The 113,977-nt window shown below is 55.1% G+C and carries 105 protein-coding genes, 8 tRNA genes and 3 rRNA genes (2 of these 116 running past the window's edge); 61 read left to right on the top strand and 55 right to left on the bottom strand.

Annotated features, from left to right (window positions below):
- The 5 genes from MRBBS_RS02260 to MRBBS_RS02280 all read right to left on the bottom strand — a co-directional run.
- A protein-coding gene (locus MRBBS_RS02260; RefSeq protein WP_041635034.1) for a uroporphyrinogen-III C-methyltransferase crosses the window boundary here: on the bottom strand, positions 1 to 415 show its 5' portion. It extends 749 nt beyond the left edge of the window; 415 of the gene's 1,164 nt are visible here — the first part of the coding sequence; its start codon is at positions 413 to 415; the stop codon falls past the left edge of the window.
- 13 nt (positions 416 to 428) lie between these two features.
- The gene (locus tag MRBBS_RS02265) at positions 429 to 1,235 is read right to left on the bottom strand and encodes a uroporphyrinogen-III synthase (RefSeq protein ID WP_014869817.1); all 807 of its coding nucleotides are present in this window, start codon (positions 1,233 to 1,235) and stop codon (positions 429 to 431) included.
- Entirely contained in the window at positions 1,216 to 2,157 is a 942-nt protein-coding gene (gene hemC / locus MRBBS_RS02270; RefSeq protein WP_014869818.1) for a hydroxymethylbilane synthase, read from the bottom strand. The genes MRBBS_RS02265 and hemC overlap by 20 nt, the downstream gene beginning before the upstream one ends.
- A gap of 130 nt (positions 2,158 to 2,287) precedes the next feature.
- On the bottom strand, positions 2,288 to 3,037 hold the full coding sequence (locus tag MRBBS_RS02275) for a LytR/AlgR family response regulator transcription factor (RefSeq protein ID WP_014869819.1): 750 nt from the start codon (positions 3,035 to 3,037) through the stop codon (positions 2,288 to 2,290).
- A 22-nt stretch (positions 3,038 to 3,059) separates the two neighbouring features.
- Positions 3,060 to 4,130, bottom strand: a complete 1,071-nt coding sequence (locus tag MRBBS_RS02280; protein WP_014869820.1) for a sensor histidine kinase — start codon at positions 4,128 to 4,130, stop codon at positions 3,060 to 3,062.
- Positions 4,131 to 4,245: 115 nt separating this feature from the next.
- Between MRBBS_RS02280 and argH the strand changes: the two genes are divergently transcribed.
- Genes argH through MRBBS_RS02325 form a run of 9 tightly spaced genes read left to right on the top strand, consistent with a single transcriptional unit; the run spans position 4,246 to position 14,819 of the window.
- A complete protein-coding gene (gene argH / locus MRBBS_RS02285) occupies positions 4,246 to 5,664 on the top strand; it encodes an argininosuccinate lyase (protein WP_014869821.1) in 1,419 nt (472 codons plus the stop codon).
- Between the two features lie 4 nt (positions 5,665 to 5,668).
- Positions 5,669 to 5,854 (top strand): LPS translocon maturation chaperone LptM, encoded by a 186-nt coding sequence (lptM, locus tag MRBBS_RS02290; RefSeq protein WP_041635035.1) that lies wholly within the window; start codon positions 5,669 to 5,671, stop codon positions 5,852 to 5,854.
- A 13-nt stretch (positions 5,855 to 5,867) separates the two neighbouring features.
- Entirely contained in the window at positions 5,868 to 7,118 is a 1,251-nt protein-coding gene (lysA, locus tag MRBBS_RS02295) for a diaminopimelate decarboxylase (RefSeq protein WP_014869822.1), read from the top strand.
- Positions 7,115 to 8,101 carry a diaminopimelate epimerase gene (gene dapF / locus MRBBS_RS02300; RefSeq protein ID WP_014869823.1) on the top strand — a complete coding sequence of 329 codons (987 nt, stop codon included), beginning with the start codon at positions 7,115 to 7,117 and terminating at the stop codon, positions 8,099 to 8,101. Before lysA ends, dapF begins: the two co-directional genes overlap by 4 nt.
- A 15-nt stretch (positions 8,102 to 8,116) precedes the next feature.
- Positions 8,117 to 8,860, top strand: coding sequence for a DUF484 family protein (locus MRBBS_RS02305; protein WP_014869824.1), 744 nt, complete (start codon positions 8,117 to 8,119; stop codon positions 8,858 to 8,860).
- 3 nt (positions 8,861 to 8,863) lie between these two features.
- Positions 8,864 to 9,838, top strand: a complete 975-nt coding sequence (gene xerC, locus MRBBS_RS02310; RefSeq protein WP_014869825.1) for a tyrosine recombinase XerC — start codon at positions 8,864 to 8,866, stop codon at positions 9,836 to 9,838.
- 39 nt (positions 9,839 to 9,877) lie between these two features.
- Entirely contained in the window at positions 9,878 to 11,266 is a 1,389-nt protein-coding gene (locus tag MRBBS_RS02315; protein WP_014869826.1) for a GGDEF domain-containing protein, read from the top strand.
- Positions 11,267 to 11,322: 56 nt separating this feature from the next.
- Positions 11,323 to 14,172 carry a transporter substrate-binding domain-containing protein gene (locus tag MRBBS_RS02320; RefSeq protein WP_014869827.1) on the top strand — a complete coding sequence of 950 codons (2,850 nt, stop codon included), beginning with the start codon at positions 11,323 to 11,325 and terminating at the stop codon, positions 14,170 to 14,172.
- Positions 14,173 to 14,219: 47 nt separating this feature from the next.
- Positions 14,220 to 14,819 carry a hypothetical protein gene (locus MRBBS_RS02325; protein ID WP_014869828.1) on the top strand — a complete coding sequence of 200 codons (600 nt, stop codon included), beginning with the start codon at positions 14,220 to 14,222 and terminating at the stop codon, positions 14,817 to 14,819.
- A 20-nt stretch (positions 14,820 to 14,839) separates the two neighbouring features.
- On the opposite strand, the gene cls is transcribed toward MRBBS_RS02325, so the two are convergent.
- Entirely contained in the window at positions 14,840 to 16,270 is a 1,431-nt protein-coding gene (gene cls / locus MRBBS_RS02330) for a cardiolipin synthase (protein ID WP_014869829.1), read from the bottom strand.
- A 179-nt stretch (positions 16,271 to 16,449) separates the two neighbouring features.
- On the opposite strand from cls, the gene MRBBS_RS02335 reads away from it, so the two are divergent.
- Both MRBBS_RS02335 and MRBBS_RS02340 read left to right on the top strand, forming a co-directional pair.
- Complete coding sequence (locus MRBBS_RS02335; RefSeq protein ID WP_014869830.1) at positions 16,450 to 17,259, top strand: alpha/beta fold hydrolase; 810 nt, start codon at positions 16,450 to 16,452, stop codon at positions 17,257 to 17,259.
- Between the two features lie 127 nt (positions 17,260 to 17,386).
- Complete coding sequence (locus MRBBS_RS02340) at positions 17,387 to 18,367, top strand: NADP-dependent oxidoreductase (RefSeq protein WP_014869831.1); 981 nt, start codon at positions 17,387 to 17,389, stop codon at positions 18,365 to 18,367.
- Between the two features lie 4 nt (positions 18,368 to 18,371).
- On the opposite strand, the gene MRBBS_RS02345 is transcribed toward MRBBS_RS02340, so the two are convergent.
- Both MRBBS_RS02345 and tcdA read right to left on the bottom strand, forming a co-directional pair.
- Entirely contained in the window at positions 18,372 to 20,222 is a 1,851-nt protein-coding gene (locus MRBBS_RS02345) for a cation:proton antiporter (protein WP_014869832.1), read from the bottom strand.
- 18 nt (positions 20,223 to 20,240) lie between these two features.
- Positions 20,241 to 21,035, bottom strand: a complete 795-nt coding sequence (gene tcdA, locus MRBBS_RS02350; RefSeq protein WP_413540183.1) for a tRNA cyclic N6-threonylcarbamoyladenosine(37) synthase TcdA — start codon at positions 21,033 to 21,035, stop codon at positions 20,241 to 20,243.
- 197 nt (positions 21,036 to 21,232) lie between these two features.
- On the opposite strand from tcdA, the gene MRBBS_RS02355 reads away from it, so the two are divergent.
- Complete coding sequence (locus tag MRBBS_RS02355) at positions 21,233 to 21,964, top strand: SDR family NAD(P)-dependent oxidoreductase (RefSeq protein WP_041635036.1); 732 nt, start codon at positions 21,233 to 21,235, stop codon at positions 21,962 to 21,964.
- Positions 21,965 to 22,010: 46 nt separating this feature from the next.
- Here MRBBS_RS02355 and MRBBS_RS02360 read toward each other — a convergent pair whose 3' ends face one another.
- Positions 22,011 to 22,652: a ChrR family anti-sigma-E factor gene (locus tag MRBBS_RS02360; RefSeq protein ID WP_014869835.1), complete on the bottom strand. Its 642-nt coding sequence runs from the start codon at positions 22,650 to 22,652 to the stop codon at positions 22,011 to 22,013.
- Complete coding sequence (locus tag MRBBS_RS02365) at positions 22,649 to 23,248, bottom strand: sigma-70 family RNA polymerase sigma factor (protein WP_014869836.1); 600 nt, start codon at positions 23,246 to 23,248, stop codon at positions 22,649 to 22,651. The genes MRBBS_RS02360 and MRBBS_RS02365 overlap by 4 nt, the downstream gene beginning before the upstream one ends.
- A 149-nt stretch (positions 23,249 to 23,397) precedes the next feature.
- On the opposite strand from MRBBS_RS02365, the gene MRBBS_RS19600 reads away from it, so the two are divergent.
- A complete protein-coding gene (locus MRBBS_RS19600; protein ID WP_187290770.1) occupies positions 23,398 to 23,544 on the top strand; it encodes a hypothetical protein in 147 nt (48 codons plus the stop codon).
- Between the two features lie 399 nt (positions 23,545 to 23,943).
- On the opposite strand, the gene MRBBS_RS02370 is transcribed toward MRBBS_RS19600, so the two are convergent.
- Positions 23,944 to 25,212 carry an ammonium transporter gene (locus MRBBS_RS02370; RefSeq protein ID WP_014869838.1) on the bottom strand — a complete coding sequence of 423 codons (1,269 nt, stop codon included), beginning with the start codon at positions 25,210 to 25,212 and terminating at the stop codon, positions 23,944 to 23,946.
- Between the two features lie 73 nt (positions 25,213 to 25,285).
- Positions 25,286 to 25,624, bottom strand: coding sequence for a P-II family nitrogen regulator (glnK, locus tag MRBBS_RS02375; protein WP_007350272.1), 339 nt, complete (start codon positions 25,622 to 25,624; stop codon positions 25,286 to 25,288).
- 409 nt (positions 25,625 to 26,033) lie between these two features.
- Between glnK and MRBBS_RS02380 the strand changes: the two genes are divergently transcribed.
- From MRBBS_RS02380 to trmB, 3 genes are all read left to right on the top strand, one after another.
- Positions 26,034 to 26,285, top strand: a complete 252-nt coding sequence (locus tag MRBBS_RS02380; protein WP_014869839.1) for an accessory factor UbiK family protein — start codon at positions 26,034 to 26,036, stop codon at positions 26,283 to 26,285.
- 28 nt (positions 26,286 to 26,313) lie between these two features.
- Positions 26,314 to 27,849 (top strand): YifB family Mg chelatase-like AAA ATPase, encoded by a 1,536-nt coding sequence (locus MRBBS_RS02385; RefSeq protein ID WP_014869840.1) that lies wholly within the window; start codon positions 26,314 to 26,316, stop codon positions 27,847 to 27,849.
- A gap of 101 nt (positions 27,850 to 27,950) precedes the next feature.
- Positions 27,951 to 28,691, top strand: a complete 741-nt coding sequence (trmB, locus tag MRBBS_RS02390; RefSeq protein ID WP_014869841.1) for a tRNA (guanosine(46)-N7)-methyltransferase TrmB — start codon at positions 27,951 to 27,953, stop codon at positions 28,689 to 28,691.
- Between the two features lie 64 nt (positions 28,692 to 28,755).
- On the opposite strand, the gene MRBBS_RS02395 is transcribed toward trmB, so the two are convergent.
- The 10 genes from MRBBS_RS02395 to MRBBS_RS02440 form a co-directional block, all read right to left on the bottom strand.
- Positions 28,756 to 29,316, bottom strand: coding sequence for a hypothetical protein (locus MRBBS_RS02395; RefSeq protein WP_014869842.1), 561 nt, complete (start codon positions 29,314 to 29,316; stop codon positions 28,756 to 28,758).
- Positions 29,317 to 29,409: 93 nt separating this feature from the next.
- A complete protein-coding gene (gene hemW / locus MRBBS_RS02400) occupies positions 29,410 to 30,561 on the bottom strand; it encodes a radical SAM family heme chaperone HemW (protein WP_014869843.1) in 1,152 nt (383 codons plus the stop codon).
- A complete protein-coding gene (gene rdgB, locus MRBBS_RS02405; protein WP_014869844.1) occupies positions 30,558 to 31,169 on the bottom strand; it encodes an RdgB/HAM1 family non-canonical purine NTP pyrophosphatase in 612 nt (203 codons plus the stop codon). The genes hemW and rdgB overlap by 4 nt, the downstream gene beginning before the upstream one ends.
- Positions 31,170 to 31,191: 22 nt before the next feature.
- Positions 31,192 to 31,647, bottom strand: coding sequence for a DUF4426 domain-containing protein (locus MRBBS_RS02410; protein WP_014869845.1), 456 nt, complete (start codon positions 31,645 to 31,647; stop codon positions 31,192 to 31,194).
- Entirely contained in the window at positions 31,644 to 32,249 is a 606-nt protein-coding gene (metW, locus tag MRBBS_RS02415; protein WP_014869846.1) for a methionine biosynthesis protein MetW, read from the bottom strand. Before metW ends, MRBBS_RS02410 begins: the two co-directional genes overlap by 4 nt.
- On the bottom strand, positions 32,246 to 33,394 hold the full coding sequence (metX, locus tag MRBBS_RS02420) for a homoserine O-succinyltransferase MetX (protein ID WP_014869847.1): 1,149 nt from the start codon (positions 33,392 to 33,394) through the stop codon (positions 32,246 to 32,248). Before metX ends, metW begins: the two co-directional genes overlap by 4 nt.
- Before the next feature lie 114 nt (positions 33,395 to 33,508).
- Complete coding sequence (locus MRBBS_RS02425) at positions 33,509 to 35,473, bottom strand: dynamin family protein (protein ID WP_014869848.1); 1,965 nt, start codon at positions 35,471 to 35,473, stop codon at positions 33,509 to 33,511.
- A 255-nt stretch (positions 35,474 to 35,728) separates the two neighbouring features.
- Positions 35,729 to 36,313, bottom strand: coding sequence for a YggT family protein (locus MRBBS_RS02430; protein WP_014869849.1), 585 nt, complete (start codon positions 36,311 to 36,313; stop codon positions 35,729 to 35,731).
- Between the two features lie 25 nt (positions 36,314 to 36,338).
- The gene (gene proC, locus MRBBS_RS02435) at positions 36,339 to 37,169 is read right to left on the bottom strand and encodes a pyrroline-5-carboxylate reductase (protein ID WP_014869850.1); all 831 of its coding nucleotides are present in this window, start codon (positions 37,167 to 37,169) and stop codon (positions 36,339 to 36,341) included.
- 72 nt (positions 37,170 to 37,241) lie between these two features.
- Entirely contained in the window at positions 37,242 to 37,946 is a 705-nt protein-coding gene (locus tag MRBBS_RS02440) for a YggS family pyridoxal phosphate-dependent enzyme (RefSeq protein WP_014869851.1), read from the bottom strand.
- 137 nt (positions 37,947 to 38,083) lie between these two features.
- Here MRBBS_RS02440 and MRBBS_RS02445 point away from each other — a divergent pair, with 137 nt between their 5' ends.
- From MRBBS_RS02445 to MRBBS_RS02455, 3 genes are all read left to right on the top strand, one after another.
- The gene (locus tag MRBBS_RS02445) at positions 38,084 to 39,118 is read left to right on the top strand and encodes a type IV pilus twitching motility protein PilT (protein WP_041635037.1); all 1,035 of its coding nucleotides are present in this window, start codon (positions 38,084 to 38,086) and stop codon (positions 39,116 to 39,118) included.
- Between the two features lie 73 nt (positions 39,119 to 39,191).
- The gene (locus MRBBS_RS02450) at positions 39,192 to 40,313 is read left to right on the top strand and encodes a PilT/PilU family type 4a pilus ATPase (protein WP_014869853.1); all 1,122 of its coding nucleotides are present in this window, start codon (positions 39,192 to 39,194) and stop codon (positions 40,311 to 40,313) included.
- Between the two features lie 118 nt (positions 40,314 to 40,431).
- Positions 40,432 to 41,862 (top strand): OmpP1/FadL family transporter, encoded by a 1,431-nt coding sequence (locus tag MRBBS_RS02455; protein WP_014869854.1) that lies wholly within the window; start codon positions 40,432 to 40,434, stop codon positions 41,860 to 41,862.
- 33 nt (positions 41,863 to 41,895) lie between these two features.
- Here the strand turns inward: MRBBS_RS02455 and MRBBS_RS02460 are convergent, their stop codons facing one another.
- Together MRBBS_RS02460 and polA are read right to left on the bottom strand one after the other, a co-directional pair.
- Positions 41,896 to 42,261, bottom strand: a complete 366-nt coding sequence (locus tag MRBBS_RS02460; protein ID WP_041635038.1) for a hypothetical protein — start codon at positions 42,259 to 42,261, stop codon at positions 41,896 to 41,898.
- 306 nt (positions 42,262 to 42,567) lie between these two features.
- On the bottom strand, positions 42,568 to 45,378 hold the full coding sequence (gene polA, locus MRBBS_RS02465) for a DNA polymerase I (protein WP_014869856.1): 2,811 nt from the start codon (positions 45,376 to 45,378) through the stop codon (positions 42,568 to 42,570).
- Positions 45,379 to 45,479: 101 nt separating this feature from the next.
- Here polA and MRBBS_RS02470 point away from each other — a divergent pair, with 101 nt between their 5' ends.
- Positions 45,480 to 45,815: a DUF2782 domain-containing protein gene (locus tag MRBBS_RS02470; RefSeq protein ID WP_014869857.1), complete on the top strand. Its 336-nt coding sequence runs from the start codon at positions 45,480 to 45,482 to the stop codon at positions 45,813 to 45,815.
- 144 nt (positions 45,816 to 45,959) lie between these two features.
- Entirely contained in the window at positions 45,960 to 46,466 is a 507-nt protein-coding gene (locus tag MRBBS_RS02475) for a hypothetical protein (RefSeq protein ID WP_014869858.1), read from the top strand.
- Positions 46,467 to 46,546: 80 nt separating this feature from the next.
- On the opposite strand, the gene MRBBS_RS02480 is transcribed toward MRBBS_RS02475, so the two are convergent.
- Complete coding sequence (locus MRBBS_RS02480; protein ID WP_014869859.1) at positions 46,547 to 47,173, bottom strand: DUF4124 domain-containing protein; 627 nt, start codon at positions 47,171 to 47,173, stop codon at positions 46,547 to 46,549.
- A gap of 3 nt (positions 47,174 to 47,176) precedes the next feature.
- Positions 47,177 to 47,815: an orotate phosphoribosyltransferase gene (gene pyrE, locus MRBBS_RS02485; RefSeq protein ID WP_014869860.1), complete on the bottom strand. Its 639-nt coding sequence runs from the start codon at positions 47,813 to 47,815 to the stop codon at positions 47,177 to 47,179.
- Between the two features lie 80 nt (positions 47,816 to 47,895).
- On the opposite strand from pyrE, the gene MRBBS_RS02490 reads away from it, so the two are divergent.
- Positions 47,896 to 48,702: an exodeoxyribonuclease III gene (locus MRBBS_RS02490; protein WP_014869861.1), complete on the top strand. Its 807-nt coding sequence runs from the start codon at positions 47,896 to 47,898 to the stop codon at positions 48,700 to 48,702.
- 84 nt (positions 48,703 to 48,786) lie between these two features.
- Here the strand turns inward: MRBBS_RS02490 and rph are convergent, their stop codons facing one another.
- Positions 48,787 to 49,503 (bottom strand): ribonuclease PH, encoded by a 717-nt coding sequence (rph, locus tag MRBBS_RS02495; RefSeq protein ID WP_014869862.1) that lies wholly within the window; start codon positions 49,501 to 49,503, stop codon positions 48,787 to 48,789.
- A gap of 231 nt (positions 49,504 to 49,734) precedes the next feature.
- Here rph and MRBBS_RS02500 point away from each other — a divergent pair, with 231 nt between their 5' ends.
- Entirely contained in the window at positions 49,735 to 50,601 is an 867-nt protein-coding gene (locus tag MRBBS_RS02500) for a YicC/YloC family endoribonuclease (protein ID WP_014869863.1), read from the top strand.
- A 49-nt stretch (positions 50,602 to 50,650) separates the two neighbouring features.
- On the top strand, positions 50,651 to 51,361 hold the full coding sequence (locus MRBBS_RS02505) for a 2OG-Fe(II) oxygenase (protein ID WP_014869864.1): 711 nt from the start codon (positions 50,651 to 50,653) through the stop codon (positions 51,359 to 51,361).
- A 19-nt stretch (positions 51,362 to 51,380) separates the two neighbouring features.
- On the opposite strand, the gene MRBBS_RS18795 is transcribed toward MRBBS_RS02505, so the two are convergent.
- On the bottom strand, positions 51,381 to 51,530 hold the full coding sequence (locus MRBBS_RS18795; RefSeq protein WP_014869865.1) for a DUF2256 domain-containing protein: 150 nt from the start codon (positions 51,528 to 51,530) through the stop codon (positions 51,381 to 51,383).
- Positions 51,530 to 53,032, bottom strand: a complete 1,503-nt coding sequence (locus tag MRBBS_RS02510; RefSeq protein WP_014869866.1) for a cryptochrome/deoxyribodipyrimidine photo-lyase family protein — start codon at positions 53,030 to 53,032, stop codon at positions 51,530 to 51,532. Before MRBBS_RS02510 ends, MRBBS_RS18795 begins: the two co-directional genes overlap by 1 nt.
- A 234-nt stretch (positions 53,033 to 53,266) precedes the next feature.
- Here MRBBS_RS02510 and MRBBS_RS02515 point away from each other — a divergent pair, with 234 nt between their 5' ends.
- The 5 genes from MRBBS_RS02515 to MRBBS_RS02535 all read left to right on the top strand — a co-directional run bounded on the left by MRBBS_RS02515 (position 53,267) and on the right by MRBBS_RS02535 (position 57,968).
- Complete coding sequence (locus MRBBS_RS02515) at positions 53,267 to 54,106, top strand: hypothetical protein (RefSeq protein WP_014869868.1); 840 nt, start codon at positions 53,267 to 53,269, stop codon at positions 54,104 to 54,106.
- Between the two features lie 152 nt (positions 54,107 to 54,258).
- Entirely contained in the window at positions 54,259 to 54,903 is a 645-nt protein-coding gene (gene gmk, locus MRBBS_RS02520; protein ID WP_014869869.1) for a guanylate kinase, read from the top strand.
- 83 nt (positions 54,904 to 54,986) lie between these two features.
- Positions 54,987 to 55,199 carry a DNA-directed RNA polymerase subunit omega gene (rpoZ, locus tag MRBBS_RS02525; RefSeq protein WP_014869870.1) on the top strand — a complete coding sequence of 71 codons (213 nt, stop codon included), beginning with the start codon at positions 54,987 to 54,989 and terminating at the stop codon, positions 55,197 to 55,199.
- A gap of 158 nt (positions 55,200 to 55,357) precedes the next feature.
- Positions 55,358 to 57,481 carry a RelA/SpoT family protein gene (locus MRBBS_RS02530; RefSeq protein WP_014869871.1) on the top strand — a complete coding sequence of 708 codons (2,124 nt, stop codon included), beginning with the start codon at positions 55,358 to 55,360 and terminating at the stop codon, positions 57,479 to 57,481.
- 100 nt (positions 57,482 to 57,581) lie between these two features.
- Positions 57,582 to 57,968 carry a Rid family detoxifying hydrolase gene (locus MRBBS_RS02535; RefSeq protein WP_041635039.1) on the top strand — a complete coding sequence of 129 codons (387 nt, stop codon included), beginning with the start codon at positions 57,582 to 57,584 and terminating at the stop codon, positions 57,966 to 57,968.
- Here the strand turns inward: MRBBS_RS02535 and MRBBS_RS02540 are convergent.
- Positions 57,965 to 58,843: an NAD-dependent epimerase/dehydratase family protein gene (locus tag MRBBS_RS02540; protein ID WP_014869872.1), complete on the bottom strand. Its 879-nt coding sequence runs from the start codon at positions 58,841 to 58,843 to the stop codon at positions 57,965 to 57,967. The two genes, MRBBS_RS02535 and MRBBS_RS02540, sit on opposite strands and share 4 nt — an antisense overlap.
- A 74-nt stretch (positions 58,844 to 58,917) precedes the next feature.
- Here MRBBS_RS02540 and MRBBS_RS02545 point away from each other — a divergent pair, with 74 nt between their 5' ends.
- From MRBBS_RS02545 to MRBBS_RS02555, 3 genes are all read left to right on the top strand, one after another.
- Positions 58,918 to 59,874 carry a hydrogen peroxide-inducible genes activator gene (locus tag MRBBS_RS02545; RefSeq protein ID WP_014869873.1) on the top strand — a complete coding sequence of 319 codons (957 nt, stop codon included), beginning with the start codon at positions 58,918 to 58,920 and terminating at the stop codon, positions 59,872 to 59,874.
- Positions 59,875 to 59,881: 7 nt separating this feature from the next.
- Positions 59,882 to 61,957: an ATP-dependent DNA helicase RecG gene (gene recG, locus MRBBS_RS02550; RefSeq protein WP_041635040.1), complete on the top strand. Its 2,076-nt coding sequence runs from the start codon at positions 59,882 to 59,884 to the stop codon at positions 61,955 to 61,957.
- A 90-nt stretch (positions 61,958 to 62,047) separates the two neighbouring features.
- Entirely contained in the window at positions 62,048 to 63,424 is a 1,377-nt protein-coding gene (locus tag MRBBS_RS02555; protein ID WP_014869875.1) for an HDOD domain-containing protein, read from the top strand.
- Here MRBBS_RS02555 and MRBBS_RS02560 read toward each other — a convergent pair.
- The 5 genes from MRBBS_RS02560 to rpsU all read right to left on the bottom strand — a co-directional run bounded on the left by MRBBS_RS02560 (position 63,421) and on the right by rpsU (position 68,204).
- Positions 63,421 to 63,891, bottom strand: a complete 471-nt coding sequence (locus MRBBS_RS02560; protein ID WP_014869876.1) for a DUF2489 domain-containing protein — start codon at positions 63,889 to 63,891, stop codon at positions 63,421 to 63,423. The genes MRBBS_RS02555 and MRBBS_RS02560 overlap by 4 nt on opposite strands.
- Before the next feature lie 68 nt (positions 63,892 to 63,959).
- A tRNA-Ile gene (locus MRBBS_RS02565) sits at positions 63,960 to 64,036 on the bottom strand.
- Positions 64,037 to 64,133: 97 nt separating this feature from the next.
- On the bottom strand, positions 64,134 to 65,984 hold the full coding sequence (rpoD, locus tag MRBBS_RS02570; protein ID WP_014869877.1) for an RNA polymerase sigma factor RpoD: 1,851 nt from the start codon (positions 65,982 to 65,984) through the stop codon (positions 64,134 to 64,136).
- Between the two features lie 107 nt (positions 65,985 to 66,091).
- Positions 66,092 to 67,828, bottom strand: a complete 1,737-nt coding sequence (gene dnaG, locus MRBBS_RS02575) for a DNA primase (protein ID WP_014869878.1) — start codon at positions 67,826 to 67,828, stop codon at positions 66,092 to 66,094.
- Positions 67,829 to 67,988: 160 nt separating this feature from the next.
- Positions 67,989 to 68,204 (bottom strand): 30S ribosomal protein S21, encoded by a 216-nt coding sequence (rpsU, locus tag MRBBS_RS02580; protein WP_007350211.1) that lies wholly within the window; start codon positions 68,202 to 68,204, stop codon positions 67,989 to 67,991.
- 243 nt (positions 68,205 to 68,447) lie between these two features.
- Here rpsU and tsaD point away from each other — a divergent pair, with 243 nt between their 5' ends.
- Entirely contained in the window at positions 68,448 to 69,506 is a 1,059-nt protein-coding gene (gene tsaD / locus MRBBS_RS02585; protein ID WP_014869879.1) for a tRNA (adenosine(37)-N6)-threonylcarbamoyltransferase complex transferase subunit TsaD, read from the top strand.
- A 51-nt stretch (positions 69,507 to 69,557) separates the two neighbouring features.
- Here the strand turns inward: tsaD and plsY are convergent, their stop codons facing one another.
- Positions 69,558 to 70,151 (bottom strand): glycerol-3-phosphate 1-O-acyltransferase PlsY, encoded by a 594-nt coding sequence (plsY, locus tag MRBBS_RS02590; RefSeq protein ID WP_014869880.1) that lies wholly within the window; start codon positions 70,149 to 70,151, stop codon positions 69,558 to 69,560.
- A 140-nt stretch (positions 70,152 to 70,291) separates the two neighbouring features.
- Here plsY and folB point away from each other — a divergent pair, with 140 nt between their 5' ends.
- Both folB and folK (MRBBS_RS02600) read left to right on the top strand, forming a co-directional pair.
- Entirely contained in the window at positions 70,292 to 70,651 is a 360-nt protein-coding gene (folB, locus tag MRBBS_RS02595) for a dihydroneopterin aldolase (RefSeq protein ID WP_014869881.1), read from the top strand.
- Positions 70,648 to 71,196, top strand: a complete 549-nt coding sequence (gene folK / locus MRBBS_RS02600) for a 2-amino-4-hydroxy-6-hydroxymethyldihydropteridine diphosphokinase (RefSeq protein WP_041635041.1) — start codon at positions 70,648 to 70,650, stop codon at positions 71,194 to 71,196. Before folB ends, folK (MRBBS_RS02600) begins: the two co-directional genes overlap by 4 nt.
- On the opposite strand, the gene pgi is transcribed toward folK (MRBBS_RS02600), so the two are convergent.
- From pgi to dksA, 10 genes are all read right to left on the bottom strand, one after another.
- Complete coding sequence (gene pgi, locus MRBBS_RS02605; protein ID WP_050996691.1) at positions 71,149 to 72,816, bottom strand: glucose-6-phosphate isomerase; 1,668 nt, start codon at positions 72,814 to 72,816, stop codon at positions 71,149 to 71,151. The two genes, folK (MRBBS_RS02600) and pgi, sit on opposite strands and share 48 nt — an antisense overlap.
- 73 nt (positions 72,817 to 72,889) lie before the next feature.
- Positions 72,890 to 73,738, bottom strand: coding sequence for a pantoate--beta-alanine ligase (gene panC, locus MRBBS_RS02610; protein ID WP_014869884.1), 849 nt, complete (start codon positions 73,736 to 73,738; stop codon positions 72,890 to 72,892).
- Complete coding sequence (panB, locus tag MRBBS_RS02615) at positions 73,735 to 74,529, bottom strand: 3-methyl-2-oxobutanoate hydroxymethyltransferase (protein ID WP_014869885.1); 795 nt, start codon at positions 74,527 to 74,529, stop codon at positions 73,735 to 73,737. Before panB ends, panC begins: the two co-directional genes overlap by 4 nt.
- 115 nt (positions 74,530 to 74,644) lie before the next feature.
- Positions 74,645 to 75,148 (bottom strand): 2-amino-4-hydroxy-6-hydroxymethyldihydropteridine diphosphokinase, encoded by a 504-nt coding sequence (folK, locus tag MRBBS_RS02620; RefSeq protein ID WP_014869886.1) that lies wholly within the window; start codon positions 75,146 to 75,148, stop codon positions 74,645 to 74,647.
- Positions 75,149 to 75,150: 2 nt separating this feature from the next.
- A complete protein-coding gene (gene pcnB, locus MRBBS_RS02625) occupies positions 75,151 to 76,512 on the bottom strand; it encodes a polynucleotide adenylyltransferase PcnB (RefSeq protein ID WP_014869887.1) in 1,362 nt (453 codons plus the stop codon).
- 700 nt (positions 76,513 to 77,212) lie between these two features.
- Positions 77,213 to 78,616, bottom strand: a complete 1,404-nt coding sequence (locus tag MRBBS_RS02630; protein ID WP_014869889.1) for a sigma-54-dependent transcriptional regulator — start codon at positions 78,614 to 78,616, stop codon at positions 77,213 to 77,215.
- A 7-nt stretch (positions 78,617 to 78,623) separates the two neighbouring features.
- Entirely contained in the window at positions 78,624 to 81,605 is a 2,982-nt protein-coding gene (locus MRBBS_RS02635; protein ID WP_014869890.1) for an ATP-binding protein, read from the bottom strand.
- The gene (locus MRBBS_RS19605) at positions 81,595 to 81,771 is read right to left on the bottom strand and encodes a hypothetical protein (protein ID WP_014869891.1); all 177 of its coding nucleotides are present in this window, start codon (positions 81,769 to 81,771) and stop codon (positions 81,595 to 81,597) included. Before MRBBS_RS19605 ends, MRBBS_RS02635 begins: the two co-directional genes overlap by 11 nt.
- 72 nt (positions 81,772 to 81,843) lie before the next feature.
- The gene (gluQRS, locus tag MRBBS_RS02645) at positions 81,844 to 82,752 is read right to left on the bottom strand and encodes a tRNA glutamyl-Q(34) synthetase GluQRS (RefSeq protein ID WP_014869892.1); all 909 of its coding nucleotides are present in this window, start codon (positions 82,750 to 82,752) and stop codon (positions 81,844 to 81,846) included.
- A gap of 57 nt (positions 82,753 to 82,809) precedes the next feature.
- Positions 82,810 to 83,250 (bottom strand): RNA polymerase-binding protein DksA, encoded by a 441-nt coding sequence (gene dksA, locus MRBBS_RS02650; RefSeq protein WP_007350197.1) that lies wholly within the window; start codon positions 83,248 to 83,250, stop codon positions 82,810 to 82,812.
- A gap of 185 nt (positions 83,251 to 83,435) precedes the next feature.
- Here dksA and sfsA point away from each other — a divergent pair, with 185 nt between their 5' ends.
- Positions 83,436 to 84,167 carry a DNA/RNA nuclease SfsA gene (gene sfsA / locus MRBBS_RS02655; RefSeq protein WP_014869893.1) on the top strand — a complete coding sequence of 244 codons (732 nt, stop codon included), beginning with the start codon at positions 83,436 to 83,438 and terminating at the stop codon, positions 84,165 to 84,167.
- A gap of 49 nt (positions 84,168 to 84,216) precedes the next feature.
- Here sfsA and MRBBS_RS02660 read toward each other — a convergent pair whose 3' ends face one another.
- Both MRBBS_RS02660 and MRBBS_RS02665 read right to left on the bottom strand, forming a co-directional pair.
- The gene (locus tag MRBBS_RS02660; RefSeq protein WP_014869894.1) at positions 84,217 to 84,573 is read right to left on the bottom strand and encodes a pentapeptide repeat-containing protein; all 357 of its coding nucleotides are present in this window, start codon (positions 84,571 to 84,573) and stop codon (positions 84,217 to 84,219) included.
- A 75-nt stretch (positions 84,574 to 84,648) separates the two neighbouring features.
- Entirely contained in the window at positions 84,649 to 86,235 is a 1,587-nt protein-coding gene (locus MRBBS_RS02665) for an AAA family ATPase (protein ID WP_014869895.1), read from the bottom strand.
- 193 nt (positions 86,236 to 86,428) lie between these two features.
- Between MRBBS_RS02665 and mrcB the strand changes: the two genes are divergently transcribed.
- Both mrcB and MRBBS_RS02675 read left to right on the top strand, forming a co-directional pair.
- Positions 86,429 to 88,759 carry a penicillin-binding protein 1B gene (mrcB, locus tag MRBBS_RS02670; RefSeq protein WP_014869896.1) on the top strand — a complete coding sequence of 777 codons (2,331 nt, stop codon included), beginning with the start codon at positions 86,429 to 86,431 and terminating at the stop codon, positions 88,757 to 88,759.
- On the top strand, positions 88,756 to 89,340 hold the full coding sequence (locus MRBBS_RS02675) for a tetratricopeptide repeat protein (RefSeq protein WP_014869897.1): 585 nt from the start codon (positions 88,756 to 88,758) through the stop codon (positions 89,338 to 89,340). Before mrcB ends, MRBBS_RS02675 begins: the two co-directional genes overlap by 4 nt.
- Positions 89,341 to 89,436: 96 nt before the next feature.
- On the opposite strand, the gene hemL is transcribed toward MRBBS_RS02675, so the two are convergent.
- The 5 genes from hemL to MRBBS_RS02700 all read right to left on the bottom strand — a co-directional run bounded on the left by hemL (position 89,437) and on the right by MRBBS_RS02700 (position 94,422).
- Positions 89,437 to 90,717, bottom strand: a complete 1,281-nt coding sequence (hemL, locus tag MRBBS_RS02680; protein ID WP_014869898.1) for a glutamate-1-semialdehyde 2,1-aminomutase — start codon at positions 90,715 to 90,717, stop codon at positions 89,437 to 89,439.
- Positions 90,718 to 90,730: 13 nt separating this feature from the next.
- Complete coding sequence (thiE, locus tag MRBBS_RS02685) at positions 90,731 to 91,393, bottom strand: thiamine phosphate synthase (protein WP_014869899.1); 663 nt, start codon at positions 91,391 to 91,393, stop codon at positions 90,731 to 90,733.
- Positions 91,381 to 92,142 carry a bifunctional hydroxymethylpyrimidine kinase/phosphomethylpyrimidine kinase gene (thiD, locus tag MRBBS_RS02690; protein WP_041635043.1) on the bottom strand — a complete coding sequence of 254 codons (762 nt, stop codon included), beginning with the start codon at positions 92,140 to 92,142 and terminating at the stop codon, positions 91,381 to 91,383. The genes thiE and thiD overlap by 13 nt, the downstream gene beginning before the upstream one ends.
- A gap of 79 nt (positions 92,143 to 92,221) precedes the next feature.
- Positions 92,222 to 92,644 carry a protoporphyrinogen oxidase HemJ gene (gene hemJ / locus MRBBS_RS02695; RefSeq protein WP_014869901.1) on the bottom strand — a complete coding sequence of 141 codons (423 nt, stop codon included), beginning with the start codon at positions 92,642 to 92,644 and terminating at the stop codon, positions 92,222 to 92,224.
- A gap of 2 nt (positions 92,645 to 92,646) precedes the next feature.
- Positions 92,647 to 94,422: a chloride channel protein gene (locus MRBBS_RS02700; RefSeq protein WP_050996575.1), complete on the bottom strand. Its 1,776-nt coding sequence runs from the start codon at positions 94,420 to 94,422 to the stop codon at positions 92,647 to 92,649.
- A 177-nt stretch (positions 94,423 to 94,599) separates the two neighbouring features.
- On the opposite strand from MRBBS_RS02700, the gene argC reads away from it, so the two are divergent.
- The 3 genes from argC (at position 94,600) to erpA (ending at position 96,876) form a co-directional block, all read left to right on the top strand.
- On the top strand, positions 94,600 to 95,637 hold the full coding sequence (gene argC / locus MRBBS_RS02710) for an N-acetyl-gamma-glutamyl-phosphate reductase (RefSeq protein WP_014869903.1): 1,038 nt from the start codon (positions 94,600 to 94,602) through the stop codon (positions 95,635 to 95,637).
- 102 nt (positions 95,638 to 95,739) lie between these two features.
- Entirely contained in the window at positions 95,740 to 96,411 is a 672-nt protein-coding gene (locus tag MRBBS_RS02715; protein WP_050996693.1) for a DUF6776 family protein, read from the top strand.
- 111 nt (positions 96,412 to 96,522) lie between these two features.
- Positions 96,523 to 96,876, top strand: coding sequence for an iron-sulfur cluster insertion protein ErpA (erpA, locus tag MRBBS_RS02720; protein WP_014869905.1), 354 nt, complete (start codon positions 96,523 to 96,525; stop codon positions 96,874 to 96,876).
- A gap of 68 nt (positions 96,877 to 96,944) precedes the next feature.
- Here erpA and MRBBS_RS02725 read toward each other — a convergent pair whose 3' ends face one another.
- Positions 96,945 to 98,045 carry an anhydro-N-acetylmuramic acid kinase gene (locus MRBBS_RS02725; protein ID WP_014869906.1) on the bottom strand — a complete coding sequence of 367 codons (1,101 nt, stop codon included), beginning with the start codon at positions 98,043 to 98,045 and terminating at the stop codon, positions 96,945 to 96,947.
- Positions 98,046 to 98,047: 2 nt separating this feature from the next.
- Complete coding sequence (locus MRBBS_RS02730) at positions 98,048 to 99,481, bottom strand: OapA family protein (protein ID WP_014869907.1); 1,434 nt, start codon at positions 99,479 to 99,481, stop codon at positions 98,048 to 98,050.
- 302 nt (positions 99,482 to 99,783) lie between these two features.
- On the opposite strand from MRBBS_RS02730, the gene tyrS reads away from it, so the two are divergent.
- The 20 genes from tyrS to rplL all read left to right on the top strand — a co-directional run.
- Entirely contained in the window at positions 99,784 to 100,986 is a 1,203-nt protein-coding gene (tyrS, locus tag MRBBS_RS02735; RefSeq protein WP_014869908.1) for a tyrosine--tRNA ligase, read from the top strand.
- A gap of 487 nt (positions 100,987 to 101,473) precedes the next feature.
- A 16S ribosomal RNA gene (locus tag MRBBS_RS02740) occupies positions 101,474 to 103,014 on the top strand.
- Positions 103,015 to 103,124: 110 nt separating this feature from the next.
- Positions 103,125 to 103,201 (top strand) — tRNA-Ile (locus tag MRBBS_RS02745).
- Positions 103,202 to 103,217: 16 nt separating this feature from the next.
- Positions 103,218 to 103,293 (top strand) — tRNA-Ala (locus MRBBS_RS02750).
- A gap of 375 nt (positions 103,294 to 103,668) precedes the next feature.
- Positions 103,669 to 106,561: ribosomal RNA gene (locus MRBBS_RS02755) — 23S ribosomal RNA — on the top strand.
- Between the two features lie 99 nt (positions 106,562 to 106,660).
- A 5S ribosomal RNA gene (gene rrf, locus MRBBS_RS02760) occupies positions 106,661 to 106,774 on the top strand.
- The 16S, 23S and 5S rRNA genes sit together here with 2 tRNA genes alongside, the layout of an rRNA operon.
- A gap of 261 nt (positions 106,775 to 107,035) precedes the next feature.
- Entirely contained in the window at positions 107,036 to 108,001 is a 966-nt protein-coding gene (locus tag MRBBS_RS02765) for a biotin--[acetyl-CoA-carboxylase] ligase (protein ID WP_014869909.1), read from the top strand.
- Positions 107,998 to 108,741: a type III pantothenate kinase gene (locus tag MRBBS_RS02770; protein WP_014869910.1), complete on the top strand. Its 744-nt coding sequence runs from the start codon at positions 107,998 to 108,000 to the stop codon at positions 108,739 to 108,741. Before MRBBS_RS02765 ends, MRBBS_RS02770 begins: the two co-directional genes overlap by 4 nt.
- A gap of 253 nt (positions 108,742 to 108,994) precedes the next feature.
- A tRNA-Thr gene (locus MRBBS_RS02775) sits at positions 108,995 to 109,070 on the top strand.
- Between the two features lie 39 nt (positions 109,071 to 109,109).
- Positions 109,110 to 109,193, top strand: a tRNA-Tyr gene (locus MRBBS_RS02780).
- A 9-nt stretch (positions 109,194 to 109,202) separates the two neighbouring features.
- Positions 109,203 to 109,277 (top strand) — tRNA-Gly (locus MRBBS_RS02785).
- A 13-nt stretch (positions 109,278 to 109,290) separates the two neighbouring features.
- Positions 109,291 to 109,366: transfer RNA gene (locus MRBBS_RS02790), tRNA-Thr, on the top strand.
- 49 nt (positions 109,367 to 109,415) lie between these two features.
- Positions 109,416 to 110,612: an elongation factor Tu gene (tuf, locus tag MRBBS_RS02795; RefSeq protein ID WP_014869911.1), complete on the top strand. Its 1,197-nt coding sequence runs from the start codon at positions 109,416 to 109,418 to the stop codon at positions 110,610 to 110,612.
- 52 nt (positions 110,613 to 110,664) lie between these two features.
- A tRNA-Trp gene (locus MRBBS_RS02800) sits at positions 110,665 to 110,740 on the top strand.
- Positions 110,741 to 110,773: 33 nt separating this feature from the next.
- On the top strand, positions 110,774 to 111,142 hold the full coding sequence (gene secE, locus MRBBS_RS02805; protein WP_041635046.1) for a preprotein translocase subunit SecE: 369 nt from the start codon (positions 110,774 to 110,776) through the stop codon (positions 111,140 to 111,142).
- Between the two features lie 12 nt (positions 111,143 to 111,154).
- On the top strand, positions 111,155 to 111,688 hold the full coding sequence (nusG, locus tag MRBBS_RS02810) for a transcription termination/antitermination protein NusG (protein WP_014869913.1): 534 nt from the start codon (positions 111,155 to 111,157) through the stop codon (positions 111,686 to 111,688).
- 102 nt (positions 111,689 to 111,790) lie between these two features.
- Complete coding sequence (gene rplK / locus MRBBS_RS02815) at positions 111,791 to 112,222, top strand: 50S ribosomal protein L11 (protein ID WP_014869914.1); 432 nt, start codon at positions 111,791 to 111,793, stop codon at positions 112,220 to 112,222.
- Position 112,223: 1 nt separating this feature from the next.
- Entirely contained in the window at positions 112,224 to 112,922 is a 699-nt protein-coding gene (rplA, locus tag MRBBS_RS02820) for a 50S ribosomal protein L1 (protein ID WP_014869915.1), read from the top strand.
- 269 nt (positions 112,923 to 113,191) lie between these two features.
- The gene (rplJ, locus tag MRBBS_RS02825) at positions 113,192 to 113,722 is read left to right on the top strand and encodes a 50S ribosomal protein L10 (RefSeq protein ID WP_014869916.1); all 531 of its coding nucleotides are present in this window, start codon (positions 113,192 to 113,194) and stop codon (positions 113,720 to 113,722) included.
- Between the two features lie 39 nt (positions 113,723 to 113,761).
- Positions 113,762 to 113,977: the 5' portion of a 50S ribosomal protein L7/L12 gene (gene rplL / locus MRBBS_RS02830; protein WP_014869917.1), read on the top strand. 156 nt of this gene lie beyond the right edge of the window; the window shows 216 of its 372 coding nt (coding positions 1-216); it begins with the start codon at positions 113,762 to 113,764; its stop codon lies beyond the right edge, outside the window.

Consider the following 113,977-nt stretch of genomic DNA (forward strand, 5'->3'; position numbering starts at 1 on the left):
GTTGGTTGGCTACCCGCAAAAGATACTCGGCTTCGGCCAACAACCAGTCAGTGCGGGTTCGATTGCCGGCTTCCAGCAGGGTGGTAGCGTTGTGGTCTATCTGCCGCTGCTGGGTGGCAATCAGTTCCCGCTGTGCCGCCATCGCGTCGGTCAGCGACTGTAGGCGCTGAGCCTGCTGGCTGCCACGTTCACCGTAGCGTGAATCAAGCTGGGCGGTTTCTTGTTGCAGGTCTTTAAGGGCTTGCTGACTGGCCTGATTGTTATTCCACTGCTGCCAGTTCCAAAGCACCAGTAACAGCACCAGAACCAAAGCAATTATGCTGATCAGCCACAGCGGCCAGGTATGCGGGCGCTCCGGCTGCTGTTGCTGGGCTATGGGGGCAGGGAGTTGTTTCTGTGTGTTGGTCACGGGCATCCTTACTTCGCTTTTACAGGGCCACCGTCTGGCCAGTGAGTCGTTCTGTCACACTGGCCACTATGTTGTTGTCTGTCAGGCCTGCTGGAACATGTGGGTGAATGAAGCCGGCTGTCTGAGCCTGCTCGGCCACCCGCTCCACGGGCACAATCAATAGTTTTCGGTACAGATTATGGTCGTTCTTGTCACACAGCGCGACGAGATTTTTCAGGGTTCCACCGGACAAGGTAATCACAGCGTCCGGGTTAAAGCCATCTAGAGCATGCGCCAGTTGTGCCGCGGAATACTGTGGACAAAAGCGTTGGTACAAGGGTATCACAGTTATTTGAGCGCCCCGCTGGCTCAGCGTGGTCCGCAATAAGTCGCGACCTTCGCCGCCGCGGGCCAGCAGAACTCGCTGGTTTTTCAGGTTTTGTAGTGGCGGCAATGCCAGCAAGGCTTCGCTGGTCCAGCCTTGAGCGGGCCTGCGAGCGGTAATTCCGCAGCGTGACAGTTCCGCTGCCGTGCCGGCGCCCACGCCATACCAGTGAATGCCTACGGGCAGTTGCGGCCACCAGGCATCAACCTGTTCCAGCAGTTGGCGCGCAGCGTAAGGGCTTACCGCCACAATATGCTGAAACAGGTCCAGGTTTTGAATGTGGGCCTGGTGTTCTGCGCTCAGTGCCAGCGGCGCGCGGTCAATCAGCGGCAAGCACTCGGCCTGTGCCCCGGCTGCCTGAAAGGCGATCGCCAGGCGATCAGCCTCTGGCTGCGGGCGGCAGATAAGAATGCGCCGCCCGGCAAGGGGCAGTAGCGCAGACTCAGGTCGGCGTGTAGCCATAGACTTCAGCCAGTACTTTGTCAGCGCCTTGTGCTAGCAAGTCCTCGGCTAATTCGCGGCCCAAGCGTTCCCCCTCGCTGCGGTGTACGCGGCCTTCGGCGCGGAAAATAAGGCTGCCGTCCACCGCGCCAACCAGGCCGCGTAACCACAACATGTCGTTGTCTTCCAGCAGCGCATAGGCCGCAATGGGTACCTGGCAGCCACCGTTAAGGCGAGTATTCAGTGCGCGCTCAGCTTTGACCCTATCTGCACTGTCGGTGTGATTCAACGGCTCCAGCATGGCCCGCAGTTCCTGATCGTCAAGCCGGCATTCTATGCCTAAAGCCCCTTGGCCCACAGCTGGCAGGCTTAGCGTGTCTGGCATGCAGCTGCGAATGCGGGCTTCGAAACCCAGTCGCTTCAGGCCCGAGCTGGCCAATATGATGGCGTCGTAATTGCCGGCGTCGAGCTTTGCCAGGCGGGTGTTTACATTGCCCCGTAGCATGCGAATTTGCAGGTCCGGGCGGTTTGCCCGCAATTGAGATTCGCGGCGTAGACTGGATGTGCCCACTACCGCGTTCTGCGGCAGGTCATCCAGGCTGCTGAAATGGTTGCTGACAAAGGCGTCAGTGGGGTCGTCACGCTCGCATATGGCCACCAGTCCCAATCCTTCGGGGAAGGCCATGGGTACATCTTTCATGGAATGCACGGCCAGGTCGGCGCGGCCGTCGAGCATGGCTTCTTCCAGCTCTTTGACGAACAGGCCTTTGCCGCCCACCTTGGCCAGTGGCACGTCCAGAATCTTGTCACCCAAGGTTTTAATCTTGACCAGTTCCACTGTGACATTGCTGTGCAATCGTTCCAGCTCGGCTTTGATAAATTCGGCCTGCCACAACGCCAGTGCGCTGCTGCGGGTTGCAATGCGAAGATTTCTTGCGGACATGGTGCTCACTGTCGGTTCGGTAAATGTGTATTAAGGGTACCTTGTCGCCCAAAAAAAGTCTCGCCAGGGTCGGTCAGGTTGCTTGCTAGCGTAGGCTAGACTGCATCGCTAATGCAGATCAGGGTTTTCGCTAGTGTTTTCCAGATCGATAGTCCTGCAGCCATTGGCGTAGTTCGCTAGCGTGGCGGCGGCTAACCGGCAGTTCGCCAAGGCCATCACGCAGAATCAGAGTCGCCTGGCCACTGACGTTGCGGTGCAGCGCCTGAATAAATCGTGTGCCTACCAAGGTATTACGGTGGACCCTCAAAAGGTGGTCACCGTAATGTTGCTCAAGCCCTTTAAGGGTGTAGTCGGACAATACGTTACCCTGTAAGTGGTGAAGGGTGACGTATTTTTGGTCAGCCTGGCAGTAAATTAAGGAAGCCAAGTCGATCAGTTCGGTGCCTCGATACGTGCGCACCGCCAGTTCGGCAGCGGCGGGGGCAGTGCCGGCCAGTGGCTGCTGTTGCAGGCGGTTGGTTTTTGCAGCCTGTTGCAGCGCCTTGGCCAGGGCGTCTTTGCGTATCGGCTTCATCAGGTAAGCAGAAGCGTTTACCTCAAACGCCTGCAGCGCATAATGGTCGTAGGCGGTGCAGAAAATGACCGCGGGCGGGCGCTCAAGCTGGCTCAGGTGGGCGGCCACGTCCATACCGTCGGCGCCGGGCATGCGAATGTCCAGCAATACAATGTCCGGCTCCAGTTCTGCAACGGCTTGCAGTGTTCTGTCGCCGTCGGCCGCTTCACCGCAAACGCTGTACCCGGGAAGTCCTTCGACCAGTCTCCGCAGGCGGTCGCGGGCCAGGGGTTCGTCGTCGGCAATCAGAATTCTCTGGCTGGTCATGGGCTTTTTGTGGCGCTTCTTTTCATAATGTCTCTCGCTTCGCTTTTGTTAATGATGTGTGTCGTTGGGCTCCCTGGCGGTCTACTTGCTGCGCGGGCAGGCGTAAGGTCACGGTGTAAATGTCGCCCTGATGGCTGTGTTTGAGCACCGCGCGGTCGCCGAATAACGCCTGGATACGGGCCTGAATATTGTCCAGCGCCATGCGGTTGCCGTGGTGGCCGCTGTGGCCGGGTTCGGGTTTCGGATTCTGCACGAGCAAGTATACAAAATCGCCGCTGGCCTGCGCTTCTACCCGCACAATGCCGCCTTGGGCTCGGGGTTGAATGCCGTGGTAAATGGCGTTCTCAACCAGCGGTTGCAGGGTCAGGGGCGGAATAGCCTGGTTTTGTAAGCCGTCAGCGATATGCCACTGCAGTTGAAGGCGATCCCCCAGGCGCAGGGCCTCGATGTCCAGATAGTGTTGGCACAGTTCCAGTTCTCGCTGCAGGGGGATCAGCTGTTCGCTGGTGCTCAGGCTGGCGCGGAAAAGCTCTGACAGGTCCAGCACCGCGTCTTCCGCCCGCTGGGGGTCGCTGGCGATAAGGCTGGCGATGGTATTCATACTGTTGAATAAAAAGTGGGGCTGAATCCGGCTCTGCAGCGAGCTTAAACGTGCTTGCAGTTCGGCTTCCTGTTGTTGTTGCCATTGGTGCTGAAGATAAAAGTAGCGAAGTACTATTAAAGTGGTCAGCATCGCCAGCAGCATTTTTTTGGCAATGTTATGCCATTGAGGCGCGCCGGGCCCCGGATTTAGCACTCGGTCGGCAAATAGGCTAAAAGCGAAGACATCCGCCAGTACCAGAACAACAATGACAAACGTTGCGCTGGCCACAGACAGTTGCGCCAGGCGCGGGCGCAGCGGGCAGATCATGGCGACACTGGTGAGCAAGGTCCACTGCACAAACAACGACAGCAAACCAAAATACCCCCAGTCAATCCAGTCGTGCTGAGCCTGCACCATCGCCAGTGCCAGCACCACCAGTTCGCTGGTAACGAGTAACATGAACAAGGCCCGCACCCGGCACAGGTCTGGCACAAAAAATCGCGAATCCACGGCGGTCTCGCTGTTACTGAGTGTCTGCTTTAACCGGGTCAGAATGTTATACTCCCGCTACTGATTATTGACCCATTTTGGCCCTGTGACCTCGGGCTACCAGCAGGAACTATAGATGATGATGGATAACAAATCGCCGGAGCAGGCCTCAAACTCGGAAAAACCTTGGGGTGGACGCTTCACCGAGCCTACCGACGCCTTTGTCGAGCGCTTTACTGCCTCTGTCGGTTTTGATCAGCGCCTTTATCATCACGACATCACCGGCTCCATTGCCCATGCCACGATGTTGGCAGCGGTGGGCGTTCTGACCAACAAAGAGCGCGACACCATTCTGGAAGGGCTGAAGGCGGTGAAAGCAGACATCGAAGCCGGGACGTTTCAGTGGTCGGTCAGTCTGGAAGACGTGCACATGAACATCGAAGCGCGTCTGACCGATCGCATCGGCGTTACCGGTAAAAAGTTACACACCGGCCGCAGCCGTAACGACCAAGTGGCCACCGATATCCGGCTTTATTTGCGTGACGAGATTGACGTGATTGCCGAGGAACTCAAACGATTGCAGGCCGGGCTGCTGAACTTGGCTGAACGCGAAGCCGACACCATCATGCCGGGCTTTACCCACCTGCAAACTGCGCAGCCGGTGACTTTTGGCCATCATTTGTTGGCCTGGTACGAAATGTTGGTGCGCGACGGCGAACGCCTGCAGGATTGTCGTAAGCGGGTGAACGTCATGCCCCTGGGCGCTGCGGCGCTGGCCGGCACCACGTATCCTATTGACCGGGCGATGACCGCCAAACTGCTAGGTTTTGACCGTGCCTCGGAAAACTCGCTGGATTCGGTCAGCGACCGTGATTTTGCCATTGAATTCTGCAGCTTTGCCGCGCTGCTGATGACCCACTTGTCGCGTTTTAGTGAAGAGCTGGTGCTGTGGACTTGCGCGCAGTTCGATTTCATTGATTTGCCAGACCGTTTCTGTACTGGCTCGTCTATTATGCCGCAGAAGAAAAATCCGGACGTGCCAGAACTGGTTCGGGGCAAGACAGGTCGGGTGAATGGCCACCTGATCAGTCTGCTTACGTTAATGAAAGGCCAGCCGCTGGCCTATAACAAAGACAACCAGGAAGACAAAGAGCCGCTGTTTGACACCGTAGATACCGTAAAAGGTTGCCTGAGAGCCTACGCCGACATGGTGCCGGCGATTACCGCCAAAGCTGATAATATGCGGGTAGCAGCCAAGCGGGGCTTCTCCACAGCGACGGATCTGGCCGATTATCTGGTCAAAAAAGGCATGCCGTTCCGCGATGCCCACGAAGTGGTGGGCAGGTCCGTGGCCTTTGGCGTAGAGCAGAAGCGCGATTTGTCAGATATGACACTGGCGGAGCTACAGTCTTTTTCGGGTATTATCAGTGAAGACGTATTTGACGTGCTGACTCTTGAGGGCTCGGTGCAGGCTCGTGACCACCTTGGCGGCACCGCGCCGACGCAAGTTAGGGCAGCCGTTAAGCGTGCCCGTAACGCACTTAGACAGGGTTGAGGTAATGGGTCTGAAATTCCCCGCGGTTGTTAAAGTCGCAGTGCTGTTAAGCCTTTTGTTGGTGGTTGGGCTTTCAGGCTGCGGTCAGAAAGGCGATCTCTACCGCGAAGCGCCTAGCAAGGAACCCTTAGCAAAAAGCGCGGAGCCGACGCCCGTACCCATATCAGAAACGTCGGGTCAGGCCCGTTAATTCAGGAATTTTTATGGATTATTTCATTTACAAGAACGATGAGCTCTGGGTCGAAGATGTGCCGCTGGCGCGCATTGCAGAGCAGCACGGCACGCCGGCTTATGTCTATTCCCGAGCGACCCTCGAACGCCATTACCGCGCCTACGACAACGCCCTGCAGAACCACCCGCACTTGGTGTGTTATGCGGTAAAAGCCAATAGCAATCTGGCGGTATTGGACGTGCTGGCCCGCCTGGGTGCGGGTTTTGATATCGTATCTGCCGGTGAGCTGGAACGGGTGATCCGAGCCGGTGGTAACCCGGCCAAAGTGGTTTTTTCCGGCGTTGGCAAACAGCCCTGGGAAATGCGGCGCGCGCTGGAAGTGGGTGTGCGTTGTTTTAACGTAGAGTCTGATATCGAGCTGGACCGCTTGAACGCCATTGCCGGTGAGCTGGGCGTGAAAGCGCCGGTGTCGCTGCGGGTAAACCCCGACGTTGACGCGGGCACTCATCCTTATATTTCTACCGGTCTGAAAGAAAACAAATTCGGTATCGATATTGAAGTCGCGCCGGCGGTATATGCCCGTGCTGCTAGCCTGCCTAACCTCGACGTGCGTGGTGTGGATTGCCACATTGGCTCACAGCTGACCACGTTGGCGCCATTTCTGGACGCTCTGGATCGGGTTCTGGCACTGGTAGACAACCTGGCAGATCAGGGGGTCGAGATAAAGCACCTGGATTTGGGCGGTGGCCTAGGCGTTACCTATAACGATGAAACACCGCCCCAGCCCGGCGAATATGTGGAAGCGATTCTTGCGCGCCTGGGCGACCGCAAATTGGAGCTGATTCTGGAACCTGGGCGTTCGATCGCCGCCAACGCCGGCGTGCTGCTGACCCGTGTCGAATTTCTGAAGTGTACAGAGCACCGTAACTTCGCGATTATTGACGCCGCCATGAACGACCTGATTCGCCCCGCGCTCTATGGCGCATGGCAGGCCATTGTGCCAGTGGCTCCACATAGTAAGGGCGACGAAAAAGCCTGGGATCTGGTGGGCCCTGTGTGCGAAACCGGTGATTTTCTGGGTAAAGATCGCCAGCTTAGCTTGAGCGCCGGTGACCTGCTCGCGGTACGTTCAGCCGGGGCTTATGGCTTTGTTATGAGTTCCAACTACAACACCCGTAATCGCCCGCCTGAATTGATGGTCGATGGCGATCAGGTGCATGTGGTTCGCCGCCGCGAAACCCTGGAAGAACAATTGGCTCCCGAGAGTAGCCTGCCGTTATGAGCGGCGACGGTGAGCTCTTGGCCAACGTTGACGGCCCAGCCTCTCGGAGCGGCGCTGGCGGCGCCTTTGTCGGTAGCCCGAGCGCCGCTCTTGGTGGCGTTCTGCGTTTTACGAAAATGCACGGCCTGGGTAATGATTTTATGGTGGTTGACGCCATCAGCCAGACGTTTCGCCTGCGCCCGGAAATGATTCGCGAGCTGGCCGATCGCCATTTTGGCATCGGTTTTGATCAGCTGCTGGTGGTGGAGCCACCAGGGCTTCCGGATGTGGATTTCCGCTATCGGATTTTCAACGCTGACGGCTCGGAAGTGGAGCAATGTGGTAATGGAGCCCGTTGTTTTGCCCGTTTTGTGCGCGATCAGCGCCTGACCAACAAAAAAGTGATGCGGGTGCAAACAGCTGGCGGCATTATTGAATTGCGGATGGGGAAAGACGGGTTGGTGAAAGTAAATATGGGCGTGCCACGCCTTGAACCCGACACCGTACCGTTCAGCGCTGACGAATTTGCACCGGTTTACAACGTAGACGTAAATGGCCAGACCATAGAGTTGTCGGCGGTGTCTATGGGCAACCCCCACGGCGTCCTGCTGACTGCCGACGTCGACAACGCTCCGGTGGCAACGCTGGGGCCGCTGTTAGAGAAGCATTGGCGCTTTCCTGCCAAAGCGAATATTGGGTTTATGCAGATTGTAGATCGCGGCCATATTCGCTTACGCGTGTTTGAACGCGGTTGTGGTGAAACTCTGGCTTGCGGCACTGGCGCTTGCGCTGCGGTTGTTGCAGGATGTTTGAGGGGTTTGCTCGATCCGCGGGTAGAAGTAGAACTTCTCGGAGGCCGGCTGATTATCGAATGGCAGGGGCAGGGAGCCGCTGTTATGATGGATGGACCCGTTGCAAATGTTTTTGAGGGCCAGCTGCGACTGCCCCCAGAGCCCGGCATTCGCCGCCGTAAACCCGCCAGAACCGGCAGGCAACGATCCTGACACCAGGAGCACACGATGACAGATTCAGCGGCCCGCCAAGAGGCCGGCGTTCCAAATGCAGAGCAAGTCGCGCAATACCTGCGTGATAACCCTGATTTTTTTGTTGGACAGAGCGACCTGCTGCGCGACCTGACTTTACCTCACGATAGCGGGCGGGCCATTTCGTTGGTTGAGCGCCAAGTTCATCTTTTTCGCGAGCAGCGAGACACCCTGCGTCATGAGCTGGCTGAGTTGGTGGGCATCGCGCGCCAGAACGACCAGCTGTTCCAAAAAAGCAAGCGCTTGCTGATGCAGATTATCGAAGCCAAAAATCTGAACGACATGGCGGCTGTGATTGATGACAGTATTTGCGGTGACTTTGGTCTGGACGCGGCCAGTGTGATTCTATTTACCGATGGCCCTCTACCGCAGGCGGCTCAAGGCTCTCTGCATGTGGTGTCGCCGGCGGTAGCGCACAAACGGCTGGGTAATTTGCTGGACGGCGGCCGCGCAGTGTGCGGACAGTTCCGCGAAAGCGAACGCGCTTTTTTGTTCCCTGATCGCGACGAGCCTGTTGCTTCAGTGGCTTTGGTGCCGCTGCGAAACCACGAACTTGTTGGTGTGTTTGCCATTGGCAGCTGTATGCCGGGTTATTTTGACCAGAGCATGGGTTCGCTGTTTTTAAGTTATATTAGTGACACTTTAAGCCGGTTACTACCGCCCATGGTGCAGCGCCACTTGGTAGCATTGCCGCTAACCGACATCGCCGAGTCTCGTTGACCGATGCACTCGGCCGGTAACAAGCCGCGACACACTGGCCTGTTTCAGGGTGTTGACGGCTTCATTCGCCATCTGGCCTCTGAAAAACGCCTGTCACCGCTCACTTGCGAGCATTATCAGCGAGATCTGCTGCGCCTGCAGCGTTGGCTTCAAGAGTGCTGTCAACAGCAACCGATTGATCAATCTCAAGAGCCCTCGGAAGCCCGCTGGCAAAATTTTAGCAGCCACGACATCCGCCGTTACGTTGCTCACTTAAGCCGTGTGGGCCTGAACGGCCGCAGCATTGCCCGCCACCTTTCAGCGATACGCCGTTTTTACCATTACTTGTTGCGTGAAGGTCTGGCAGAAAATAGCCCGGCGGAGGGTATTCGCGCACCAAAAAGCGGGCGGCGGTTGCCTGTCGTTGCCGATGTAGACCAGCTGACGCACCTGTTGGATGCCCAGGCGGACGATCCGCTGGAACTGAGAGATGTATGCATTTTTGAATTACTGTATTCTGCAGGCGTAAGGCTGGCAGAAGTCGCCGCTTTGGATTTGGGCACTGTAGATTTGGCAGCCGCTCAGGTAAAAGTGACTGGCAAGGCCAATAAACAGCGCGTTTTGCCCATTGGGCGACCTGCCCTGGCGGCGCTTCAGGCTTGGTTAGCGGTGCGGCCGGAGCTCGCCGGTTCCGGGCAACAGGCACTATTCGTCAGCCGCCGCGGCGACCGCCTTAGTCATCGAAGTATTCAGGTGCGGCTGGCTCGTTGGGGCTTGGTAAAAGGCGCCGATCAGAAACTGCACCCGCACATGCTGCGGCACTCATTTGCCAGCCACTTATTGGAATCCAGTGGCGATCTGCGGGCGGTCCAGGAGTTGCTGGGCCATGCGGACATTGCGACCACTCAGGTCTATACCCATTTAAACTTTCAACACCTTGCCAGCGTGTATGACCAGAGTCATCCAAGAGCAAAACGGCGACGAATCAATCATGAATAAGTCGATTAGCACACGGCCGTGTGGCGCGCAGGAGGTTCCATGAGCCCAGAGTTGTCTTGGAAAGACCAATATCTACGGGAGTTGGATGCTGCCGAACACCGTGAGCAACAATGGCAACAGCACCGCACGTTGCTTGAGCGGATGTTGGTGCGGACCAGCTTGGGTCTGAAGGGACAGTCTGGCGAGCTTGACCAACTATTGGATAATGTTCGTGACCAAGTGCGTAGCCCCGCTATTGACGTTGAGCACTGGGAGTTGTTGCAAACAAAGATTGATTGCCAGATGGTGCTTCTTGAACAAGCGGAAGTTGCTTCACAAGGTTCTGGTGCAAGCCCTGCTGCAGGTTCTATGGACCTGGGCCGGGACGGCGACCGCGACCGCCTGCGTATTGCCCGCCGTGTTGGCCAGTTAGTGGAACAAATCGTCAGCGATATACCGATAAGTGCAGACGCGGAAAAAAAGGCCCGCGCTCTGCAGCAGATTCTGCTTTATAGCGAAGACTGGAGCGTGTTGCGCAAATGTCTGCGCGATGTGGCTGAATTGGTGATGATGGCCATTAAGCAATGCCGCGCCCAGTTTGACGAATTTATTCAACAGCTTGACGATCGCCTGGCCGTGCTGCGCCAGAGCTTTGTAGCGCATACGTCCGCGCAAAGCGGCCGGCTGAGTGCTTCAGAGGCGTTGGGCCAAGATTTGCAGGGCGGGCTAAAGCGCCTGAGCCAGCACATTCAAAGCAGTAACAACCTCTATCAGTTGAAACATTCTGTGACGGGTCACCTGGACGACATAGCCCAGTCAGTAGTCCAGTTTCGCAAACGCGAAAGTGACCGTGAAAAAGCCCTGGCGACTCAGTTGGAAGCTCTGCAGCAGAAAATCGTCACCATGGAAACCGAGTCTGAGCTGATGCGCGAACAGGTTCTTAAAGAGCGCCGTCGCGCCAATACCGATATGCTCACCCAGCTCCCCAACCGTGACTCCTGGCACGACCGCCTGCAACTTGAGGTCGAGCGGTGGCAGCGTTATAAAGGTGAAATGACAATTGCAATAGTTGATATCGACCTCTTCAAGCGCATTAACGACTCTTATGGCCATAAAGCGGGCGATAGGGTGTTGCAGCTGCTGGCGCGGGAGTTGAAAAAAGGACTGCGCTCGACAGATTTTATCGCCCGTATTGGCGGCGAGGAATTTGTGGTATTGCTACCGGAAACCACCGGTATCCAGGCCAAACAAGTGATAGACGGCTTACGCGCCAGTGTCGCAAAATTGCCGTTTCATTGTGGCAATCAGCCGGTTACCATTACTTTTTCGGCAGGGATTGCGAGCATCAGAAGTGGCGATGACGAAGACACTCTGTTCGAACGCGCCGACCGCACGCTTTATATCGCCAAGAATGCCGGCCGCAACCAGGTTAAGATCAGCACGGACTAAGTGGGCCAAGTCCGCTGTTATCGCGTTCAGCTCAATCAAACCTTTGAGGAACCTCAGTGAAGGCTGCGCATGTTCTGATTTTGTGTTGGCTGTTAAGCGGGCTTCATACTCCGCTGCACGCCGAACCGGCGAACATGCTGGGTGCTCCGGTTGAAGTCGGAGCCCAGCCTGCCAGCGCCAGCCCGTTTGACGACCCTGAGCTTGCCGCTAAGCCGCCCTTGGGCCTGACGCCGGAAAGCGCCGACCGGCTTTGGTTGGCCGAACACGAGCGGGTTACCGTGTCGGTTAAGGCGGAGCAGGTGCCGCTGGTGTTTAATACCGGGAGCGGTTCCCTAGCGGGCATTTATATCGATTACCTGGCCAAACTGTCGATAAAGTTGGGTGTGCCGGTAGAGCCGCGGCCGCCGGGCAGTGACGTGGATGCCGCACTGGTGACCCGTTTCAGCGATGCGCCGCCAGCCACCGATTTCGTCCATACCCAGCCTTTGATGTCGTTAACCTACGGCTTGTTCGCCCGCGCCGGTGACGGCATTATTCGCAGCCTGGCAGACTTGGAAAACAGCCGAGTGGCGGTGATTAGCAACGATGTGAATCAATACCCGCTGCTAGACCCCGTGGAGAACTTTGAGCCAGTTATGGTGGCCGACGTTGCCGAGGCGGTGAATGTGGTGCTGTCAGGGCAGGCGGTTGGGTTTTTGGGGCCAGTGCCGGTGGTATCGGATTATCTGCAATCGGCGCGGGTGAATGGCATTAGCCTGGCTGTTCTGCCAGACCAGAAAACCATTGATGTTGTGCTGCGGTTACCCGCGAGCGAAGCTGAATCACCCCTGTTGCGACTGCTCAACGATGCCATAGCCCGCATTGACCTCAACGAGCATCGCCAAGTGCTGGAAGCCTGGCTGACCACCGAAGTACCGCCCCAGGAAAAGCCCGGCAATGACCTGTCAGCGCGGGATTTGGCCTGGCTCAAGGGCAACTCCAGTTTGGTCGTAGCGTATCGCACAGACTGGCCGCCATTCGAGTTTCAGCAGGATGGAAAGCCCGCTGGCCTGGTGCCGGATTTGATGTCGCGGCTGGAAACCAAGCTGGGCGTGCGCTTTCAGAATACCGCGCCGATTGGCCGGTTGCAGGCTGAAGACCAGCTCAAAACCGGCGAGGTGGATATTTTACCGGGCATCTCACGCACCCCCCGCACAGAACAGGATTTTCTGTTTACCCGGCCCTACCTGACCGTACCTATTGCTCTGGCGATCCGCGACGACGGTCGTTTTATCGGCGATTTGCGTGAACTACGCCAGGAAAAAGTGGGGGTGGTGAATCGCCATGCCGCTCATGATTATCTGTTGATCAATCATCCGAATCTGAATATCTATCCGATGACCAGCGTGGAAGAGGGCTTGCTGGCACTGTCGAACGGCGATCTGGACGTGATGGTAACGCACATTCCGGCGGTCAGTTACACCGTGACCCGCCTGGGGTTAACCAACCTGCGCATTACCAGCGTGACGCCCTATGAGTACGAATTGCGATTGGCGGTGCGCAAAGACAATCCAGATTTGCAGCGCATTCTCAACAAGGCGTTGAGCAGCATGGAAAGCGTGGAAACCGAATCCATTTATAATCGCTGGATTCACCTGGATATCGAACAGGCGACCGATTACACCGTGGTGCGCCGGGTGGTTCTGCTGGCGGTGGTGGTGGTGCTGATATTCTTGTACTGGAATCGCAAACTGTCGCGGGAAGTGGACGAGCGAATCCGCTCGGAAAACGCACTGCGGCGCAGTGAAGATGAGCTGCGGGCGGCTAAGCTCGAAGCTGAGCGGTTGGCGCGGGAAGCGGAAGCCGCTAGTCTGACAAAAAGTGAATTTCTGGCCAACATGTCCCATGAGATTCGCACCCCGATGAACGCGGTGATCGGCTACAGCGATTTGTTGAGCAATACGGTAACAGACCCACAGCAGCGCAATTATTTGGACGCCATTCGCGCCGGTAGCCGTGCATTGCTGATGCTGATCAACGACATTCTGGACTTGTCTCGAATTGAAGCGGGCAAAATGCGGCTGGATTATGCGCCGGTGTCTATGCGCAGAATGCTCGGCGATGTGTTGCACATTTTCGACCTGCGTGCCCGCGACCAAGGCGTTACCCTAGAGGTCAGCGTGGGTAAAAAGATGCCGGCAGCGCTGATGCTGGACGAAACACGCCTGCGCCAGGTGCTTTTCAACCTGGCGGGTAACGCTATAAAATTTACCCACGAGGGTGGGGTAACGGTACGCGCCAAGGCCAGCCCCTTGCCAAAGCAGAGCTATCCGCCGGGCACCAAACCCGGAGAACCAGAGCACCCGCGTTACCGGCTGGAAATTACCGTCACCGACACCGGAATCGGCATCGCTACTGACCAGCAAGAGCGAATTTTTGATGCTTTCGAGCAGCAGGAAGGCCAGAACTCGCGGCGCTACGGCGGCACTGGCCTTGGGCTGGCCATCAGCCGTAAACTGGCGCTAATGATGGGCGGAGAATTGACCCTGAAAAGCACCCTTGATGAAGGTTCAGTGTTCAAGCTGATTCTTCCGGATGTGGCCTCAACCGGCGAAGAAGTCGAGGAAGAAGGCAAACCGGAAGAAGGTGAGCGCCTGCTGGCGCAGACTTTGAGTATGCACGAGCGGGGTTGGTTGCGGCAGCAGTTGGCGGAAGATTTCGGTGACGAGTGGGAAAGCGTGCGCAAAAGCGGTGATCCGGAGAAAATGCGCGATTTTGCCGAACGCCTGGTGGCCTGGGGCCAACGCTACCGTTCGCACTCGGTATCCAGCTATAGCGAAAAGCTGCTGGCAGACGTATCGGCGTTCAACCTTGACGCGGTGAATAGTTCATTAGAGTCGTTCCCGCGCTTGCTGGGCCAGGGCTAAGGACTGGGTAATTCGTCATTCTGAATCGATAGCAGAGGTAGCGGCATATGTTCCAGCTCATATTCAAGGGCGAGTGTGTTGCAGGCACTAACCCTGCTACAGCTCGCAGTAATGCGCGGCAATTATTCAAGGCCAATGATACCCAGCTTGACCGCATGTTCAGCGGCAAGCCAGTGGTTATTCGCAACCAGCTCGACCAGGACGAGGCCGAAAAATACCGCGCCTTACTGCAAAAGCACGGGATGCGGTCTTACGTTCAGGCGATGGCACCCGTGCAAGCCGGTGCGCAGGCGCAAACGGCGCGTTCAAACTCTGCACCTCAGTCAGCCGCTGCTTCTAAGCCACCGCAGCGCAAAGCCAGTAGCCCCTTCGCGGTAAATCAGGCGAGCGGCAGTGGCTTGCCCATCGCTGGCGAGCGCACCGATGCGGTGCTGGCGGGGTCTGCGTTGACTCTGGATCCGCCGGGCGTAACCCTAGCTGAGTCCGTACCGGTACAGGTTCTGAGTTTTGATCATCTCGATGCCTGGAGCCTGGCGCCGGCCGGCAGCGATATTGGCAGTAAACAAGAGTTGCCTCCGCCCATCGTGCCAGACACGTCGCACCTGGCCGTAGAGCCACTGCCGTCTGATGACGAAAGCCCGCGCTGAAATTGCCATCGGTCAGCCGTTTACAGCAGCGGAGCGGCCAGGCGTATGGCGCGGCAGGTAATGCGAAACGCCAAGGAACGGTCGCGATAATCGCGCTCGTCCATCAAGTGGGACTGTTTGAAGTCCTCGGTTAGCATCGCGTCTACTTCCTCGACAAACTTGCCTGATGTGTTGATTGCCGTAATTTCGAAATTTAGGCGCATGGAGCGGTTGTCCAGATTGGCCGTGCCGACCGCGGTGTAGCGGTCGTCCACCAGAATCACCTTCTGGTGCATGAAGCCGGGCTGATAACGATAAATCTGAATGCCAGCCTGGCAGGCTTGTACCAGATAGGAATAGGCCGCCAGGCCAATGATGCGGCTGTCGGATTTTTCCGGAATTAAAATTCTGACGTCTATCCCTCTCAGCGCCGCCAGCTGCAGGGCGTTCATCACTTGAACATCGGGCACGAAATAAGGTGATGCAATCCACACCCGCTCGCGGGCATTGTTGATGCAGTTGAGGAAAAACAGCGTACAGCTTTCCCAGCTGTCGGCGGGCCCGGTGGGCATAATCAGAATTCGCTCGTCACCCGGGGTTTTGTGATGGGGTGCCCAGTTCAGCTCTGGAAAGGTGTCGCTGGCCCAGTTCCAGTCTTCTAGCCAGGCCAGTTGTAACCCGGTTACCGCGGGGCCTTCAATGCGGCAGTGGGTGTCGCGCCAGGGTTCCTGGTCCATGGTGGCGCCCAGATACTCGTCTGCCAGATTAATACCGCCAACAAAGCCTACCTTGCCATCACACACCAGAATTTTGCGGTGATTGCGAAAATTCATCTGAAAGCGCCAGCGGCGCACATTGCCATCGCCAAAGGCGGCGGTGTGGGCGCCGGCTTGTGTCAGTTCCCTGATGTATTTGCGAGGCAAGCCAAAGCTGCCAATGTTGTCGTGCAAAAACCACACCTCCACTCCTTCCGCCAGCTTGCGTTCCAGAATGGACTTTATGCGCTGCCCAACACGGTCAGAGCGGACAATGTAGAACTCCAGCAGGATGTAGTGCTGGGCGTTTTCCATGCAGTCAAACAGGGCGTCGAAAGTCGCTTCGCCGTCGCGCAATAAAGTGCTGTGATTGCCTTCGGTAAATGACTGGCGAGCCAGCTTGCTGAGCACTTGAAGTTCATCGCTGAAATGTTCGTGCGCCGGTGAGCGTAATGAGGTTTCTTGCTGCTCAAATCGGTTCAGCAGATTGGTCAGCGCCTCGTCGCCCATGCGTCGCGCTTTAACGTACCCACCAAAGCGTGAACGCCCAATAAGCAAGAACAGTGGCAGCGTAATCCACGGCAGCGCCAGCAAGGCGAAAACCCAGGCCAAAGCCCCCTGTGCCGTGCGATAAGTCATCAGAATCCGGTAGATGCACACCAGAGATGCCACGTACACCAGAGTAACAATAACGGCAATCAGTGAGAATTCGGGCATCTGGATTCCTGTATTGGAGGGCACTGCAGGCGCGGCGTTGTAATGGGTCAAGATAGCATGGCGCCCATCATCGAGCACTGCGTGTGGAGCTGCGTCCTATGTAAGGTGCGCAGGATCTTTGTCGATGCGGCTGTTCCAATGCTAATCTAGCGACCAAAAGCGCCGTAAGGAAATATCTGATGACAGTTGAACTCAATGCCCGCCAAACCGGGCCGGCCGAATCCGGGCGTTTGCCATTAATTGTCTTGCACGGGTTGTTTGGCTCGCTGGACAACTTGGGCGGGATAATCCGTCGTTTGGAAGACCGTTGGCAGATTCACGCCCTGGATCAGCGTAATCACGGCCAGTCGCCCCACACCGACACCATGGACTACCCGGCCATGGCGGCAGACGTACTGGCCTACATGGATAAGCAGGGCCTTGAACGCGCCTGCCTGCTGGGCCATTCCATGGGGGGCAAAGTGGCGATGCAGCTGGCATTACTGGCGCCGGATCGAGTTGACCGTGTGATTGTTGCCGATATTTCACCAGTCGCTTACAAACCGCGCCACGATGCCATTCTTGAAGGGCTCAAAGCCATGGACTTAAGCGCGGTAAGCTCGCGCACCGAGGCGGACCGACAGATGGCAAACTTTGTGGTCGACGCCGGCGTTCGCCAATTTCTGCTGAAAAACCTGGAGCGGATTCCGAAGGAGCAAGCGATTGAAGGCGGGCCGGTCTTTCGCTGGTTGCTGAACCTGACGATAATCGAGTGTTGCTATTCGCAGCTCGCCGATGCTCCGCAAGGTGAAGGCCCGTTTGAAGGGCCGGTGCTGTTTATTAAAGGCGCCGATTCGGCGTATCTGCAAAGCAAGCATAAAGACACTATTTTGCAGCTGTTTCCCAGTGCCAGCGTAAAGGTGATTGAGGGTACAGGCCATTGGCTGCACGCCGAAAAACCGGACACCTTTGCCACCTTGTGTGTGGACTTTCTTGCCACTGACGATTGAGTCAATATAAGGCTAAGCGTGATGTCTTGAATCATGGGCCACACCGCCTTATCTGATACACTCAAAATGCGCAGAGTTCACTATTATCTCTGCCGAACGATGACCGACCCCTTTGCCGGAGCACCCCATGGAAGACACCGTTAACACCAGCATGCGAAAAGTAGTTTACGAGGAGTTTGGTGACCGTGATGTTTTGCAGCTTGTTGATGCTTTAGTGCCTGAGCCTCAGGCGGGCCAGGTGCTGATCAAGGTCCACGGCGCCGGGCTTAACCCGATTGACTGGAAAACCCGTAAAGGCTTGGGTTTTGTGGCCAAGCAGCTGAGCGAACAAGATCTGCTGCCGTGGACGCCGGGTTATGATCTGGCCGGTGAAGTTGTCAGCGTAGGCGATAATGTAAACACCTTGGCACCCGGGGACCGGGTGATGGGGCTGGCAGGTTTCGCCCTGACGGGCGGCAGCTATGCCAGCTATGCGCTGGCCCAGGCTGATGAACTGGCCATTGTGCCGGAAAACCTGGATTTGGTGACTGCCGGGGCGTTGCCGTTGGCAGCGCTGACGGCCTGGCAGGCGTTATTCGAGGTGGCTGACCTACAGTCCGGTCAAAAAATTCTGATTCACGCCGGCGCCGGCGGTGTCGGGCACTTGGCCGTGCAATTTGCCCTGACCCAGGGCGCCCATGTCATTGCGACCGCCTCGAAGGACCACCACGATTTTCTGGACCGCCTGGGTGTGCACGAAATCATCGATTACACCACCACCGACGTAGCTCAGGAATGTTTTGGCCTGGATGTGGTGTTGGACCTGGTGGGCAGCGATGCTGGTCGGCGTTCTTTAAACTGTTTGGGTGAAAAAGGTGTGCTGGTAACGGTGCCCACTGTGACCGCAGATGTGATTATCTGTGCCGCCGAAGCCATGGGCCTGAGAGCCCACGGCATGACGGTGCGCCCGGATGTGTTTCATCTTGAGGAAATCGCCGAACTGATTGAAGACGGCGATGTCACCGTTCATATCGAAAAGGTGTTTTCACTGGCCGAGGTCGCGGCCGCCCACGAGTTGCTGGAAGGCGGCCACGTTTGCGGCAAGCTGGTACTGGACTGCCGCGACTGATTGGTTATTTTGCGCCATTGCCTTCGGCGTTTTCACGGTCTTTGCGTTCTTTGCGCTCTTTTGGTGCGCGGGCCGGAACTAGGCTGATCAGCGTGGAATCCTCACCGGGCTTGAGTTTGTCCATGGATTTCACTGGGGTAATGCGGCCTTTGCCATCAAATATAAACAGTACTAGGGCCTGGCTCTGGTACTTGTCCAAAAAGTTTTGATAGCTGAACTCATCGCTAAGCTCGGTGGTTTTTACCGAGTAGCCCTGGCTTACCAGGCTGGCCAGTTTGGCGTAGCTGACGCCGTTGAAAAGGCCCCGTGTCTGTTGGATTTTTTCGGCTGTTTGATGACGCGCTTTCTGGTCCTGATCGCCTTCTGCCAAACTGTAAACGCTGTTGTCACCAAACCAGTCCAGGAAGTGATAGGTGGCTAGGGAATTCATGTGTTTGTAGGGTGAAATAACCAGCAGGTTGCCGACTCCGGTCAAATCCAGCTGGTTAGACGCGTGCTCAGACACTGGGTTACCAAAGTACACCTGCAGATTCTCCATTCGCGCCTGGCGCACGTTCTCCCAGTTGGTGTCTGTAAGCACCACTGGGACCTCGTGTTTTTTTAAGGTAAGACCAATCATTCGTGCCACTGGGTTGGCCCCCAGAATCAGAAACCCGAACTCTGACGGCTCCGCTACATTTAATAGGTTTGCCAGCGGCCGAGCGGTCAGACTCTGAATGGTTACGGTGGCAATAATCAGCATGAATACCAGCGGTACAATAGCTCCCGCACCATCATAGCCCACTTTTTGCAGTTGGAAGGCGAACAGTGCAGACACCGCTGCGGCAACAATGCCCCGCGGTGCTATCCAGCTTAAGAACAGTTTTTCGCGCCAGTTCAGATTGGTACCAATAGCCGATAGAAAAATGCTCAGAGGCCGCGCTACGAGCATCAATATGGCTAATACCCAGGCTAAGCCCCAGCCCAATTCGGCTATTGCAGAAAATTCGATGCGCGCCGCCAGAATAATAAATAGTGCAGAAATCAGCAGTACGCTCAGGGATTCCTTGAATTCCAGAATGCTGTCGACTGGCACCTGTTTCATATTCGCCATCCAGATACCCATGATGGTCACCGTCAGCAGGCCGGATTCGTGCGCCAGTTCGTTCGACAGTGCATACACGCCGAGCATGAAGGTCAGCGTGCCGGCATTGTGCAGGTATTGGGGTATCCAGTGTTTACGCAGCACCTGACCGTTCAAATAGCCCGCAGCCGCACCTAAAAAAGTGCCTACCGCGATGGTTTTGGCAAAAATGTACAGGGAGTGGCCAAACACATTGCCCTGCCCCCAGGACACAATGCCCTCGAACACCAGTACTGCCAGCAGGGCGCCAATGGGGTCAATAATAATGCCTTCCCATTGAAGAATATTAGCGAGTTTCGAGCTGGGCCGGACCGAACGCAGCAGCGGCGCAATCACGGTAGGGCCTGTAACAATGGATATGGCGCCAAACAGCAGGGCGATTTCCCAGGAAATGCCCAGAATATAGTGCGTCGACAAGGTGCCGATGGTGCCCGTAACAATCGCGCCAATGGGGAGCAAATTGCGAACCATTTTGCCGTGGCCGCGAATTTCGGCAAAGCGCAGCGTCAGGCTACCTTCAAACAGGATAATGGCCACAGCCAGTGACACCATCGGGAATAGTAGGTCGCCAAACACATCTTCGGGATTCAAATAGCCCAGCATCGGGCCCGACGCAATACCGCCAGCCAGCAAAAACAGTATGGCTGGCATACGTACGCGCCAGGCCAGCCATTGGCAAAATAGTGATAGCACACCGATAGAAGCGAGCAGCCAAACAGTGCTTACGGGCATAGAAATCGGTTCCGTGAATTAGGGTTGGGCGCGTTGTGCGATTTTGTTAAGCAGCCGCGAGGCCGCAAAAAACCCGAAGCTGGCAGTCACCGGGCTGGCGGCGCCAAAGCCGGTGGCGCAATCGAGCCGAACTGGGCCCGCGTTAACCGGTTTTTGCAGGCAGGTTGTACCGTCGGCGGCGGGATACGTCAGCTGTTCAAGCGAATATACGGCTTCTATGCCAAAACGCCGTTGCGGATTACGTGAAAAACCGTACTGTCGGCGCAGCAGGTTGCGCACTTTAGCCAGCAGTGGGTCTTGGGTGGTTTTGCTTAGATCGGCCACGCGAATTTGGGTTGGGTCCATTTGCCCTCCGGCGCCGCCTGCACACACAATTGGCAACTTGTTGCGCTGGCAGTAAGCCAATAAAGCGGTTTTTGGCTTCACACTGTCGATAGCATCGATGACACCGGTGATGTCGGCGGTTATCCGTTGCGGGATGTTATCGATAGTAATAAACGCAAACTGGGTGCGAATATCGGCGGCAGGATTGATGGCCCGCAAACGCTCGGCCATGGCATCGGTTTTGGTTTTACCGTACTGGCCACTGAGCGCGTGCAGTTGGCGGTTGGTGTTGGATACACAGATATCGTCCATATCAATCAACGTTAGCGTGCCAATACCGCTGCGCGCCAAAGCTTCCGCTGCCCAGGAACCCACTCCGCCAAGGCCGACAATGGCAATGTGGGCCTGGCGAAAGGCCTCAAGTGCACTGCGGCCATACAGGCGCTCAATGCCGCCAAAGCGGAAGGCGTAATCGTCGGCGTTCATAATCTCTCCAATGGGCTTTAGCCTGCTATTGTAACCCAGCGCTGGCAGATACAAAAAAGCTGAAATCATGAAGCAATGGTCCGGAATGTTGACTCTTTGAGCTGTGGCAGGCGTAACGTTTATGGCTCAAAGCATGGTTGAGCTCTGCATGGCAACGAACAGCCGTGCACAATTCTTTTAAACGGACCTTGGTGAACGTTATGCGAATTTTGATTGCGGGTGTGTCTGGCGCGATTGGCGCAGCACTGGCCGAAAACCTCGGGGCCCGAGCCGATGTTGAAATTATAGGCCTTTGCCGTCAGCCGGAAAAAGCGTCGGCGTTTCTGCGCGAGCAACATCAGGTATTGGCTTGGGATGCAGAAAAACCCGAGGCCTTGGGTCAGGTTGCTGCGGAATTGGCCGCTATTGCGCCAAAAGCAGAAGGGCTGGATATGATTATCTACGCTGCAGGCATACTGCACGGCACAAATATGAAGCCAGAGAAGCGCCTGGAAGATTTACAGGCGAGTTCCCTCGTGCGTGCTATGGCAGTGAACGCCAGTGGTTTCGGATTGTTGGTGCAAGCGTTATTGCCTTGGCTGCGGCACAAGCGCGCAAAGCGCATTGTGGCGATTTCCGCCAAGGTAGGTGGCATTGGCGACAACCGCTTGGGGGGTTGGTATGCCTATCGTAGTTCCAAAGCAGCACTGAACATGCTGGTAAAGACGCTGTCTGTGGAATTACCCAGGCGTATGTCGCCGGTGGCCTGTATTGCGTTACATCCGGGTACAACTCGTTCGGCACTAAGTGAGCCGTTCTCTCAATCGCTGGCTAACTTGGAGGTTCACGATGCCTGTGAAACCGCCGTTAACCTGTTGGCAGTGATTGACCACATTGACGAATCGGCGAATGGCAGCTTTTTATCGTGGGACGGCAGCACACTGCCTTGGTGAAGACAGCGTGCTGATAGTGATTTTATTGGTTAATCCGTAACCTTGCTCAGCTCATGAAAGGGTTGAGCAGCCGGGTAAAGGTACCCGTTAGTTTCAGCGGCGCACTAAGCACTGACAACGTAATGCAATCTTCGTGGCCAACAGCGATCGGGCGGTGATTGTCATTCTCGTCAAGCACTGCGAAATCCCACTGATTGAAGATACCGTTCTGGTCAGAAAATGCACCCTGCAAAACGATCGTGGTCTCAGTTCCACGGTGGGTGTGGGCAGGCGCTTTGCCTCCAGAGGACAATTTTTGCAATACCACTCTCTCTGCCTGTCCGGGGAAACGATCAGTTACGTCAAGCATGCTGACATCGCCCAGTTGGCGCTTCCAAGGCAAATCGTTGATGTCGCAACCCAACAACTTCTTAATAAGGTCTCGACGCTGCTGCGGGGCTTCTACAGGCACTGTGTCGCTGTCAATACGAGCAAGAATTGCGTCTAAGGTGGACGCAGCCGGCTCGGAACCTGCAGTCAAGGGTTGTTGTTCCAAGATTACTGCACCCAAGCTCTCTAATGTGTCTACTCTACTGCTGCAAAGCGGACACTTTTCAAGATGTAGCCGTATGCACAGGGCGTGAGGGTCAGACAACGTACCCGCACTGAATTCCATCAGGCTTGTACCTTCGGGGTGATGCCGTGTCATTGGTTTTGATCCTGCAAAATCACTTTCAGTTTGTTGAGTGCCAGACGGACCCGGCTTTTTACTGTTCCCAGAGGTATTCTCAGTTCGTCAGCAACCATCTGATGAGACTTGTTTTCCATATACACTTTGGCAATGACAGTCGTTTGTTCTTCTGGTAACAAACTGAGAGATTCACGTACTCGGCGTTCCGACATCAAGCGAACCAGCGACGTAACGGGCTCGTTTTCGTGATCGCCGGGGATCTGCCACAGATCTTCAGTCTCTACTGATATTTCAGCGCTGATACGCTTCATTTTGCGCAACATATCAATACGCTGGTTTCGCGCAATGGTAAAAATCCAGGTAGATGCCGCCGCTTTGCGCCAATCATAGAGGCACGACCGGCGCCAGATCGATACAAATACTTCCTGCACAAGCTCTTCCGCGTGATTCGCCATGCCGTTGGCCATGGCGTAATACTTAATCTGCGGGCCGAAGTGCTCGAACAGCTGATGATAAGCTTGTCTATCTTGGTTTTTCCCTACTTTTACCAACAGGTTACTCCAAGGGTCGTTACGCCCTTCGGATTTAACCGGCTTCTGCTCCAGTGTTGTCACCGGATGCTCCTTGGCTGTTGCATGATTTGAGCTATGTATTGTCATCATTCTATGCACTCATCCCAAGTTTGTCAGGTAAAATTGTACGCCCAGCTGATGCGCCCGGATCACCATCCGCCGTGGATTATCCCTAAAACCCGGAGAAATCGTTGGTGATGGTCGTCGGTGACGGCTGCCGCTTTGAGCTACTCCACCACCCAGATCCGCTTCAGCGTCAGCTCGTCGGGGTTAAACTGGTACACGCTTATGCCACCGGTGGACTGGTGGCCCATGGCCAGAATGCCGGCCTCTGGTGATGGGGCTGATGGTGGTATGGGTCTTGACTGAGTTGCCAGCGAACTTTGCAACAGGGCTCTACGTTTTGTAACGCCAAAGTACAACGCCGGGAAAATTGGATGAAAAACGCAGATCACTGACCGGGGGAACGATAGGCGTTTTATCTGTAGTAGGGCGCTTATCAACGACACCGTCGCCCTTACCCGCGGTTATAAGAAATCGTTGTCCGACAGGTCAAGATTCAGAAGTTTGCCGCTCCCCATAAGGCTAGGGCTGTGGCATTTTGACTTAATATTGCCCAAGGAATCTTTTTTCCTGTTCTTTAACCTGGGAAAAGTGTCGGATTTCTAAAATGGAGGCCTCAAAACGCGAAGGGGCGCCCATTTGGGCGCCCCTTGTCACTGATGTTCACAGCTTTACTATTTGGTGCTAACAAACTCCGGATAGGCTTCCATGCCGCATTCGACAATATCGACGCCCTCGTACTCTTCCTCTTCGCTGACGCGTAAGCCCATGACAGCCTTAATGATGCCCCAGGTAACCAGGCTGGCCAAGAATACCCAGCCAAATATGGTGGCTGCGCCAATCAACTGGCCACTGAAGCTTGCGCCACTGTTGGTGATTGGTACGAGTAGCAGGCCCAGCAGACCACAAACGCCGTGTGCTGAAATAGCGCCGACCGGATCATCAATGCGCAGTTTGTCCAAACCGATAATGCTAAACACGACTGCTATACCGCCGAGCGCACCCCAAAGGGTTGCCTGCAGAGCCGTTGGTGTGGATGGCTCGGCGGTAATAACCACCAGACCAGCGATAGCGCCGTTCAGCAACATGGTTAAGTCTGCTTTACCAAACAATATGCGAGCGGTAATCAGCGCGGCAATGGAGCCACCCGCAGCAGCGGCGTTAGTGTTCAAAAACACCATGGCGACCGAGTTGGCACTGGCGATATCACCCAGTTTAAGTACCGAACCGCCGTTAAAGCCGAACCAGCCCATCCAAAGAATAAAGGTGCCCAGAGCTGCCAGAGGCAGATTGGCGCCGGGAATAGCGCGGATTTCGCCGTTCGGACCGTACTTGCCTTTGCGCGCTCCGAGCAGAATTACGCCTGCCAGAGCAGCTGCAGCACCGGCCATGTGCACAATGCCGGAGCCGGCAAAGTCACTGAAGCCAAGGTCACCCAGGTTATACAGGCCGAACACATCATTACCGCCCCAGGTCCATGAACCTTCCATTGGGTAAATAACGCCGGTCATTACTACTGCAAAGGCCAGAAATGCCCAGAGTTTCATGCGCTCAGCGACAGCGCCGGAGACTATGGACATAGCCGTCGCTACAAATACGACCTGAAAGAAAAAGTCTGATGGAGCAGAGTAGATGGAACCGCCTTCAAAACCGTCTTCACGGCCGGCAAAGTCGGCAAGCACTGAGGCTGTGTCTGTTTCACCGATGCCTGACAGCATGATTGAGCCGTCATACATAATTGCGTAACCACAAACAAGATACATGATGCAGGCAATGGAATACAAAGCCACGTTTTTGGTGAGAATTTCGGTGGTATTTTTAGCGCGTACCAAGCCAGATTCAAGCATGGCAAAGCCTGCAGCCATCCACATGACCAAGGCACCGCACATCAGAAAATAAAAGGTATCCATCGCGTACTGTAACTGAAAGACGTTGCTTTCCATAAAGACCCTCCGCACAAGGCTCTGTTTAATAAAATAAGGTTTTTGCGTTGGCAGTTAAGGCGAGAGAGCGATTTTAAACCGCTTCTTCGCCGGTTTCGCCGGTACGAATCCGGATCGCCTGCTGCAGCTCGGTCACGAAAATCTTGCCGTCACCGATTTTTCCAGTGTTGGCGGCTTTAGTAATGGACTCGATTACTTGGTCCATCAGATCATCGCCAATGGCGACTTCTACTTTCACTTTGGGCAAGAAATCCACCACGTATTCGGCGCCACGATACAGTTCGGTGTGGCCCTTCTGGCGCCCGAAGCCTTTAACTTCTGTAACAGTGACACCCTGAACACCGATCTCGGACAAGGCTTCACGCACGTCGTCCAATTTGAATGGCTTGATGATTGCTGTAATCAGTTTCATTGATTTCTCCTTAGTAAAGCTGTTCCAACCGGCAGCGCCATGGGGCTGCTGACTGGGACCCGGATGCGGCCACCCCGCACGGCAATTGTGCGGATTGTGTATGGGGCTTAAGCATCGGATGTGCCAACGCAAAAAAATAGTTTAAAAACATATGGATAAAAGTAATTCAGTGGTCCTAGGCTGGCCTTGCCTGCACCATAGTAGTGCGTTTTTAGCGCCATGGGATCATAATGGCGCGTTCGACTACAGTCTTCGCTTTTTATTACTCTGCGGGATCACCTCCACCGTCTCAGTATGGCAGGGCAGGCGGTGTGATACACTGCCAAGTGACGATTCTGCGATAGATAGGGCCTTTAAAGCCGCTGCCGCAAAGCTTGTTTAAGCGTGTTTACATAAATAAGGGGTGTTCATGAAAGGTCCACAGGACATTTTTTCCCAATTGCAGGGTCGGTTTGGTCAATTCGTACCGGATATGGCCCGTGCTGCCAAAGACGACTTTGAAGCACAGGCGCGGGCCAGTGTAGCCTCGGTGTTGTCGCGTCTTGAGTTGGTTACTCGTGAAGAGTTTGATGCCCAGCAAGCGGTATTGTTAAAAACCCGCGCCATGGTGGAAGCACTGGAAGCCCGCGTAACCGAACTGGAGCAGTCAACCAAAGGCTGACGGAAAATAATAACCATGGAAGGTTGCTATGCTTGCTATTGTTCAAACCCGTGCCTGTGTTGGCGTATCTGCGCCGGCTGTCAGCGTTGAAGTGCACCTGTCCGGCGGTTTGCCTGCACTGTCGATCGTAGGTCTGCCAGAAACGGGCGTGCGCGAAAGTAAAGAACGAGTGCGCAGCGCTCTGATTAACGCCGGTTTTGATTTCCCCGCACGTCGTATCACCATCAATCTTGCCCCTGCCGACCTGCCCAAAGAGGGTGGCCGTTTTGACTTGCCAATTGCCCTTGGCATTTTGGCGGCTTCTGGCCAAATTCCGGCCGCGGCGCTGAGCACCTACGAGTTTGTCGGTGAGCTGTCGCTAGATGGCGCATTGCGCCCGTTGAAAGGTGTATTACCGGCGGTTCTGGCGGCCCGCGCAGAGGGCCGCCAACTTTTGGTGCCCCAAGCCAATGCCGCCGAGGCAGCATTGGCCAGTGAACACGACGTATTGGCCGCCAGCCATTTGTTGGCTGTGTGCGAACATTTGCATGGTCGCGCTCGGCTTGTGCCGCTAGCGCCTGCGGATTTAAGCGGCGCCGACAGCGGACAAGCGACAATTGGGCCGGATTTAGCCGATGTTCGGGGCCAACAGGTGCCGCGCAGGGCGTTGGAGGTGGCCGCGGCAGGCGGTCACAATCTATTGTTTTTCGGCCCGCCTGGAACCGGTAAAAGCATGCTCGCCAGCCGTCTGCCGGGCATTATGCCGGCGCTTGCCGACACCGCTGCGATGGAAGTGGCGAGTGTGCATTCTGTAGCCGGCCTGGCAGTGGCCGAGGGCGGTTGGCGCCAGCCGCCTTTTCGGGCGCCACACCACACGGCTTCGGCGGTGGCTATGGTCGGTGGCGGCAGCAGTCCGCGGCCCGGGGAGATTTCTTTGGCTCATCGCGGCGTGCTGTTTTTGGACGAACTTCCGGAATTTGAACGGCGGGTGCTGGAAGTGCTGCGTGAACCTATGGAAACCGGCGAAATTCACATCAGCCGAGCTGCACGCCAGGTTACATTCCCCGCCCGCTTTCAGGTTGTCGGTGCGATGAACCCGTGCCCCTGTGGTTACAGCGGCCATCCCACTATCGAATGCCAGTGCAGTCCCGCTCAAATTGTTCGTTATCGTTCGAAGATCTCTGGCCCGTTGTTGGACCGTTTCGATTTGCACGTAGAAGTGCCGGTGCAAGGTGGTGATGTGTTTATGCAGCACGGTGAGCCCGGCGAGAGCAGCGCTCAGGTGCGGGCGCGAGTTGTAGCGGCTCGTTGCTTGCAGAACGCCAGAGGTGCGTTGAACGCCGAGTTGTCGGGCAAGGCGCTGCAAATGGCTTGTCAGCTTGATAGTGACAGTGAGCAACTGCTGTTGCGGGCAATGGAAAAACTCGGGCTGTCTGCTCGTGCCTTGCATCGGATACTACGGGTGGCACGCACACTGGCGGACCTCGATGCCAGTGCTGACGTAGCCCGCGCCCATCTGGTGGAAGCCTTGAGTTATCGGCAGCTAGACCGCCGCAACGGCCAAAGTTCTCTGGTTTCGTCTTGAGCCGCAGTCGTTAGCTCACCCTGTACTCTGGTGCTCAGGCGTCTGGTAAACTGGCTATATCGATTCGCCAGAATCCGCCAGCAGCAGTTTGAGGATGCATAATGACTGAAGAAAATACCCCAAAGGATCACGCCAAAAACGGCCGTTCCGATGAGTCCCCGGTAACCACCCGCCGTGGTGTACGCAGTTTTGTGTTGCGTCAGGGCCGGATGACTGAGGGCCAGCGCAAGGCCTACGAACGCAACTGGCCCAAATTCGGCCTGACTCGAGAACACGGCATGATTGATCCGCGTCAGGTGTTTGGCCGCGATGCCATGCTCAATCTCGAAATAGGTTTTGGTATGGGGCGTTCGCTGGCGGATATGGCTGAGGCCGCGCCAGAGCAGGACTTTATCGGTGTAGAAGTGCACCTGCCGGGCGTAGGTGCCTTGCTGAAAGAAATCGCTGATCGTGGATTAGAAAACATCCGCATTTACAGCATTGATGCCAACGATGTGATCGACCTGTGTCTGGCGGATGCCTGCCTTGACCGGGTAATGGTGTTTTTCCCGGACCCTTGGCACAAAAAGCGCCACCATAAGCGCCGCTTGGTGCAGCAGGAATTTGTTCAACGTCTTCGCCACAAGCTTAGAGTTGGAGGCATTCTGCACTTGGCGACCGATTGGGAAAATTATGCCGAACACATGATGGAAGTGATGGCTGATTCGGAAGGCTTCGCCAACACCCAGAGTGAAGGTGGTTTCTCGCCAAAGCCGGAAGGCCGCCCGGTGACCAAATTTGAACAACGCGGTGAACGCCTGGGCCACGGTGTCTGGGATTTGTTGTTTTATCGCACCAACTAATAAGTAGCCAGCACAACACCCGGTTACGGTTCGTTGGCCGTCGTTTTTGAACATGCTTGCCAGTTCACGCGTGAGTAAGCGGATGTCGCCGGGCGGCGCGAATAATCACCAGGCCCGCGCTGCCCAGCAGCAAACCGGTAAATTTCACCAGCGCAGAAAATGTGGCAGCCAGGCTGAATAGGTCGTTTGGCTCTTTCAAATTGTTCAGTAGCAACAGATTTTCAATGCAATCGCTGACAGCCGCCAACGCAAAGAGAATAAGCACCCAGCGGCCTGCTGTGCGCTCGCGCACACCGGGGCGGTCTATCAGAAGCCGGCGGGTTAGTAGAAGCAAGGTAATGGAATAGAGCGCAACCATTAAGAAATCTAAAAGCAACGAGATTCTGGCCCACGCCTGTTGTTGCGGGCTCCAGCTTTGCAATATATCGCGGGTATATGCGGCGTTGCCGGCCAGTTGTAGATTAACAATACCTTGAGGCGCTTGGGGCGTATGGAGCAACTGGTTGATCAGCAGCAGGGCGATAGCGAGAAGTGCTGACAGCGCAAAGCCGACTTTTAGTCGCTCAGAGAGGCGCCGCCGAGTGCGCTGACTGTCCGGCGGGCGTTGAATTGGGGCAGATTTCATCGGGTGTGCTCCCTTGCCGCTGGCGCCAAGATTATTGCCGCCATTATCATCACTGGCATCACGTTGCCATCACGTTGCAATCACTACAGCAGTCTACAAAAACCGCTGCAGCAGGCTGTTCAAATAGCGTTGGCCGAGTTCGGTGGCCTGAATGCGTTGAGGGTGCATTAAACCCTCCTGCCTTAATGTTTCAAGTTGTACCGCAATCGTGCTTAAGGGTAAACCTGTGCGTTGTTGAAACAGGTTTTCGGGCACGCCCGCGCCAAGGCGCAGCGCGTTCATCAGAAACTCTAGCGGCCGCTCTGCCACTGCTATCGCCTCACTGCCGGCGGTGCGGCTGCCTATTCGATTTAAATAGGATTGCGGTTGGCGGGTTTTCCAATAGCGCAAAATTTGGCCATCCGGCCGACTGATCTTACCGTGTCCTCCGGCGCCTAGGGCCAAATAGTCGCCAAACGTCCAATAATTCAGATTATGGCGCGATGCCATATTCTGTTGGCTCCAGGCGGATACCTCGTAATCGGTAAAACCGTGGCTGCGCAGGTAGTCGCCGCCTTGGCTGAAAATATCCCACAGCCGATCGTCGTCTGGCAGCTCCGGTGGCTGGCTGTAGAACTCGGTGTTGGGCTCCACCGTAAGTTGATACCAGGACAAGTGCGGTGGTTGATACGATAGGGCCTGAGCCAGATCGTCCAGTGCCTGTTCAGGCGTTTGCCCTGGCAAGCCGTGCATAAGATCGATATTGAAGTTGTCAAAGCCGGCCTGGCGCGCTGCTGTTATGGCGTTGTGGGCGGCCTGGCTGTCGTGAATGCGCCCAAGCACCTTTAGGTGCTCTGGGTTAAAGCTTTGCACACCTATCGACAGCCGGTTGATACCGGCCTCGCGGAACGCCTCAAAACGGCCTTGCTCGAGAGTGCCAGGATTTGCCTCCAGAGTGATTTCAGCGTCTGCCGCAAATTCCAGCTTTGTTTTTAGCTGGCGAAACAAATCTCTGTAAAAACCACCGCTCATCAGCGATGGCGTGCCACCGCCAATAAACACCGTTTGTATGACGCGGCCTGCGGCCAGGTGCAAATCCTGATCAAGGTCGTCCAGCAGCGCCTTTAAATACGCACTTTCAGGGATGTCCCCGGTAATAGCATGGGAATTGAAGTCGCAATACGGGCATTTGCGCACGCACCAAGGCACGTGCAAATACAGGCTCAGCGCAGGCTCAACGGCCGCAGGTGTCGGGTCTAAGCTCAAGGTGCGTCCTGCAGTTCGCGTTTCAATTGTTCGGTCATCATCGCTAGTGCTTGGCCGCGGTGGCTAAGCTGGCCTTTTTCTGCGCGGCTTAACTCGGCGGCGCTGCAGTTGCGCTCGGGCACAAAGAATATCGGATCGTAACCAAAACCGCCGGCGCCGGAAGCCTGGCGCAATATACTGCCGTGCCATTGGCCGTGGCACACCAGCGGCGTAGGGTCATCGGCGTGGCGCAAGTAAACCAGAACACTGTGGAATTGGGCGCTGCGTTTGCCGTCTGGCACATTGGCCATGTTGGCTAACAGCGCATTCAGGTTGTCTACATCGCTGGCGTCGTCCCCGGCATAACGCGCTGAACGCACGCCTGGCTGGCCGCCCAGGGCGTCTACAGCTAAGCCGCTGTCGTCTGCCAATGCTGGTAGGCCGGTAATACGGGCCGCGTGGCGGGCTTTAAGGATGGCATTTTCCACAAAGGTGACCGCCGGTTCTTCGGCTTCACCCACGCCCAGTTCGCCTTGGGCAACGGGCGCCAGCCCCAATGGGGCCAGAAGATCATTGAATTCTGCAATTTTGCCAGGGTTGTTGCTGGCAATAACCAATGTCTGGGGCATTGAAGGCTCAGTTGTTAAAGGCTTAGTCGTTAAACAGGGCTTGGGAAAATCGTACCGGCAGCTCTTGGTCGTGACCCGTTGGGCGCGCGGTAACATTGAACGTCAGCAATTCAGCCGTGCCATACTGGTACTCGGCAATAAAGTATACCGCGCTGCCTTCTTGTATGCGGCGAAATGCCAGAAAGCGAACTTGCTGGATGTCGTTGGTGACTCGGCCCTCTACCTGGCCCGCTACCGGCGACAAAGAACCGTTGGCGCTGGTTTGCATAATGGCAACGTTCACAATGCCGATGCCTTTACTGCGTTGCAGATTGTTTTCTTTCGCTATTTCCGGTGTCAGGAACGTGCTGGGTAGCACGCTCCAGGAAACGGTGTATTCACCGAAGTTCTTACTGTCGGCTTGGGCCAAGCCAGCGCAGCACAGAAGTACCAGCGCAAAAGCCGAACGCATGAAAACCGAATGTTTGGCAATCATCATTGTGAATTCTCCCTTGTGATGCGGTAAATCGCAATTTCGCCTAGCAGGTTTGGCCACAAACGGGCCACCCAGCTGTTCTGATGCTGGCCGTCTACAACCTTGCGGCTGGTGATGCGTATGCTTTTCTGGCGGCACAGAGCTTCAAAGTCTTGGAACGTACAAAGCCGTATGTTGGGGGTGTTGTACCACTTATACGGAAGCGCTTCGGATTCGGGCATGCGCCCGCTCAACGCCAATCCCCAACGCAGGCGCCAATGGGCAAAGTTGGGAAAGGTCACTATGCCTTCGTTGCCCAGACGCAGCATTTCGTCCAGTACTTTGTCGGGCCGGCGTACCGCTTGCAGGGCCTGGGTCATTAGCACGACATCGAAACTATTGTCGTCAAAGTTGGCCAGCCCCTGAGTGTCGAGGTTCTGTTCTATCACTGATACGCCGCGGCTCATACAGTGTGTGATATGCGCCGGATTAATTTCCAGGCCGTAACCGCTTGCGCCGCGTTCGCGTTGCAGAAAATCGAGCAGCGTGCCGTCACCGCAGCCCAGGTCCAATACGTGATGGCCTGGTTTTATCCACTGTTGGATAATTTCAAGATCGGCTCTCATGCTCCAACCTCCCGCGCAACACGGTCCATGTAGGCGGTAAATACATCGGTATAACGTGGCGTGGGAATCAAAAACCCGTCGTGGCCCCAGGGAGCATCAATTTCAGCGTAACTGACTTTGCGGCGTGCGGCGATCATGGCTTTAACCAACTCTTCAGAGCGCTCTGGTGCAAAGCGCCAGTCGGTGCTGAAGGACAACACCAGGAATTCGCACCGTGCGCCCTGCAGGGCTTTGGCCAGGTCGCCGCCGAATTCGTAGGCGGGGTCAAAGTAGTCCAAGGCCTTGGTCATTAGCAGATAGGTGTTAGCATCGAACGATTCGGAAAAGCGTTCGCCCTGATAACGCAGGTAGCTTTCAACTTGAAATTCCGCGTCGTAACCGAATTTGTAGGCTGTTTCACGTAACTCACGGCCAAACTTTTCGCCCATGGAAGCGTCAGACAGATAGGTAATGTGGCCTACCATGCGCGCCAGCATCAAACCGCGCCGGGGTAGCGTAAAATTGTCGCTGTAACGCCCTGCGTGAAATTCCGGATCACTCGTAATGGCCTGTCGCGCTACCTCGTTAAAGGCAATGTTCTGAGCGCTCAGGCGCGGCGTTGACGCGATAACCGCCGCGTGGCGTATGCGCTCGGGATAGGTAAGGCTCCATTGCAGTGCTTGCATGCCGCCTAGCGATCCGCCCACCACCGCAGCCCAGCATTCTATGCCGAGCTTGTCGGCCAGCCGCGCCTGGCTGTTGACCCAGTCAGTTACCGTGACAACTGGAAAGTCCGGGCCATACAGTGAATCCGTGTCCGGGTTGGTGCTGCTGGGGCCGGTGCTGCCGTGGCAGCCCCCCAGATTGTTAAGGCTCACCACAAAAAAACGGAGGGTATCAATGGGCTTTCCGGGACCAATACAGCTGTCCCACCAGCCTGCTTTGCGTTCGTCGGCGCTGTGATAACCAGCAGCGTGATGATGGCCGCTAAGGGCGTGACAAATCAAAATCGCATTGCTGGCGCTGGCATTCAGTTCGCCATAGGTTTCCACTACCAGCTCATAGCGGTTCAGCACCTTGCCGCAAGCAAGCTCCAGCGGTGTATCAAAATGGTAGGTCTGCGGGGTAACAAGCCCAACAGAATCTGCGGGCAATGGATCGGGCATTGGCGCGATAACTTCCTGGCTGGAATCGAGAGATACGGATGCGCCACAGAGGAACGGCGCTCGAGCGTTTTAGTGTAAAGGCGGCAGCTGTGAGCTGCAACTGCCGCCGGTGAATCACCTGGCGCTGGAAAGGTTAACTGCTTTTTGATGAGCGAGGGATGGTGCGGGCTTGCGAATTTGACGGTGTATGGCTTCTGCCAGTTCTAGCTGGCGCTGCAGATCGCTGATGGCATCCTCAAGGCGCTTTGTTTCGGCCCGGCCGTGGCGATCATTGTTTGCCAGCTCTTTTAACCGTCCGATTTGGTGTTGCAGCAGTTGTTTTTGTTCAAGCGTGTACTGCATCACCGGCAGTAGCGCTTGTCGTGGCCAGCGTTCCGCGTCTTTTTGCGCTATCAGATACAGATTACGCACTTCGTTAATCATCAGGTTGGAAAACCGCCGCACCAGTACTGACTGTTCGGTGAGCAAATTGCGGGGGTTGCTGCGAAAGCTCTCCGATTTCTGGCGCAGCTTGCGGATGGCGATTACATGACGGCCAGCCCGGAAGGGCGTTGGCTCTAGGTGGCGAGCACCAGGGTCATCGCTGTAGCGTTTGTAAATGGCCGTCACCATGCGCTCCGCAAGCCTGCTTTCGGTCAGCAGGTGGGAAAGATCGCCTTCCAGACCGTCAAAAAACTGATCTATTGCCCGGTTCATACCCATTGTGGTCCAGCTTTTGGACATGTTTTCGCGCACCCGGGTCACTTGGGTTTCAAAATGTGTCGCAGCTACCAGCCCTTGCAGGGTTGCGCCCTGAGCCTCCACCAGGCGGCGACTTGACCGCAGAATGATCAGTTTTTTATGGTAGAACTCGTAATCGATCTGGGTTTTTTCCGCCAACCGTTTCAGCCGCGCTTTGTCGGGGGACGGCCCGCTGCAGGCCTGCTGTTCCTCGTGCATCGCGCTCAGCTGGCTATGAAGAGCGGCTTGGCTGTTTTGAAGCATAGCGAGCAGGTCATTGATCAGGTTGCTGGTAATCAGCTTTTCCTTGTGAGACAGAATGCGCTGAATGATCAGTTCTTCAAGTTGTTCGATCCCTGAGCGCTGGAATAGATCAAAATCGTTTTTTACGCGCCCGATCAAGCCTTGTTTGGCTGACACGGGAATCACATCTTGTGGTTGAATACCTAATTGGTCGGCGCTGTAATCACGTACTCTTTCGATGGCCTGTCGGGTGCCGGCCTCACCTTGAAGCTCGTCCCACAGCATGTCTATTTTATTCATCACCGCAAAGCGACCGGCACGGTGATCGGCTTGGTCTGTGGCAATAAAGTCACGCCAGATGGCCAAATCGCTAGCGGTTACGCCGGTGTCGGCGCTGAGTACAAATATGATGGCATGGGCTTTTGGCAGCAGGCTGATGGTCAGTTCCGGTTCAGAGCCCAAGGCGTTAAGGCCAGGAGTGTCCAGAATGCGCAGGCCGCGTTCAAACAGCGGGTGGCGAATGCTGATCTGCGCGTTACGCCAGGCCGGTATTAGAACCTGGCCGGGATTGGCACGGTCGAGCTCCAGCATTTGCTCGTCGAAGCCCAACATGCGTGCTGAAGCAAGTGTGACGCTTTTTACCCGCGCCACTTCTTCTAATATCTGACGCATTTGGTCCGGGGTTTCCGGGTCTAGCTGATGTTTTGACCAGCGCTCGGGTTGGGCCCGCAGCTGCTGCAATGAGAGTTCACCCATGCGGGTTTCTATGGGCAACAGCAGTAAATAGTTTTGCTGATGGATGCGGTCAAAAAATAGCTCGGTAGGGCACATAGTGGTGCGTCCGGCCTGGGAGGGCAGCATGCGCTGACCGAAGTCGGAAAAGAACAGAGCGTTGATGAGCTCGGTTTTACCGCGGGAATATTCGCCGACAAAAGCGATGGTTAGCTCGTCTTCCACCAGAAGCCGCAGGCCTTCGTGAATACGCTCACTGATGTCGTCAGAAAAAAGCTGGTTATCTTGTAGCCACAAACGATAGCGGCCGATCTGCCGGATCAGCTCTTTTTTCCAACTGTGATAAATTTCTACTTGGTGAGACAGGGCCCCATGAGGTGTCATCGTAGAGTCCTTGAGCATGTTCGAGCCGCACCGGAACGAAAGGCGAAAGCCATGGCGCATGACTTTTAATGTTACTACTGACACGGGCAAAATATGTAGCCCATCAAGCGACATTTTATTTTGAAAAAATGATTAAGTTGGCAGAAATAGGGCGTTAAAAATAAAAAAACCTGCTGAATCAGTAGGTTGATTCAGCGGGCTGGTGCAGCGTTGCGGCTTTTTTGATTGTTAAAAAATGTAATTATGAGACTTGGGTTACATTCCTGCCAGCAGCGCCGGCATGCCGGTGGCTACCTTCATGTGATCAATCATCACAGTAATTACCTGCAGTATCAGAAATACAATAATAGGCGACAGGTCCAAGCCGCCCAGTGATGGCATCACTTTGCGAACCGGGCGCATCACCGGTTCGGTAATCTGGGCCACCAACTGTATCGCTGGGTGGCTGCTGCCGGGTGCGATCCAACTGATAACCACGACGGCAATCACCGCCCAGAAATACAGACTTGCTATCAGTCCCGCCACATTCAACACGGACCAGGACAACAACCACGCCGGATTGAACAGCGCAGCGCCAGCGTCATACAGCAGCAATACCAAGGCAAAGGTGATGGCCTGAATTAGTATGACCAGCACGATAGCTGCACCGTCAATACCGCCCCAGCCGGGAATCACCTTGCGCACAACACGCAGCGGAGGATTGGTGACCTTCACCACGAACTGCGAAATGGGATTGTAAAAATCGGCTCGCGCCAGCTGTAACAAAAACCTCAGCAATACCAAGGTCATATAGAATGACGACGCGATCGACAAAATTGTGAGCAGAATCTTCGGCAGCATCAGCGGGTGTCTCCGTTTGCTATGGTTATTTACCGGCCAGTTCTTTGGCCATTTCCTGGGAGCGGGTATAGGCCGCGGAGTAGGCTTTTTGCACCAGTTCGCGCAAACCGCCTTGCTCGAAAGTATTCACCGCCTGCTCGGTGGTGCCACCGGGTGACATTACATTACGTTTGAGTTGCGCCGGTTCCAGGTCACTGCGAGCTGCCATTTCTGCGGCACCTGCCATGGTTTGGATGGCCAGTTCACGGGCTGTTTCTGCCGCCATGCCAGCGTTAGTGGCGGCTTCTTCCAAAGCTTCCAACATTAAGAAAAAATAGGCGGGACCACTGCCAGACAATGCGGTTACTGCGTGTAATTGTTCTTCCTGCTGCACCCAGTTGGCCGAGCCTATGCTGTCAAAGATGGCGGCAACGTCGTTTTTTTGCTGTTCGCTGACCCGTGAGTTGGCAAACAAGCCCGCGGCTCCTTTGCCCACCAGTGACGGCGTATTGGGCATCACCCGCACCATGGGTACGCCACCGCCAAGCCATCCGTCGATAGTGTCGGCGGTCAGGCCTGCGGCGATTGAAACCATCAGTGGCCGGGTATTGCGCACCACCGCGGCAATATCTTCACACACACTGGCCATTACTTGAGGCTTTACCGCCAATACAACAATGTCAGATTGTTGGGCGCAGTAGCGGTTGTCGGTGGTTACGCTGATGCCGAAACGCTTGCGCAAGCCTTGCAGATGCTCGTCGTCTGGGGCGCTGACCCAAATTGCGCCGGCTTTATAGCCACTATCCAGCATGCCGCCAATAATAGCGCTCGCCATATTACCGGCACCAATAAATGAAATGGTCGGTGATTTGCTCAAGATTCACTCCAGGGTTGGACCCAATCGAAAAATGGTTGTGCCTGCTACAGATCATAACAGGAACCGATGTTTTCAGCTCTTTTGCTGGCGTGGACCAAACACCGCCGTGCCTACCCTCACCCAAGTCGAACCCTCGCCAATGGCCAGCTCCAGATCGTCAGACATGCCCATAGACAAGGTGTCCAGGGGCCCGGAGCCGGGCTGATCCTGGCGCAACTGGATCAAGGCATTGTTCATGGCCCGAAAGCTTTCGCGCAATGCAGCTTCTCCGCGCTCTGGGTCTGGAATCGCCATAAGCCCGCGCAATGTCAGTTGCGGCAGTTCGGCAATCGCGGCTACCAGCGCTGGCAATTCATTCAGCGAGCAGCCGGATTTGCTGGGTTCATTATCAATATTAACCTGTAGGCAAATATTCAAGGGGGGCAAAGCAGTGTCGCGCTGGTCGTTTAGGCGGCGGGCTATTTTCAGGCGTTCAACACCGTGTACCCAGCAAAATGCAGACGCTATTTGTGCGGTTTTATTGGATTGAATCGGCCCTATGAAATGCCAGCGCAACTCCGGTATATCCTGCAGGTTCGCTATTTTATCCAGCGCCTCTTGCAGATAGTTTTCACCGAAATCCTGCTGGCCTGCCGCCACGGCTTCACGCAACTCGTTCGCCTGGCGGGTTTTGCTAACCGCCAACAAGCGCACAGAATGGGGTTTTCGACCCGTTTCTAGTGTTGCTTTTTCGATGCGCTGGGTTACCCTACTGATGTTGTCTGCTATGCTGCTCATGGTGTGAAATCGCTCTGCTTGTACAGCTTTAGGTATCTTTACACGTTACCTGCAGGTTACTGAAATGCCAAGTGATCACCGGTTTTGATAGGCCGGTTACGGCAGCCGGCGAAAAAGAAAAACTCCCGGGGTACTCTATGGATATTACTGAACTGCTTGCCTTCTCGGCGAAACAGGGCGCGTCGGACTTGCACCTTTCTGCTGGCTTGCCGCCGATGATTCGTGTGGACGGCGATGTACGCCGGATCAACCTGCCGCCTTTGCCTCATAAGGAAGTGCATGGCCTGATTTATGACATCATGAATGATAAGCAGCGCAAAGATTACGAAGAGTTCCTGGAAACCGACTTCTCGTTTGAAGTGGCCGGGGTTGCCCGCTTCCGGGTTAACGCCTTTAACCAGAATCGCGGTTCCGGTGCGGTGTTCCGGACCATCCCGTCGAAAGTGCTGACCATGGAAGACCTGGGCATGGGCCAGGTGTTCAAGAACATTTGCGCGGTGCCACGGGGCTTGGTTCTGGTAACTGGGCCCACCGGTTCTGGCAAGTCGACCACGCTGGCGGCCATGGTAGACCACATCAACGACCACCGTTACGAACACATATTGACCATTGAAGATCCCATTGAGTTCGTGCACGAATCAAAAAAGTGCCTGGTTAACCAGCGCGAAGTGCACCGCGACACCCTAGGCTTTAATGAAGCACTGCGCTCGGCGCTGCGGGAAGACCCGGACATTATTCTGGTGGGCGAACTGCGAGACCTTGAAACGATTCGTCTGGCGCTGACTGCAGCTGAAACCGGCCACTTAGTATTTGGTACCCTGCACACCACCTCGGCGGCAAAAACCATTGACCGGGTGGTTGACGTGTTTCCGGCCCAGGAGAAATCCATGGTGCGGTCGATGTTGTCTGAATCCTTACAGGCGGTTATCTCGCAAACCCTGATGAAGAAAGTGGGCGGCGGGCGTATTGCTGCCCACGAAATTATGATTGGCACCTCGGCTATTCGCAATTTGATACGTGAAGACAAAATCGCGCAGATGTATTCGTCGATACAGACTGGCGGCTCGCTGGGTATGCAGACTCTGGACCAGTGTATGGAACGCCTGCTGCAAAAGGGTCTTATCTCACGCGAACAAGCGCGTTTGAAAGCAAAAATGCCCGATGCTTTTTAATCCGGACAGGATCTTCTCCAGCTGAGACAAAACGACTCAGGCGCGTGGGCGCATCCAAAAAAAGGTGATGAAAATGGAATTTGAAAAGCTACTGAGGCTGATGGTTGAGAAAGGCGGCTCGGACTTGTTCATTACCGCCGGCGTTGCGCCCAGTATGAAAGTGAACGGTAAGGTGTGGCCTGTCACAAAGACCGTCCTTACACCCGATATGACTCGCGAGTTTGTTTACGGCGCCATGAGCGACAAGCAACGCGCTGAGTTTGATGAAACCCACGAGTGCAACTTTGCCATCAGCGCCCGTGGCATTGGTCGCTTTCGGGTTAGTGCGTTTTTCCAGCGTAATCAGTGCGGTATGGTGCTGCGCCGCATTGAAGTAAAGATACCGGAAATTGACGATCTTTCACTGCCCAACATCGTTAAAGAGTTGGCTATGACCAAGCGCGGGCTGATCATGTTTGTCGGCGCCACCGGCACGGGAAAATCCACCTCGTTGGCTGCGATGATTGGCTTCCGCAACCACAACAGCCGCGGCCATATCATTTCTATTGAAGACCCGATTGAGTTTATACACCAACATCAGGGTTGCATTGTGACCCAGCGCGAAGTGGGCATAGACACCGACAGCTTTGAAGTGGCGCTGAAAAACACCCTGCGCCAGGCGCCAGATGTGATTTTGATTGGTGAGGTGCGAACCCGCCAGACCATGGAATATTCGGTACAGTTCGCCGAAACCGGGCACTTGTGCCTGGCGACTCTGCACGCCAACAACGCCAACCAGGCTCTGGACCGGATTATCCAGTTTTTTCCGCCCGAACAGCACGGCCAAATCTGGATGGACCTGTCGCTGAATCTGCGCGCCATTGTGGCGCAGCAACTGGTGCCCACGCCAGACGGCAAGGGCCGGAAAGCGGTTATTGAAGTGCTGATCAATACCCCGCTGGCGGCCGACCTGATTCGCAAGGGCCAGGTGCACAAGCTTAAAGATCTGATGGCCAAATCCAACGAAATGGGCATGCGCACTTTTGATCAGGCGCTGTATGAGCTGTATTCCGAAGGTTCAGTGACTTATGAAGATGCTCTGGCACATGCCGATTCCGCCAACGATTTGCGTTTGATGATAAAGCTTGGAACCGACGCCCAAGGGGCGGACAAGTTGTCGTCTTCGGTGGACAAGCTGACCATTCAGCACGATTAAAGCACTCATAAAAATGTGTTGAAGAATGTGTTATAAGCAATTGATGACAATTGCAATTGTGACGGCCGCAACCACCTGAGTATACTCCGGCCGTTCATAATCAGGAGTCATCAATAAAATGAAATCGACCCGTCTTGCCCTTGCTATCCGCCTGACCACTCTGGCTGTCATCGCAGCGCCCGCGACTGTCTTTGCCGGTGGTTTTTCCCTTAACGAGCAGAGCGCCAGCGCGATGGGCGTGGCGAATGCGGGTGCGGCAGCAAATCCGGAGAACGCATCTACGGCGTTTTTTAACCCGGCGGGCATGAGCCAGTTGAAAGGCACCAATATGTCATTTGGTGTGGCCGTTCTGGATATTGATGCTGAAGCTAAAAGAGGCAGCACTAGTGCGACGGACGCATTAGGCGATCCAGTTAAGGGCTCGGGCGGTGGCGATATTGCCGGCTTGGCCGTGCTGCCCAACTTTTTTATGACTCACGAAGTGAACGATTCTATCGATGTGGGTTTTGGTATCCATGCCCCTTACGGGTTGGCGGCGGACTACGATGACGATTTTTCTGGCCGCTACTTTGCCGACAAAACCGAGCTGACAGCGATTTCTTTTACCCCTACTATCGCTCTCAATAATGGCAAAGGTCTTTCAATGGGCCTGGGCATCAACATCATGTATGCCGAAGCTCGGCTGACAAAGTTCCAAGATATTAGAGCAGGGTTTGCAGCGCAAACTAGTGACGCCGAGGCTCCCATGCTGGCAGAAAACTACGAAGCGGCATACGGGGCGCCGTATTCTGATGTTAACGGCGATGATATTGCCTTTAACTTTCGCGTTGGCTTTTTGTATGAACTATCTGACCGTACTCAATTTGGCCTGACGGCACAAACCGGAACCGAGTTCGAGTTGAAAGGCGATGCCGAAATAAGTGGTTTTCCCGAGCTGCAACCGTCAGACGTATTTGTGCCGGTCACGAAGAAAGAAGGGGCCAGTGTGCCGCTGGCTATCCCGGAGAGCATTACCGTAGGTGTTCGCCATCAGCTGAACGATTCAGTGACCCTGCTTGCAGGCGCCACTTACGCGCGCTGGAGCCGGTTCGAAGGCCTTGACGTGTTCAGCACGGAAGGCGACGGTGGCCAGATATCTAAGGCTCTTAGGCGTACAGGTGATCAACCGCTCAGTCACGTGACTGAAAAATGGCAGAATACTTGGCAGTTCAACGTTGGTGGAATCTGGCAAGCTACGCCTGTATGGGCGTTCAAGGCGGGCTATGCGTGGGATGAATCGCCGGTTGACGAATTCGTAACCGCCCGCGTTCCTTCATCAGACCGTCATTGGTTAACATTGGGTACTCAGTGGAAAGACGCGCAAAGCGGCTGGACGGTGGACGCCGCCGTTGGCACGTTGTTATTCACAGACGATCCAAAGATTGACGAATTCGTTTATCAATATGACACCCCCAGTCAGAAAGATCCGGCCGCGCGAAATTCAAACTACAAAGGCGAATACGAACTCGACGCATGGAGTGCTTCGGTCCAAGTGAGCAAAGCCTTTTAACGACTGATTTCAAAAAAATAAAGGCAGACTGGCTTAACCTAGTACCTGTCCGCGGTAGATAATTTTTTTCTTCCGCGATAGGTCCGCTTCCTGGCCCGATCCCGTTATCCTGGCTACGTCTGTGTCATCGATAATGTCCATTCCTCGATAGATTTTTTTGGAGTGTTCCTCCGTTTTCATTCTCAGTTCCGGCACCTGGGCCAGCAGGCACTCCCAGGTATCGACTAACGTCTGGGAACTGCTTTTACCGGCATAGTCTGCTAGATGCTGCTCTAGGTGTTCTTCTGTCAGATGCAGTTGTACTCCAAATTCGGATCTAATTAGTCGGCGGCACTGATAAACAAGTTTTAGCAGGTTGCGGTCAAGTAACCAGCTGCGCTCACGGGTTAGAGATGTCATTTTCAGGTACCGTTATGGGTGTCACAACATGGGCGCCACCGGTGCGATGGTGAGCAGGCGACGATCGACTTGAAAAAGGCAGCGAATTTCGTGCCATTTCGGAGTCTGAGGCCAAGGCGGGGGGTTGAGTGGGGAAGAGCGGGGGTTTGTTCAGTTTTACGATGCAAATGCGCACGATTTCAGTGCGCGAGCGGCTGGTAATGCCCCAGGCTGGGTTGTCTATTGTAGCTCCCCCGGCCGGAGGAGCTTTCAGGGAAAAGCCCCTTTTGGAGGCTCGGTAGGTTTACGAGTTAGCGAGAAAGAGTGCTAGTGTGCCTGGTCCCAGTTATCACCCACGCCAGCCTCTACCAGCAAGGGCACAGCGAGTTCCGCAGCGCCCGACATGCGCTTGATCAGTCCTTCGCGCACCGCTTCTACCGCCTCTTCTTTTACTTCAATGATCAGTTCGTCGTGCACCTGCATGGTCATGCGGGCGCTGTCCGGGTATTCGGCCAGCAGCCAGCGCTCCACTTCAATCATCGCGAGCTTGATAATGTCGGCAGCGGTACCTTGCATGGGCGCGTTAATCGCGGTGCGCTCGGCTGCTTGCTGCAGTTGCTTGTTGCGGGTGTTGATCTCGGGCAGGTACAAGCGCCGGCCAAACAGAGTTTCCACGTAGCCGTCTTCATGGGCCTGTTTGCGAATCTTGTCCATGTATGTCAATACGCCGGGGTAACGCTCAAAGTAGCGGTCGATGTATTGCTGGGCTACTTTACGCTCGACATCCAGTTGCCGCGCCAGGCCAAACGCCGACATGCCGTAAATCAGTCCGAAGTTGATGGCTTTAGCGCTACGCCGCTGGTCGCTGTTCACTTCTTCCAGTGTTACCCCGAACACTTCCGCTGCGGTGGCTTTGTGAATGTCTTCGCCCTTGGCAAACGCGGTTAGCAGGCCTTTGTCTTCCGACAGGTGCGCCATAATGCGCAGTTCAATCTGGGAGTAGTCTGCTGCCAGCAGCTTGTAGCCTTTCTCGGCGACAAACGCCTGGCGAATGCGTCGGCCTTGCTCGCTGCGAATGGGTATGTTCTGCAGATTGGGCTCTGACGATGACAGGCGCCCGGTGGCCGTGACTGCTTGATGGTAAGACGTGTGCACGCGTCCGGTGCGGTGGTGGATCAGCTCTGGCAGGGTGTCTGTGTAGGTGGATTTGAGCTTGCTCAGGCTGCGGTGTTCCAGCAAAAGCCTTGGCAGTTCGTGGCGGTGGGCCAGTTCCTGCAGCACCGGTTCGGCCGTTGAGGGCGCACCTTTGGGCGTTTTTTTGAGAACTGGCAAACCCAACTTTTCATAAAAAATAACCTGCAGCTGTTTTGGCGAGCCAAGGTTGAAGGTCTCCCCGGCAGCTTCATACGCGGCTGTTTCCAGTTCGGCCATGCGTTCAGCCAGTTCCTGGCTGTGCTGGCGTAGGGTGCTGGCACTGATCAGCGTGCCCCTTTGCTCCATGCGCGACAGCACGGGTACCAAGGGCAAATCAATGTCTTCATACACCGACTGCAGCTTACCGGTGGCGGCTAGTTGTGGGCGTAGTGCCTGATGCAATCGAAGGGTAATGTCGGCGTCTTCGGCGGCGTAAGGGCCGGCTTTATCAAGCTCCAGCTGGTTGAACGTCAGCTGTTTGGCACCTTTACCTGCCAGGGATTCAAAAGTTGTGGTTTCCTCTCCCAGATAATGCAGAGCCAGGGCGTCCATATTGTGGCGTGAGGACACCGAGTTCAGCACGTAGGATTGCACCATTGTGTCTTCGGCAATGCCTTCCAGACAGATGTCGTGGTTGGCCAGCACGTTTTTGTCGTACTTCAGATTTTGCCCCACTTTTTTATGATCGGGGCTCTCCAGTAGCGGTTTCAGCTGGGCCAGTACCGTGTCGCGGTCCAGCTGTTCGGGCGCGCCCATGTAGTCGTGGCAAAAGGGCACATAGGCCGCTTCAAACGGTTGCACCGCAAACGACACGCCAACAACCTCTGCAGCCATATATTTCAGGCTGGTGGTTTCGGTGTCAAAGGCAAACAGCTCTGCGGCGTTCAGGCGCGCTACCCATTTATCCAGTTCTGCCTGGTCGGTAATAATGCTGTAGTGCTTGTCGCGGGACTGAGCGGGTTCAGGCGGGCTGCTTTGATGTGCGGCGCTCTGATTAGACGCGCTTTGATCTGACTCGCTTTGATCAGATGTAACTGGGTCAGCACCGGATTGCGCAGCGGCAGGGCCTTTGGTTTGGGCACCTAGGCTTTCAAGCTCGTTTATCCAGCTGCGCAATTCGTATTCGTGGAACAGCTCAAGCAGGGCGCTGTTGTTCTGCTCCCGTTCCTGAAGATCTTCCAGCCCGAACGCCAGTTCTACGTCCAGTTTGATGGTGGCCAGTGTCCGGCTCAGGGGTAGGGTTTCCCTGGCATCCCGAAGGTATTCCCCAACCTTGCCTTTGACCTTATCGGCGTTGGCCATCAGATTGTCAATGTCGTGGTATTCCTGCAGCCACTTTACCGCGGTTTTCGGGCCGCACTTGTTTACGCCGGGTATGTTATCGACTTTGTCGCCCACCAAGGCGAGGTAATCGATGATCTGTGCCGGTGTTACGCCGAACTTTTCTTCAACGCCGGCGGCGTCCATGTGGGTGTTGGTCATGGTATTGATCAGGGTCACGTGTGGGCTTACCAGCTGCGCCATGTCTTTATCTCCCGTGGACACCACGACATCTATGCCTTTGCTGGTGGCCTCGTGGGCCAGGGTGCCAATCACGTCATCGGCTTCCACGCCATCCACAATCAGCAGTGGCAGGCCCATGTGTCTGACAATCTGGTGAATGGGCTCAATTTGCAAAGCCAGGTCTTCAGGCATCGGCGGGCGGTTTGCTTTGTAATCTGCGTAAAGGTCGTTGCGGAAGGTTTTGCCCTTGGCATCGAACACCACCACAATTTTGGAGCCGGGGAAATCCAGATCTATCCGGCGTATCATGGCAATAACGCCCTTGATGGCCCCGGTTGGGTGGTTTTTGCTGGTCATGAGTGGAGGAAGTGCGTGGTAAGCGCGGAAAAGATAAGAGGAACCGTCTACAAGAACCACGGGTGGAGTGTGTTGTTCAGTCATAGCTGCCTGGGCCTGCAATCGTGTTGAAGCATGGGTTGCCTTGTGTAACCCTAATAGTAACAAATGCACCGTAAACAAATGGTCAAAAGGGTGTCACAAATATGAAAAGAATCATTTTACCACTCGTGTTGCTGGCCTGGCCGGTTGCGACTGTTATTGCTCAGGAAGCCGGCAATCTGGACGACACCGTTGTGGAAACACCAAAACAGCCGGTGATCATCTCGGATTATCAGCCGTCTAACGCTGGCACCCAGATTGTTATCCGCAGCGGCGAAAAAGAGGTGTATTACGAGTACCGGGTGAACGGCCAGGTGATGGAAATAAAGGTTGTGCCCGAGATAGGGCCGGAATACTACCTGGTGCCTGCCGACGGTGGCTGGGCCCGTGAAAGTGAATCCGGCATGCTGGTACCAAGCTGGGTGCTGTTCCGCTGGTAGTGATGAATGCGTTGTTAACCGGGCTGGCAGAATAATTCGTGAACGATGTTTGGTTTTAGTGTGAACACTCTAACTTTTCTCCTTAACCTACACCCATCGATCGAAAACACTTTTGATCAAAAAGCGCAGCACAGGAGAATTACCATGGGTGTACTCATCACTTATCAGCAACAGCTTCAGGATATGGTTAACAAGGGTATCGACGCCGCTGAAAAGCAGCAGAAGCGTTTGTCTGCCAAGCCTTTCGATATGGCTGAAAAACTGGAAGAAAGCGCTCGCACTCACAGCGTAAAATCCTTGCGTAAGAGCTACTACGGTTACAGTGAAAACGTCTTTGACCAACTGCGCGAATTGAACGGCATGGTTGGTGAGTTCACCTCTCAGCTGATTTCACGCGTTGAAAAGCAAGTCGCTGAAGGCGCTGATGTCGTAGAAGAAGGCGCAATCGATGTTGCTGCAACCGCAGAAGACGTAAAGACAGCGGTTGAGCCTACCAAACCGGCGCGCAAGAGCAGCCCTAAGAAAGCCAAAGCCGCTCCTGCAGCTGCTGCCAAGGCTGAAAAAGCCGAAGACAGCAAAGAAGTAAAAGCGAAAGAAGCTGAGCCGGCCAAACCCAGCGACGCGAAAACTGAAGACACAGCCGCTGTCTGATTGCGTTCAACGGCCCGTAAACTCACTAAGAGTGTGGGTTGGTTAAAATCGGCGAATGCCAATAAAAAAGGGAGACTGGTTTAGTCTTCCTTTTTTTCGTCGGTTAATTGTTGCAGCCGGCGAATATCTATTTCGTAAATTTCCTGTTGGGTCTGAATGTCTTGGGTCTGGGTTTTAATTTCCTGTTCAATATCCAGTATCTGCGTCTCCAACCGCCGCATTTTCTCCAGAGTCGCCTCGGGAATCTTTCGCCCGGAGCGTTCCAGATCGGCGGCGCGGCTCTGTTCAGCGTTCAACTGCCCGGATATGACGGTAATATTGCCTTTTTTCAGGCTGATCAGCCCTTCCAGCTCGCGAACTTTCCGGTTCATGGCGCTACGCGCCTGATCTGGGTGACTGAAGCGCTTCAGCAGCTTTCGGTCTTGTTCGCGTTGGAGCTCCAGGGCGTCTTGGCGTTGTTGCTCGGCACTGCGCTCGGCCAGTTCCTGTTCCGTAGGGGCGGGCGCAATAATGGTAACGACACGCCCATTGTTGTTAAGAATGTCATAGCCGCGTTGCGTTGCTTCCTGTGGAACGCTGCTGCCAATGACTACTTGGCCGTTTTCATCCGTATAACGGTACATGCCGGCGTGGACCGAAGTGGCACCGACGGCACTAGTGCCAATCAGGCTGAACATGAGGAGTGAAGCGGTCAGATGTTTTGCCATTCGTTAAACTCCGTAAGATTCCCGGTAGCGCGTCACCGCATCAGCGTGTTGGCCGAAAGCGGGGTTGCGGCTGATGTAGTCCAGTACCTGGTCGAGCCCGATAATGCTGACCACGGGTATGCCGAATTGCTGTTCTACTTCCTGGATGGCAGACAATTTGCCTTTGCCTTTTTCCTGGCGGTCCAGTGCGATCAATACCCCGGCCGGCTTGGCACCCGCCTGATGGATGATTTCAATTGCTTCGCGAATAGCGGTGCCGGCGGTAATGACATCATCTATAATCAGTACTCTACCGTTCAGTGGCGCACCGACGATGCTTCCGCCTTCACCGTGATCTTTCTTTTCCTTACGGTTAAAGGCAAAAGGTTTATTGTTACCCGCTTTTGCTAACGCCATAGCCGTTACGGTAGCCAACGGAATGCCCTTATAGGCGGGCCCGAAAATAATGTCATAATTCAGGGCACTGCGTTCAATGGCTGCTGCGTAGGCTTGACTTAACTGTAGAAGATCATTACCGGTATTGAACAGGCCCGCGTTAAAAAAGTAGGGGCTGATGCGACCGGATTTGAGTGTAAATTTGCCAAAACGCAGTACATTGCGCTGTATGGCGAACTCGATAAAATTTTTCTGGTAGTCATGCATAGCGCGGCTTCTAGGGCTGTTGGTCTTTAAAATCTGCTCAAAATCGGTATCATACACACAAACCGAATCAGGGAATACGTATGCGGGTAGTATCAATCAGCGTCAATGGTCTTGAACAGGCTGTTGGAAAAGGTTTTTTTGACTGGATAGCAGGGCAAGATGCCGACGTTATCTGCGTTCAGGACCATCGCATGCGCGCCTACGAGGTTGAAGACCGCCAGCTGGTGCCAGAAGGCTATGAAGCCTATTTTATTGACGGCGAAAACAATGAAGATGGCGGTGTTGGAATTTACACTCGTCACTTCCCTAAAGCCATCATGTATGGCTTTGCGAATGAGCAAGCTGACCGCGAAGGCCGGTTTATCCAAGCCGATTTCGACAAGGTCTCCGTTGCCAGCGTGCTGGCGCCCTGCGCCCTTGGTCTGGAAGACGACCCGATTGGTGGGGACGACCTGACCGTTCTGGATCGTAAAGACGATTTTATGGACGCGTTTGGCGTACACATGCAAAAAACCCTGCGTAAACGCCGGCAGTTTATTGTGTGTGCCAACCTGCAAAGCGCTCATCACGTCACCGATGCCAGTCCGCGCTATCACAAATTGGACGTATCCGGTTTTTTGCCTCACGAGCGGGCCTGGCTAGACCGTCTGTTCGAAGAAATGGGCAGCATTGATGCGTTCCGAGATATTAACAAACAAAGCAATCAGTTTACCTGGTGGCCGGAGTGGGCTGCAGGTTGGCGCAAGCAGTCGGGTATTAGGGTGGATTATCAGATTGCTACGCCGGGTATTCGCAAGACCATTCAAGATGGCTGGATTGACGACGACACGCGGTTTTCCGATCATGCGCCGGTAGTGATGGATTACGACATTGAAATTGGATTTTAGGTTGGCCTTGAACATGGGGGACGGATTTAAAACCCGCCCCCGGTTTGGGCCAAATCTCTGGCCCTCGACACCCTGAGTTTTGAGTTAGCCCTTGAGCGCTTCGTTTTGCAGCGCAAATAACGTTTCAATACCCTTTTTTGCCAGCACCAACATGCTGTCCAGTTCTTCCTGAACAAAAGGCGCGCCTTCTGCCGTGCCCTGGATTTCGATAAAGCCGCCTTTATCCGTCATCACCACGTTCATGTCAGTTTCCGCAACCGAATCCTCCGGGTAGTCCAGATCCACAACCGGTTTGCCTTTGAACACGCCGACGGATACCGCGGCAACCATCTGCTTCAGTGGCGATTTCTTCAGGCGCTTTTGTGCTACCAAGAAATTCAGCGCGTCTACCAGCGCTACGCAGCCACCGGTAATGGCGGCCGTGCGGGTGCCGCCGTCGGCTTGAATAACATCGCAGTCGATGGTGATGGTGTGCTCGCCCAGTGCTTTTAAGTCCACCGCAGCGCGCAGCGAACGGCCAATCAGGCGCTGAATTTCAACCGTGCGGCCACCTTGTTTGCCGCGGGCTGCTTCGCGCCCCATACGGCTATTGGTAGAGCGGGGCAGCATGCCGTACTCCGCGGTAATCCAGCCCTGACCTTCGCCGCGCAAAAACGGCGGCACCTTGTTTTCCACCGATGCCGTACAAATCACCTTGGTGTCGCCGAACTCGATCAGCACAGAGCCTTCGGCGTGACGGGTGTAGTTACGGGTAATGCGAATGTCTCTGGGTTGTTCGGGGGTTCTGCCACTGGGTCGCATATAAAAGATTCCTGATTGGTTAATGATCAGCGTGTCTGGGCCGCAGGCCCGCTGGTGTAAATGAATGGGCGAGAAGTATAGCACGGCCGTGCCGGCTTCCGATCCGCCAGACCCAAGCAGCGTGGCGCCGCCGCGGAATCCGCTTACTGCGGTTCGCTGCTCGGCGCTCTAGCCTGATAGACTCTGTAAAAGCCTGGCTGATCAGGCCGATAAAACGATGCCGGAGTTATCATGATTCGAAGTATGACTGCCTTTGCTCGCCAGGAAACTCGTGGCGACTGGGGTGTACTCACCTGCGAAATTCGCACCGTTAACCATCGCTACCTGGAGCCGTCATTCCGCTTGCCGGAGTGCCTGCGAGGGCTGGAAAACGATTTTCGCGAACAGCTGCGCAAACAATTGAAGCGCGGCAAGGTAGACGTCAGCCTTCGGCTGCACGCCAGCGACCAGGCCCAACACAGCTTCGCTATCGACGAGCCGCTAACCCAAGCGCTGAACGACGCGGCCAAACGTATTAGCCGGATTCTGGACAACCCTGCCCATATCAGTGCGCTGGACATATTGCGCTGGCCGGGTGTTATGGCAACGCCCGAGCAGGATTACACCGAGGCCAAAGCCTCCGCGGCCAGCCTGTTTGAGCAAACCGTAAACGAACTGGTGGTGGCACGAACACGTGAAGGCGAGCGCTTGCTGGCTATTTTGGAACAGCGTCTGGTCGCCATACACGCCCAAGTGGCTGACGTGCGTGAGCGCATGCCTCAGCTGCTTGAGGCTCAAGAGCAACAGCTGCGCGAGCGTTTTGAAAAAGCCAAAATAGAGCTCGATCCGGAACGCATAGCCCAGGAAATGGTGATGCTGGCGCAAAAAAGCGATGTTGCCGAAGAACTGGATCGGCTGGACGCCCACGTGGCCGAAGTACGCGATACCCTGGCCAGTGAAGACGCCGTCGGCCGACGCCTGGATTTCCTGATGCAGGAACTGAATCGCGAAGCCAATACCTTGAGCAGCAAAAGCATTGACGCCGGCCTGACCCGCGCCGCGGTGGACCTGAAAGTGTGGATTGAGCAGCTGCGCGAGCAGGTTCAGAATATAGAGTGATGTTCCTTTGGCTTGCGGTTAGCAATAAAGCATGAAGAAAGCTCGGTCTATGGCAGCGGAGAATGAGCGCATGGGTGCACTGGTTCAAGTTGGTGATAATTGTGGCACAGGTGATAGCCGGCACGTTTTTGAGGCCATTGCGGCAGACTTGCTGGAAAAAGGCTACAGCATCAAACCCAACGCTGTACCCACAAACCTGCTAGACGGGCTTTGGCAACAGCTGCGCAGTACGCCCAGCCATCAGTTTGATCCCGCGGGCGTAGGGCGGCAGCGAGCTCATATGGTCAACAATTTTATTCGAAGTGACACCATAAGCTGGATCGAGCGCGAAACGGTTGCGGGCGAGAATTGGCTGAACTGGGCGGTCGAGTTGCAGCAATATCTTAATCGCCGTTTGTTTCTCGGTTTATTCTCTTTTGAGAGTCATTTTTCGCACTATGCGCCGGGTGACTTTTATAAGAAGCACCTGGATGCTTTCAAAGGGCAGTCAAACCGGGTGTTGTCGGTGGTGTTGTACCTGAACCCGGACTGGATGCCGGACGATGGCGGCGAGTTGGCCCTTTATCATAACGATCATAGCCATCACGGCGAACGGAGTCAGAACGTGCTGAAAGTAACTCCCAGCATGGGCACCTTCGTGGCCTTCCTTAGTGAAGAGTTTCCCCACGAAGTCCTTCCTGCCAAGCGCGACCGCTACGCCATAGCCGGCTGGTTTCGCGTGAACACCACCAGCGCCGAGCGGGCAGATCCGCCGAATTAGAACGCTTTTGGTTCGCTTTTTAGCCGGTTTTACCCCGATTACGATTACGCCGGCAGCGTTCTGAACAATGCACTACTTGTTCCCAGCAGCTTTGCCACTTTTTACGCCAGTGGAACGGGCGTTCGCAGGTGGGGCAGGTTTTTTGCGGCAGAGGTTTTTTGGCGGTCATTAGCGTTTTCTTTGATGGAAGTTTTTACTGCCGGGGGCATTTACGTGGCGTTGTAATACCCGCTCGGCTTCCTGTTTTACGTCCGGCCTGCTGCGCCAATCCCACAAACGATCTCTGGCAGCAGCAGATGCCGGTGCGAGTTCGAACAGCGGTGCTGGGTAGTGGTCACCGATGTGCAGGCCGAACATCTGTTCTTCCATCGGCGTCAGTAGCCAAGGCTTATGCAATAAAGTGTCTGGCAGCTCTGCCAACTCCGGTACCCATTGACGAATAAATGTGCCCTTTGGGTCTTGCTCTTGCGATTGCAGTACCGGGTTATAAATCCGGATGGTGTTAATGCCCGTGACCCCAGCCTGCATCTGAAATTGCGAATAATGAATACCCGGTTCGTAATCCAGAAACAGCCGCGCCAAGTGATGTACGCCCCGCCGCCAGTCGATATTCAGTAAATGGCACAAAAAACTCACCAGCATGGCGCGCATGCGAAAGTTGATGTAGCCGGTAGCGTGCAGGCAGCGCATACAGGCATCGACCAGCGGGTAGCCGGTGCGGCCGTCTTGCCAGGCTGCCAGGTCGGCGTTTACGACATCATCTGTGCGGTAGGGGTAAGCCAGATAGCCACGATTTACGGGCCGCTGCTCCATGGCGCATTCGCTTTCAAATTTTTGAATGAAATGGCAGTGCCAGTGCAGGCGCGAGGCAAAAGCTCGCAGTGACCGGTCCCAGCCCGGGTTTTGTCGGTTGGCGCGATACGTCTGATAGGCCTGGCGCAGGCTGAGATTGCCAAAGGCCAAATAGGGTGAAAGCCGCGAACAATGGGTGCGACTTGCAATGGGGCTAGATACCGAACCACTGTAAAATCGGCCCCGAGCGTTGAAAAAGCTATCCATCCACTGGTTTGCGGCGAGCTCTCCGCCCGCTTGAAACTGCGAATCGGGGCGCTGCCATTCGTGGGGAGGCTGCCAGTCGGGCAGGGCTGTAGGGCGTATAACGCGAAGCTGCCGCAGGTTAGCATTTTGCTGCGGCGCGCCTATTACCTGCTGCCAGTGGCGGTCCCAGTCATCGCGGTTAAACGCTCCCCGAATCACCGCGTTGGTGGCGAATTCCTGCCAGTGCGCGCCCTGCTGCTGGCACCAGTGTGTTATCTTTTGGTCGCGTTCAAAGGTGCTGGCATCGCCGGTTTCTTCATGGCTGAACAGGGTGTGAATACGGTGATGTTGTTGCAGTTGTTCCAGCGCCTCAACGCATTCGCCGTGTACCAGCGTAACGCCGGCCTCACAACCAGCGCGTTTGAGCTGGTTGTTCATATCGCTGATCGACTCAATGATAAAGCGCCAATGGCGCAGGCTAAGGTGCGGGTTCTGCCGCTGTGACGGCTCCACTACGTACAGCAGTAATATTGGCAGCCCCGATTGGCAGGCCACGTGCAGAGGTGAGTGGTCTGTCAGCCTAAGGTCGCGTTTGAACCAGACCACGTTGATCGGTGCTTGCTGAGGTGTCATATCGTGCGTGTTCCGCATACTTTGGATGTAATGCTCACATTAAAATGATGTGGAGTAATGCCATGCAATCCCGAAGTTATTTTACGTCGCGTTGCGTCAGTCGGGTTGCTGATACGTTCTTGGTATTTTTTACCGAAGGCGGCATTATTTCGCAGCAACCGAAAAGATAAGCCGATAGTAGGGTGTTTATAACCTGTTTTTTTGCCGTGGTTCACATAAGGAAAGGCTCAGAGGATGTTACACACCGTAAGCGACACTTTGCCCACCTATGCCGATGTTGTCGATCTGGCCCGCTATCCAATACACCGGCTGGACAGTGACGAAGGCCGGGCATTAATAAATAGCGGTCGTCGTGCGCTGGCGCAAGACGGCTGTTGCACCTTACCGGGCTTTTTACAACCGACTGCGGTTGCCGAAATGGTGCAGCTTGCAAATCGCCTTGAGCGCAGCGCTTGGGTCAGCAACAATCGTCACAACGTGTACTTTGAGCCGTTTGATAACAGCGTCGAGCCGGGTCACCCGTTGGCCCATCAGGAGTGCTCTGCCAAACACGGCATTGCTTACGATCAGATTCCAGACCAGGCGCCATTGCGCCGGTTGTACGAGTCAGACGATCTGACGCGCTTTATCGCTGCGGTGCTGGAAAAGTCGGTGTTGTTCCGCAGCGCCGACCCCTTGGACGCGCTACAGATTACCCGCTTCCACCCCGGTGAAGAGTTGGGTTGGCACTTTGATCGCAGCGAATTCTCCGTCACGGTTATGTATCAGCGCGCCGAAGAAGGCGGAGATTTTGAGTACGTGCCGGCGTTGCGCACCAAACAAGACGAGCGACACGACGATGTGAAAAAAGTGTTGCAGGGCGATCGCAGCCGAATAACAGTGCAGTCCGCTGCGCCGGGTACTTTGGCGTTTTTTCAAGGCAACTGCGCCATGCATCGGGTTACCTTGGTGAAGGGTAGCTTGCCACGTATTAACTCGGTGCTGACCTACGGCGAGCACGAAAACATGCGCCTGAACGACCTGACGTCACAGCTGTTCTGCGGCCGAACGTCGCCGGCGTCTGCCGAGTTGTAAAAGCCAGCGATGCGCGGTGAAACTGAGGTGACTCGATTGTGCCAGTAGCAGCAGTTGGGGTGCGCTGGGGTGCGGTGCCGGGTCAAAGGCCGTATAATTTTGGTTTAACGGTTCTGCTGACGGGCCGCCATTTCAGACTGGGAGTTATTTGCATGAGTCATGCCGGAGAGCAGGGCACCCTGTTTATTATTTCTGCCCCCTCCGGGGCCGGTAAAACCAGCCTTGTGGCGCAAATGCTGAAGCACGATGAAAAACTTGGGGTGTCGGTATCACACGCGACCCGCGCGATGCGCAGCGGTGAGCAGGATGGCGTGAACTATCATTTTGTCAGCCGCAGCGAGTTCGAGCTTATGATTGGTCGCGGCGATTTCCTGGAACACGCAGACGTGTTCGGAAACTACTACGGTACGTCGCAGGTGTGGGTGCGCCAGACTCTGGCGGCGGGCAGTGATGTTGTGTTGGAAATTGACTGGCAGGGAGCCCAACAGGTTCGACGTTTGCAGCCAGATTGTGTGAGTGTTTTTATTGTGCCGCCGTCTGCCGAAACACTGCGGCAGCGCCTGATTGGCCGTGGCACCGACAGCGTGGACGTGGTTGAGCGGCGTTTGGCAGAGGCTGAAGATGAGTGTAGCCACGCCGTCGAGTTTGATTATCTTGTTGTTAATGACGATTTCGACCATGCCCTGGCGGATTTGCTAGCCATTGTTCGCGGTCAGCGTTTGCGTATGAACGTGCAACAGCAGCGCCATGCTGCGCTTTTGGCCGGGCTTTGCAATCATCGCGGGCTGCACGGGTAAGGGCTTTTACGGTATACAAATTGATCGCCTAGCAGTACACTGGCTGGTCTGCAAAATTAGTCATTCTACTTGTCGGGGAAATCATGGCACGAGTTACCGTTGAAGATTGTCTTGAACACGTTGATAACCGCTTTCAGCTGGTGATGCTGGCTACTAAGCGCGCTCGCCAGATTGCCACCAAAGGTGCAGAACCCATGGTGCCGCCAGAAAACGACAAGCCGACTGTTATCGCGCTGCGTGAAATCGCTGCGGGTTTGGTCAGCCGTTCGTTGCTGACCGAAGACTTAGAAGAGTAGTAATAGGGCATTGAAATCTGTCCACACGGTTTTATAGTGTCACTATAGCAGCGCGCTTTAAGGACTATGGAAGGACCCGAATGCATGCATTCGGGTTTTTTTGTTTCCGGGGATCATAAATAAGTGAGGGCACGGTGTCATCAGAAGCAGCGGTAGACATGTTAACCAGAGAGCTGAGCAGCTATCTGGACACCAATCGCATCAATCAGGTGCGCCGAGCGTATTATTTTGCGGAACAGGCCCATGAAGGGCAAATGCGCAAGAGTGGTGACCGTTACATAAGCCATCCCTTGGCCGTCGCCCGCATTCTTGCTGAAATGCGGCTGGATCATCAAAGCCTGATGGCCGCCATGCTGCACGATGTGATTGAAGACACCGGCATACCCAAAGATGCGCTCGCTGACCAGTTCGGTGAGGATGTTGCTGAGCTGGTGGATGGTGTCAGTAAGCTGACGCAGATTGAATTTCGCACCCGCGCCGAAGCCCAGGCCGAAAATTTCCAGAAAATGACGCTGGCCATGGCCCGCGACATTCGCGTGATTTTGGTAAAGCTGGCGGACCGCCTGCACAACATGCGCACCTTGGGCCCTATGCCCTATGAAAAGCGCAAACGCATCGCGACTGAAACATTGGACATTTACGCACCCATCGCCAATCGCTTGGGCATGCATAGCATTTCGACGGAGCTGGAAGACCTCGGGTTCTCGACGATGTATCCCATGCGTTCGAAGTTCATTTCCAAAGCGGTGACCAAGCTGCGCGGCAGCCATCGGGAAATCATTGATGAAATTCGTGGCCGCCTGCACGAAAAGCTGGAAGAGCGGGGCATGCCCGGCCGGATTTTAGGGCGCGAAAAACACTTGAACAGCATTTACAACAAGATGAAGTTCAAGCAGAAATCATTCCGTGAAATCATGGACGTATATGCGTTTCGCATCATTACCGACAACGAAGACGATTGTTATCGAATCCTGGGTGCCGTGCACAGCTTGTATAAGCCCATGCCCGGGCGTTTCAAAGACTATATTGCCATGCCCAAGGTGAACGGCTATCAGTCGCTGCACACCACCTTGTTTGGTATGCACGTGAATATCGAAGTTCAGATTCGCACGGAAGAAATGGAGAACATTGCCAACAACGGTATTGCCGCTCATTGGCTGTACAAGAATGAGCCGTCTAACGGCACTAGCGTAAACCAGGCCCGGGTGGACCGCTGGGTGAAAGGCCTGATGGAAATGCGCGAGCGCGCTGATGATTCGCTAGAGTTTATTGAAAGCGTTAAAGAAGACCTGTTTCCTGACGAAATTTACGTGTTTACGCCGCGCGGAAAAATCATGGAACTGCCCGGCGGTGCCACGCCGGTGGATTTTGCCTATGCCATCCATACCGATATTGGCAACGCCACTGTGGCTTGCCGTATCAACCGTAACCTGGGCTCGCTAAGCCAGCCTCTGCAAAGCGGGCAAACGGTGGAAATCATTACCGCGCCCGGCGCCAGGCCAAATTCGGCCTGGCTCAATTTTGTGGTAACCGGCAAGGCTCGTGGCAGTATTCGTCATGTGGTTAAAAGCGATAAGCATGCCGAGTCTCTGGAACTGGGGCATACGCTGCTTAAGCGGTCTCTGAAGGGCTTTAAAACGCGTATGGGTGACATTACGGATGCTCAGAAACAGCGGGTTGTGGCTCACAATCAGGTTAACAGCTTCGAGGATCTAATTAGCGAAATTGGCCTGGGCAACCGCATGGCGTTTCTGGTGGCGCGCCAGTTGGTGGTGGGTGCACCCGAGGCAGAGAGTGATGCCCCGGCGGCTAGCGCGATTGAAGAGAGTGGGCGCCAGGGCCCGGTAACCATTTGCGGCTCAGACGGCTTGCTGCTGAAATTTGCCAGTTGCTGCAAGCCCATTCCCGGTGACCCGATTGTGGGCATCATGGATTCGGGTAATGGCATGGTGATTCACTCGGATACCTGCTCACATCTGCCAGACGACGAGCAGGGCAGGGCCATGCTGACCGATCTGAAATGGGCCAAGGATATTACCGATCAGTTTTCAGTAGAGTTGCGGGTGGAAATGGAGCGGCAGCGTGGCATTATTGCGGAGATGGCCAGCGCAGTAGCGATGGCCGACGGCAATATTGAACGCATTAACGTGGAAGATCAAAATGCCCGTTTTGGCGTTGTCAGCCTAGTGGTACACGTGACCGGCCGGCACCATCTGGCGCGGGTAATGCGACGGGTACGCAATATCCGGGCGGTTACCCACATCAGCCGGGTTCGCTACTAAAGGCACCTAGGTCTCTGCTATCGTAGGTTTGTCAGATTTGACACCCGGCGTTGTGGCGGGTGAGGATTTTTATTTATTAACAACAGGGATATAAATAACCATGACCAACAAATCGATTATTGAAACTGAAAATGCACCGCAAGCAATCGGGCCTTATTCTCAGGCCGTAAAGGCTGGTGACACCGTGTACATTTCTGGTCAGATTCCGCTGGTGCCAGAAACCATGGAACTGGTACAAGGCGATTTTGCGGCAAACACCCGTCAGGTATTCGACAACCTGAAGGCGGTTTGTGTGGCATCCGGTGGCTCATTGCAGGACATCGTCAAGTTGAACATTTATATGATCGATCTGGCCAATTTTGCGGTTGTGAACGAAATCATGGCCACCTACTTTCAAAAGCCTTACCCGGCTCGCGCAGCGATGGCCGTTGCTGCGCTGCCAAAAGACGTACCCATCGAAATGGAAGCGGTGATGGTGCTGACCTAAGCGCCCTTGCGCTGATCGATCAGTTCACGGTATCCGGCGCGGAAGTCCGGATACCGGAATTCAAATCCGGTTTTCAACAGACGCCGGTTACTGCACAGTTTGCTGCCCACCCGGCTACCATCGCGAGCGTCCTCTGCCGGCTCTTCGCAATCGGTATGTTCGCGAACCCATTGCACCACTTGATCCAGCCGTATCGGCTCGCAGTCGCTGGCCAGATAGCAGGTCTGCAGGGAATCACCAGACGCCGCCATGGCGCTTAAATGCATCATAGCCCGAACAGCATCTTGCTCGTGAATGCGGTTGCTGTAATTAGAGTGGGCCGGTGGGTTCAGTCGCCCATCAATCACTGCTTGTAGAAAACTCTGGCGCGACGGGCCATAAAGGCCGCTGAACCGGACCACTGTGGCGGCTATACAACTGGCCAACGCGGTCTGCTCTCCCAGTAACACCTGCTGGCCGCTGAAGCTGCTCGGCTGCGTAGGGCTTCTTTCATCCACCCAACCGTCATCGTTTTGCCCGTAAACCCCGGTGCTGCTTATAAAGAACAGTCGGTTTGGTGTCTGGCCCTGTAATTCCCATAGCAGATTCTCCAGGCCTTTTACATAGGCTGCGTGGTAGCCCTGCTCGGTATAATCCGACGGTGTCAGGCAATAAATAACCTGATCTAGCCGTGGCGGGAGCTTGTCACTCAGGGTTTCCGGCAGGGTCAAATCTGCGGTTATCGGCGTAACACCTTGGGGTAGTTGATCCGTTCTGCGGCGCAGACCAAACACCTCGGCCCCGGATTGCAGCAGCAGGGTGGCAATGGCGCCCCCCAGATTGCCGCACCCTGCCAGCAAAATTCGTTGGTTTTTCAGGCTTTCAGCGATTGCCATAGACAATATCAATCCTTATGCTTTAAACCATAGATAAATCAGACACCGAACGCTGTTCAGCACCGGAGCCCGCCATGACTCTTACCGAGTTACGATACGTTGTTACGCTTGCCCGTGAAAGGCATTTTGGCCGCGCCGCGGAGCGCTGTCACGTTAGTCAGCCCACCCTTAGTGTGGCGGTACGAAAGCTTGAAGAAGAGTTGGGTATCCCATTGTTTGAGCGCAGTAAAAGCAACATTCGGGTCACCGAAAGCGGGCTGCGCATTGTTGAGCAGGCGCAGCGGGTGCTGGACCAGGTGGGTGTGATTAAAGACCTGGCGCAGGATGGCAAAAACCAGCTTAGCTCTCCGCTAAAGGTCGGAGCCATTTACACCATAGGTCCCTACCTGTTTCCGCATTTACTGCCGGAGCTGCGGCGAGCGGCGCCAGATATGTCGTTGTATATAGAAGAAAACTACACCGCGAGTCTGCGCCAGAAACTGCGCCATTCAGAATTGGACGCCATTATTGTGGCGCTGCCGTTCGAGGAAGCCGAAGTGGTTACCCTGCCGCTTTATGACGAACCCTTTGTGGTGCTACTGCCGGCAGATCATCCGCTGACCGCCTGCGATGAAATTACCGCGGAGCAGTTGGCGCAAGAGCAGCTTCTGCTGTTGGGGCCTGGGCACTGCTTTCGCGACCAAGTGCTGGAGTCCTTCCCGCTTTTGGTTGCAACCGTTACCCGGCGCAGGGAAGGAAATGGCCCCACGCTGGTGACCGAAGGCAGCTCGCTGGAAACCATTCGCCATATGGTAGCCTCGGGCCTGGGTGTGACCGTTTTGCCGCTGTCAGCGGCCACCGGCATGCACTATCACGAAGGCGTGCTGGCGGTTCGGCCGTTTGCGGCGCCCGTGCCATTTCGGACCGTAGCTCTGGCTTGGAGGGTGACTTTCCCGCGGCCCAAAGCGATTGACGTGCTGTCGCTGGCGGCGAGCCAGTGCCGGGTTGTGGCAAAGGCCAGTGCCGCCAAACCAGCAGCGGCTAAGGGCTAGGCCGGCGATGATGGCACTGGACGATATACCGGTCACTCAGCTTAAGGGCGTCGGCAACGCGCTTGCAGAAAAGCTGGGCAAGCTGGGTATCGCCTCGCTTCAGGATTTGCTGTTTCACTTGCCTCACCGCTATGAAGATCGCACCCGCATTACAGCCATGGGCACCTTGCGCATCGGCGACGTGGCGGTGGTGGAAGGTGAGGTCATGAAAACCGACATTGTGATGGGCAGGCGCCGCAGCTTGCAGGTTACCGTCAAAGACCACAGCGGCTTTGTCAGTCTGCGTTTTTTTCATTTTAACGCGGCCCAGAAGAACCAGTTTGCCGAAGGCACCTTGGTGCGCTGTTTTGGCGAAGTGCGGGCGGGCCGTTCCGGCTACGAGCTGTATCACCCCGAATACCAGACCAATCCGACGCCTATGGCGGATGAAGGCAGCGCCACATTAACTCCGGTATACCCACTTACCGAGGGTATCCAGCAGCCCCGGGTGCGGGCTTTGTGCCAGCAGGCGGTTGCGTATTTGAAGCGTTACCCCATTTACGATTGGCTGCCGCCCTGGGTATTGGTGGACTATCAGTTACCGGCTATCACCGCCGCGGTAGAACTGGTGCATTCACCACCTGCTAGCGCTTCGGTGGCGCAACTGCTGGAAGGGCGCCATCCGGCCCAGCAGCGGTTGGTGATGGAAGAACTGCTGGCGCACCAGCTAAGTCTGTTGCAAGTGCGCGAACAGATTCAGACGCGCCAGGCGCTGCCTTTGCTGCCGCAGGGCGATTTAAGCGAGCGCTTTCTGGAGTCTTTGCCATTTCACCTAACCGGCGCTCAACGCCAGGTGCTTCAGGAAATCCGCCAAGACCTTACCCAGCCCCTACCCATGCTGCGTTTGGTACAAGGCGATGTAGGTTCTGGCAAAACCGTGGTCGCGGCGCTGGCGGCCTTGCAGGCCATTGCGGCGGGCACTCAAGTGGCGTTGATGGCACCCACTGAAATTCTGGCGGAACAGCACTACCAGAATTTTTGCGCTTGGCTTGCGCCGCTGGGTATCCAGCTCACCTGGCTGTCGGGCAAAGTGAAAGGCAAGGCGCGCCAGCAAGCCCTGGAGACGCTTTCAAGTGGTGCCGCCGGCATTGCTATTGGCACCCACGCGCTGTTCCAGAACGACGTGGCATTTGACCGTTTGGCTCTGGTGATTATTGACGAGCAGCACCGCTTTGGCGTGCATCAACGTCTGGCATTGCGGGAAAAAGGCGCCGCCGGCGCGTTGGCGCCCCACCAGCTGATTATGACGGCTACGCCCATTCCGCGGACATTGGCCATGAGCGCCTACGCCGACCTGGACACATCGGTCATTGACGAGCTGCCTCCAGGGCGCAAACCCATCGAAACGATTGTTGTGCCCGACGGTCGCCGGGACGATGTGGTAGAGCGGGTACGCAATGCCTGTCAGGCCGGGCGGCAGGCGTATTGGGTGTGCACGCTGATTGAAGAATCCGAGGTGTTACAGTGTCAGGCGGCAGAAGTAAGTGCGACCGAGCTCGCCGAACGCCTGCCAAGCCTTCGCATCGGATTGGTTCACGGGCGATTGAAAAGTCTGAAAAAAGCCGAGGTTATGGCGCAATTCAAGAGCGGTGAGTTAGACCTCCTGGTGGCGACCACCGTAATAGAGGTGGGAGTGGATGTGCCCAACGCGTCAATGATCATTATTGAAAATCCTGAACGCCTGGGTCTGGCCCAGTTGCACCAGTTGCGGGGCCGTGTAGGGCGTGGCGAACAGGCCAGTTACTGCGTGCTGATGTACCACCCACCGCTATCGCTCAACGGTAAAGCGCGGCTGCAGGCCCTGCGCGACAGCCAAGACGGTTTTGTGATTGCGGAAAAAGACCTTGAACTTCGTGGTCCCGGTGAGGTTCTGGGTACTCGCCAGACCGGCATGATGCAGTTCAGGCTGGCTGATTTCGAGCGCGATCAGCACTGGATTGAAGTGGTTCGTGAAATAGCTCCGCGACTTATGGGCAATAAAACCGCGGTGCAGGGCCTGGTGCGGCGCTGGTTGGGTGAAAAAACTCGCTACGGTGAGGTCTAAAACTCATTCGCATTTGATGAAGGGCTACGTTGTTATCCTCAGGTGGGCTACTGTGATAACTGAACAATGATCAACACGAGGTTATGTCCAATGGAAGTTCCGGCCGCGGTTCGCCAGGCTCTTGGTAAATGCGCAACCAGCATTGCATTGCGGGATGTCGATAAAGCCGACCCGGATCAACTGCTGCGAATGGTGTTGCTTAGCGACGGCTGCCACAAGCTTCAGGTAATCTACCGCAGCTGTGACTTGCTGGACCTTGAAACGCTGAACACACATCTGCGCCATAGTTACACACTGCTACCTGCTGCCGAACAGCAAAGGCTGTGTGGCCGGCTGGGGCTATCTGAGCTGTCAGAGCTGCCTGCGCTGCCGGCTCTGACTGGCTGGCGCACGGTTATCGATTCGGCGGTAGATGCGGGCTCTGCAGTGGCCCTGATGTTGCAAAATCCTCACTTGGCCATGGTTATGCCCGCACATGATTTTATGGATCTGTGCGGCGAGGCCTGTCGCCTGAACTGCGCAGTTGCTGTAGCACCCCTGGCCGAGGCTATAGCAGACCACGGGAATGATCGCGAGCAGGTTCATTTTGCCATCAAGCGCTTTACCAGTTTGCGGATACGCCAACGCCTGGAAGACACACTGGAGCTACCGCCGCTTCCGGAAACGGCCCGCCGTATTATTCGCCTGCGCACAGATCCCAATTCTGTAATGGCTGATCTGGTAGACATCGTGGAGAGCGATCCCAGCCTTGCAGCGCAAATCATCAGCTGGGCATCGTCGTCGTTTTACGCGGCTCCCGGCCGGGTAAACTCGGTGCACGATGCCATATCCCGTGTGTTGGGATTTGATATGGTGATGAACTTGGCAATGGGGCTATCGCTGGGCCGGGTGCTGCGTCCGCCGACACGGGGCATTCGCGGCTACGAGGATTACTGGCAGCAGGCCGCTTGGCTGGCTAACGGTGCCGGGCTGCTTGCCAGCCTGATAACCGGCGCCGGGCGCCCTGTTTTCGGTTTGGCTTATCTGGCTGGCTTGCTGCACAATTTCGGCACTCTGGTGCTGGCTCATGTGTTCCCGCCCCATTTCAGTCTGCTGTGCCGCGCGCAGGAGGTAAATCCGGGCCTCGACTCGTCCGTCGTCGAACGCCACTTGCTGGGTATTACTGGCGGGCAGATTGCAGCACAACTGATGGAAAATTGGAGCATGCCGGAGGAGGTAACCAGTGCCGTTCGTCAGCATAAAAACCCTGCTGCTGCGGGCGAGCATCAAGTTTATAGCCAGGTACTCTGGCTGGCACGGCAGCTGTTGACTGAACGTGGAATAGGGTTGGGAGTGGGTGAGCCCGTCACCCCCGGAATATACCGACAGCTAGGGCTGGATCCGAAGCGGGTGCAACAGCGTTTCGACCAGCTGGTTACTAATCGCGATAGTGTGCTGGAGATGGCCAGTATGTTAACGCCCCGCTAGATCACACCCTCGCTGAAAACATGTACCCGAATGGCAGTGGCAGCGCGGCGAATTTCGTCGGCGTGACCCTGTTCAATGGCATAGCGTTCCTTGTCCATCTTACTGACAAACTTCGGCTCAGTTTCTAGCCGGGCCTGATGGGTGGGCATGTGTTGTAGTTTGTCGTGCACCTGCTGAAAGACGGTAAACGGCGATTTTTGTAGCAGCGTTGGCTCCACGTGATCCAGCAAGCCTTTGATCCGCAAGCAGGCCTCAGAATACTCAACCTGACCCGCCTCTACCGCCTGTGCCAAGATACGGATACTTTGAATCATCGATTCCCGCCGTTTGCGCGCGAACTCGCTCGCCTTTTCGCTACGTCGCTGATCAGCGCTTAATGCATCGCGTTGGCGGTATATAAACAGTGCCAGAAGGACAATGGCGCCCAAACCAAACGCAATTAACAGCCATTCTTGCCAGCTTTCCATGGAATGCTCCGTGTTGACGATATGTATGCGGGCTCTGGATATGCTCTAAGCTTTTGCAGATATACGGGTGGTGGGCCTTGCTGGACTTGAACCAGCGACCAATCGATTATGAGTCGACTGCTCTAACCAACTGAGCTAAAGGCCCGTAACGCGGGGTATTCCAATGTTTCTGTTTGCGCAGTACAAACAAAAGCGAGCGCCAGTATAGCGATGAGAGCAGGCGCTCGCCAGTGTTGTGACGCTTAAGTGTTGCCTTGATCGTCGATAAAACCGCGCAAATGGTCTGAACGCGATGGATGACGCAGTTTACGCAGGGCTTTGGCTTCAATTTGACGAATCCGCTCGCGGGTAACATCAAATTGTTTGCCAACTTCTTCCAGCGTGTGGTCGGTGTTCATTTCGATACCAAAGCGCATGCGCAGTACTTTTGATTCGCGGGCGGTTAAGCCGGCCAATACCGAGCGAGTGGCTTCGCGCAGGCCTTCGGCGGTGGCGGAATCTACCGGCGACAAGGCTTGGATGTCTTCAATGAAATCGCCCAGATGGCTGTCTTCGTCGTCGCCAATCGGGGTTTCCATAGAGATCGGCTCTTTGGCAATTTTCAGCACTTTGCGAATCTTGTCTTCCGGCATTTCCATCCGCTCGCCCAGTTCTTCCGGCGTGGGCTCGCGGCCCATTTCCTGCAACATCTGGCGCGAAATGCGGTTCAGCTTATTGATGGTCTCAATCATGTGCACCGGAATACGGATGGTGCGAGCCTGATCCGCGATGGAGCGGGTAATGGCCTGACGAATCCACCAGGTAGCGTAGGTTGAGAACTTGTAGCCACGACGATATTCAAACTTGTCAACGGCTTTCATCAGGCCAATGTTGCCTTCCTGAATCAGGTCGAGAAACTGAAGGCCGCGGTTAGTGTATTTTTTGGCAATGGAAATCACCAAGCGCAGGTTCGCCTCTACCATTTCTTTCTTGGCGCGGCGGGCCTTGGCTTCACCAATGGATACCCGGCGATTGATTTCCTTGATGTCGACAACGTCTAAACCTACTTCCAACTGCACGTTTTTGATGCGCTTTTGTAAGCGCACGATTTCGTCCAGGCGCTCGGAAATCGCAGAAGCATAGGGCTTTTTGCTGCGAGCAATTTTTTCAGCCCAGTCTAAGTTGATCTCGTTGCCGGGAAACGATTTGATGAATTCTTTACGATCCATCTTACTTTCGCGAATGCAGATGCGCATGATGGTGCGCTCATTCTGACGGATCATGTCGTTGGTGGAACGAACAACGTTCACGAGTCCATCAAACGCTTTGTTGCCTAGTTTAAACGGGGCAAACACCGCGCCCAGCTCGTTCAGGGCTTTCTGGGTACGCTTGTCGCTGCGGCCATGCTGTTCTAACAGCTCATGGGCGACGGCCAGTTTTTCTTTTAGCAGGTCAAAGCGCAGGCGGGTCTCTTCGGGATCTGGACCGCTCTCAGTTTCTTCTTCTTCGGTATCATCCGCATCGTCGTCGCTGTCTGATTCTTCGGCGCTGGCAGGCGCCGCCGGGGCAGGCTCTTCTGGCATGAACGGTTCGGCGTCGTCCGGATCAAGAAAGCCGGCAACAATATCGCTTAACCGGCCTTCATTCTCGACAATGCGATCGTAGCCCTGGATGACCGTGCCAGTGGTGCCGGGAAAGTGTGCAACCGCCGCCATCACGTCGCGAATGCCTTCTTCGATACGCTTGGCGATAACAATTTCGCCTTCGCGGGTCAGCAGTTCAACGGTACCCATCTCGCGCATGTACATTCTAACCGGGTCGGTGGTGCGCCCGGCGTCGGATTCTACTGCGGCCAGAGCCGCTGCGGCTTCGGCAGTCGCTGCCTCATCGGCGGTTGAATCACCATCAGTCATAATCAACGTATCAGCGTCTGGTGCAACTTCAGTTACCTGAATTCCCATGTCGTTGATCATGCGAATTATGTCTTCGACCTGGTCCGGGTCAGCGATGTCTTCCGGAAGGTGATCGTTCACCTCGGCGTAAGTCAGGTAACCTTGTTCCTTGCCTCGCGCGATGAGGTCTTTTAAACGTGATTTTTGCGAATTGCCCGACATAGACGCCCTGTAAGCCCACTAAAGTAAATAAATATTAAGCAACCAGTATAGCTGCCGACCTAATGCTCTGCCACCCAATGGATAGATGGTGACCAGTGCCTAAATTTTCAAGTCCCGTTGTTCTTTGTGCCACTGCTCAATGTACGTAATTCACTGCGTTCTTCAGGGCTCAGGTTGACAAAATTCCGCAGTAACGCGGCCAGTCTCTGCTGCCGCGATGCTTCTTCGTCTGGGCTGAGAAGCTCCCGTGCCGCTTCCAACGTATGTTCGCGGGCTGGTATATGTTCAATGCCGTCGAACAAATGAAAAAAACGGTCTTTTGCTTGAACGTCCGTAGCCAAGGCGCTGATCAGTGCCGACTGATTGGCAAGTTTGCGTTCCAGAATCCAGCTGGCAAAAGCCGCCGCCTGGATAAATTGCCGTGAGCTGCGAGCAGCTGCGACCACTTCGGCGGCCAGATCAGGCGCTTCAGTCAGGGCCAGGCACAACAAGCTGTCTTTACTCAATTTTACGTCGATCCGCTGTTCTTGTATTCGTTCCCGTTGCCAGCCTTTGTTGCCGCCCCGTTCTTGCCAGGGTTTTTTTTGCCATTGGTCGCGGCCGCTGCAAAGGCGAAGCATTTCATGCCACATGGCGTCGCGTAGCGTGCACTTGGGCATTTTGTTGAGCATAGGCTCAGCCCGTGCGCGCAACTCTCCGCGATGTTCGGGCAACCGCAGGTCCAAGCCATTGCTCTGGCGATCGAACAGGTAGCGTGACAGCGGTATAGCCGCTTCAATCCGTTTGCTGAAGGCTTCGGCGCCTTCTTTACGAATCAGGGTGTCCGGGTCTTCGCCTTGGGGCATCATCAAAAATTGCAGATGCAAACCGTCGGCCATCAGTTCCAGTGCGTTTTCCAGCGCGCGATCTGCCGCGTGATAACCCGCTGTGTCGCCATCAAAGCAGAACACAATGTGGCGCACCTGGCGCATTAAAGCGCTCAGATTATCCTGATTGGTGGCGGTGCCCAATGTGGCCACAGCAAACTTAATGCCATGCTGGGCTAGGGCGATGACGTCCATGTAGCCTTCAACAACCAACAACTTGTCCAGCTGCTTCAGGTTTTGCCGCGCCTCATAGAGACCGTATATTTCACGGCTTTTATGAAAAACGTCAGACTCCGGCGAGTTGATATATTTGGCTTTGTCGTCACCCAGAGTGCGCCCGCCAAAGGCGATGGTTTTGCCGCGGGTGTTGCGGATTGGAAACATCACCCGGTTGCGAAACAGATCTCTGGGCCGGCCATATTGGTCGGATACCGTTTTAGTTTCCAGCAACGGTTCTTTGAAGCTGGTGCCTGCAGCGTCGCATAATGCCGTGCCGCCGGCGGGGGCAAATCCGACCTGATATTGCTGGATAATGGCCTGGTCCAGTCCGCGCTGCTGCAGGTAGTCGCGGGCAAAAGCACCGGCTTCGCTGCCCAGCGCCTGCTGATAAAAACGGCTGGCGAAATCCAGTGCCTCTGTCAGTGTTCGAGTTTGCTGCATTTCCTGCTTGGCAGCCTGATCGTAGGGCACTTCCATTCCGGCTCTGCGCGCCAGATCTTCAACTGCTTCGGTAAAACCCAGACCTTCGAATTCCCTTAAAAAACTGATTGCGTCGCCGTGTGCGCCGCACCCGAAGCAGTGGTAAAAGCCTTTGTCTGGCCGCACATTAAACGACGGTGTTTTTTCATCGTGAAACGGGCAGCAAGCTTTGTAATTTGCACCGGCTTTTTTCAGGGTAACGCGAGAGCCAATCAGCTCGGCCAGATCGATCCGGTCTAGCAGATCTTCAACAAACCGTTGCGGGATCAGTCCGCTCATTCGGGCTCCGGGTGTGGCCTTGGACGGGGCCGTAATAGCAGGATAGGCAATAAATAAAAATGCCGCCGAAGCCAGGCCTCGGCGGCATTTTTAAATCGCTTTGAGCGGCCTGTAGCCGGTCAGGCGATTAATTTTTGCAGTCAAGCGGCGTTGCTAAAACTTAGTACAAACGCTCAAACTTACGCTGTTCACGCTGAAGCTTCTTGAGGTGACGCTTAACGGCCGCAGCAGCTTTACGTTTACGAACAGAAGTCGGCTTCTCGTAGTGCTCGCGACGGCGCACTTCGGAAAGGACGCCTGCTTTTTCGCAGGAACGCTTGAAGCGACGTAGTGCTACGTCAAACGGCTCATTCTCTTTCAGTTTAACAGCTGGCATTCGAAAATCACCTACCTGGGTATATTCGGTTCTATGGGTTCCGCTGGGCTTGCCCTGAGCGGTTCTAACACTGGCAGGAATGATTAAAACTCGACCAGTGCGTAATTTAGGGCGGCAACTATATCCCCTGGGCAGGGCTAAGGTCAATGTCTGTTCTGTGAAACTGCAGGTGCGCCTCGAGTTTCTGCTAAAATGCGTCACCTCTGGATTATTTTGCTTCTTTTACTTTAATGGCTAATAACTATGCTGATTTTAGGTATTGAGACGTCTTGTGACGAAACCGGCGTGGCATTGTACCACACCGAGCGTGGTTTGCTGGCCCACGCGTTGTTCAGTCAGGTAGCGATACACGCTGACTACGGCGGGGTGGTGCCGGAGCTGGCCTCCCGCGACCACGTTCGCAAACTGTTGCCGTTGATAGAGCAAATTCTGGCCGAGGCAGGGCTTGCGCGTGCAGACATCGAAGGCATTGCTTACACCGCAGGTCCTGGCCTCGTGGGTGCGCTAATGGTGGGCGGCGCCGTGGCTCACGCTTTGAGTTTCAGTATGGGCATCCCCGTATTGGGCGTGCATCATATGGAAGGGCATTTGTTGGCGCCAATGCTTGAGCAGAACCCACCGGCTTTTCCTTTCGTTGCGTTGCTAGTGTCCGGTGGCCATACCCAGCTGGTGCAGGTCAGCGGTATCGGCGAGTACATTCTTTTGGGTGAGTCGGTTGACGACGCTGCCGGAGAAGCGTTCGACAAAACCGCCAAAATGCTGGGACTGGATTACCCGGGTGGGCCCAGAGTCGCGGCATTGGCTGAAAAAGGGCAAGCCGGGCGCTATCGCTTTCCGCGGCCTATGACAGACCGCCCGGGCCTTGACTTCAGCTTCAGCGGGTTGAAAACCTTTACTCTGAATACTGTTAATGCCGCGCGCGAGGCGGGCGATTTGGGCGATCAGACTCGTGCTGACATTGCCCTGGCATTCGAATCTGCGGTAGTGGACACCCTGGCGATCAAATGTAAGCGCGCGTTACAGCTCACCGGGTGCAAACGCTTGGTGATTGCCGGTGGCGTCAGCGCCAACACGCGGCTTCGGGCCGGCCTTGAGACGATGACGGCGAAACTTGGTGCGTCGGTGTTTTACGCGCGGCCGGAGTTCTGTACCGATAACGGAGCGATGATTGCCTACGCCGGGGCTCAGCGCTTGCGGGCAGGGCAGCAAGATGGTGATCGTATTGCGGCGGTGCCGCGCTGGCCGCTGGATACCTTGCCGCCCTTGACTCAGCGTTGCGATGACGGCCTGGCGGGTGCCTGATGGTTAGAATGTGTAGTGCAGTTAGCGCTAATAAGTTGAAGGCAGTGCTGGCTAAAAGCGGGTTTCGCGCCCCTGTGCCATTCGAATCAGGTTATTGCGGTGGCGAACTAGCACCAGTAACGCCAGTAGGCTGAACATTGGCAGAGTGTGGGGTTGAAGCATCGCGCTGAGCAAAGGCCCGCTGAGCACTGCTACCAAGGACGCCATCGCCGAGATGCGCCAGCGCCACATGGCCAAAAGCCATATTGCGGCCATCAGTAATGTGGTTGTGTGTGCCAGTGCCAAGCCGGCACCGAGAGCCGTAGCGACGCCTTTGCCGCCCCTGAAGTGATAAAACACCGGGATCATATGGCCGGTGACTGCGCACAGGGCGACCGCCGCCTGAAGGGTTGTTGATAGTCCCCATTGTTGCGCCGTCCACACTGGCAGCCAGCCTTTGCCGGCATCCAGCAACAGCGTTATCGCTGCTGGCGTCCAGCCTCCGCTGCGAAACACGTTGGTAGCGCCCGGATTGGTGGAGCCCAGAGCGCGTGGGTCTGGCAGCTTAAAGGCACGGCTGACGGGTATAGCGAACAGCACCGAGCCGCCAAGGTAAGCGGCGGCACACAGGAGTACCGTTAAAAAAGGGGCGCTGGAAAATGTCATAGAGATGTGTCCTGGCTGGCGCAGACGGTTTGAGTCAAACTGTGCGAACATCGTAAAATTTGTCGAGTCTGGTAGCTAACTTTAGCTGCGCTGTCGGGCCGATTCAATCCGGAAAAAGTACAGCATTATGTGGAGTGCCTGTGGCAGATCGTGTGTTTATTGAAGGCTTGGAGGTCGAAACCGTTGTAGGGGTATACGACTGGGAGCGGGACATCACCCAGCGCCTGGTGGTAGACCTGGACATGGATTGGGACAACCGCGTGCCCGGCGCGTCTGATGACGTCAAGGACGCGCTGGACTACGCCGCGGTGAGTGACTGCGTGATCCGCTGTCTGCAGGCGCTGCAACCCAAATTGCTTGAGCATGCCGCAGAGGTACTGGCGGCCGAGTTGCAACAGGCGTTTGGTATCGAGTTTTTGCGACTGAGCATCCGCAAGCCCGGCGCCGTCCCGTCAGCCTCTGCGGTGGGCGTCAGCATCGAGCGTGGGCGCCGCCTGTGAGCACTCCGGTGCTAGTGGGTATCGGTAGCAACCAAAATCGCGAAGCCTGTTTGCAGGCCGCGCTAGATGCCTTGGCCGACTGGTTTGGCGAGCTGGCTTTGTCGCCGGTGTATGAAAGCCCGGCGGTGGGTTTTGACGGTTCCCCGTTTTTGAATATGGTTGCGGGATTCAATACCGCCATGCCGCTGGCAGAGTTGTCGCGCCGCTTTAAAAAGCTGGAGACCGATCATGGCCGGGTTCGGGGCAGCACCCGCTTCGCAGCGCGAACGCTGGATATTGACATTCTGACTTACGGCGATCAAGTCGGGGTGTTTTGCGGTGTGGAATTACCCCGTGCCGAAATATTGGTGAATGCGTTTGTGCTTAAGCCCCTAGCGGATGTGGCCGGGTCGCGTTTGCACCCCCAGTGCGGACAAAGCTATCAAGATTTATGGCAGTTACACCGCGCCGGCCCGCCTTTGCACAAGATCAACTTCAGCTGGCGCGGCGGTATAATTTCAAATGCCGTTGGCTGCTCGAAAGCGAGCGATCAGGGCATCGGTTGAGCTGTCGCTATTACCCGTGTTTGCCGGTGCCGGCTGGGCCAGCAGGCGCGGCAGAATGTTTTGTCCCAGCTGCTTGCCCAACTCTACCCCCCACTGATCAAACGAATCCAGGTCCCAGATAACGCCCTGTACAAAGGTGCGATGTTCGTACAAAGCCATCATTGCGCCGAGCGTCCAAGGCGTAAGCTGCTGCATTATCAGAGTGTTGCTGGGTTGGTTTCCAGGTACCACTTTGTGCCAGGCCAGGCGGTCGATGTCTTGCGCTGAAAGGCCTTCGGCAATCAGTTCGTGCCGAGCTTGTTCCAGCGTTTTTCCAGCCATCATGGCTTGGGACTGGCTCAGGCAGTTGGCGAACAGATCGGCGTGATGATTCGCAATGGGGTTATGGCTGACCAACGGAATAATGAAGTCTGCTGGAATCAGCCGGGTACCCTGGTGAATCAGCTGATGGTAGGCGTGCTGTCCGTTGGCGCCGAGCCCGCCCCAGATGATGGGGCCGGTATGGTAGGTGACCGCAACGCCTGCGCGAGTCACGCGCTTGCCGTTGCTTTCCATGTCCAATTGCTGAAGGTAATCTGGCAGGCTTCGCAAATATTGGTCATAGGGCAAAATGGCGTGGCTGCAGGCACCCCACAAATTGTTGTACCAGACACCCAGCATGGCCATTACCACGGGCATGTTCTGCGCTAATGGCGCTTGCATAAAATGTTCGTCCATGGCTTCGGCACCCGCCAGCAATTGGCGAAAATTGTCCATGCCAATGCTCAGGGCAACCGGTAAACCAATGGCTGACCACAGCGAATAGCGCCCGCCAACCCATTCCCACATCGGGAACAGGCTGTCTGCTTCGACACCGAAGGCTTTAGCGGCGTCGACGTTAGCGGATACTGCCGCAAAGTGGTGCGCAACGGCGTCTGTTTGCGGGCAGCGCTGAACCAACCATTCACGGGCTACTTTGGCGTTTTCCAGGGTTTCGGGGGTTTTGAAGGATTTTGACTGCACCAGAAACAGCGTGGTGTGCGGGTTTACCTGGCGCAAAATCTCGCAGATTTCAGTGCCGTCGATATTGGCTGCGTAATGGCAGCGTATGCCGCCGTGGTGATAAGGCGTTAGCGCCTCTGTCGCCAACTTTGGTCCGAGGAAAGAGCCACCAATGCCAATGCTGACCACGTCGGTAAAACGCTCGCCCGTGCAACCGCGGCGTTCACCGCCGGTGACCGCGATAACAAACTGCTGCATTTGTTTCAGCGTGGCGTGAACTTCCTCTATCACGTTCTTGCCGTTCACCCGAATAGTCTGACCTGCACTTGCCCGCAAGGCGGTATGAAGCGCGGGTCTATTTTCAGTGTTGTTCACCGGCTCGCCGGCATACAGTGCCTGGCGGCGGGAGGCCAGTTGGCACTCTTCGGCCAGAGCCATCAGGTCGGCGAGGGCGCCATCATCAAGGCGGTTTTTGGAGAAGTCCAGGGTCAGGCCAGCTGCTTCAATCAAATAGCGTGATGCCCGTTGGCTGTCCTCGGCGAACAGCTGTGCCATGGGCTTCGTGGTTAGCCGCTGTTGATGGTGCAATAATGCTTGCCAGGCCTTGGTGGCGGCGGGTGTTGATGCATGGCCTTGCATGATGGCGTCCTTCTCAAAATGGCCAGCGCTTGGGTCGCCGGGCACAGAGTCTTCCGTAACAGGGCGGAGCCGGTCAGCGGATCAGTGAAATATTGTCGATGAGCCGGGTAGTGCCCAGAAACACTGCGGCCAGAATGGCGAGCTCGCGATCATCGGCGGTTGCTGGCTTCAGGGTCTGGCTGTTAACAATGTTAACGTAGTCGGGTCGCAAACCCGCATTCAGCAGTTCTGTTTTCGCGTGTTCGGACAGGCGTGCAAAGTGGGTGTCACCAGATTGCAGGTCTTTTTCAATGGTCTGGAGAATCTTGTATAGAGCCGGCGCAAGTGCCCGGTCTTCAATGCTGAGATAGCCATTACGGGAACTTTTTGCCAAGCCGTCGCGGTCGCGCACGATGGCGACGCCAATAATTTCGACCGGCAACATCAGGTCGCGCACTAGCTTGCGAATAATCGTTAACTGCTGCAGGTCTTTTTCGCCAAACAGAGCAAAATCCGGTTGCACCATGTTTAGCAACATAGTGACAACGGTGGCCACGCCGTCAAAGTGGCCAGGCCGGCTGGCACCGCAGTGGCCTTCGCTGATGTCAGACACCATTACTTTGGTCTGATGAGCCAGACCAGCCGGATAAATGTCCGCGGCGGAAGGCGTAAACAGCAGCGTGTTACCAGCTCCCGCCAGCATGCTCTGGTCTTCCATCAGGGTGCGGGGGTAGCTGTCGAGATCTTCGCTGGCACCAAACTGCATGGGGTTCACAAAAATGCTGGTTATCACAATGTCTGCGGCTTCTGCGGCTTTGCGAACCAAGGACAGGTGACCTTCGTGCAAGTTGCCCATGGTGGGCACCAGAGCGATGGTTTTACCTTGCTGACGCCAGCTGCGCACCATGGCGCGCAGCTCTTTAACGGTGTTGACAGTTCTCATGCTTTGAACGTGTGCTCCTCTGCGGGGAATGTGCGCTCGCTAACGGCTTTGGCGTAGGCTGCCAGAGCGTTGGTAACGGAACCGTTTTCAGCCAAAAAGTTTTTCACAAAGCGCGGTTTGCGGCCGGGGGTCATGCCAAGCATGTCGTGTACCACCAGCACTTGGCCGTCGGTGTCGGCGCCGGCGCCAATGCCGATCACCGGTGCCTTGACGGCTTTTGCGATGCGTGCAGCCAGAGCGGCGGGCACGCATTCCAACAGAATAACATCGGCGCCGGCGGCCTCCAGCTCGCAGGCGTGTTCAACCATCAGGTCTGCTGCCTTTTCGTCGCGCCCTTGCACTTTATAGCCGCCGAACTTGTTGACGAATTGCGGTGTCAGGCCTAAGTGCGCGCAAACTGGAACGCCGCGTTCGCTGAGCGCCTGAATGGTATCTCGCATCCAGCCGGTGCCTTCCAGTTTGACCATGTGGGCGCCGGCACGCATCAACTTTGCCGCGTTTTCCAGCGCGGCTTCGGTGGTGCCGTAGCTCATAAATGGCATGTCGGCCATCACCAGCGAGCCGCGATTGCCTTTGGCGACGCAGCTGACGTGATACACCATTTGATCCATGGTGACAGGCAGGGTGCTGTCGTTGCCCTGCAGTACCATGCCAAGCGAGTCTCCTATTAAAATGACGTCTACGCCGGCTTCGCTGACCAGCTGGGCAAAGGTGGCATCGTAGGAGGTCAGCGCGGAAAATGCTTCGCCGCGCTGTTTGTATTCCCGCAGTGTGTTGATGGTAACGGCCATAAATTCCTTGCCTTTGCGATGGTTGGTCTAAATACCGGCTATGCCGGGTGTCCACAATTGCATCTGCTGCTGAAACAGTGTCATCCCAACCCTAACACTAGCAAATTTCGGGCGTTTAGGCGTGATCGTTTCTAGCGACTAGGGGCAGTTTGCGTAACTGGTTATCAGGGCACTGCTGGCGCAGCAGTGCTAATGCGGTGCCGTCGGGTAGGGTCAGTTTCGGGTTTAAGTCCAGTAGGGGTTGCAGGGCAAAGTCCCGCTGCGACAGTTGTGCGTGGGGTACTGTCAGGCGGTCATCGTTTAGCGTTTGCTGGCCGTATAGCAGCACGTCTAAGTCCAGCGTGCGTGGCCCCCAGTGTTGCAGGCGCTCGCGGCCGTGGGCCCGTTCAATATTCTGCAAATGGTTTAGCAGTACGTGAGGCTTCAGGCTGGTACTCAGCCATGCCGCACCGTTGACATAATCTGGCTGGGCCTGAGGGCCTACCGGTTTGCTGGCGTAAAATGGAGATTGAGCAACCAGCGTAGTGTTCGGTAACGCTGCCAGTTCTGCAATGGCCCGACCCAGCTGCGCAGCCGGGTCTGCCAAGTTGCTACCCAGGCCAACAAATACGTCGGTCATCATCAATCCTGCGGCGGCCGCTTAACCGGTTTACGCCGGCGCTTGCGAGGTTTGGCTTCACCGCTGTCAAGATCTGTAATCATGCGTTCCTGGGCGCGTTCGTCCAGGCGCTGAAACTGTGTCCACCACTGACCCAGACCGGGCTCAATCTCGCCGGCGCTCTCACGCACCAATAAGAAATCATAGGCGGCGCGAAAACGCGGATGCCCTAAGGTGATCAGTGCGCGTTTACCCTGTCGCCGTGGCAGGCGCATCTGCAGTTCCCAGATTTCCTTCATGGGCCCGGAAAAGCGCTTGGGGATAGACGTTGCCTGTACCTGGCGGCCAATCACTTTGGAGATCGCACTGTGCAGAGCCGGCTGTACCGGATCGCCGTTGTCTTGACATCGGCGCCATTCGGCTTGCAGCGCAGGCCATAGCATAGCGGCGAACAGGAAATACGGGGTGACCGACTTGCCTTGGGCTATGCGTGCGTCAGTGTTGCGCAGCGCTTGGCGAATTAACTCGTCGGGTTCACCGGCCGCCAGTGCACTGGCGGTGTCGGGAAAGAGCGGTGCTAGCAAATCGTAGTGGCGCAGTTTGTCAAAGGTTGCTTCGCCATAACCGGCGGAAAACAGCTTTAGCACTTCGTCAAACAGTCGAGCCGCGGGAATGTGGGTCAGCAGCGGTGCCAGCTCGCGAATGGGGGCCTCGGTGGCCGGCTCGATGGCAAAATCGAGTTTGGCGGCGAAACGAATGGCGCGCAGCATGCGCACAGGATCTTCCCGGTAACGGGTCTCCGGGTCACCAATCAATCGCATTTGGCGGTTGTTCAGGTCATCAATGCCATTTGCGAAGTCAATAACACTGAAATCGCGGATGCAATAATAAAGGGCATTGATGGTGAAATCCCGGCGCAGCGCATCCTCTTCGAGGTTACCGTAGACATTGTCGCGCAGCAGTTGCCCGTGTTCGCTGGTTTTGCGATCGTCATCGTCATCGTCGGCGGGATTGGCATTGCCGCGGAAGGTTGTCACCTCGATGACCTCGCGACCGAAGACCACGTGCACAATGCGAAACCTGCGCCCGATCAGGCGCGAGTTGCGAAACAGTTCGTGCACTTCTTCAGGCGTTGCATCGGTCGCAATGTCGAAATCTTTGGGTTGGCCACTGAGCAGTATGTCGCGCACGCCGCCGCCCACCAAGTAGGCTTCGTAGCCCGCTTTGTTGAGGCGATGCAACACTTTTTTGGCGGGCTCACTGATGGCCGTGCGGGAAACACTGTGCTGGTCCCGTGAAATGTCCCTCCTCTGATAGCCAAGGGGTTTTTTCCGGGAGCTGCCGGGCATGAACGAGCGCAGTTTGTCGACGAGTCTTTTAGGCATTGAAATCCGTTGCGGCCATAGCGGCGATGAGCAAAAACAAAGAGTCTAACGGTTTGCGCCGCTTTTGCACACGTTTGCTGTGGATTGCTATGGTTTGCCCATGCCCGGGCATTAACCTGGGCCCATAAATTAAAGGGCGGATTCGCTTACACGAACCCGCCCACTAAAATCTGACGATCTAAATTATTTTTATTATTACTGGGATTCTTCTTATTTATTGTGTCCCACCGTAAGCCCCAATATCGGGGTATTTCAAACAAACAGAAAGCTTTGAATACTTAGAGTGGTCAACAGCTTTATTCAAGCCTTGCGTATCGGCAGCGTCGTTTAGTTCACGATTCTTATCTGCTTCAACAACCTTCACAAGCTAAGGGACCGCTAAAAAGCAAGGCATCCAAAACACTCAATTCGCTCGCGCTCTGTTATTATTTTTGTTACCGAGCGCTTCCCGCAGCTGTTTATTGTTTTTGTTGGTTTGCTGCATTGTCACGTCTTGTTTTTGTTGTCGTGCCCCATATATAAAGCAGCTGTCGTGCCAGTTTTATAAATACGATGATAAACAGCAGCTTGGTGTTTTCGTGGGGGTAGGTGTTACCCCGTATTTGGGGAAAGTGTTACCGGTAGGTCATAAATGGCGGGGAAAGTGTTACCAGAGGAAACAGTCGGTAACACAAATTAAAATGGTCTGCAGCGGCCGAGGTCAGCTGCCAGATGTTTTTTTGCGCGGAATCCCAAGGCGCTGTCGCCTCTCCCATAAAGATTTACGACTGATACCCAGTTTTTGGGCCAATTCGGTTTCACTCATGCGGTCTTGGTTCTCCAGTACGAAGTGTTGAAAGTAATCTTCCAGCGATAGATCTCCTTGGCTGCCTGCACCTTGGACATGGGTTTGCTCGTTGTTACCGGCCACCAGGGTTTCGGGGATGTAGTCGCTGTCGCCGTTCAGATCCAGCAGTGCGGGGGTGATCAGTTCGGAGTCACATAAAATAGTGGCCCGCTCAATGGCATTTTCCAGCTCTCGCACGTTTCCCGGCCAGCGATGCCGCTCTATGGTGCGCACGGCGTCTGTGCTGAACTGCAAATCGGGTTTGCCCATTTTGGCACCTTGGCGCTTTAAAAAGCGCAGCGCCAGTATCAGAATATCTCCCTGGCGATCGCGTAGAGGGGGAATACGCACCTGCATTACGTTCAGGCGATAGAACAAATCTTCACGGAATTCGCCGCTGCGGGTCATCGCTTTCAAATTGCGGTGGGTGGCTGCCAGCATGCGAACGTTAACTTTGATGCTCTGGGTAGAACCCACCTTACGGATTTCGCCTTCTTGTAAAACTCGCAGCAGTCTGGCTTGAGCTTCGGCGGGCAATTCGCCTATTTCATCCAGAAACAGACTGCCGCCGTTGGCCGCCTCAATAAGCCCGGTGCGGGCGTTGACGGCGCCGGTGAACGCGCCTTTTTCGTGGCCGAACAGTTCTGACTCAATCAGGCTTTCGGGGATGGCGGCGCAGTTAACGGAAATCAGTGGCGCCGCCGCCCGTGGGCTCAGCAAGTGCAGGGCGCGGGCCGCCAGTTCTTTGCCGGTGCCGGACTCACCCTGAATAAGCACTGTGGTTCCGGTGGGTGCGACTTTACGAATCAGGGTGAACACCCGCTGCATCGGTTCACACTGACCAAACATGATGCTGGCTGGGTCTGAGTCTGCTGCTTGATGTGTTGTTTTAGCGGTCACGGCGCTGCTGTCATCCGCTGCCGCGAGCGTGGATCTGCGCTCCAGAATGGTGGTTACGAGCGCCAGCATTTCGTCGTGATCAAAAGGCTTGGCGATGTACTCCACGGCACCTAGCTTCATCGAGTCAACGGCGGAGCGCAGGCTGGCGTAGCTGGTCATAATCAGCACCGGCGTTGCCGGCGCGCGTCGGATCAATTCGGTGCCCGGAGCACCGGGCAATCGCAGATCGGATATGATCAGATCGAAACTGCCCAGGTCGTGTTCTTCGGCTTCCTCCACTGAGCCTGCGTCGGTGACGTCGTAGCCGGCGTGAGTAAGCATCTTGCGGACTGCGGAGCGAATGATGTGTTCATCTTCAACAATCAGGATACGGGGCATATCTGTGCTAGGACCTTTGATTCTGGCTGTAGGCAGCGGGTGTGTCTTCGGGCTCGTAAGCAGGCAGCTTCAGACGAATGCAGGTGCCCGGGTTGGGGCTGTCTGCAGCGTTAAGCTGAGCCGGACCCTTAGCCGGGCTCTCCGCCTGAATGTTGCCATAGTGCTCTTCAACAATACTGTAAACCAGTGCAAGACCAAGACCTGTGCCTTTATTGGTGGGTTTGGTGGTGTAAAACGGCTCGAAAATGTGATCAAGCTTGTCGGCGGCGATACCGCTTCCCTGGTCGATGACTTCAATGATAGCTGAGTAGCCATCGGCCTCACCAATCACCCGCACTTCGCCGCCATCTGGCGAGGCGTCACGGGCGTTGGTCAGCAGGTTTACAAACACCTGCACCAGCCGCTGTTCATCTCCCAGAATGAACAGTTCTGGCGGACAGGCGTTGAGGTACGAAATGCCCAGCCCCTGGTCGCTCAACGATAATAAATCAATGGACTCCTGCACGCAGCGGCGTATTTGTACCGGTTCGTAGCGATTGGCGGGAGCGTGATTGCCGGAGCGGGCGAAATTCATCAACGACTGCAGAATATTCGAGATGCGCCGGGTTTGCTGCTGAATCTGGTCGGCGGTGTCGAGAATGTCCGGGTTATCGGTTTCCAGTCGTAGATTTTGCGCTAACGAAGAAATGCCGGTAACCGGGTTGCCGATCTCGTGGGCGACACCAGCAGCCAGCCGGCCCACTGAAGCAAGCCGTTCGCTGTGCATCAGCTCGTCTTCCAGCAAGCGAATCTCGGTTTGGTCTTCCACCATAATAATGCTGCCGCTTTCGGCATGGTCGGGTCCGCTCAGCGCGGCTTTGTGCAAGTTCAGCCAGTGCGGCTGGCCACGCAAATCCAGGCGGTGTTTGTAGCGGTGCACGTCCTCGCCCCGGTTAAAGTCGTCCAGAAGCTGGTGCCAGTGTGGCGGTAAGGTGGCCAGGCGCGCGCCAACCACTTCATCGGCGCTGATGCCGGTCAGGCGCTCCATGGTCTGATTCCACATCAGGATTTCGCCATCTTCACCCACTGAACAGGCGGGTATGGGCAGATTTAACAGGGTCTGCCGATAATGCCGGCGCAGGTTGTCAAGCTCACCTGCTAACCCGGTGAGCCGGTTCTGATAGTCGCCCAAGGCGCCTTCCACGTATCGAATATCCTGGGCTGCGCGCTGCATGGGTTTGAACCCCAAATGGCGTTTAACCATATCGCGGGCGATTTCCGGCCCCATCAGGCCCGACAGATTGGCTTCCACTTGGTCTCGCAGGCGCCTTAGCTGATAAGGACGGTACTCTACTTCGGGTAGTTTCAGTTGTAACAGTGCGCGTTCCACCTCGCGCTGGGCACCATCTTGTCCCAGAGGATCGCTGAGTTGGCGGACAAAGTCTGCAGACGATGTGGCCAGCAATTCGCGCCGCTGCGGCCGCGACAAGGCTCCGAGCGAGCAGGCCTGGGCGGCGCTGCGTTCTTCACTATTGCTGGAGCTAAGCACAGACACCACCACGAACATCACGACGTTGGCGCCGAGACTGAGGAACATAAAAAGATGCCAGTTACCGGCGTTCGGCACTATCGGGCTGTCCAGCCATACCAGCAGGTTTGCAGCGCCGGAAAAGGGGAGCATCAGGGTGGTCACCCAGATTGCCAGCCCGGTCAGCATGCCGGCGATCAGGCCGCGGCGATTGCCCTCGGGCCAGAAGATGACTCCCAGGGCGCCGGGTAACAGCTGCAAGGTACCGGTGAGAGAGATTGCGCCAAGAATCGACAGCTGCAGATTTTTGCCCAGGGTTTCATGAAACATCAGAGCCAGAAACAGGATCAGAGCAATCAGCAGCCGCTTGACCCATTGCAGCCAGCGGTAGATGTCGGTCCGATCTTTGGGCGTTTTTAACGGCAGTACAATGTGATTCAGGGCCATGCCCGCAAGTGCCAGGGTGCTTACAATCATTAAACCGCTGGCGGCAGAGAGGCCTGCAATGTACATCATCAGCGTTAACGCGGGGCTGCCCAAGGCCTGGCCAATACCAATGCTGTAGTAATTGGCCGCGGTGGTTACCCCAAGCTCCTGGCCGCCCCAAAGAATCAGCGGTATCGGCAGGCCCAGTAGCAACAAGTACAAGGGGAGGCCCCAACTGGCTTTGGCCAGCGACGCCGGAGACGGATTCTCGCTGAAAATCATGTGGTACATGTGGGGCAGTACCAGTACCGACGCGAAAGACATCAGCATAACCGCCCGCCAACTGGCGTCGTCGATACTCATAGCCATGTCAACGACGGGTGTCTGGTTTTGGTCCAGCCAGAGCTGAAGGGCGTCTGGGCCGCCAAACACAGAGAACAGAATGATGCCGCCCAATAGTAACAGTGCCAGCAGCTTGACCAACGAATCAAAGGCGATGGCAACTACCAGCCCACGATGGTTGCTGGCGTGGGCGTTGCGGCGGGTGCCAAACAAAATGGCGAACAACACCACGGTTGCGCTGAACAGAGCGCTAATAACGTTAGGCGACACATCGGGAGCAAGAATGCTGGCAGAACTGGTGACGGCCTGAATTTGCATGCTCAACAGAGCTAGAATGGCTGCGCCAGAACACAGCGTGACCAAAGTGCCCGCCCATTGACTGCGGTAACGATAGGCAAAAAGGTCAGCCAACGAGCTTAGCTGATATGCCCGCCCAATACGCATGTACGGATTCAGTAACACCGGCGCCAACAAAAATGCACCGCTGATGCCCACATAGTAGGCAAGAAAGCCGTAACCGGTTTCCGCCGCCGCACCCACCGATGCATACACCGACCAAATACCGGCGTAAACGCCCAGACTAAGCACGTAAATGAGCGGGTGGCGCACCAGCTTGCGTGGCAGCAAACCGCGCTCTGATATCCAGGCGATGCCGAACAGCAAGCTCAGGTAGGCAATGCTGACCAGCAGCAGCCCGGCTGCACTAAAATTCATTGGGATCACGCCGCCATTCCAACCATATGCCAATGGCAATCAGTCCGGCCCAGATCAGATAGGGGCTATACCAGGCACTGCCAGACGATATCCACCAGTCTAGGATGTTGGGAGAGAAGACGTAAATCGCCAGGACCAGCAAAAAAACCAGACGATAGATATACATCTAGAGTAACCGTGCCGCTGTGGATTCATGGCTTTATAACACGATCGCGGCGCTGCTGTCAGAAATGGCGGGCTACCAGTGCTGGGCGGCTGGCACAGGAATCGCGCTGCGCTGCCAGTGGGCGTGGCCCCAGGCAAGAACGGTGGCGGGTGGTTGCTGGGCAAGTTGCGCTGGCGGTTGTTGGCCTAAAGCGTTTAGCGCGGCCAGTAGATTTGCGCTGGCATTGGCGTCGTCCAGCGCCGGGGCGTGGTTCTGTTTGCTCAGCTTTTGGCCTTGCTGGTTGCGTATCACAGGAATGTGCAAAAACTGTGGCACGACGGCACCCAGCGCCTGAAACATCTGGTGCTGGGCGGCGGTCATGGTGCGCAGGTCTGAACCGCGCACTACGTGGCTTATGGCTTGGTCGATATCGTCAACCACTACGGCCAATTGATAAGCGTAGAAGCCTTCTTTACGCAGTATCACCGGGTCGTCTGTTTCTGCCTGCAGGCTCTGTTGCTGTTCACCCAGTAGCTGGTCGGTCCAGCGGCAGCGTTGGCTGCGCAAAGCAAAGCGCAGGGCGCAGTCGCCGGGCGGCCAGGGGTGTTCGTTGGACACACTTGGGTTGAGGTAATGGTTGCGGCAATGGTTGGGGTGTTGACCCTGGTTGGCCTTCAGCTGTTTGCGTGAACAGCGGCAAAAATAGGCGTGCCCGGTTTCCACCAGGGTTTCAGCAGCGGCGCGGTAAGCCCTATAGCGTTGGGATTGGTAGCGCACAGGTTCATCGCCAATCAAGCCGTGGGCGCTCAGGCTGTGGAGTATTCGGGGTGTCGCGTCTACCGGATGGCGTAATGGGTCCAGATCTTCAATGCGCACCAGCCATTGGCCCTGGTGGTGCTTTGCCTCCAGGTAGCTGGCCAATGCGCTCACCAGTGAACCGAAGTGCAGCGGGCCGGTGGGCGATGGAGCAAAGCGGCCGCGGTAGGAAACGTCAGGCGTCATGGTAAATTACGCCGGTGCAATAGCATCCGGCGCAGTTTTGACAGGTTGGTAGACAGGTCAGATGCCGGTCTGGCGCTCGCGGATTTCCGCCAATGTTTTGCAATCGATGCACAGTGTGGCAGTGGGCCGGGCTTCAAGCCGGCGGGCGCCTATTTCTACACCGCACTGGTCGCAGAAGCCGTAATCGTCTTTATCAATGCGATCAACGGTTTTGTCGATCTTCTTAATCAATTTGCGCTCGCGGTCACGGGTGCGCAGTTCCAAGCTGAACTCTTCCTCTTGGGTAGCCCTGTCACTGGGGTCTGCGTAGTTGGCAGCATCTTCCTGCATGTGGTGCATGGTGCGATCCACTTCTTCCATCAGCTCCTGCTTCCACTTCAGTAGCAGGCCTTTGAAGTGTTCAAGCATGTCCGCGCTCATGTATTCTTCACCCTTTTTCATTTCGTAAGGAGTGAAGTTGGTGAAGTTTTCGCTTGAATTGGCTGTTTTGTTGGTCATTGAAACCGGCCTCTTGTGAGTACTGCTACAAGAACGCTTTGCTTCCTTTCGCGTCAGCCCCCGTGGCTGTGCGGTATAAAACCTGGATTATAAAGCATTCGCACTGAAATGGGATTTGGCGGAAAATAGCAGATAAGTTGCGGGGGTGCCAGCTTTGCTGCAATACATATGACTCAGAGGTATGCATGAAGTTTGAACAACCGTTGCTAGAGGGGCTGCTTGTTCGCCGCTACAAACGCTTTTTGGCCGATGTGCGACTGGCCGATGGCAGCGAGGTGACCGCCCATTGCCCGAACACTGGCAGCATGCTGGGCTGTCAACCGGCGAATGGAAGGGTGTGGCTGAGTCGCAGCGATAACCCTGCGCGCAAGTTGCCGTATACCTGGGAACTTGTTGAAACGGTTCCTGGCACCCTGGCCTGTATAAATACGGCAAGACCGAACTCCCAGGCCCGCGAGGCGATTGAAGCGGGCCGTATCAGTGAGCTGACTGGATATAGCCATTGCCGCCCAGAAGTAAAATATGGCGAAGAAAAAAGCCGGATTGATCTGTTACTTTCCGGGCATGAAGCGAGGCCAGATGCCTGGGTGGAAGTGAAAAACGTAACGCTTGAGGACAACGGTCAGGGCTTCTTTCCAGACGCCGTGACAACTCGCGGGCAAAAGCACTTGCGAGAGCTTATGGCTCAGGTTTCGCTGGGTGATCGTGCGGTGCTGTTTTTTGTGGTGAATCACACGGCTATCGAAACGGTGCGGCCGGCAGATCATATAGACCAGCATTACGGCCAGCTGCTGCGAAAAGCCTGTGATGTAGGCGTAGAGATCATCGCCTACCGGGCAAACCTGGCCAACGAAGACGGTTGCCCGTCCGGCGAGATCACTTTAACCGAACCGGTGCCGGTTATTCTTGACGTCTGACGTCTGACGTCCGGTTCAGTTCAACAGTCCAGCTTCACGCGCCTGCTTGTTACGTGCCTGTGCTGTAGCGCATTCGCGTGCCGTGGTTCAGAGACATCAAAATCTCACTCGCTTGAAGCCGGTCAGGAAAAAAGCTACCAGAAATCTTGGCACCTGCAATACTGGCTCCTTCCAGGTTTGAGTGACTGAAATCTATACCCCTCAGGTCCGCGCCTCGAAAATAGGCGTGGCTCATGTCGAGCCCCGTGGTATCCATACCACGCAAGTCCAGCCCTCTGAAATCCCCATGTGAAAAACTGGGCAGGTCGCCCCGGGTTAATTTTTTTGCATTGAAGGCGCTAATATCCTCCGTGCGAAGCGTTTCGTAGAGCGGGTCTTTAATGTGATGCACGGCGTTGGTTGGCATGATGTTTCCTCGTAGCGTTCTGTTCCGGTTCTATAACGAGTATCGTTTATCCAGTCCGTTTTGGCCCTGGTAGCGTCAGGAACTTACTTGGGGGGTCAGCCCAAAATGCTGTCGAATTCGGTCTGCAACGGCTTCTGCCACATGTTCCTGATCGGTACGAAGGTGGGCGGTATAGGTTTTCTCTTCAGCTGTCAGGGGCTCAAACCAGTCTTTCTGGGCATCCAGCAATGCTTCTGTGGCTTCCGATGCGTCGTCTTTGCGTTTGCGTACCCATTCTTTTCGCAGCCCCTCTGGCGCTTCGCAGTGAATCAGCGCAAAGGGCACTCCCTGGCTTTCCGCAACAGCGGCAAACAGCGCGCGCTCCTGTTCTTTCAGACAGGCAGTGTCGGCTATAACCGGGAAGCCCGCAGCAAGCAGCCCGCTGGCAAGCTTCGCCAAGCGCTCATAAGTTTTTGTGTTGGCTTCGACGGAGTACAGGTTGCCCCCGGTATCCGACTGACTGCGGTCCAGCGGCGCCAGCCCATGCAGACGTTTGCGTTCAACGTCCGATCGCAGCCGAATAAGACCCAGTTCGCCAGCCAAAGCGGCACTGACACAGGTTTTGCCACTTGCGGATAAGCCGACGGTGGCAATAAAGTAGCGGTTAGGAATGCTGCTGTAATCTTCTGCAAGCTGAGCGTAGGCGTTATAGCGCTGCATCAGCTCTTCTTTTTCATTGTCGCCCAAGGACGGATTACCCATAGTGAACAGCGCAATCTTCGCTCGCACTATTGCCCGGTAAGCTTTGTAAAGCGGCAGCAGAGGCAGCGCCTCAAAATCGTCGCGATATTCCAAGTAGGTGTTCAACACCAAGTTGGCTTTGGCGGTTTCGCCGCGGGATTCCAGGTCCATCAGCAGAAATGCCAGATCGTTAATAACGTCAATCCAGCGGAACGGCTCGTTGAACTCGATGCAGTCGAACACCGTTACCTGATCGTTATACAGAGTGATGTTCGCCAGATGCAGATCACCATGGCATTCACGCACCAGGCCTTGTTGGTGGCGTGCAGCAATCAGTGGCTGATGGCGTTCGAAGGTGGTGCGGGTCCAGATTTCCAGATTGTCCAGCTGTGCACGCTGGCTGGCATTGCTCAGCAGCGGCCGAATCTGGTCAAAATTCTCCTGCATGGCGGCGTAGACCGCGTCGGGCGCTCCCAGCGGGCTTGCGGGGTCAACCGGTGGTAGGCTGTCGTGAAACTTCGCTGCTTGTTGAGCCAGCGTCGCCAGACGGCCTGACTCCAGTTCGCCCCGTTCCTGCTGGCGATCGAACAGATCGTCCTGGCGGAACTGGCGCATTTTCAAAACGTACTCAAAGGCTTCCCCGCTGCCACCCAGCACCGGATTTTGTGGCGTGCCGGTAATGGGGATGACCTGCAGATACAAAGGTGCTGCCAGGCGCCGGTTCAGCCGGAGCTCTTCTTCGCAGAAATGCTTGCGCCGCGGCAAGGTGGAAAAGTCGAGGAAGCCAAAGTCCATCGGCTTCTTGATTTTGTAGGCAAACTCACCGGTCAGAACAACCTGGGAAATGTGAGTTTCGATAACCTGAAACTGGTGAACCGGATGGTCGTACAAAGCCGGATTTTGTAAAGCTTGAACCAGTGTGTTCGCAGGCGAATCGCTCAAAGTGTTTTCCTCGTGTTGCTTGAACCCGTTAATTGTTTATGTGACATCATAAGGGCTAGATTACGGAAATAACACACAACTGGCCTACTGCGAAGGCTAGTGTCTTGTCTGGCGAATTCGCAAGCCCCTCAGAGGGTCGGTAGGTTTACCAATTAGTCACACTAGGCACCAGAGCGTTCGTTATACTGCCGCCATGAAAAATACCGATAAGATCCGCAAGCCCGGTCGCAAAAAACCGGCTCCCCGTAAGCAGCCCGCCGCCGCACAGTCCCGCCGCAAGGGTTTCTGGCGTATTTTACTGCGTCTGGCGCTGCTTGGCCTATTCTTGTTGGCGGGCTGGATGGTGTATCTGGATGCGCAGGTCACATCACGTTTTGAGGGTCGCCGCTTCGAGGTGCCATCGCGGGTTTACGCCCGGCCGCTGGAACTTTACATCGGTGCTCCGGTAAGTGCCGCTGCGCTAGAGCAGGAGCTGGCACTGGCGGGCTTCCACAAAGGCGATGGTTCACGCTCGGGCAGCTATCAGCGCAGCGGCGGACGCTTTCTGATCAGCAGTCGCGGCTTTAATTTTCCAGATGGCAAAGAGCCGCGGCGGCACTTGGCTCTGAGTATAGCGAGTGACCAAGTTCAGAACTTACAGGTTGTTAAAGGCCCGGATAGCGCGATTGTGCGTCTGGAACCGGCGCAAATTGGTGGTATTTATCCGGCGCATCAAGAAGACCGAATTTTAGTACAGCTGGATAAATTGCCAGAGTTGCTGCCGGCTGCGCTGATGGCGGTGGAAGACCGCCGTTTTTATGACCACAACGGTATTGCGCCGCTGTCGATTGCCCGCGCCATGCTGGCGAACGTTCGTGCAGGCGGTATTGTTCAGGGTGGAAGTACGCTCACTCAGCAGCTGGTGAAAAACTTTTTTTTGACCCGCGAGCAAACCCTGCTGCGCAAGGGTAACGAGGCTTTGATGTCGATTCTGCTGGAACTGCACTACAGCAAGAGCGACATTCTGGAGACCTATCTTAACGAGGTGTATCTAGGCCAGGCGGGTGCACGCAGCATTAACGGTTTCGGTCTGGCCAGCCAGTTTTATTTTGCCGAGGCACTAGAGGATTTACTGCCCCACCAATTAGCGCTATTGATTGGTATGGTCAAGGGGCCAAGTTATTACAACCCTCGTCGCCATCCGCAACGTGCCACGGCAAGGCGCAACCTGGTGCTGGACCAAATGCAGCAGGTGGGCCTGTTGGGTGAAGCCGACGCGCAGCGTGCCCGGTCTTTGCCTTTGGGCGTGAGTGACAAAGCGTCTTTTTCACAGAATCGCTACCCGGCTTATATCGACCTGGTTCGCCGCCACCTGGCACGGGATTACAAAGAAGAGGACTTACGCAGCGAAGGCCTGCGAGTTTTTACAACCTTTAACCCCGCTATGCAGGTGGCTGCTGAGAAGGCGGTAACGGAAACTCTGGCACGCTTGGACGATAAAGCGCTGGAGTCGGCGTTGGTAGTGACAGCGAAAGACAGCGGCGAAGTGCTGGCTCTGGTCGGCGGGCGTGACCCGCGTTACGCCGGTTTTAATCGAGCACTGGATGCCAGCCGCCAGATTGGTTCATTGGTGAAGCCCTTTGTGTACCTGGCCGCGCTGTCACAGCCACAGCGTTACACGCTGATTACTCCGTTGCAGGACACACGCTTCACCCTGAAATTCGAGAATGGCACGGTATGGCAGCCAAAAAACTACGACGGTCTGGAACGGGGCGAAGTACCCTTGCATCAGGCGTTGTCTAAATCCTATAACCTGCCGGTGGTTCGGGTGGGTCTGGACATTGGGTTGGCCGAGGTGAAATCCACGCTGCAGGCGTTTGGCACCGACTCGGCTATTTCCGACTATCCGTCTATGCTGTTGGGCGCTGTAGCGATGACGCCGGTGAATGTGGCGCAGATATACCAGGGCCTGGCGACGTCAGGGTTTAACACCCCCCTACGCACCATTCGAGAAGTGACCGACGCGGGCGGCGAACCGCTTAGTCGCTACAGTTTGCAGGTGAATCAGGTGGCCGACCCGGCCGCAGTGCATCTGCTGCAATACGCCATGCAGGAAACCATGCAGGAGGGCACTGGCCGCTCGGCCTATAACACTGTACCCCGCGCTTTGGCGTTGGCCGGTAAGACAGGCACCACCGATGACGGCCGCGATGCCTGGTTCGCCGGCTTTAGCGGCGACTTGCTGGCGGTCGTCTGGGTAGGGCGAGACGACAACGGCGCTACCCCGTTAACGGGGGCCAGTGGAGCCTTGCCGGTGTGGTCGAAGTTCATGGCTCAGGTGCCGCAAAACAGTTTCACGCCGGTGTTACCCGACGGCGTGCAATACCATTGGGTCAATGTACAACAGCAGGCGTTAACCGATGAACAATGCGAGAATGCGCGACTAATGCCGTTTATCATCGGCAGCGAGCCAAAGCAGACAATCACCTGTGCTGGCGCTCTGCCACAAAAAATCCGTGGTTGGTTTGAAGGATTGTTTCAATGATGAGAGTGCAGATGAGAACACAGCCGTTTCGCAGCGCCGTTGTTTGTGCCGTTTTGTTACTGGCGGGCTGTGCCAGCGGACCAGGTGGTGGTATTTACGTGCCTGCCGGAGAGCGAACACAGACGCCTAAACCGCCACTGACCGACGGCACCGCCAAGCCAGCCGATGAACCGCAGGTATGGCGCAAAAGCGAACAGCCGCTTGAACAGAAATCACAACAGCAAACAGTCGTGCCCGGGTACCGCGAAGCTGGTGACCAGATGCCTGCTGCGGCAGCGGGCCTGGTAAAAGAGGCCGATACCCTGATGGCACAGGGTAATGGGGCGGCGGCGATTATCCGTCTGGAACGGGCGCAGCGCATTGCACCGCGTTCTGCTGCGGTGTATTTCAAACTGTCCGAAGCTTATGTGATGACCGGCCAGCTTGGCAGTGCTGAACAGTTTAGCCTCAAGGGTCTGTCGCTGGCGGGGCGTGATGAGCGCCTGCAGCGTTCAGGTTGGTTACTGTTGGCCGATATTCGCAGAGCTCGGGGCAATGTGGCCGGTGCGCAGCAGGCCGAAAGCCGCGCCGCTAGCCTGTAAGTCAGGCAAAACGGTAGATCGAGAAAAGCGGATAGAAAAAAAGGCCACTGCGTTTAGCAGTGGCCTTTTTGTTTGGGGCAACGTCGTCACAACATTTTAAAGCGTTGCAAATACCTTGCGTGCCGCGTTCAGAGTGAACTCAATGTCCTCATCGGAAATGGCAGCGCTGGTAAAGCCGGCTTCGAAAGCCGACGGCGCCAGGTAAATGCCTTCGGCCAGCATGCCCTGAAAAAACTTCTTGAAGCGTTCAATATCGCACTCCATTACCTGGTCAAAGCGAGTGACAGACGATTCTTTGCTGAAGAAGAAGCCAAACATAGCACCGGCACCTTGTACCGCCAGCGGAATACCTGCCTCGTCGGCTGCTGCCTTCAGGCCAGCGCAGATCTTTTCAGTCTTAAGGGTCAGTGCGTCGTGAAATCCGGGTTCGGAAATCGCGTTCAGTGTGGCTAGGCCAGCGGTCATCGCCAGCGGATTACCGCTCAAAGTGCCCGCTTGGTAAACCGGGCCCAAAGGCGCAATGTGCTCCATGATTTCGCGTTTGCCGCCGAAAGCACCTACCGGTAAGCCGCCACCGATCACTTTGCCCAGCGCCGTCAGGTCTGGGGTTACGCCGAACAAACCCTGGGCGCCGCCCAGTGACACCCGGAAACCGGTCATCACTTCGTCAAAGATCAACACTGTGCCGTATTCGTCGCAGATCTCGCGCAGGCCTTCCAGAAACCCCGGAACCGGTGGAATGCAGTTCATGTTGCCGGCTACCGGCTCTACAATAATGGCCGCGATCTCGTGGCCTATGGCGCGGAAGGTTTCGCGCACGTCATCAATATCGTTGAAGTTCAGGGTCAGGGTGAGTTCGGCCAGGCAAGCGGGTACACCAGGAGAATTAGGCAGGCCCAGGGTCAGCGCGCCGGAACCGGCTTTCACTAGCAGTGAATCAACGTGGCCGTGGTAGCAACCCTCAAATTTGACCACTTTGTCGCGGCCGGTGTAGCCGCGGGCCAGGCGCAGCGCGCTCATGGTGGCTTCGGTGCCGGAGTTCACCATGCGGACCAGTTCGATGGACGGTACCAGTTCGCACACTTTTTTGGCCATCTCGGTTTCGATGGCGGTTGGTGCGCCGTATCCTATGCCTTTTTCAATCTGCGCGTGCAAAGCTTCTTTTATAAGCGGGTTGGAATGGCCAATAATCATTGGTCCCCAAGAGCCGATGTAATCGATGTAACGGCGATCGTCTTCATCGTAAAGATACGCGCCCTGGGCACGTTTGAAAAAAATAGGCGTACCGCCAACACCGCGAAAAGCCCGTACCGGGGAGTTAACTCCACCAGGAATGTATTTCTGGGCCTCTTCGAACAGGGTTTCGGAATGCGTCATGTCTGGGCTCCTGCTAAGTGCTTTGAAAAAATTGAGAACGATGTTGGACAAACAGCCGGCTAAATTCGCGGGCACGTTTTGCAGTGGCATCCATGTCGGTGCTGAAAAGCCCACCGGCTACCGCCAGCAAATCGGCGCCAGCCTGAACCAAGGGTTCGGCGTTGCGCAAAGTAATGCCGCCAATGGCGGTTACCGGAAGCTTGAACTGTTTGGCCAGTCCCAGGACCTGCGTGTCAGCCGCGGAAGCGTTGGGTTTTGTGGTTGATGGATAAAACCGGCCAAAGGCCAGATAATTTGCACCTTGCGCGCAGGCGGCTTGCGCCAACGCCAAGTCGGCGTGGCAGGTAATGCCAATAATGGCCTGTTCACCGAGTAGGCGCCGAGCGTCTGCCAAGGCGGTATCGCCTTGGCCCAGGTGCACGCCGGCTGCTTGCACCCGCAGGGCCAGCTCGATGTTGTCATTAATCAGTAACGGTACACCTGCATTGCTGCAGGCGGATTGCAGAGCGCTGGCCTGGCGTAGCTGTTCTGCTGCCGGCAAGTGTTTCTCACGGTATTGGACCAGTACTGCGCCACCTTCCAGGGCGGCTTCGACCGCCGCTATTAGTGTATCACCAGGGGTTAGGTGGCCGTCGGTAATGGCATACAAACCGGGTTTCAGCGTTAATGTTCCCATAGAATCCCTCGATCGGGCACAGGTTGCCCCTCACCCACTTTCAGCGCCTGAAGGATGGCACGATGCACGTAGTTCTGCGCCTGCGCGATAGCGGCGCGCTGTGACAGGCCGCAGGCACGGCCTGCAGCGATAGAGGATGCCAGCGTGCAACCGGTGCCATGATATTCGCCACCAATACGCTCGATATGCCAACGCTGGGGCTCGGCATCACGGCGGTACAGCACATTGATGATGGTTTCACCGGTGCCGTGGCCACCGGTGGCCAGCACGTCACCGCAGCCAGCCAGCTGGAGCTTTGCGGCGGCTTTTTGCGGATCAGGTTCGCCGGTCAGCAATTCCAGTTCCACGCCATTGGGCGTTATCATTTCCGCTAAAGGGAATAGGCGCGTTAGCATTGCGTTAATAAGGTTCGAGTCTGCCAGATCACCGCCGCCGGCGGCTTTGATCACAGGGTCTACAATCAGTGGTATGTGCGGGTGCTTGCGGACAAATTCTACCAGTACGTCCACCACGTCAGCATTACCTAAAGCGCCGGTTTTTATGGCGTGAATTGGGGTGTCGCCCGCCAGGCATTGAAGTTGACGACGAATCAAATCGGCGTTAATCGGCTCCGCAGCATAAACGTTGCGGGTGTCTTGCACGGTTAGGCAAGTCAGCACTGGCAGTGGATGACAGCCCAGAGAAGTAACAGACTGAATGTCAGCTTGCACACCGGCACCACCGGAGGGGTCCAGCCCTGACAAAATCAATACTTGAGGACGGCTGCGGAGTTTGATGGCTTTCTCCTTGCATTGAGATTGTTGTTGGGAATCATAGTGTAGTGGCGGCCTAGAATGGCCGCACGACCGCAAGAATAACCACTGCCAGCAGCACAAATACGGGCACTTCGTTAAACCAGCGGTAAAACACGTGGCTTCGGGTGTTGCGATCGTCGCGAAACACTTTGACCAAGTGGCCACAGTAAAAGTGATAAACGATCAATAGCGCCACTAGTACGAGTTTGACGTGAAACCAGCCTTGGCTGAAGTAGCCAGACACGCTATAACTGACTAGCCATACACCAAAAAATAGGGTGGCGATCATAGCCGGCATGGTAATTCCGCGATACAGCTTGCGCTCCATGATTTTGAAGCGCTCGCGGCCCGGTTCGTCTTCGCAGGCCGCGTGGTAAACGAACAGTCGCGGAAGGTAAAAAATGCCGGCAAACCAGCACACCATCGAAATTATGTGAAAAGCCTTTACCCAAAGCATGCTTAACTCCGCCGATATTGATAGTAACTTTCTATATCTGATTTCAGCACAACGCCATGAATTCTCAAGATCATTGGCGCCACGTGACGCTGAACATACAGAGCTTCTGCGCTGCTGTTATCAAATTCATTCAATGCCTCTTCAAGCGTGGCCTGATATTGCACCGGCGCCAGATCGCGACGATTTGCCGGTATGTTCATCAGGTCAATCTGCTCGGGCAGGGGCTGGTCTTCGGTTTTCAGCCGTTTTTCACTGTCCTCCAGAAAACGTGCCAGATCTACCGCCGGCATCAGCGACGTTGGTCCGTTGCTGCCGTCAATCACCAGCCATTTTGGCTCGGATTTCAGAATCTTGCGGGCTTGCTCAGGCGTCAGCCTGCGCTGAATACGGACGATACTCTTATCCATGATGGCCGCCACCGATACCCGCCGCAATGCCTGAATGACCGGAGAGTTGTGATAGCTTAGGCCCTGAGACTTGAGAATGGTCAAAAATAGTGATTTACAGCCAAACGCTTCGCTGGTGACCAAGCTCGACGTGGTAATGATCAGCATTCCTGGCAGGATAATGTTGGGGTTACGGGTTAACTCCATCAAGGCCATCAGTGCCGCAAGCGGCGCCTGTAATACGGCGCCCATCATGGCGCCCATGCCCAACATGGCGTAAAAACCCACCGATGATGCCAGTTCTGGCGCAATTTTTGCGCCAATCAAACCCATGGCGCCGCCCAGGGTGGCGCCCATAAAGACCGTGGGGCCAATCACCCCGCTGGGCATTCCCAGGCCTATGGTTGTAGAGGTAATCAACAGCTTGGCCATCCCTGCGGCCAGTAGCAGCCAGAACCCCAGCTGACCGTGAATAGTATCATTAACAGTGTCGTAGCCAATGCCCATGGTCTGCGGAATCAGCAGAGCAAAGGGCATCATCAATAGCCCAGCCACACACAGGCGCAGCAGCACCGGGCGTTGATGAAAACGGCCCATCACATCCACCAGCTTGATAAACATGGCGGCTGCCACACCAATGATGACGGCGATCACCAGAATCCAGGGTATTTCCAACAATGAATTCATGGTCAGCGCTGGCACACTGAAGGCGGGCTCGGAGCTGTACACCATCTGGTTCACCACGGCTGCGCTCACCGCGGCTAGAATAATAGGGGTGAATCCAGCCATTGTGTATTCCATCATCACCACTTCCATCGCGAAGATTACACCGGAAATGGGCGTGTTGAACGAGGCCGAGATGGCGGCCGCACAGCCACAGGCAACCAGGGTACGAATGCTGTTGTTGGGTAGTCGCATCCATTGGCCCATCAGGCTCGAAAAAGCCGCGCCCAAATGCACCGCAGGGCCCTCGCGGCCCGCCGACTGGCCACTGACAACGGTCAGTACCCCGCACACAAACTGCACAATGGCGCTGCGCAGGGAAATATACCCTTGATGATAATTCAGGCGCTCCATCACATGAACAATGCCGACTTTGCGGTCGTGAATCGCCAAGCGATGCAGCATTAAGCCCAACGTTAGAGCGCCGGCGAGTGGCAGCAGTCCGCGAGTGATAATGTGCAGTTGCTCGAAAGATTCGAAACTATCACCTGGCAAAAAGTAACCTAGCGGCCATTCGATCGCCTGTCGGAATAGCAGTATCACCACGCCGGTCACTAACCCGGACAGCAGGCCCAGCACGGCAAGTTGAGGTAGCGCGTCTGCCCCGGATAACCGGCGCCGGAAACTGGCTTTCATTTTCGCCATTAGCGGGCGTGCGGAACGGATCATAAGGGGTGCATGCAGGGCCTGAGCCGGTTGATGATTCTCATGCCGGTACTAATCCGGCGCAGATTGTCTTGGGTATTGTAGCCACCCCTGTCAGGGCTGCAATAAGGGGGTGGCTTATCATGATAGAATATTGTCTAAAAATGCAATTTCAGGAAACAGACGAGTGGGAGCTTAAACGTGATTAAAGTAGGTATTGTAGGTGGCACCGGATACACCGGCGTTGAATTGCTGAGGGTTCTGGCGGTGCATCCCCAGGCACAATTGCATTGTATTACCTCGCGTTCGGAAGCCGGTATCCTCGTTTCTGATCTTTACCCAAATCTGCGCGGCCACTTTGATCTGGCGTTTTCAGAACCCGATGTTGCCGTACTTTGCCAATGCGATCTGGTGTTTTTTGCCACGCCACACGGTGTAGCCATGCGAATGGTGCCGGAGTTAATGGCAGCGGGCGTGCGCGTTGTGGACTTGTCGGCCGATTTTCGCTTGAAAAATCTGGACGTGTGGGCGAAGTGGTATGGGATGCCTCACGAGAGTCCAGAGTGGGCGGAAAAAGCCGTTTACGGTCTGCCCGAAGTGGTGCGCAGTGAACTCCATGGTGCCCAGCTGGTGGCTAACCCCGGTTGTTATCCTACTGCGGTGCAATTGGGTTTTCTGCCTTTGCTGGAAAACAAGCTGGTAGACAGCTCCCGCTTAATTGCCGACGCCAAATCGGGCTCGAGTGGTGCGGGCCGTCAGGCCAGCGTGGGTATGTTGCATGGCGAGGTGGGTGAAAGTTTCAAGGCCTATGGCGCGTCTGGTCATCGCCACCTGCCGGAAATTCGCCAAGGCCTAAGCCAGGCCGCAGGCACCGCGGTGGGCGTTACATTTGTGCCGCACTTGGTGCCGATGATTCGCGGCATAGAGGCAACGCTTTACGCTGAATTGCATAACGTAGGCGATTTTGACCGGCTGCAGGAATTGTACGAAGAGCGTTATCGCGACGAGCCCTTTGTGGATGTAATGCCGTTTGGCAGTCACCCGGAAACCCGCAGTGTGCGCGGCGCGAATCACTGCCGCATGGCGCTGCACCGCCAGGAAAACAGCAGCGTGGTTATTGTTACCTCGGTGATTGATAATCTGGTGAAGGGTGCTGCCGGTCAGGCCGTACAGAATATGAACGTCATGTTTGGCCTGCCCGAAACCATGGGCCTGGAAGCGCCAGCCATGCTGCCATGAGCGCGGCAACCGCTTTAAAACGAGCTGCTGGCGTGGTGCTCAAGGGTGGTTAACTCCGCCCTTCAAACAACCAAAACTGCAGGTGTTGGCTGGCGCTGGTTGATGTTGGCGCTAATTTGCGGGACGTTTTTGGCCGGCGGCTACTGGGCCGGTGTGCAGTACGGCATTGGTAGTGAAGGTGCGCGTTTGGGCCAGGTTGAAGTTGAGCGTGACCAGTTAGAAGCGTCTGCGACAGAGCTACGCAAACAGTATCAGGCAGCCCGGCAGCAAAAAATAAGTTTGGAGCGTGGGCGGGCAATTGACGAACAAGCTTTGAGCCAGGCTCGGCAGAGCCTTGTGGCGCTGGAAACCAGCAATGCCCAGTTACGTTTGGACCTGGGTTTTTATAAAAAAATCATGGCTCCGGCAAGCGTGGCCAAAGGCTTACAGATTGACCGCCTGAGTATTGATAAAACCCCCGAAGGCGGTTTCAATTTTCGGCTGGTGCTGATCCAGGTTGGTAACAACAAACTCTATCAGTCGGGTGTGGTAGCCGTGAATCTGTTGGGCCAGACCGGTGATAGTGCAGAGGCAATCCCGCTGCGTGATGTATCGCCACAGATTGATGATGTGGGTATTAAGTTCCGCTTTCGCTATTTTCAGGACATTAAGGGCTCACTCACGTTGCCCGATGGGTTTGAGCCTCTGGAGGTGCGAGTAGTAGCGCAGCCAAAAGGTAAAGAAACCGTAAAGGTCCAGCGTACTTTTTTATGGAGCAAACTGGTGGCGAACTAGCCCGCGGGCAGAGGTATCGCGCTGCGCAATATTTGCGCTCTGGTAATAGTTGATTGTTTTAGTCAGGAATACGATAATCATTAAAATTCAGCCAACATTCCGGAGGGGAACTTGAGCGTAGTTCAGCAACAGGTATCAGCCCCGCTGTTTTTCAGTAACAGTGCGGCGGCCAAAGCCAAAGAGCTTATTGATGAAGAAGGCAACGCCGACCTCAAGTTGCGGGTATATGTAACCGGTGGGGGGTGTTCTGGCTTTCAGTATGGGTTTTCATTCGATGACGCCCAAGACGATGAAGACACAATTATCGAGCGTGACGGCGTGAAACTACTGGTAGACCCGATGAGTTATCAGTACCTGGTAGGTTCTACAGTCGATTATCTGGAAGGTCTACAGGGATCACAGTTTGTGGTGAACAACCCCAACGCCAGCTCCACTTGCGGCTGCGGCAGTTCCTTCTCCATCTAAATCTAACTGACTGTTGGCGTTGTTTACTGGCCGCTAGCATTGCGTGATGAGCTGTCGGAACGCGGCATTCATCCGGCCGGGTAGATGGCACCCAACACTCTCGGCCCGCTGGCGCCGGTCACTTCTGGCAGATTGCCACTCAGGCCCAGAACGGTGCGACGAGCCAACCAAGCAAATCCTGCGGGTTCGACCCATTGCGGGTCGAGTCCCAGTTCCTCAGTGCTGTATACCTCAGCCGGGCTAAGCGCCCGAGCAAGTTCGCGCATCAACACAGGGTTCAGTGCCCCGCCGCCACACACATACACCGTAAACGCCGCCGATTGTGGCATCTGCTGAGCAATACTGAGCACCGTAAGCTGTAACAGTGTGCGCTGCACATCAGAGGCAAGTAAGTCTGGGTAACGTTGCAGCCGAGCTTTTATCCAGCCTAGATTAAAACGTTCTTTGCCGGTACTTTTTGGTGCCGGGCTTGCAAAGTAGGCGTCAGTAAACAGATCGCCAAGCAGCGCCTCGTTGACAATACCTTCTTTGGCTAAGCGGCCATCACAGTCAAAATGACGGCCAGTCTGGTCGGCACACCAAGCATCTAACAGGGCATTGGCTGGGCCTGTATCAAAGCCGTAAACGCTTCCTGTTCCAGCTCTCGGTAGCCAGGTAATATTAGCAATGCCACCCAAATTGATGATGCAGCGGTCTTCCTTTACGCTGCTGAAGAATGACTGGTGAAACAGTGGCATCAGCGGCGCGCCTTGCCCACCAGCGGCCATGTCGCGGCGACGAAAATCGGCAACGGTCGCGACTCCGGTGCACTCGGCGATGATGTTTGGGTTAGCAATTTGCAGGGAAAATGGCGCGCTACCGCTAGGCTGGTGGCGTATTGTTTGGCCATGACTACCCACCGCGCCAACACTCTCTAAAGGTATGCCGGATTGCTGAATAACGATGTTTGCAGCCTTGGCAAACAACTGGCCCGTCAGTGTATCCAGCTCACCCAACTCATCGGGTGTCGCGTGATTCTGGGCGGCCAGTTCTAGCCTGGCTCGAAGTTCGGCGGGGTAGGCCAGGGTGTGGCGGGCGTGAAATTCTATGGTGTTGGTTTCAAATGACACCAGCACGGCGTCTATACCGTCCATGCTGGTGCCTGACATCAGCCCTATCCAGGCGGTCATGTTTACTTCCCTGAAGCCAGAGTCAAAGGCAGTTTTTCATTACCGCGCAAATCGTCTAGCTGTGCCAGCTGTTGCTGCGTGAATTTCTTGAAGCGGGCCAGTTCGGTTTTTGGAATAGGCTTGGCGTCTGGCAACTTAACGGTGCGTGAGTTGCGCGGTGCACCGTTAACCCGGAATTCATAGTGCAAGTGCGGGCCTGTGACCATGCCGGAAGAGCCAACGTAACCGATGGTTTCACCTTGCTTAACTCGCCCGCCATTTTTGATGCCTCTGCCAAGTTTGCTCATGTGGGCATAAAGCGTTGTAATATTATCGCCGTGTGACAACACAACCGTACGGCCGTAACCGCCTTTCCAGCCGGCAAATTTGATCCGGCCGTTGCCTACCGCTTTAATGGGTGTTCCTGGGGGGGCTGCATAGTCGGTGCCTTCGTGAGGCCTGACGACATCTAACACTGGATGCCGACGCTGTAAATTAAAGGGTGATGAAACCCGGGCGTTTAGCGGCACGCGCAAAAAGGCTTTGCGCATACTGCTGCCAGTGGGGCTGTAGTAATCGGTTTCACCCTGAGCGTCTGTGTACAGCATGGCGATGTTGTCTTCGCCGCGGTTAACGAAGTTCGCCGACAGGATGCGTCCGCTGCCAAACTTCTCGCCGTCTAGATACAGCTCTTCGTACACCACTTCAAAGCGATCGCCTTTGCGCACGTCGTATACAAAATCGATGTCCCAGCCAAAAATGCCGGCCATTTCCATGGTCAGCCGGTCGTCCATACCGGCAGCGCGGGCGGCCAGGTAAAGGGATCCATCGATGGTGCCACTAGCAAACGCTGTTTGCACTTCAGGCTCGCGAACTACCTTTTTGCCAATGAACCCGTCTTCACCGTGGGTAATGCTTAGGCTTTCCAATTTGCTTCGCTGCAGCTCGACGCCGGCAAGGGATCCTTCAGAATCTGTGGCAAAACGGAGGGTCTCGCCGGCGTAAAGGCGCTGCAGTTTCTTGGCTTCGCCTGTTCCATGAATAACCGACAGCATAATGCCATCATTAAAGCCGGCTTTTTTGAATAGAGACGACAAAGTGTCACCCGAACGAACATCAAACGATTGCACGTCTATGGTCGGCTTGCCCGGGCCAGGGAGAAGGGCTTCGGCTACAAGCTCGGTCGAAGGCGCGACGGCAGTTGTCAGGTTTGAATTTACGTTGGTTGCGGTGTTCGATGCTTGGGTTGCTTTTGCTTGTGCCCCAGGCACTAACGATGCTGGTAGCGCAGGAGGAGTAGTAACAACGGTAGTGGCTGCGCCCGATTCAAGATCAAGCGTGATGGACATGCGCTTGGCTTCTACATCTGCACTCGGGCTCATCAGCATGGCAGTGGTAACAACAACGGTGGCTGCTGCTGCGATGGTAATGTGGGTCTTGGGGAATGTTTTGAACACGTATTTCACCCGTTTAAGTCGATATTTCGGCAGCTTGTGCCGCTGTATTAAATCTGATTTTAATAGTCTGCCTGATAGATTACCGTATAAGAATCATCGGCAACAGACGTCAACATTACAGTTGCGGTGTTTGTTGCGCGGATTTCTCGGAGCGCGATTGTTATAATGCGTCGCCACGACGACTCAGCGATGGTTAAAAACTGAACAACGGTATCTTAGCAAAGTCGCGGCGAATAGGCAGGGTTGTTATCAAACTCTGTGAACTGGAACTGTTTCAAGTCAAATTATGAGGTGGGGTGTTCATGGCATCAATTGATGAATCGCTAGCGCTTATTAAGCGTGGTATCGACGAGCTAATTCCCGAGGAGGAGTTAGTCGCCAAACTTAAAGAAGGGCGCCCGCTGCGTATTAAGGCTGGTTTTGATCCCACTGCGCCTGATCTTCACCTTGGCCACACGGTGCTTATTAACAAGCTGCGCCAGTTCCAGGATTTGGGTCACGAAGTCATTTTCCTGATCGGAGACTTCACCGGTATGATTGGCGACCCGTCGGGCAAGAGTGCTACCCGGCCGCCGCTGACCAGTGAGCAGGTAGCGGCTAATGCGGTTAGCTATAAAGAGCAGGTGTTCAAAATTCTGGATCCCGCCAAAACCCGCGTTGCTTTTAATTCTGAATGGATGAGCAAAATGAGCGCCGCCGACATGATTGCTTTGGCGGGGCAGTACACAGTAGCTCGCATGCTCGAACGCGACGATTTTGACAAGCGTTACACCGGTGGTCAGCCGATTGCGATACACGAATTTCTATACCCGCTCATTCAGGGATACGATTCGGTTGCCCTAAAGGCAGACGTCGAACTCGGCGGCACCGATCAGAAATTTAACCTGCTGATGGGGCGGGCGTTGCAGAAGAACTACGGTCAGAAACCGCAAGTTATATTGACGGTGCCCATTCTTGAGGGTCTGGATGGGGTGCAAAAGATGTCCAAGTCGTTGGGCAACTATGTAGGTGTGAATGACGCGCCTGGTGAAATGTATACTAAGCTACTTTCGGTACCTGATGAGCTGTTATGGCGTTACTTTGAATTGCTGAGCTTCCGGCCTTTGGCTGAAGTAGAAGAGTTTCAGGCCCAAGTAAGTTCCGGAGCTAACCCGCAGGACTATAAAAAGCTGCTGGCAGAAGAGCTGATTACGCGCTTCCATAATGAAGACGCTGCGAAGACTGCTCACAAGTCTGCGGGCAACCGTGTGGCGTTAGGCGAAATACCTGACAACGTGCCCGAGGTAAGCGTTGCGCTGGAGGGGCAGGAACAGTTGGCAATCGGTACGGTGCTGCGTATGGCCGGATTGGTCAAGAACGGCGCAGCAGCGCGGGATGTGTTGGGCCGCGGTGCCGTCTTTATAGATGGCGTAAAGCTAGAGGGTGACAGAATGTTTGCCGAAGGCGACACCTGTGTTATCCAGGCTGGCAAGAAGAAGGTTGCGCGTATTACTATGGTGAAATAGGCCGATGACGGGGATTTGAACTTTTTTCACATTCGCCGTTGACGTGTACCGAGAAGTCTGTAGAATGCGCATCTCGCTTGAGGGACAGCCGGTTACAGAGGGGCAGGAATTAAGCGAGAACTGTTTGGTAAGACGTTGAAAAGTTTAGGAAATCTGATTTAAACTTTGAACGCGAAAACGGTTGACACGGTTCGGATACGCTGTAGAATGCGCCTCTCGAATCAAGCATTATCAGCCGGTTGATTCGGCGGTTTTGGAAGGAAGATCTTCCGGAGCGGCTCGAAAGAAACGGTTGACAGGACAGCGAAACGATGTATAATTCGCCTCCTGATTGAGTCACGGCTCAAACGCTCTTTAAAAAATTAACCAAGTAATTCGTGTGGGCGCTGACTGGAGTATTTCGGTAAGAAATACCAAGTCAACGACTCGTCAAGAATTGAGTTTTTGTACTTGAGCAGATTTAAGATCTTCGGATCTTGTATGATTTAAACTGAAGAGTTTGATCATGGCTCAGATTGAACGCTGGCGGCAGGCTTAACACATGCAAGTCGGGCGGAAACGATGGTAGCTTGCTACCAGGCGTCGAGCGGCGGACGGGTGAGTAATGCTTAGGAATCTGCCTAGTAGTGGGGGATAGCCCGGGGAAACTCGGATTAATACCGCATACGCCCTACGGGGGAAAGCAGGGGATCTTCGGACCTTGCGCTATTAGATGAGCCTAAGTCGGATTAGCTTGTTGGTGGGGTAATGGCCTACCAAGGCGACGATCCGTAGCTGGTCTGAGAGGATGATCAGCCACATCGGGACTGAGACACGGCCCGAACTCCTACGGGAGGCAGCAGTGGGGAATATTGGACAATGGGCGCAAGCCTGATCCAGCCATGCCGCGTGTGTGAAGAAGGCTTTCGGGTTGTAAAGCACTTTCAGCGAGGAGGAAGGCCTTAAGATTAATACTCTTGAGGATTGACGTCACTCGCAGAAGAAGCACCGGCTAACTCCGTGCCAGCAGCCGCGGTAATACGGAGGGTGCAAGCGTTAATCGGAATTACTGGGCGTAAAGCGCGCGTAGGTGGTTATGTAAGCGAGATGTGAAAGCCCCGGGCTCAACCTGGGAACGGCACTTCGAACTGCATGGCTAGAGTGTGGTAGAGGGTAGTGGAATTTCCTGTGTAGCGGTGAAATGCGTAGATATAGGAAGGAACACCAGTGGCGAAGGCGGCTACCTGGACCAACACTGACACTGAGGTGCGAAAGCGTGGGGAGCAAACAGGATTAGATACCCTGGTAGTCCACGCCGTAAACGATGTCAACTAGCCGTTGGGGATCTTGAATCCTTAGTGGCGCAGCTAACGCACTAAGTTGACCGCCTGGGGAGTACGGCCGCAAGGTTAAAACTCAAATGAATTGACGGGGGCCCGCACAAGCGGTGGAGCATGTGGTTTAATTCGACGCAACGCGAAGAACCTTACCTGGCCTTGACATGCAGAGAACTTTCCAGAGATGGATCGGTGCCTTCGGGAACTCTGACACAGGTGCTGCATGGCCGTCGTCAGCTCGTGTCGTGAGATGTTGGGTTAAGTCCCGTAACGAGCGCAACCCCTATCCCTAGTTGCTAGCAGGTAATGCTGAGAACTCTAGGGAGACTGCCGGTGACAAACCGGAGGAAGGTGGGGATGACGTCAGGTCATCATGGCCCTTACGGCCAGGGCTACACACGTGCTACAATGGCGCGCACAGAGGGCTGCAAACCCGCGAGGGGGAGCCAATCTCACAAAACGCGTCGTAGTCCGGATCGGAGTCTGCAACTCGACTCCGTGAAGTCGGAATCGCTAGTAATCGTGAATCAGAATGTCACGGTGAATACGTTCCCGGGCCTTGTACACACCGCCCGTCACACCATGGGAGTGGATTGCACCAGAAGTAGTTAGTCTAACCTTCGGGAGGACGATTACCACGGTGTGGTTCATGACTGGGGTGAAGTCGTAACAAGGTAGCCCTAGGGGAACCTGGGGCTGGATCACCTCCTTAAACGATGCCGAACGCTTCGGTCAGAGTCCACACGAATTACTTGGTTGATTAATTAAAGAGAGCAAAGGGTCTTTCAGGCCCAGCGGTCTTGTTGAAAAACAAGCGAAACCGGGTCTGTAGCTCAGTTGGTTAGAGCGCACCCCTGATAAGGGTGAGGTCGGTGGTTCAACTCCACCCAGACCCACCAGACTTGCATAGCTTTTGGGGCTATAGCTCAGCTGGGAGAGCGCCTGCCTTGCACGCAGGAGGTCAGCAGTTCGATCCTGCTTAGCTCCACCATTATACAAATGGTCTGAATAACCTGAAAACCCTGAGAACCCTGAGAACCCTGAATGTCCTGACTTCGGTCAGTGTACAGAAAAAAGTATTTCAGTTTAGCGTCCGCTAAGTCTGAAGTTCTTCTTTCTGATCACTGGGTCAGATTTGCTCTTTAACAAATTGGATGAGATAGAACACGAATACTTTTCTCTACGGTCTTTGAGGAAAGTGTTCAAGTGATAACGATTTTTTCAAGCGTTATCCGGTGTTGTCGTTGAAGTGGTTGTTTATAACTTCGAGTGACGGTCTCTAATGTTCCCTGGAACACTCCTGTTCGACTTCGGTTGAGCGGCGGTGGGCTTGTGTCATTGGTGATCAGTTGTCTTGGGGTTATATAGTCAAGCAACTAAGCGCATACGGTGGATGCCTAGGCAGTCAGAGGCGATGAAAGACGTGGAAGCCTGCGATAAGGTTCGGGGAGCTGGCAAACGAGCTGTGATCCGGACATTTCTGAATGGGGAAACCCACCCAGTTTAGGCTGGGTATCTTACACTGAATACATAGGTGTAAGAGGCGAACCGGGAGAACTGAAACATCTAAGTACCCCGAGGAAAAGAAATCAACCGAGATTCCCTAAGTAGCGGCGAGCGAACGGGGACTAGCCCTTAAGCTAGACAACTGGTAGGAGAAGGCTCTGGAAAGTGCCGCCATAGTGGGTGATAGCCCTGTATCCGAAACCTGAGTCTAGTGAAATCGAGTAGGACGGGGCACGAGAAACCTTGTCTGAATATGGGGGGACCATCCTCCAAGGCTAAATACTCCTGACTGACCGATAGTGAACCAGTACCGTGAGGGAAAGGCGAAAAGAACCCCTGTGAGGGGAGTGAAATAGATCCTGAAACCGTATGCGTACAAGCAGTCGGAGCAGACTTGTTCTGTGACGGCGTACCTTTTGTATAATGGGTCAGCGACTTATGTTCAGTGGCGAGGTTAACCGTTTAGGGGAGCCGTAGGGAAACCGAGTCTGAATAGGGCGATTTAGTCGCTGGGCATAGACCCGAAACCGGGCGATCTATCCATGAGCAGGTTGAAGGTTGAGTAACATCAACTGGAGGACCGAACCCACTGTCGTTGAAAAGCCAGGGGATGACTTGTGGATCGGAGTGAAAGGCTAATCAAGCCCGGAGATAGCTGGTTCTCCCCGAAAGCTATTTAGGTAGCGCCTCGGACGAATACCACAGGGGGTAGAGCACTGTTTCGGCTAGGGGGTCATCCCGACTTACCAACCCGATGCAAACTCCGAATACCTGTGAGTACTATCCGGGAGACACACGGCGGGTGCTAACGTCCGTCGTGAAGAGGGAAACAACCCAGACCGCCAGCTAAGGTCCCAAAATTCCAGTTAAGTGGGAAACGATGTGGGAAGGCTCAGACAGCTAGGAGGTTGGCTTAGAAGCAGCCATCCTTTAAAGAAAGCGTAATAGCTCACTAGTCGAGTCGGCCTGCGCGGAAGATGTAACGGGGCTCAAACTGGATACCGAAGCTGCGGCTGCATACTTTGTATGCGGGGTAGGGGAGCGTTCTGTAAGCCTGCGAAGGTGAGTTGAGAAGCTTGCTGGAGGTATCAGAAGTGCGAATGCTGACATGAGTAACGACAATGCGAGTGAAAAACTCGCACGCCGGAAGACCAAGGGTTCCTGCGCAACGCTAATCGGCGCAGGGTGAGTCGGCCCCTAAGGTGAGACCGAAAGGTGTAATCGATGGGAGACGGGTTAATATTCCCGTACCTTGAATCACTGCGATGGAGAGACGGAGAAGGCTAGGTAAGCCGGGCGACGGTCGTCCCGGTTTAAGCGTGTAGGGAGGGGACTTAGGCAAATCCGGGTCCTCAATTCTGAGACGTGATGACGACTGCCCATGTGGCGGGAAGTTATTGATGCCATGCTTCCAGGAAAATCTTCTAAGCTTCAGGTGATTTGAGACCGTACCCCAAACCGACACAGGTGGTCAGGTAGAGAATACCAAGGCGCTTGAGAGAACTCGGGTAAAGGAACTAGGCAAAATGGTGCCGTAACTTCGGGAGAAGGCACGCTGGTGGTATGTGACACCCCTTGCGGGTTGAGCAGAAGCCAGTCGAAGATACCAGGCCCCTGCGACTGTTTATTAAAAACACAGCACTGTGCAAACACGAAAGTGGACGTATACGGTGTGACGCCTGCCCGGTGCCGGAAGGTTAATTGATGGGGTTAGCATTCGTGCGAAGCTCTTGATCGAAGCCCCGGTAAACGGCGGCCGTAACTATAACGGTCCTAAGGTAGCGAAATTCCTTGTCGGGTAAGTTCCGACCTGCACGAATGGCGTAACGATGGGGGCGCTGTCTCTACCCGAGACTCAGTGAAATTGAAATCGCCGTGAAGATGCGGTGTATCCGCGGCTAGACGGAAAGACCCCGTGAACCTTTACTATAGCTTCACAGTGAACTTTGAACATGTTTGTGTAGGATAGCTGGGAGGCATTGAAGCGTGAACGCTAGTTTGCGTGGAGCCAACCTTGAAATACCAGCCTGGCATGTTTGAGGTTCTAACTCTGTCCCCTTATCGGGGATGAGGACACTGTGTGGTGGGTAGTTTGACTGGGGCGGTCTCCTCCTAAAGCGTAACGGAGGAGCACAAAGGTGGGCTAAGTACGGTCGGACATCGTACGGTTAGTGTAATGGCACAAGCCCGCTTGACTGCGAGACAGACACGTCGAGCAGGTACGAAAGTAGGTCATAGTGATCCGGTGGTTCTGTATGGAAGGGCCATCGCTCAACGGATAAAAGGTACTCCGGGGATAACAGGCTGATACCGCCCAAGAGTTCACATCGACGGCGGTGTTTGGCACCTCGATGTCGGCTCATCACATCCTGGGGCTGAAGCCGGTCCCAAGGGTATGGCTGTTCGCCATTTAAAGTGGTACGCGAGCTGGGTTTAGAACGTCGTGAGACAGTTCGGTCCCTATCTGCCGTGGACGTTGGAGATTTGAGGAAAGCTGCTCCTAGTACGAGAGGACCGGAGTGGACGAACCTCTGGTGTTCGGGTTGTCACGCCAGTGGCATTGCCCGGTAGCTATGTTCGGATAGGATAACCGCTGAAAGCATCTAAGCGGGAAGCCCCTTCCAAGATGAGATCTCCCTGGGCCCTAGAGGCCCCTGAAGAGCCGTTCAAGACCAGGACGTTGATAGGTTGGGTGTGTAAGCGCTGCGAGGCGTTGAGCTAACCAATACTAATTGCTCGTGCGGCTTGACTATATAACACCCAAGACAATTGCGGATATCGCAGCGAAAAAATCATTATCACGGCCCTTAAAGCCAACGTTCTATCTCATCCCCCAGTGATCAACCGTTTTGTCTGACGACCATAGCGGCCTGGTACCACCTGATCCCATCTCGAACTCAGAAGTGAAACAGGCCTGCGCCGATGGTAGTGTGGTTCGCCCATGTGAGAGTAGGTCATCGTCAGACTCTTATTGCTAATTGCCCCGATAGCTCATGCCGTCGGGGCTTTTTTTTGCCTGAAATACAGCGGGCGAAGGTCTAATCCGTTCTCGATGGGTCACCGGTTCCAGGCTAAGAGGCATACCAGGGAACAGATTTCAAATCTGTCCCCTGGTGAAATGCGTTCTCGCTTGGTGATTCGCCAATTCTAAGGTCATACGTAAGCTTTAAATTGGTGCGGATTTAGTGTTTAATCCAGCGCTTAGTCATTGACACGGGCGCCCCTGAATGAAAGCCAAGGTATTGATAACTCGTTTGAATGACGGCAAGATCCATTCCGGGCAGTCATTGGCCACCGAGTTCGGCGTTAGTCGCACTGCGATATGGAAAATAATACAGCGAGCGTTGAAAGAGGGTTTTAACATACGAACCGTGCGTGGCCATGGCTATCAGTTAGCAAGCCCTGTGGATTTTCTGGATCAGGAAATCATCGTGAAAAACGTCGAGTCTGCTAGCTCGCGGCCGCTGGCGTTAAGCGTGGTCGATGAAATTGACTCAACAAACGCAGAAGTGATGCGCCTGCTGGCCAGAGGTGAGTGTGCAACGCCTGTGGTCACTGCCGAAACCCAGACCGCCGGCCGTGGTCGTCGCGGTCAGCCCTGGTGTAGTCCGGCGGGCGAGAATATCTATCTGAGTATGGGTTTGTCGTTGTCCGGCGGGTTTTCTGCGGTGGATGGTCTCAGTCTGGTACTGGGCGTGGCAGTGGCAGATGCACTGGAGTGCCTTGGAGCTGCGCCAGTAGGGTTAAAGTGGCCTAACGACATTTTCATTGACGGAGCCAAGGTTGGCGGCATTCTTGTTGAGCTTCAGGGTGAGCTGCAGGACGGCGTTGTACACGCGATTGTGGGTCTCGGTTTGAATGTGCACATGACCGCAGCGCCTGCTATTGAGCAGGCCTGGACCAGTCTCGCGCTTGCGCGACCGCAATTGACTTGGAGCCGTAATACACTCGTAAGTACGCTGATCACGAGTATTGCAGATGCTAGTGACAAATTCCAAAGTGTTGGCTTTGCTGGCTTTCGAAGTTCCTGGCAGTCTCGAGATGTATTCTTTAGTCGTCAGATCATGGCCCGTGATGGCGAACTACAAGGCGTTGGGCAGGGCATCGATCACAGTGGTAACTATGTTCTACGCACAATTGAAGGCGATGTCGCTGTACGTTCTGGTGAAATTAGCTTGCGATTCGCCTCGTGATACTGCTTATTGATTCCGGCAATACTCGCCTGAAATGGCGGCTTGAGCGTCAGAAAAGTGCCGAGGTGCTAGTACAGGGCGTTGGTCTTTTAACCGACGCAGATCCATTGCAGACGCTGTGCTTGCCCAAAGGTTCGCGGGTAATGTCCGTGGCAGTCTCAACCGTTGCCTCCGAGCAGCGCCAGCACAACCTCGTAGCGGCTCTGAAATCGCGGTTTACTGCCCCGGTGACCTGTTACTGGTCCGAGCGTGAGCGCGATGGGTTGGTTAATGGTTATCAGCAACCAGCAAAGATGGGTGCTGACCGTTGGCATGGTATGTACGCCGCCTGGCAGAGGCGTCGGCAAGGCTTTGCGGTCGTCGACGCGGGTAGTGCGGTGACTGTCGATTATGTAGCTGCAGACGGCCACCATTTAGGTGGTTACATACTTCCTGGCTTGCAAATGATGTTGCGTAGCTTGAGCAGCGATGCCGCGCGTATTGATTTTGAGTCAGAGCTCAGCCTAGAAAGCCGGCCGGGGCTGTCGACCAACGAGTGCGTCAATCACGGGTTGGCCTGGTTAAGTGCTGCCTTTTCAGATCGGGTGTTAGCAGACATACAGAGTTATGGCCTGCGCGATCTGGTGCTGACCGGCGGCGATGCCTTAAGACTCCAGCGCCTAGGCTTGCAAGGGGAGATAGAACCGGAACTGGTGCTTGATGGTCTGGCGAAAGTCCATCGCGAGCGGTTTTACGGTTAGTCGAGGAGTGTAAACGCATTAAAGGTTTAAAAAAATCGTGGAAACGTCCGTCAAGGGTGGCAACAGTGTGGTGATTTCGGCTAAGCTACGCCCCTCGTTTTGAGTGAGGCTGTACTCAGTTGTTGAGCCGCCTCTCCGGTCATAACGAATTGCTCTTGGTAAATCCACTTTGTTGCGTTCAATAAGTGCCAAGGTGTTGCAAAACCAAAAGATAATCCGTAATATACCGGCCTCGTTGTTAAGGCGAGTGTGGGCTGGCGTAGCTCAGTTGGTAGAGCAGCTGACTTGTAATCAGCAGGTCGGGGGTTCGATTCCGTCCGCCAGCTCCATTTTAAAGTTTATGCAGGTCCGCGTAGCGGATTTAGCTCGGAGGGGTTCCCGAGTGGCCAAAGGGATCAGACTGTAAATCTGACGCGAAAGCTTCGCAGGTTCGAATCCTGCCCCCTCCACCATTATTGTTCGCGGGCATCGTATAAAGGCTATTACCTCAGCCTTCCAAGCTGATGATGTGGGTTCGATTCCCACTGCCCGCTCCAATTTAGTTCTTGTGCTCATGTAGCTCAGTCGGTAGAGCACATCCTTGGTAAGGATGAGGTCAGCGGTTCGACTCCGCTCATGAGCTCCATTATTTACCGGTCAACGTTACGGTCCTGGTTGATTAGGGAGTTTGTCAGATGTCTAAATCTAAATTCGAACGTAAGAAGCCACACTTGAACGTGGGCACCATTGGTCACGTTGACCATGGTAAGACCACCCTGACAGCTGCCCTGACTCGTGTATGCCACGATGTATGGGGAACGGGCACCGCAAGTGCCTTTGACCAGATCGACAATGCTCCTGAAGAGCGTGCGCGTGGTATTACCATTGCGACGTCTCACGTTGAGTACGATTCCCCGAACCGTCACTACGCACACGTAGATTGCCCGGGCCACGCTGACTATGTGAAAAACATGATCACCGGTGCGGCGCAGATGGACGGTGCTATCCTGGTTTGTTCCGCTGCTGACGGCCCTATGCCGCAGACCCGCGAGCACATCCTGCTGTCACGTCAGGTAGGCGTTCCTTACATCGTCGTGTTCCTGAACAAAGCGGACATGGTTGACGATGAAGAGCTGCTTGAGCTGGTAGAAATGGAAGTTCGAGATCTGCTGGAAATGTACGACTTCCCGGCTGACGACACTCCGATCATCACCGGTTCTGCGTTGATGGCTCTGGAAGGTCGTGATGACAACGAAATGGGCACTACCGCTGTTCGTAAGCTGGTAGAAGCGCTGGATTCGTACATCCCTGAGCCTGAGCGTGCGATTAATCTGCCGTTCCTGATGCCTATTGAAGACGTATTCTCTATCTCTGGCCGTGGTACAGTTGTAACCGGTCGTATAGAGCGCGGTATTGTCAAGATTGGTGAAGAAGTAGAAATCGTTGGTCTCAAAGACACGGTCAAAACGGTTTGCACCGGCGTTGAAATGTTCCGTAAGCTGCTGGACGAAGGTCGTGCAGGCGAGAACGTTGGTGTACTGTTGCGCGGCACCAAGCGTGATGACGTTGAGCGTGGTCAGGTTCTGTGTAAGCCAGGCAGCATGAAGCCGCACACCAAGTTTGAGTGCGAAGTGTATGTACTGAGCAAAAACGAAGGCGGCCGTCATACGCCGTTCTTCAAGGGCTATCGCCCACAGTTCTACTTCCGTACCACCGACGTAACCGGTGCTTGTGAATTGCCAGAAGGCGTAGAAATGGTTATGCCAGGTGATAACGTGAAGATGGAAGTGACTTTGATTGCTCCGATCGCCATGGAAGATGGTCTGCGCTTCGCGATTCGCGAAGGCGGGCGTACTGTAGGCGCCGGTGTTGTCGCCAAGATTCTCGAGTAATACCCGAGTTAGGGTGTTACTGGGGTGAAAGTGCACTGAGTAGTTCCGGTGCAGGCCAGTAGCTCAATTGGCAGAGCAGCGGTCTCCAAAACCGCAGGTTGGGGGTTCGATTCCCTCCTGGCCTGCCATTTTTTAACATCTAAATACATAAGTTGATTCCTATGGAGTCAAGATCTGTTCAGTCAAGCAGCCGCTTAGATGTTGTAAAGTGGCTTGTAGTGTTTTTGCTGGTCACGGTTGGCGTGGTTGGTAATCAGTATTTTGCTGCTGAGTCTTTGCTCTATCGCGTGATTGCATTAGTGGTATTAGCTGCCATTGCTGCTTTTATCGCAGTGCAAACGTCACGCGGTGGCCGCTTTGCGGCGCTTTTGAAAGAGGCGCGTGTTGAAATTCGCAAAGTGGTTTGGCCCACAAGGCCGGAACTCATACAGACAACAGCCATCGTGATTGTGTTTGTTTTAGTTGTGGCTTTGATGTTGTGGATAATGGACTCGCTAATCAGTTTGTTGGTCGCCGGATTTATCGGTTAACGGGAGTGGGTAATGGCTAAGCGCTGGTACGTGGTACATGCGTATTCTGGCTTCGAAAAGCATGTAATGCGCACCCTGAAGGAGCGCATTGCTCTTAACGGACTGGAAGAGCAGTTTGGTGAGATCCTGGTTCCGACCGAGGAAGTCGTCGAAATGCGTGACGGCAAGAAGCGCAAAAGCGAACGCAAATTCTATCCCGGATACGTATTGGTCCAGATGGAACTTGAAGACGCAACATGGCATCTTGTGAAGAATACGCCGCGTGTTCTTGGATTTATTGGCGGTACGAAAGAAAAGCCGGCACCTATTACGGAAAAAGAAGCCGACGCGATTTTACGTCGTCTTGAAAGCGGTGCTGATAAGCCCAAGCCGAAAACTCTGTTTGAGCCAGGCGAAGTTGTTCGTGTCGTTGAAGGTCCTTTTGCGGACTTCAACGGCGTTGTTGAGGAAGTTGATTACGACAAGAGTCGTGTCAAGGTTGCTGTATTGATCTTTGGCCGATCCACTCCGGTTGAACTGGAGTTTGGTCAGGTAGAAAAAGACTGATTTAGCAGCAATAAGATAAAAGCTCGCGCGCCATGGCGTCGCGGGCTTTTTGTGTCTGCAAACGGGGAGCTGAGAGGCGTTTGAACCCATAGGAGAGTTACAATGGCAAAGAAAATTGATGCCTATATCAAGCTACAGGTTGCTGCCGGTAAGGCCAACCCAAGCCCACCCGTTGGCCCGGCTCTGGGTCAGCGCGGCGTAAATATCATGGAATTCTGCAAGGCGTTCAACGCCAGGACGCAGGATATGGAACAGGGTCTTCCTATTCCTACCGTGATCACTGTATACAGCGATCGCAGCTTTACGTTCATCACTAAAACTCCGCCCGCGCCGGTACTGCTGCTCAAAGCGGCAGGCGTGAAAAGCGGTTCTGGTCGCCCGAACACCGATAAAGTTGGCAAAGTAACTCGCGAACAGCTCGAAGAAATCGCGAAGATGAAAGAGCCGGACCTGACAGCCGCCACTATGGATGCTGCGATTCGGACCATTGCAGGTACAGCCCGCAGTATGGGCCTGACCGTGGAGGGCCTGTAACATGGCAAAGCCAAGCAAGCGTCAAACGTTGATTCACGAAAAAATAGAAGCTGGCCGTGCATACTCTATGGAAGATGCGGTCGCCCTTTTGGTTGAGTTGGGTCAGCACGTTAAGTTCAAAGAATCTGTAGACGTTGCCGTAAATCTGGGTGTAGATGCGCGTAAATCCGACCAGGTCGTCCGTAGCAGTACGGTTCTGCCGCACGGTACCGGTAAAACAGTTCGCGTTGCTGTGTTCACCCAGGGCGCTAACGTTGAGAAAGCCAAAGAAGCCGGCGCCGACATTGTCGGTATGGATGATTTGGCCGATGAAATTAAAAAAGGCAACATGGATTTTGACGTGGTTATTGCCAGTCCTGACGCTATGCGCGTCGTGGGCCAGCTGGGTCAGATCCTGGGTCCCCGTGGCCTTATGCCAAACCCAAAGGTAGGTACTGTGACCCCCGATGTAGCTACAGCGGTTAAAAACGCTAAAGCAGGTCAGGTTCGTTACCGCACAGACAAAAACGGTATTATCCATTCTCCACTGGGTAATGTTGAGTTTTCTGCGAAGAACATTCAGGAAAACCTGGAAGCTCTGATTGCAGATTTGAAAAAGGCTAAGCCTTCATCGTCCAAAGGCGTGTATCTGAAGAAGATCACACTGTCTTCGACCATGGGGCCTGGCCTGACTATTGATCAGAGCGCTCTGGATATCTAGGCGTCTGATCGGTAGTTGCTTTGTAGTCTGGGCGGAAGCCAAGGCTGTCAAAGACCGCAGGCCCCCGAAGCTGCTTTTATGAAAGCGTCACAGGGGTTAAAGCAATACCTGCGCAGACGGTGTGAAGACGTTCTCTGAACCCAAACACCGTTAGGAGCCCGTAGAGAGTGGATCGCAATCACTACAGAAAGTAGGCAGGTTGGGAAGAAGCTTTCGAGGGCATAGATGGGTTTGCCGGGATTTTCCCGGCGAAATCGAGGAGAAATCCAGTGGCAATTAGACTCGAAGACAAGAAAGCGATCGTCGCTGAAGTCAACGAAACTGCCGGTGGTGCTCTGTCTGTTGTTCTGGCTGACTACCGTGGTGTCACCTCCGGTGATATGACGGCTCTGCGTGCAAAAGCTCGTGCTGAAAATGTGCATCTGCAGGTTGTTCGTAACAATCTGGCTAAGATTGCCATTCGCGGCACCGAGTTTGAGTGCATCGGCGAGGCCCTGGTCGGCCCGACCATTCTGGCTTTTTCAATGGAAGATCCAGGCGCCGCTGCGCGTCTGTTGAAAGATTTTGCCAAAGAAAAAGAAGCGTTCGAAATTAAAGGTCTTGCCGTTGGCGGAATCTTTATGGGCGCAGACCAGATTGACCGCCTTGCAAAGCTACCAACGCGTCACGAAGCGTTGACTATGCTGGCAGCGGTTACACAGGCACCAATCACCAAACTTGTACGTACTTTGATCGAAGTTCCAACCAAAGTAACTCGTGCAGTAGCGGCAGTTCGCGACCAGAAGCAAGAAGCTGCTTGATTCTGTTGAACACCATTTTATTATTTTTCGGAGAAAGTCATGGCTCTGTCCCACGAAGAGATTTTGAACGCAATTGCTGAAATGAGCGTAATGGATGTAGTTGCTCTGGTTGAAGCAATGGAAGAAAAATTCGGCGTTTCTGCTGCCGCCGCTGTTGCTGCTGCACCTGCTGCCGCTGCTGCTGAAGTTGTTGAAGAGCAGACCGAGTTCGACGTAGTACTGACCGGAATCGGCGAAAAGAAAGTTAACGTTATC

It is taken from the genome of Marinobacter sp. BSs20148 (assembly GCF_000283275.1).
Taxonomy (GTDB): Bacteria; Pseudomonadota; Gammaproteobacteria; order Pseudomonadales; family Oleiphilaceae; genus Marinobacter; species Marinobacter psychrophilus.

Coding starts and splice junctions, on each gene's coding strand:
- MRBBS_RS02265 (WP_014869817.1), bottom strand. CDS start 1,235: ATGGCTACACGCCGACCTGAGTCTGCGCTACTGCCCCTTGCCGGGCGG.
- hemC (WP_014869818.1), bottom strand. CDS start 2,157: ATGTCCGCAAGAAATCTTCGCATTGCAACCCGCAGCAGCGCACTGGCG.
- MRBBS_RS02275 (WP_014869819.1), bottom strand. CDS start 3,037: ATGACCAGCCAGAGAATTCTGATTGCCGACGACGAACCCCTGGCCCGC.
- argH (WP_014869821.1), top strand. CDS start 4,246: ATGATGATGGATAACAAATCGCCGGAGCAGGCCTCAAACTCGGAAAAA.
- lptM (WP_041635035.1), top strand. CDS start 5,669: ATGGGTCTGAAATTCCCCGCGGTTGTTAAAGTCGCAGTGCTGTTAAGC.
- lysA (WP_014869822.1), top strand. CDS start 5,868: ATGGATTATTTCATTTACAAGAACGATGAGCTCTGGGTCGAAGATGTG.
- dapF (WP_014869823.1), top strand. CDS start 7,115: ATGAGCGGCGACGGTGAGCTCTTGGCCAACGTTGACGGCCCAGCCTCT.
- MRBBS_RS02305 (WP_014869824.1), top strand. CDS start 8,117: ATGACAGATTCAGCGGCCCGCCAAGAGGCCGGCGTTCCAAATGCAGAG.
- xerC (WP_014869825.1), top strand. CDS start 8,864: ATGCACTCGGCCGGTAACAAGCCGCGACACACTGGCCTGTTTCAGGGT.
- MRBBS_RS02315 (WP_014869826.1), top strand. CDS start 9,878: ATGAGCCCAGAGTTGTCTTGGAAAGACCAATATCTACGGGAGTTGGAT.
- MRBBS_RS02325 (WP_014869828.1), top strand. CDS start 14,220: ATGTTCCAGCTCATATTCAAGGGCGAGTGTGTTGCAGGCACTAACCCT.
- cls (WP_014869829.1), bottom strand. CDS start 16,270: ATGCCCGAATTCTCACTGATTGCCGTTATTGTTACTCTGGTGTACGTG.
- MRBBS_RS02335 (WP_014869830.1), top strand. CDS start 16,450: ATGACAGTTGAACTCAATGCCCGCCAAACCGGGCCGGCCGAATCCGGG.
- MRBBS_RS02340 (WP_014869831.1), top strand. CDS start 17,387: ATGGAAGACACCGTTAACACCAGCATGCGAAAAGTAGTTTACGAGGAG.
- MRBBS_RS02345 (WP_014869832.1), bottom strand. CDS start 20,222: ATGCCCGTAAGCACTGTTTGGCTGCTCGCTTCTATCGGTGTGCTATCA.
- MRBBS_RS02355 (WP_041635036.1), top strand. CDS start 21,233: ATGCGAATTTTGATTGCGGGTGTGTCTGGCGCGATTGGCGCAGCACTG.
- MRBBS_RS02360 (WP_014869835.1), bottom strand. CDS start 22,652: ATGACACGGCATCACCCCGAAGGTACAAGCCTGATGGAATTCAGTGCG.
- MRBBS_RS02370 (WP_014869838.1), bottom strand. CDS start 25,212: ATGGAAAGCAACGTCTTTCAGTTACAGTACGCGATGGATACCTTTTAT.
- glnK (WP_007350272.1), bottom strand. CDS start 25,624: ATGAAACTGATTACAGCAATCATCAAGCCATTCAAATTGGACGACGTG.
- MRBBS_RS02380 (WP_014869839.1), top strand. CDS start 26,034: ATGAAAGGTCCACAGGACATTTTTTCCCAATTGCAGGGTCGGTTTGGT.
- MRBBS_RS02385 (WP_014869840.1), top strand. CDS start 26,314: ATGCTTGCTATTGTTCAAACCCGTGCCTGTGTTGGCGTATCTGCGCCG.
- trmB (WP_014869841.1), top strand. CDS start 27,951: ATGACTGAAGAAAATACCCCAAAGGATCACGCCAAAAACGGCCGTTCC.
- MRBBS_RS02395 (WP_014869842.1), bottom strand. CDS start 29,316: ATGAAATCTGCCCCAATTCAACGCCCGCCGGACAGTCAGCGCACTCGG.
- rdgB (WP_014869844.1), bottom strand. CDS start 31,169: ATGCCCCAGACATTGGTTATTGCCAGCAACAACCCTGGCAAAATTGCA.
- MRBBS_RS02410 (WP_014869845.1), bottom strand. CDS start 31,647: ATGATGATTGCCAAACATTCGGTTTTCATGCGTTCGGCTTTTGCGCTG.
- metW (WP_014869846.1), bottom strand. CDS start 32,249: ATGAGAGCCGATCTTGAAATTATCCAACAGTGGATAAAACCAGGCCAT.
- metX (WP_014869847.1), bottom strand. CDS start 33,394: ATGCCCGATCCATTGCCCGCAGATTCTGTTGGGCTTGTTACCCCGCAG.
- MRBBS_RS02425 (WP_014869848.1), bottom strand. CDS start 35,473: ATGACACCTCATGGGGCCCTGTCTCACCAAGTAGAAATTTATCACAGT.
- MRBBS_RS02430 (WP_014869849.1), bottom strand. CDS start 36,313: ATGCTGCCGAAGATTCTGCTCACAATTTTGTCGATCGCGTCGTCATTC.
- MRBBS_RS02440 (WP_014869851.1), bottom strand. CDS start 37,946: ATGAGCAGCATAGCAGACAACATCAGTAGGGTAACCCAGCGCATCGAA.
- MRBBS_RS02445 (WP_041635037.1), top strand. CDS start 38,084: ATGGATATTACTGAACTGCTTGCCTTCTCGGCGAAACAGGGCGCGTCG.
- MRBBS_RS02450 (WP_014869853.1), top strand. CDS start 39,192: ATGGAATTTGAAAAGCTACTGAGGCTGATGGTTGAGAAAGGCGGCTCG.
- MRBBS_RS02455 (WP_014869854.1), top strand. CDS start 40,432: ATGAAATCGACCCGTCTTGCCCTTGCTATCCGCCTGACCACTCTGGCT.
- MRBBS_RS02460 (WP_041635038.1), bottom strand. CDS start 42,261: ATGACATCTCTAACCCGTGAGCGCAGCTGGTTACTTGACCGCAACCTG.
- polA (WP_014869856.1), bottom strand. CDS start 45,378: ATGACTGAACAACACACTCCACCCGTGGTTCTTGTAGACGGTTCCTCT.
- MRBBS_RS02470 (WP_014869857.1), top strand. CDS start 45,480: ATGAAAAGAATCATTTTACCACTCGTGTTGCTGGCCTGGCCGGTTGCG.
- MRBBS_RS02475 (WP_014869858.1), top strand. CDS start 45,960: ATGGGTGTACTCATCACTTATCAGCAACAGCTTCAGGATATGGTTAAC.
- MRBBS_RS02480 (WP_014869859.1), bottom strand. CDS start 47,173: ATGGCAAAACATCTGACCGCTTCACTCCTCATGTTCAGCCTGATTGGC.
- pyrE (WP_014869860.1), bottom strand. CDS start 47,815: ATGCATGACTACCAGAAAAATTTTATCGAGTTCGCCATACAGCGCAAT.
- MRBBS_RS02490 (WP_014869861.1), top strand. CDS start 47,896: ATGCGGGTAGTATCAATCAGCGTCAATGGTCTTGAACAGGCTGTTGGA.
- rph (WP_014869862.1), bottom strand. CDS start 49,503: ATGCGACCCAGTGGCAGAACCCCCGAACAACCCAGAGACATTCGCATT.
- MRBBS_RS02500 (WP_014869863.1), top strand. CDS start 49,735: ATGATTCGAAGTATGACTGCCTTTGCTCGCCAGGAAACTCGTGGCGAC.
- MRBBS_RS02505 (WP_014869864.1), top strand. CDS start 50,651: ATGGCAGCGGAGAATGAGCGCATGGGTGCACTGGTTCAAGTTGGTGAT.
- MRBBS_RS18795 (WP_014869865.1), bottom strand. CDS start 51,530: ATGACCGCCAAAAAACCTCTGCCGCAAAAAACCTGCCCCACCTGCGAA.
- MRBBS_RS02510 (WP_014869866.1), bottom strand. CDS start 53,032: ATGACACCTCAGCAAGCACCGATCAACGTGGTCTGGTTCAAACGCGAC.
- MRBBS_RS02515 (WP_014869868.1), top strand. CDS start 53,267: ATGTTACACACCGTAAGCGACACTTTGCCCACCTATGCCGATGTTGTC.
- gmk (WP_014869869.1), top strand. CDS start 54,259: ATGAGTCATGCCGGAGAGCAGGGCACCCTGTTTATTATTTCTGCCCCC.
- rpoZ (WP_014869870.1), top strand. CDS start 54,987: ATGGCACGAGTTACCGTTGAAGATTGTCTTGAACACGTTGATAACCGC.
- MRBBS_RS02530 (WP_014869871.1), top strand. CDS start 55,358: ATGTTAACCAGAGAGCTGAGCAGCTATCTGGACACCAATCGCATCAAT.
- MRBBS_RS02535 (WP_041635039.1), top strand. CDS start 57,582: ATGACCAACAAATCGATTATTGAAACTGAAAATGCACCGCAAGCAATC.
- MRBBS_RS02540 (WP_014869872.1), bottom strand. CDS start 58,843: ATGGCAATCGCTGAAAGCCTGAAAAACCAACGAATTTTGCTGGCAGGG.
- MRBBS_RS02545 (WP_014869873.1), top strand. CDS start 58,918: ATGACTCTTACCGAGTTACGATACGTTGTTACGCTTGCCCGTGAAAGG.
- recG (WP_041635040.1), top strand. CDS start 59,882: ATGATGGCACTGGACGATATACCGGTCACTCAGCTTAAGGGCGTCGGC.
- MRBBS_RS02555 (WP_014869875.1), top strand. CDS start 62,048: ATGGAAGTTCCGGCCGCGGTTCGCCAGGCTCTTGGTAAATGCGCAACC.
- MRBBS_RS02560 (WP_014869876.1), bottom strand. CDS start 63,891: ATGGAAAGCTGGCAAGAATGGCTGTTAATTGCGTTTGGTTTGGGCGCC.
- rpoD (WP_014869877.1), bottom strand. CDS start 65,984: ATGTCGGGCAATTCGCAAAAATCACGTTTAAAAGACCTCATCGCGCGA.
- dnaG (WP_014869878.1), bottom strand. CDS start 67,828: ATGAGCGGACTGATCCCGCAACGGTTTGTTGAAGATCTGCTAGACCGG.
- rpsU (WP_007350211.1), bottom strand. CDS start 68,204: ATGCCAGCTGTTAAACTGAAAGAGAATGAGCCGTTTGACGTAGCACTA.
- tsaD (WP_014869879.1), top strand. CDS start 68,448: ATGCTGATTTTAGGTATTGAGACGTCTTGTGACGAAACCGGCGTGGCA.
- plsY (WP_014869880.1), bottom strand. CDS start 70,151: ATGACATTTTCCAGCGCCCCTTTTTTAACGGTACTCCTGTGTGCCGCC.
- pgi (WP_050996691.1), bottom strand. CDS start 72,816: ATGCAAGGCCATGCATCAACACCCGCCGCCACCAAGGCCTGGCAAGCA.
- panC (WP_014869884.1), bottom strand. CDS start 73,738: ATGAGAACTGTCAACACCGTTAAAGAGCTGCGCGCCATGGTGCGCAGC.
- panB (WP_014869885.1), bottom strand. CDS start 74,529: ATGGCCGTTACCATCAACACACTGCGGGAATACAAACAGCGCGGCGAA.
- folK (WP_014869886.1), bottom strand. CDS start 75,148: ATGACCGACGTATTTGTTGGCCTGGGTAGCAACTTGGCAGACCCGGCT.
- pcnB (WP_014869887.1), bottom strand. CDS start 76,512: ATGCCTAAAAGACTCGTCGACAAACTGCGCTCGTTCATGCCCGGCAGC.
- MRBBS_RS02630 (WP_014869889.1), bottom strand. CDS start 78,616: ATGCCCCGTATCCTGATTGTTGAAGATGAACACATCATTCGCTCCGCA.
- MRBBS_RS02635 (WP_014869890.1), bottom strand. CDS start 81,605: ATGAATTTTAGTGCAGCCGGGCTGCTGCTGGTCAGCATTGCCTACCTG.
- MRBBS_RS19605 (WP_014869891.1), bottom strand. CDS start 81,771: ATGTATATCTATCGTCTGGTTTTTTTGCTGGTCCTGGCGATTTACGTC.
- gluQRS (WP_014869892.1), bottom strand. CDS start 82,752: ATGACGCCTGACGTTTCCTACCGCGGCCGCTTTGCTCCATCGCCCACC.
- dksA (WP_007350197.1), bottom strand. CDS start 83,250: ATGACCAACAAAACAGCCAATTCAAGCGAAAACTTCACCAACTTCACT.
- sfsA (WP_014869893.1), top strand. CDS start 83,436: ATGAAGTTTGAACAACCGTTGCTAGAGGGGCTGCTTGTTCGCCGCTAC.
- MRBBS_RS02660 (WP_014869894.1), bottom strand. CDS start 84,573: ATGCCAACCAACGCCGTGCATCACATTAAAGACCCGCTCTACGAAACG.
- mrcB (WP_014869896.1), top strand. CDS start 86,429: ATGAAAAATACCGATAAGATCCGCAAGCCCGGTCGCAAAAAACCGGCT.
- MRBBS_RS02675 (WP_014869897.1), top strand. CDS start 88,756: ATGATGAGAGTGCAGATGAGAACACAGCCGTTTCGCAGCGCCGTTGTT.
- hemL (WP_014869898.1), bottom strand. CDS start 90,717: ATGACGCATTCCGAAACCCTGTTCGAAGAGGCCCAGAAATACATTCCT.
- thiE (WP_014869899.1), bottom strand. CDS start 91,393: ATGGGAACATTAACGCTGAAACCCGGTTTGTATGCCATTACCGACGGC.
- hemJ (WP_014869901.1), bottom strand. CDS start 92,644: ATGCTTTGGGTAAAGGCTTTTCACATAATTTCGATGGTGTGCTGGTTT.
- MRBBS_RS02700 (WP_050996575.1), bottom strand. CDS start 94,422: ATGATCCGTTCCGCACGCCCGCTAATGGCGAAAATGAAAGCCAGTTTC.
- MRBBS_RS02715 (WP_050996693.1), top strand. CDS start 95,740: ATGTTGGCGCTAATTTGCGGGACGTTTTTGGCCGGCGGCTACTGGGCC.
- MRBBS_RS02725 (WP_014869906.1), bottom strand. CDS start 98,045: ATGACCGCCTGGATAGGGCTGATGTCAGGCACCAGCATGGACGGTATA.
- tyrS (WP_014869908.1), top strand. CDS start 99,784: ATGGCATCAATTGATGAATCGCTAGCGCTTATTAAGCGTGGTATCGAC.
- MRBBS_RS02765 (WP_014869909.1), top strand. CDS start 107,036: ATGAAAGCCAAGGTATTGATAACTCGTTTGAATGACGGCAAGATCCAT.
- tuf (WP_014869911.1), top strand. CDS start 109,416: ATGTCTAAATCTAAATTCGAACGTAAGAAGCCACACTTGAACGTGGGC.
- secE (WP_041635046.1), top strand. CDS start 110,774: ATGGAGTCAAGATCTGTTCAGTCAAGCAGCCGCTTAGATGTTGTAAAG.
- nusG (WP_014869913.1), top strand. CDS start 111,155: ATGGCTAAGCGCTGGTACGTGGTACATGCGTATTCTGGCTTCGAAAAG.
- rplK (WP_014869914.1), top strand. CDS start 111,791: ATGGCAAAGAAAATTGATGCCTATATCAAGCTACAGGTTGCTGCCGGT.
- rplA (WP_014869915.1), top strand. CDS start 112,224: ATGGCAAAGCCAAGCAAGCGTCAAACGTTGATTCACGAAAAAATAGAA.